Source organism: Streptosporangium sp. NPDC050855, from assembly GCF_044456585.1.
Classification (GTDB): Bacteria; Actinomycetota; Actinomycetes; order Streptosporangiales; family Streptosporangiaceae; genus Streptosporangium; species Streptosporangium longisporum.
The window spans coordinates 1-112,005 of sequence record NZ_JBITFY010000022.1; the positions used below are offsets into that span (position 1 = coordinate 1).

The 112,005-nt window shown below is 73.7% G+C and carries 100 protein-coding genes, 1 pseudogene and 2 riboswitches (1 of these 103 only partly in view); of the genes and pseudogenes, 42 read left to right on the forward strand and 59 right to left on the reverse strand.

The genetic code is table 11. From position 1 onward, the window contains the following. Positions 1 to 107: 107 nt before the first annotated feature. Positions 108 to 1,481, reverse strand: coding sequence for an ABC transporter substrate-binding protein (locus tag ACIBCT_RS33320; RefSeq protein WP_399195478.1), 1,374 nt, complete (start codon positions 1,479 to 1,481; stop codon positions 108 to 110). Between the two features lie 366 nt (positions 1,482 to 1,847). Then, a complete protein-coding gene (locus ACIBCT_RS33325) occupies positions 1,848 to 2,858 on the reverse strand; it encodes a LacI family DNA-binding transcriptional regulator (RefSeq protein WP_399195481.1) in 1,011 nt (336 codons plus the stop codon). 230 nt (positions 2,859 to 3,088) lie between these two features. On the opposite strand from ACIBCT_RS33325, the gene ACIBCT_RS33330 reads away from it, so the two are divergent. The 4 genes from ACIBCT_RS33330 (at position 3,089) to ACIBCT_RS33345 (ending at position 7,082) form a co-directional block, all read left to right on the forward strand. Continuing rightward, complete coding sequence (locus tag ACIBCT_RS33330) at positions 3,089 to 3,535, forward strand: hypothetical protein (RefSeq protein WP_399195483.1); 447 nt, start codon at positions 3,089 to 3,091, stop codon at positions 3,533 to 3,535. Continuing rightward, on the forward strand, positions 3,532 to 5,079 hold the full coding sequence (locus ACIBCT_RS33335; RefSeq protein WP_399195485.1) for a multicopper oxidase family protein: 1,548 nt from the start codon (positions 3,532 to 3,534) through the stop codon (positions 5,077 to 5,079). Before ACIBCT_RS33330 ends, ACIBCT_RS33335 begins: the two co-directional genes overlap by 4 nt. A 79-nt stretch (positions 5,080 to 5,158) precedes the next feature. Next, complete coding sequence (locus ACIBCT_RS33340; protein ID WP_399195487.1) at positions 5,159 to 6,562, forward strand: FAD-dependent oxidoreductase; 1,404 nt, start codon at positions 5,159 to 5,161, stop codon at positions 6,560 to 6,562. 286 nt (positions 6,563 to 6,848) lie between these two features. Further along, positions 6,849 to 7,082 (forward strand): Fe-S cluster assembly protein HesB, encoded by a 234-nt coding sequence (locus ACIBCT_RS33345; RefSeq protein WP_399195489.1) that lies wholly within the window; start codon positions 6,849 to 6,851, stop codon positions 7,080 to 7,082. Positions 7,083 to 7,336: 254 nt separating this feature from the next. Here ACIBCT_RS33345 and ACIBCT_RS33350 read toward each other — a convergent pair whose 3' ends face one another. The 4 genes from ACIBCT_RS33350 to ACIBCT_RS33365 all read right to left on the reverse strand — a co-directional run bounded on the left by ACIBCT_RS33350 (position 7,337) and on the right by ACIBCT_RS33365 (position 12,533). Beyond that, complete coding sequence (locus ACIBCT_RS33350) at positions 7,337 to 7,810, reverse strand: hemerythrin domain-containing protein (protein ID WP_344907467.1); 474 nt, start codon at positions 7,808 to 7,810, stop codon at positions 7,337 to 7,339. A gap of 29 nt (positions 7,811 to 7,839) precedes the next feature. Beyond that, complete coding sequence (locus ACIBCT_RS33355) at positions 7,840 to 9,021, reverse strand: zinc-dependent alcohol dehydrogenase (RefSeq protein WP_399195491.1); 1,182 nt, start codon at positions 9,019 to 9,021, stop codon at positions 7,840 to 7,842. 128 nt (positions 9,022 to 9,149) lie between these two features. After that, positions 9,150 to 10,097, reverse strand: coding sequence for a TIGR03557 family F420-dependent LLM class oxidoreductase (locus ACIBCT_RS33360; protein ID WP_399195494.1), 948 nt, complete (start codon positions 10,095 to 10,097; stop codon positions 9,150 to 9,152). Between the two features lie 120 nt (positions 10,098 to 10,217). Continuing rightward, positions 10,218 to 12,533 (reverse strand): phosphoketolase, encoded by a 2,316-nt coding sequence (locus ACIBCT_RS33365; protein ID WP_399195497.1) that lies wholly within the window; start codon positions 12,531 to 12,533, stop codon positions 10,218 to 10,220. Between the two features lie 289 nt (positions 12,534 to 12,822). On the opposite strand from ACIBCT_RS33365, the gene ACIBCT_RS33370 reads away from it, so the two are divergent. The 4 genes from ACIBCT_RS33370 to ACIBCT_RS33385 all read left to right on the forward strand — a co-directional run bounded on the left by ACIBCT_RS33370 (position 12,823) and on the right by ACIBCT_RS33385 (position 17,157). Continuing rightward, the gene (locus tag ACIBCT_RS33370; RefSeq protein ID WP_399195499.1) at positions 12,823 to 13,683 is read left to right on the forward strand and encodes a fumarylacetoacetate hydrolase family protein; all 861 of its coding nucleotides are present in this window, start codon (positions 12,823 to 12,825) and stop codon (positions 13,681 to 13,683) included. A gap of 213 nt (positions 13,684 to 13,896) precedes the next feature. Next, the gene (locus ACIBCT_RS33375; protein WP_399195501.1) at positions 13,897 to 15,009 is read left to right on the forward strand and encodes a DUF3500 domain-containing protein; all 1,113 of its coding nucleotides are present in this window, start codon (positions 13,897 to 13,899) and stop codon (positions 15,007 to 15,009) included. Next, entirely contained in the window at positions 15,006 to 16,214 is a 1,209-nt protein-coding gene (locus ACIBCT_RS33380) for an FAD-dependent monooxygenase (protein WP_399195503.1), read from the forward strand. The genes ACIBCT_RS33375 and ACIBCT_RS33380 overlap by 4 nt, the downstream gene beginning before the upstream one ends. A 103-nt stretch (positions 16,215 to 16,317) precedes the next feature. Continuing rightward, on the forward strand, positions 16,318 to 17,157 hold the full coding sequence (locus ACIBCT_RS33385) for a pentapeptide repeat-containing protein (protein WP_399195506.1): 840 nt from the start codon (positions 16,318 to 16,320) through the stop codon (positions 17,155 to 17,157). Positions 17,158 to 17,301: 144 nt separating this feature from the next. On the opposite strand, the gene ACIBCT_RS33390 is transcribed toward ACIBCT_RS33385, so the two are convergent. Together ACIBCT_RS33390 and ACIBCT_RS33395 are read right to left on the reverse strand one after the other, a co-directional pair. After that, positions 17,302 to 17,637, reverse strand: coding sequence for a metalloregulator ArsR/SmtB family transcription factor (locus tag ACIBCT_RS33390; protein ID WP_344907491.1), 336 nt, complete (start codon positions 17,635 to 17,637; stop codon positions 17,302 to 17,304). Position 17,638: 1 nt separating this feature from the next. After that, the gene (locus ACIBCT_RS33395) at positions 17,639 to 17,833 is read right to left on the reverse strand and encodes a hypothetical protein (protein ID WP_399195508.1); all 195 of its coding nucleotides are present in this window, start codon (positions 17,831 to 17,833) and stop codon (positions 17,639 to 17,641) included. A gap of 291 nt (positions 17,834 to 18,124) precedes the next feature. On the opposite strand from ACIBCT_RS33395, the pseudogene ACIBCT_RS33400 reads away from it, so the two are divergent. Then, a pseudogene (locus tag ACIBCT_RS33400) lies at positions 18,125 to 18,277 on the forward strand (DUF3073 domain-containing protein); the annotation flags it as partial. Positions 18,278 to 18,422: 145 nt separating this feature from the next. On the opposite strand, the gene ACIBCT_RS33405 reads toward ACIBCT_RS33400, so the two are convergent. From ACIBCT_RS33405 to ACIBCT_RS33415, 3 genes are all read right to left on the reverse strand, one after another. Continuing rightward, the gene (locus ACIBCT_RS33405; protein WP_399195510.1) at positions 18,423 to 18,785 is read right to left on the reverse strand and encodes a fluoride efflux transporter FluC; all 363 of its coding nucleotides are present in this window, start codon (positions 18,783 to 18,785) and stop codon (positions 18,423 to 18,425) included. Further along, positions 18,782 to 19,384 (reverse strand): fluoride efflux transporter FluC, encoded by a 603-nt coding sequence (locus tag ACIBCT_RS33410; protein WP_399195512.1) that lies wholly within the window; start codon positions 19,382 to 19,384, stop codon positions 18,782 to 18,784. The genes ACIBCT_RS33405 and ACIBCT_RS33410 overlap by 4 nt, the downstream gene beginning before the upstream one ends. 623 nt (positions 19,385 to 20,007) lie before the next feature. Next, positions 20,008 to 20,457: a hypothetical protein gene (locus ACIBCT_RS33415; protein ID WP_399195514.1), complete on the reverse strand. Its 450-nt coding sequence runs from the start codon at positions 20,455 to 20,457 to the stop codon at positions 20,008 to 20,010. Between the two features lie 315 nt (positions 20,458 to 20,772). Between ACIBCT_RS33415 and ACIBCT_RS33420 the strand changes: the two genes are divergently transcribed. Both ACIBCT_RS33420 and ACIBCT_RS33425 read left to right on the forward strand, forming a co-directional pair. Continuing rightward, positions 20,773 to 21,945 carry a CHAP domain-containing protein gene (locus ACIBCT_RS33420; RefSeq protein WP_399195516.1) on the forward strand — a complete coding sequence of 391 codons (1,173 nt, stop codon included), beginning with the start codon at positions 20,773 to 20,775 and terminating at the stop codon, positions 21,943 to 21,945. A gap of 93 nt (positions 21,946 to 22,038) precedes the next feature. Next, on the forward strand, positions 22,039 to 22,980 hold the full coding sequence (locus tag ACIBCT_RS33425) for a siderophore-interacting protein (RefSeq protein WP_399195518.1): 942 nt from the start codon (positions 22,039 to 22,041) through the stop codon (positions 22,978 to 22,980). A 51-nt stretch (positions 22,981 to 23,031) separates the two neighbouring features. On the opposite strand, the gene cobN is transcribed toward ACIBCT_RS33425, so the two are convergent. Next, positions 23,032 to 26,736, reverse strand: coding sequence for a cobaltochelatase subunit CobN (gene cobN, locus ACIBCT_RS33430; protein WP_399195520.1), 3,705 nt, complete (start codon positions 26,734 to 26,736; stop codon positions 23,032 to 23,034). A 110-nt stretch (positions 26,737 to 26,846) separates the two neighbouring features. After that, positions 26,847 to 26,971: riboswitch (cobalamin riboswitch) on the reverse strand. Between the two features lie 72 nt (positions 26,972 to 27,043). Here cobN and cobG point away from each other — a divergent pair. From cobG to ACIBCT_RS33445, 3 genes are read left to right on the forward strand one after another with little or no spacing between them, the layout of a single operon-like run. Continuing rightward, positions 27,044 to 28,390, forward strand: a complete 1,347-nt coding sequence (gene cobG / locus ACIBCT_RS33435) for a precorrin-3B synthase (RefSeq protein ID WP_399195522.1) — start codon at positions 27,044 to 27,046, stop codon at positions 28,388 to 28,390. Beyond that, a complete protein-coding gene (locus tag ACIBCT_RS33440; RefSeq protein ID WP_399195524.1) occupies positions 28,387 to 29,013 on the forward strand; it encodes a precorrin-8X methylmutase in 627 nt (208 codons plus the stop codon). Before cobG ends, ACIBCT_RS33440 begins: the two co-directional genes overlap by 4 nt. Next, positions 29,010 to 30,620: a precorrin-2 C(20)-methyltransferase gene (locus ACIBCT_RS33445; protein WP_399195527.1), complete on the forward strand. Its 1,611-nt coding sequence runs from the start codon at positions 29,010 to 29,012 to the stop codon at positions 30,618 to 30,620. Before ACIBCT_RS33440 ends, ACIBCT_RS33445 begins: the two co-directional genes overlap by 4 nt. Here ACIBCT_RS33445 and ACIBCT_RS33450 read toward each other — a convergent pair. Continuing rightward, on the reverse strand, positions 30,608 to 31,375 hold the full coding sequence (locus tag ACIBCT_RS33450; protein WP_399195529.1) for a cobalt-precorrin-6A reductase: 768 nt from the start codon (positions 31,373 to 31,375) through the stop codon (positions 30,608 to 30,610). The two genes, ACIBCT_RS33445 and ACIBCT_RS33450, sit on opposite strands and share 13 nt — an antisense overlap. A gap of 41 nt (positions 31,376 to 31,416) precedes the next feature. On the opposite strand from ACIBCT_RS33450, the gene ACIBCT_RS33455 reads away from it, so the two are divergent. After that, the gene (locus ACIBCT_RS33455; protein WP_399195531.1) at positions 31,417 to 32,490 is read left to right on the forward strand and encodes a cobalt-precorrin-5B (C(1))-methyltransferase; all 1,074 of its coding nucleotides are present in this window, start codon (positions 31,417 to 31,419) and stop codon (positions 32,488 to 32,490) included. 90 nt (positions 32,491 to 32,580) lie between these two features. Here ACIBCT_RS33455 and cobM read toward each other — a convergent pair whose 3' ends face one another. The 4 genes from cobM to ACIBCT_RS33475 form a co-directional block, all read right to left on the reverse strand. Next, the gene (cobM, locus tag ACIBCT_RS33460; protein WP_399195533.1) at positions 32,581 to 33,324 is read right to left on the reverse strand and encodes a precorrin-4 C(11)-methyltransferase; all 744 of its coding nucleotides are present in this window, start codon (positions 33,322 to 33,324) and stop codon (positions 32,581 to 32,583) included. Then, positions 33,321 to 34,625 (reverse strand): precorrin-6y C5,15-methyltransferase (decarboxylating) subunit CbiE, encoded by a 1,305-nt coding sequence (gene cbiE, locus ACIBCT_RS33465; RefSeq protein WP_399195535.1) that lies wholly within the window; start codon positions 34,623 to 34,625, stop codon positions 33,321 to 33,323. The genes cobM and cbiE overlap by 4 nt, the downstream gene beginning before the upstream one ends. Continuing rightward, positions 34,618 to 35,007 (reverse strand): pyridoxamine 5'-phosphate oxidase family protein, encoded by a 390-nt coding sequence (locus tag ACIBCT_RS33470; RefSeq protein WP_399195537.1) that lies wholly within the window; start codon positions 35,005 to 35,007, stop codon positions 34,618 to 34,620. The genes cbiE and ACIBCT_RS33470 overlap by 8 nt, the downstream gene beginning before the upstream one ends. A gap of 189 nt (positions 35,008 to 35,196) precedes the next feature. Then, on the reverse strand, positions 35,197 to 36,345 hold the full coding sequence (locus ACIBCT_RS33475; protein ID WP_399195539.1) for a serine hydrolase domain-containing protein: 1,149 nt from the start codon (positions 36,343 to 36,345) through the stop codon (positions 35,197 to 35,199). Between the two features lie 116 nt (positions 36,346 to 36,461). On the opposite strand from ACIBCT_RS33475, the gene ACIBCT_RS33480 reads away from it, so the two are divergent. The 4 genes from ACIBCT_RS33480 (at position 36,462) to ACIBCT_RS33495 (ending at position 39,550) form a co-directional block, all read left to right on the forward strand. Further along, entirely contained in the window at positions 36,462 to 37,082 is a 621-nt protein-coding gene (locus ACIBCT_RS33480; RefSeq protein WP_399195541.1) for a TetR/AcrR family transcriptional regulator, read from the forward strand. After that, entirely contained in the window at positions 37,079 to 37,552 is a 474-nt protein-coding gene (locus ACIBCT_RS33485) for a low molecular weight protein-tyrosine-phosphatase (protein ID WP_399195543.1), read from the forward strand. The genes ACIBCT_RS33480 and ACIBCT_RS33485 overlap by 4 nt, the downstream gene beginning before the upstream one ends. A gap of 130 nt (positions 37,553 to 37,682) precedes the next feature. Further along, the gene (locus ACIBCT_RS33490) at positions 37,683 to 38,858 is read left to right on the forward strand and encodes a sensor histidine kinase (RefSeq protein WP_399195545.1); all 1,176 of its coding nucleotides are present in this window, start codon (positions 37,683 to 37,685) and stop codon (positions 38,856 to 38,858) included. Then, positions 38,855 to 39,550 (forward strand): response regulator, encoded by a 696-nt coding sequence (locus ACIBCT_RS33495; RefSeq protein ID WP_399195547.1) that lies wholly within the window; start codon positions 38,855 to 38,857, stop codon positions 39,548 to 39,550. Before ACIBCT_RS33490 ends, ACIBCT_RS33495 begins: the two co-directional genes overlap by 4 nt. A 295-nt stretch (positions 39,551 to 39,845) precedes the next feature. Here ACIBCT_RS33495 and ACIBCT_RS33500 read toward each other — a convergent pair whose 3' ends face one another. From ACIBCT_RS33500 to ACIBCT_RS33510, 3 genes are all read right to left on the reverse strand, one after another. Beyond that, the gene (locus tag ACIBCT_RS33500; protein WP_399195549.1) at positions 39,846 to 41,402 is read right to left on the reverse strand and encodes an SDR family oxidoreductase; all 1,557 of its coding nucleotides are present in this window, start codon (positions 41,400 to 41,402) and stop codon (positions 39,846 to 39,848) included. A 115-nt stretch (positions 41,403 to 41,517) separates the two neighbouring features. Next, on the reverse strand, positions 41,518 to 42,435 hold the full coding sequence (locus tag ACIBCT_RS33505) for a helix-turn-helix domain-containing protein (protein ID WP_399195551.1): 918 nt from the start codon (positions 42,433 to 42,435) through the stop codon (positions 41,518 to 41,520). Between the two features lie 127 nt (positions 42,436 to 42,562). Next, entirely contained in the window at positions 42,563 to 42,799 is a 237-nt protein-coding gene (locus tag ACIBCT_RS33510) for a DUF397 domain-containing protein (protein WP_399195553.1), read from the reverse strand. 226 nt (positions 42,800 to 43,025) lie between these two features. Here ACIBCT_RS33510 and ACIBCT_RS33515 point away from each other — a divergent pair, with 226 nt between their 5' ends. From ACIBCT_RS33515 to ACIBCT_RS33525, 3 genes are all read left to right on the forward strand, one after another. Continuing rightward, positions 43,026 to 43,529 (forward strand): ATP-binding protein, encoded by a 504-nt coding sequence (locus tag ACIBCT_RS33515; RefSeq protein ID WP_399195555.1) that lies wholly within the window; start codon positions 43,026 to 43,028, stop codon positions 43,527 to 43,529. 160 nt (positions 43,530 to 43,689) lie between these two features. Next, a complete protein-coding gene (locus ACIBCT_RS33520; protein WP_399195557.1) occupies positions 43,690 to 44,508 on the forward strand; it encodes an SAM-dependent methyltransferase in 819 nt (272 codons plus the stop codon). Positions 44,509 to 44,610: 102 nt separating this feature from the next. Next, positions 44,611 to 45,432, forward strand: coding sequence for an SAM-dependent methyltransferase (locus tag ACIBCT_RS33525; protein ID WP_399195559.1), 822 nt, complete (start codon positions 44,611 to 44,613; stop codon positions 45,430 to 45,432). A gap of 109 nt (positions 45,433 to 45,541) precedes the next feature. Here ACIBCT_RS33525 and ACIBCT_RS33530 read toward each other — a convergent pair whose 3' ends face one another. Both ACIBCT_RS33530 and ACIBCT_RS33535 read right to left on the reverse strand, forming a co-directional pair. After that, positions 45,542 to 47,182, reverse strand: coding sequence for a RecQ family ATP-dependent DNA helicase (locus tag ACIBCT_RS33530; protein ID WP_399195561.1), 1,641 nt, complete (start codon positions 47,180 to 47,182; stop codon positions 45,542 to 45,544). Positions 47,183 to 47,491: 309 nt separating this feature from the next. Further along, on the reverse strand, positions 47,492 to 48,172 hold the full coding sequence (locus ACIBCT_RS33535; protein WP_399195563.1) for a fasciclin domain-containing protein: 681 nt from the start codon (positions 48,170 to 48,172) through the stop codon (positions 47,492 to 47,494). 207 nt (positions 48,173 to 48,379) lie between these two features. Between ACIBCT_RS33535 and ACIBCT_RS33540 the strand changes: the two genes are divergently transcribed. Continuing rightward, positions 48,380 to 48,841, forward strand: coding sequence for a PPOX class F420-dependent oxidoreductase (locus ACIBCT_RS33540; RefSeq protein ID WP_399195565.1), 462 nt, complete (start codon positions 48,380 to 48,382; stop codon positions 48,839 to 48,841). A 54-nt stretch (positions 48,842 to 48,895) separates the two neighbouring features. On the opposite strand, the gene ACIBCT_RS33545 is transcribed toward ACIBCT_RS33540, so the two are convergent. Both ACIBCT_RS33545 and ACIBCT_RS33550 read right to left on the reverse strand, forming a co-directional pair. Further along, positions 48,896 to 50,119, reverse strand: a complete 1,224-nt coding sequence (locus tag ACIBCT_RS33545) for an NAD(P)/FAD-dependent oxidoreductase (protein WP_399195567.1) — start codon at positions 50,117 to 50,119, stop codon at positions 48,896 to 48,898. A 123-nt stretch (positions 50,120 to 50,242) separates the two neighbouring features. After that, the gene (locus tag ACIBCT_RS33550) at positions 50,243 to 50,878 is read right to left on the reverse strand and encodes a hypothetical protein (RefSeq protein WP_399195569.1); all 636 of its coding nucleotides are present in this window, start codon (positions 50,876 to 50,878) and stop codon (positions 50,243 to 50,245) included. Between the two features lie 17 nt (positions 50,879 to 50,895). Here ACIBCT_RS33550 and ACIBCT_RS33555 point away from each other — a divergent pair, with 17 nt between their 5' ends. Next, the gene (locus tag ACIBCT_RS33555; protein ID WP_399195571.1) at positions 50,896 to 51,222 is read left to right on the forward strand and encodes a hypothetical protein; all 327 of its coding nucleotides are present in this window, start codon (positions 50,896 to 50,898) and stop codon (positions 51,220 to 51,222) included. Here the strand turns inward: ACIBCT_RS33555 and ACIBCT_RS33560 are convergent. The 5 genes from ACIBCT_RS33560 to ACIBCT_RS33580 form a co-directional block, all read right to left on the reverse strand. Further along, entirely contained in the window at positions 51,134 to 51,967 is an 834-nt protein-coding gene (locus tag ACIBCT_RS33560; protein WP_399195573.1) for a VC0807 family protein, read from the reverse strand. The genes ACIBCT_RS33555 and ACIBCT_RS33560 overlap by 89 nt on opposite strands. Then, positions 51,964 to 52,575 (reverse strand): TetR/AcrR family transcriptional regulator, encoded by a 612-nt coding sequence (locus ACIBCT_RS33565; protein ID WP_399195575.1) that lies wholly within the window; start codon positions 52,573 to 52,575, stop codon positions 51,964 to 51,966. Before ACIBCT_RS33565 ends, ACIBCT_RS33560 begins: the two co-directional genes overlap by 4 nt. A 102-nt stretch (positions 52,576 to 52,677) precedes the next feature. Continuing rightward, the gene (locus tag ACIBCT_RS33570; protein WP_399195577.1) at positions 52,678 to 53,781 is read right to left on the reverse strand and encodes a Gfo/Idh/MocA family protein; all 1,104 of its coding nucleotides are present in this window, start codon (positions 53,779 to 53,781) and stop codon (positions 52,678 to 52,680) included. Beyond that, a complete protein-coding gene (locus ACIBCT_RS33575) occupies positions 53,778 to 54,527 on the reverse strand; it encodes a sugar phosphate isomerase/epimerase family protein (protein ID WP_399195579.1) in 750 nt (249 codons plus the stop codon). Before ACIBCT_RS33575 ends, ACIBCT_RS33570 begins: the two co-directional genes overlap by 4 nt. A gap of 88 nt (positions 54,528 to 54,615) precedes the next feature. Continuing rightward, positions 54,616 to 55,590: an ROK family protein gene (locus ACIBCT_RS33580; protein WP_399195581.1), complete on the reverse strand. Its 975-nt coding sequence runs from the start codon at positions 55,588 to 55,590 to the stop codon at positions 54,616 to 54,618. 324 nt (positions 55,591 to 55,914) lie between these two features. Between ACIBCT_RS33580 and pgm the strand changes: the two genes are divergently transcribed. Further along, positions 55,915 to 57,552: a phosphoglucomutase (alpha-D-glucose-1,6-bisphosphate-dependent) gene (pgm, locus tag ACIBCT_RS33585; RefSeq protein ID WP_399195583.1), complete on the forward strand. Its 1,638-nt coding sequence runs from the start codon at positions 55,915 to 55,917 to the stop codon at positions 57,550 to 57,552. A 40-nt stretch (positions 57,553 to 57,592) separates the two neighbouring features. Here pgm and ACIBCT_RS33590 read toward each other — a convergent pair whose 3' ends face one another. The 3 genes from ACIBCT_RS33590 to ACIBCT_RS33600 form a co-directional block, all read right to left on the reverse strand. Then, entirely contained in the window at positions 57,593 to 58,474 is an 882-nt protein-coding gene (locus ACIBCT_RS33590; RefSeq protein ID WP_399195585.1) for a diacylglycerol/lipid kinase family protein, read from the reverse strand. Positions 58,475 to 58,485: 11 nt separating this feature from the next. Continuing rightward, positions 58,486 to 59,052, reverse strand: coding sequence for a hypothetical protein (locus ACIBCT_RS33595; RefSeq protein ID WP_399195587.1), 567 nt, complete (start codon positions 59,050 to 59,052; stop codon positions 58,486 to 58,488). A gap of 159 nt (positions 59,053 to 59,211) precedes the next feature. Beyond that, complete coding sequence (locus ACIBCT_RS33600) at positions 59,212 to 59,805, reverse strand: NADPH-dependent FMN reductase (RefSeq protein WP_399195589.1); 594 nt, start codon at positions 59,803 to 59,805, stop codon at positions 59,212 to 59,214. Positions 59,806 to 60,302: 497 nt separating this feature from the next. On the opposite strand from ACIBCT_RS33600, the gene ACIBCT_RS33605 reads away from it, so the two are divergent. The 4 genes from ACIBCT_RS33605 to metH all read left to right on the forward strand — a co-directional run bounded on the left by ACIBCT_RS33605 (position 60,303) and on the right by metH (position 68,317). Beyond that, positions 60,303 to 61,361, forward strand: a complete 1,059-nt coding sequence (locus tag ACIBCT_RS33605) for a LacI family DNA-binding transcriptional regulator (protein ID WP_399195591.1) — start codon at positions 60,303 to 60,305, stop codon at positions 61,359 to 61,361. A gap of 278 nt (positions 61,362 to 61,639) precedes the next feature. Beyond that, positions 61,640 to 63,451, forward strand: a complete 1,812-nt coding sequence (locus tag ACIBCT_RS33610; RefSeq protein WP_399195593.1) for a glycoside hydrolase family 3 protein — start codon at positions 61,640 to 61,642, stop codon at positions 63,449 to 63,451. A gap of 26 nt (positions 63,452 to 63,477) precedes the next feature. After that, a complete protein-coding gene (locus tag ACIBCT_RS33615) occupies positions 63,478 to 64,377 on the forward strand; it encodes a MurR/RpiR family transcriptional regulator (protein WP_399195595.1) in 900 nt (299 codons plus the stop codon). Between the two features lie 153 nt (positions 64,378 to 64,530). Then, a riboswitch (S-adenosyl-L-homocysteine riboswitch) is annotated at positions 64,531 to 64,606 on the forward strand. Positions 64,607 to 64,621: 15 nt separating this feature from the next. After that, on the forward strand, positions 64,622 to 68,317 hold the full coding sequence (gene metH, locus ACIBCT_RS33620; protein WP_399195597.1) for a methionine synthase: 3,696 nt from the start codon (positions 64,622 to 64,624) through the stop codon (positions 68,315 to 68,317). 48 nt (positions 68,318 to 68,365) lie between these two features. Here metH and murQ read toward each other — a convergent pair whose 3' ends face one another. From murQ to ACIBCT_RS33655, 7 genes are all read right to left on the reverse strand, one after another. Beyond that, a complete protein-coding gene (gene murQ / locus ACIBCT_RS33625) occupies positions 68,366 to 69,286 on the reverse strand; it encodes an N-acetylmuramic acid 6-phosphate etherase (RefSeq protein WP_399195599.1) in 921 nt (306 codons plus the stop codon). A 212-nt stretch (positions 69,287 to 69,498) separates the two neighbouring features. Beyond that, positions 69,499 to 70,647, reverse strand: a complete 1,149-nt coding sequence (locus ACIBCT_RS33630; RefSeq protein WP_399195601.1) for a GNAT family N-acetyltransferase — start codon at positions 70,645 to 70,647, stop codon at positions 69,499 to 69,501. Next, a complete protein-coding gene (locus ACIBCT_RS33635; protein ID WP_399195603.1) occupies positions 70,644 to 71,654 on the reverse strand; it encodes an ABC transporter ATP-binding protein in 1,011 nt (336 codons plus the stop codon). Before ACIBCT_RS33635 ends, ACIBCT_RS33630 begins: the two co-directional genes overlap by 4 nt. After that, positions 71,651 to 73,048, reverse strand: a complete 1,398-nt coding sequence (locus ACIBCT_RS33640; protein ID WP_399195605.1) for an ABC transporter ATP-binding protein — start codon at positions 73,046 to 73,048, stop codon at positions 71,651 to 71,653. The genes ACIBCT_RS33635 and ACIBCT_RS33640 overlap by 4 nt, the downstream gene beginning before the upstream one ends. Positions 73,049 to 73,050: 2 nt before the next feature. After that, the gene (locus tag ACIBCT_RS33645; protein WP_399195607.1) at positions 73,051 to 74,010 is read right to left on the reverse strand and encodes an ABC transporter permease; all 960 of its coding nucleotides are present in this window, start codon (positions 74,008 to 74,010) and stop codon (positions 73,051 to 73,053) included. Further along, positions 74,007 to 75,014 carry an ABC transporter permease gene (locus ACIBCT_RS33650; protein WP_399195609.1) on the reverse strand — a complete coding sequence of 336 codons (1,008 nt, stop codon included), beginning with the start codon at positions 75,012 to 75,014 and terminating at the stop codon, positions 74,007 to 74,009. The genes ACIBCT_RS33645 and ACIBCT_RS33650 overlap by 4 nt, the downstream gene beginning before the upstream one ends. Before the next feature lie 6 nt (positions 75,015 to 75,020). Then, entirely contained in the window at positions 75,021 to 76,901 is a 1,881-nt protein-coding gene (locus ACIBCT_RS33655; protein ID WP_399195611.1) for an ABC transporter substrate-binding protein, read from the reverse strand. A 468-nt stretch (positions 76,902 to 77,369) separates the two neighbouring features. Between ACIBCT_RS33655 and ACIBCT_RS33660 the strand changes: the two genes are divergently transcribed. The 3 genes from ACIBCT_RS33660 to menC are packed head-to-tail and all read left to right on the forward strand — an operon-like array spanning position 77,370 to position 80,568. Next, positions 77,370 to 78,521: a M20/M25/M40 family metallo-hydrolase gene (locus ACIBCT_RS33660; protein WP_399195613.1), complete on the forward strand. Its 1,152-nt coding sequence runs from the start codon at positions 77,370 to 77,372 to the stop codon at positions 78,519 to 78,521. Next, entirely contained in the window at positions 78,518 to 79,471 is a 954-nt protein-coding gene (locus ACIBCT_RS33665; RefSeq protein WP_399195615.1) for a GNAT family N-acetyltransferase, read from the forward strand. Before ACIBCT_RS33660 ends, ACIBCT_RS33665 begins: the two co-directional genes overlap by 4 nt. Then, positions 79,468 to 80,568 carry an o-succinylbenzoate synthase gene (menC, locus tag ACIBCT_RS33670; RefSeq protein WP_399195617.1) on the forward strand — a complete coding sequence of 367 codons (1,101 nt, stop codon included), beginning with the start codon at positions 79,468 to 79,470 and terminating at the stop codon, positions 80,566 to 80,568. The genes ACIBCT_RS33665 and menC overlap by 4 nt, the downstream gene beginning before the upstream one ends. A gap of 40 nt (positions 80,569 to 80,608) precedes the next feature. On the opposite strand, the gene ACIBCT_RS33675 is transcribed toward menC, so the two are convergent. Continuing rightward, the gene (locus ACIBCT_RS33675; RefSeq protein WP_399195619.1) at positions 80,609 to 81,934 is read right to left on the reverse strand and encodes a serine hydrolase domain-containing protein; all 1,326 of its coding nucleotides are present in this window, start codon (positions 81,932 to 81,934) and stop codon (positions 80,609 to 80,611) included. Between the two features lie 354 nt (positions 81,935 to 82,288). Between ACIBCT_RS33675 and ACIBCT_RS33680 the strand changes: the two genes are divergently transcribed. Beyond that, complete coding sequence (locus ACIBCT_RS33680) at positions 82,289 to 83,386, forward strand: cellulose binding domain-containing protein (RefSeq protein ID WP_399195621.1); 1,098 nt, start codon at positions 82,289 to 82,291, stop codon at positions 83,384 to 83,386. 121 nt (positions 83,387 to 83,507) lie between these two features. Here ACIBCT_RS33680 and ACIBCT_RS33685 read toward each other — a convergent pair whose 3' ends face one another. Further along, positions 83,508 to 84,059 (reverse strand): bacterioferritin, encoded by a 552-nt coding sequence (locus ACIBCT_RS33685; protein ID WP_399195623.1) that lies wholly within the window; start codon positions 84,057 to 84,059, stop codon positions 83,508 to 83,510. Positions 84,060 to 84,161: 102 nt separating this feature from the next. Between ACIBCT_RS33685 and ACIBCT_RS33690 the strand changes: the two genes are divergently transcribed. From ACIBCT_RS33690 to ACIBCT_RS33700, 3 genes are all read left to right on the forward strand, one after another. Next, positions 84,162 to 85,262 carry a YihY/virulence factor BrkB family protein gene (locus ACIBCT_RS33690; RefSeq protein WP_399195625.1) on the forward strand — a complete coding sequence of 367 codons (1,101 nt, stop codon included), beginning with the start codon at positions 84,162 to 84,164 and terminating at the stop codon, positions 85,260 to 85,262. A 169-nt stretch (positions 85,263 to 85,431) separates the two neighbouring features. Further along, on the forward strand, positions 85,432 to 86,181 hold the full coding sequence (locus ACIBCT_RS33695) for a DUF4097 family beta strand repeat-containing protein (protein ID WP_399195627.1): 750 nt from the start codon (positions 85,432 to 85,434) through the stop codon (positions 86,179 to 86,181). A 253-nt stretch (positions 86,182 to 86,434) separates the two neighbouring features. Then, the gene (locus tag ACIBCT_RS33700) at positions 86,435 to 87,457 is read left to right on the forward strand and encodes a LacI family DNA-binding transcriptional regulator (protein WP_399195629.1); all 1,023 of its coding nucleotides are present in this window, start codon (positions 86,435 to 86,437) and stop codon (positions 87,455 to 87,457) included. A 36-nt stretch (positions 87,458 to 87,493) separates the two neighbouring features. Here ACIBCT_RS33700 and ACIBCT_RS33705 read toward each other — a convergent pair whose 3' ends face one another. After that, positions 87,494 to 88,906, reverse strand: coding sequence for a DHA2 family efflux MFS transporter permease subunit (locus tag ACIBCT_RS33705; protein ID WP_399195631.1), 1,413 nt, complete (start codon positions 88,904 to 88,906; stop codon positions 87,494 to 87,496). Between the two features lie 216 nt (positions 88,907 to 89,122). Then, on the reverse strand, positions 89,123 to 90,193 hold the full coding sequence (locus ACIBCT_RS33710) for a sigma-70 family RNA polymerase sigma factor (RefSeq protein ID WP_399195633.1): 1,071 nt from the start codon (positions 90,191 to 90,193) through the stop codon (positions 89,123 to 89,125). Positions 90,194 to 90,493: 300 nt separating this feature from the next. Between ACIBCT_RS33710 and ACIBCT_RS33715 the strand changes: the two genes are divergently transcribed. After that, entirely contained in the window at positions 90,494 to 91,135 is a 642-nt protein-coding gene (locus tag ACIBCT_RS33715; protein ID WP_399195635.1) for a class I SAM-dependent methyltransferase, read from the forward strand. Between the two features lie 360 nt (positions 91,136 to 91,495). Continuing rightward, entirely contained in the window at positions 91,496 to 92,314 is an 819-nt protein-coding gene (locus ACIBCT_RS33720) for a neutral zinc metallopeptidase (RefSeq protein ID WP_399195637.1), read from the forward strand. A gap of 106 nt (positions 92,315 to 92,420) precedes the next feature. On the opposite strand, the gene ACIBCT_RS33725 is transcribed toward ACIBCT_RS33720, so the two are convergent. From ACIBCT_RS33725 to ACIBCT_RS33770, 10 genes are all read right to left on the reverse strand, one after another. Further along, a complete protein-coding gene (locus ACIBCT_RS33725; protein ID WP_399195639.1) occupies positions 92,421 to 93,386 on the reverse strand; it encodes a tetratricopeptide repeat protein in 966 nt (321 codons plus the stop codon). A gap of 140 nt (positions 93,387 to 93,526) precedes the next feature. Next, complete coding sequence (locus ACIBCT_RS33730) at positions 93,527 to 94,957, reverse strand: hypothetical protein (protein ID WP_399195641.1); 1,431 nt, start codon at positions 94,955 to 94,957, stop codon at positions 93,527 to 93,529. 143 nt (positions 94,958 to 95,100) lie between these two features. Then, positions 95,101 to 95,238, reverse strand: coding sequence for a hypothetical protein (locus ACIBCT_RS33735; RefSeq protein ID WP_399195643.1), 138 nt, complete (start codon positions 95,236 to 95,238; stop codon positions 95,101 to 95,103). 275 nt (positions 95,239 to 95,513) lie between these two features. Continuing rightward, on the reverse strand, positions 95,514 to 98,270 hold the full coding sequence (locus ACIBCT_RS33740) for an AAA family ATPase (protein WP_399195644.1): 2,757 nt from the start codon (positions 98,268 to 98,270) through the stop codon (positions 95,514 to 95,516). A gap of 91 nt (positions 98,271 to 98,361) precedes the next feature. Next, positions 98,362 to 98,988, reverse strand: a complete 627-nt coding sequence (locus ACIBCT_RS33745; RefSeq protein WP_399195646.1) for a hypothetical protein — start codon at positions 98,986 to 98,988, stop codon at positions 98,362 to 98,364. Further along, entirely contained in the window at positions 98,954 to 99,463 is a 510-nt protein-coding gene (locus tag ACIBCT_RS33750) for an AMP-binding protein (protein ID WP_399195648.1), read from the reverse strand. The genes ACIBCT_RS33745 and ACIBCT_RS33750 overlap by 35 nt, the downstream gene beginning before the upstream one ends. Further along, positions 99,432 to 99,674: a hypothetical protein gene (locus tag ACIBCT_RS33755; protein ID WP_399195650.1), complete on the reverse strand. Its 243-nt coding sequence runs from the start codon at positions 99,672 to 99,674 to the stop codon at positions 99,432 to 99,434. The genes ACIBCT_RS33750 and ACIBCT_RS33755 overlap by 32 nt, the downstream gene beginning before the upstream one ends. Then, positions 99,671 to 100,360, reverse strand: a complete 690-nt coding sequence (locus tag ACIBCT_RS33760; protein ID WP_399195652.1) for a TetR/AcrR family transcriptional regulator — start codon at positions 100,358 to 100,360, stop codon at positions 99,671 to 99,673. The genes ACIBCT_RS33755 and ACIBCT_RS33760 overlap by 4 nt, the downstream gene beginning before the upstream one ends. 27 nt (positions 100,361 to 100,387) lie before the next feature. After that, positions 100,388 to 100,594 (reverse strand): ferredoxin, encoded by a 207-nt coding sequence (locus ACIBCT_RS33765; RefSeq protein WP_399195654.1) that lies wholly within the window; start codon positions 100,592 to 100,594, stop codon positions 100,388 to 100,390. Between the two features lie 16 nt (positions 100,595 to 100,610). Then, entirely contained in the window at positions 100,611 to 101,807 is a 1,197-nt protein-coding gene (locus ACIBCT_RS33770) for a cytochrome P450 (RefSeq protein ID WP_399195656.1), read from the reverse strand. Between the two features lie 461 nt (positions 101,808 to 102,268). Between ACIBCT_RS33770 and ACIBCT_RS33775 the strand changes: the two genes are divergently transcribed. Then, a complete protein-coding gene (locus tag ACIBCT_RS33775) occupies positions 102,269 to 103,579 on the forward strand; it encodes a right-handed parallel beta-helix repeat-containing protein (protein WP_399195658.1) in 1,311 nt (436 codons plus the stop codon). A 65-nt stretch (positions 103,580 to 103,644) separates the two neighbouring features. On the opposite strand, the gene ACIBCT_RS33780 is transcribed toward ACIBCT_RS33775, so the two are convergent. From ACIBCT_RS33780 to ACIBCT_RS33790, 3 genes are all read right to left on the reverse strand, one after another. Next, a complete protein-coding gene (locus ACIBCT_RS33780; RefSeq protein ID WP_399195660.1) occupies positions 103,645 to 104,952 on the reverse strand; it encodes a pyridoxal phosphate-dependent aminotransferase in 1,308 nt (435 codons plus the stop codon). A gap of 184 nt (positions 104,953 to 105,136) precedes the next feature. Further along, on the reverse strand, positions 105,137 to 106,204 hold the full coding sequence (locus ACIBCT_RS33785) for a calcium:proton antiporter (RefSeq protein ID WP_399195662.1): 1,068 nt from the start codon (positions 106,202 to 106,204) through the stop codon (positions 105,137 to 105,139). Positions 106,205 to 106,434: 230 nt separating this feature from the next. After that, positions 106,435 to 106,632, reverse strand: coding sequence for a hypothetical protein (locus ACIBCT_RS33790; RefSeq protein WP_399195664.1), 198 nt, complete (start codon positions 106,630 to 106,632; stop codon positions 106,435 to 106,437). A 326-nt stretch (positions 106,633 to 106,958) separates the two neighbouring features. On the opposite strand from ACIBCT_RS33790, the gene ACIBCT_RS33795 reads away from it, so the two are divergent. Then, the gene (locus ACIBCT_RS33795; RefSeq protein WP_399195666.1) at positions 106,959 to 107,675 is read left to right on the forward strand and encodes an MOSC domain-containing protein; all 717 of its coding nucleotides are present in this window, start codon (positions 106,959 to 106,961) and stop codon (positions 107,673 to 107,675) included. A gap of 139 nt (positions 107,676 to 107,814) precedes the next feature. On the opposite strand, the gene ACIBCT_RS33800 is transcribed toward ACIBCT_RS33795, so the two are convergent. The 3 genes from ACIBCT_RS33800 to ACIBCT_RS33810 all read right to left on the reverse strand — a co-directional run bounded on the left by ACIBCT_RS33800 (position 107,815) and on the right by ACIBCT_RS33810 (position 110,515). Then, positions 107,815 to 108,636 (reverse strand): phosphoenolpyruvate hydrolase family protein, encoded by an 822-nt coding sequence (locus ACIBCT_RS33800; protein ID WP_399195668.1) that lies wholly within the window; start codon positions 108,634 to 108,636, stop codon positions 107,815 to 107,817. Further along, a complete protein-coding gene (locus ACIBCT_RS33805; RefSeq protein WP_399195670.1) occupies positions 108,633 to 109,856 on the reverse strand; it encodes a Tm-1-like ATP-binding domain-containing protein in 1,224 nt (407 codons plus the stop codon). Before ACIBCT_RS33805 ends, ACIBCT_RS33800 begins: the two co-directional genes overlap by 4 nt. A 299-nt stretch (positions 109,857 to 110,155) precedes the next feature. Then, positions 110,156 to 110,515 carry a PRC-barrel domain containing protein gene (locus ACIBCT_RS33810; RefSeq protein ID WP_399195672.1) on the reverse strand — a complete coding sequence of 120 codons (360 nt, stop codon included), beginning with the start codon at positions 110,513 to 110,515 and terminating at the stop codon, positions 110,156 to 110,158. Between the two features lie 195 nt (positions 110,516 to 110,710). Between ACIBCT_RS33810 and ACIBCT_RS33815 the strand changes: the two genes are divergently transcribed. Then, positions 110,711 to 111,304: a VOC family protein gene (locus tag ACIBCT_RS33815; RefSeq protein WP_399195673.1), complete on the forward strand. Its 594-nt coding sequence runs from the start codon at positions 110,711 to 110,713 to the stop codon at positions 111,302 to 111,304. A 128-nt stretch (positions 111,305 to 111,432) separates the two neighbouring features. Then, on the forward strand, positions 111,433 to 112,005 hold the 5' portion of the coding sequence (locus ACIBCT_RS33820) for a TetR/AcrR family transcriptional regulator (protein WP_344907743.1). The gene runs 60 nt beyond the window's last position; the window shows 573 of its 633 coding nt (coding positions 1-573); the start codon lies at positions 111,433 to 111,435; its stop codon lies off the right edge, out of view.

Consider the following 112,005-nt stretch of genomic DNA (forward strand, 5'->3'; position numbering starts at 1 on the left):
TGCCCGGCCGGCTGTGTGTGGTGTGGGTTGACGCGCGCCCCCCCCCGCCGGGGCCGGGGGGGGGGGGGGCCCCCCCCCCCCCCCCCCCCCCCCCGGGTCTCAGAGGGTCAGCTCGACTTCGCCAGGACCTTGTTGGCCTTGGCCTCGGCGTCGGCCAGCAGCTTGTCGATGTCGGCGTCCTGCCGGGTCAGCACCGCCGACATGGGCACGTCGAGGATCGCGTACAGCTCCTGGGACTTGGGCGGCTCCAGCTTGTTCTGGATGGCGCCCGATCCCTCCACGAAGGGGGTGAAGTTCTCCACCGGGACGGTGGCGTTGGCCTTGCGCAGCTCGACGATCTCCTTGCCGGGCGCACTGTCGCCGTACAGGTCGGGGATCGGCAGGCCGACCGGGCGGCCCTGCTTCTTGCTGCGGGCGTAGTTGAACTGGCCCTGGCCGGGGGTCAGCTCGTGGAAGTCCAGCCACAGCATGGCGGCCTTGATCTTCTCGGGCGTGGCCTTGGGGTTGATCATGTAGCCGTCGCCGCCGTTGAGGGAGGCCTTGGCCTCGGGCATCGAGGTGACGCCGTAGTCCTCGAACTTGCCCTTGAAGTCGTTGTTGACGGCCTGGACGACGTCGGGGGCGCCGATCATCATGCCGAGCTTGCCACCGCCCATCATCCGCATCAGGTCCTCCCACTGCAGGAGCTGCTTGGTGCCCATGCTGTTGTCGGTCCAGCGCATGGTCTTGAGGTTCTCCAGGACGGCCTTGCCCTCGGGGCTGTTGAAGGCCGCCGTCTTGCCGTCGGGGCCGACCATCTCGCCGCCGCGCGCGTACAGGGAGGCGGCGAAGTGCCAGCCGCCGGTGTTGCCGGCGCTGTACTCACCGAAGCCGACGTAGCCGGGGCCGAGCGCGGCGATCTTCTTGGCCGCGGCCTGCACCTCGGCCCAGGTCTTCGGCGGCGCGGCCGGGTCCAGGCCCGCCTGGGTGAACAGCTTGCGGTTGTAGACCAGGCCCATGGAGTAGTTGTTGCGGGGAAGGCCGTAGAGCTTGTCGCCCTCCTTGAAGATGCTCATGACGTCGGGCCGCAGGTCGTTCAGCCGCTTGACGGTGCCGACGTAGGGGGTGATGTCGGCCGCCTGGCCCGCCGCGATGATCTTCTTGACGTCGGTGTAGTAGACGTAGAAGACGTCCTCCATCGTGCCGCCGGCCAGCTTCGCCTGGAAGGTGTCGGGGTTGATGCAGGGGAAGGCGTCCTTGCTGTCGATCGTGATGTGCGGGTGCATCTTCTTGAACGCCGCGACGTCCTCGTCCCAGGCGGTGCGCTCCAGCGGGTTGCTCTTGGGCGGCTGGCAGCCCACGGAGATCGTGACCGGAGCGTCGGCCCCGGCGGCGCCCGGCGTGGTGTTCGCGGCCTTGGATCCGCTGTCGTCGTCGCCGCACCCGGCGGCGGTGAGCGCGAGGGCCGCGGCGAGCAGCATCGCGAGCTTGGGGGATTTCATCCGGGGGCACTCCTTGGCGGGTCGGTTGCGAGAAACATATAGATGCGTGCAGGAAGTAGCAAGAGCCCGTCAATCTAGATGCAAAAAAGTGACAGTGATCGCTCATCCATGGCCTCGTAACGTGATCGCCGTTCGTGCGCACCCGCACCGAGCTGCGGTGACGACGGGATGACACGCGGCGGAGTCGCCCGCTTGCGGATCGATGCCGTACGACGTCAGGAATCTGACGGAATTTTCACGCCGGTTTCAGCGGCACGCCCGCCGGTGCCCGTCGGTGCCCGTCGGTGCCCGTCGGTGGCAGTCGGTGGCAGTCGGTGGCAGTCGGTGCCCATCGGCGTCCGTCAGGAGAACGACCGCCGGCACCCGTCAGGAGGACGGCGGGGGCGCGGTGGAGGCGCGGACCACCAGCTCGGGGTCGAAGAGCAGCTCGCCCCCGGGCCTGGCGGCGGCGTCGATCTGCGCCACCAGCAGCTCCACCGCGGCCCGGCCCATGGCCTCGATCGGCTGGCGCACCGTGGTCAGCGGCGGGTCGGTCCGGTTCATCAGGGAGGAGTCGTCGTAACCGATCACCGAGACGTCCTGCGGCACCCGCAGGCCCTCGCGCCGGACCGCGCGCACCGCGCCCAGCGCCAGCAGGTCGCTGCCGCAGACCAGCGCGGTGACGCCGGCCCCGACCAGCCGGGCGGCGGCGGCCTGGCCGCCCTCCATCGAGAACACCGCATGCTCGACCAGGCGCTCGCCGCCCACCAGGCCGCGCTCGCGCGCATAGGCGGCGAAGGTGTCCAGCTTGCGGCGCGAGGGCAGGTGGTCGGCGGGCCCCAGGATCATCCCGATCCGCCGGTGGCCCAAAGCGTGCAGGTGCCCGGCCGCCAGCCGGGCTGCGGCGACGTCGTCGCAGGAGACCCTGGAGAACCCCAGGTGGCCGACGGCCGCGTTCACCAGCACGGCCGGCAGGCGCCGCTCCCGGATGCGCTCGTAGTGCTCGTGACCGGCGTCGGCGTCGGCGTAGGCGCCGCCCGCGAACAGCACGCCCGAGACGTGCTGGGCCAGCATCGCGTCGACGCGGCCGGCCTCCCGCGAGCCCCCCGGGGTGCGCGTGCACAGCACCGAGGTGAACCCCTGCTGCGCCAGCGCCCCACCGGCCACCTCGGCGAACGCCGGGAAGACCGGGTTGCGCAGGTCGGGGAAGACCAGGCCGACCAGGCGGGCCCGGTCGCGCCGCAGCCGGGTCGGGCGCTCGTACCCCAGCGCGTCCAGCGCGTCGAGCACGGCCCGCCTGGTGGCCTCCGAGACGCCGGGCCTGCCGTTGAGCACCCGGCTCACCGTCGCCTCGCTCGTCCCGACCCTTCGGGCCACCTCGGCAAGCCTTCGCGTCATGCCCGCAAGCATACGGTCGAAGTAGCAAAATTTTTACATACTTTTTGCGAGCTAATTTCATCGCGTGTTCGACATGGCCGCCACCTGCCGTGTACTCCCCCGGTCGTAGCGGCGTCCGCCCGCCGTACTCCTCCTACACCGGGCGACGTAGGGCCGATGACCTTCCCCGGGGTGACGACGGCGCCGTCGCGACCGGGAAGCCTGGGCGGCGTGATCCAACGGAGGTTCCCATGATTTCCCCGGCCCCCCTGACCGGCCCGCCCTCGGTGACCGGCCCGGCTCCCCCGGCCGCCCCGGCCCGCCTGCCCGCCCGCACCCTGTGGGCCCTGCGCGTCACCGCCACCGCGCACCTGCTCACCGTGCTCGGCCAGGCGGTCATCGGCGGGCTGTTCGTCACCGGCGAGGTGGACCTGCTGACCCAGCACAACGTGAACGCCACCGCCGGCACCGTGCTGGCAGGCCTGCAGTTCATCGCCGCGATCGTCCTGTGGCGGCCCGGCCGGGGACCGGCGTGGCCGCTGTGGGTGAGCGCGGCCCAGGTGGCGCTGATGAACGGCCAGATCCTGCTGGGCATGGAGAGGGCGGTCGCCCTGCACATCCCGCTCGCGATGGTGATCTTCGGCGTGGCCGTGTGGATGACCGCCTGGACCTGGCGCGTGGGACGGGAGCGGGCATGATCTCCAGAAGACGCTTCCTGGGCGGGCTCGGCGCCACCGGCCTGCTCGCCACCGGATGCGGCGCCGTGTCGGCCGAGACCTCGGGGCAGACGCTGACCAGCGCGCTGCCCCTGCCCCGGCCGTTCACCGTCCCGCTGCCGATCCCCGCGCAGGCACGCCCGGTGCGGCCGGGACACTACGAGGTCGTCCAGCGCCCGGCGCGGATGGAGATCGTCCCCGGCACCTCGACCGAGGTGTGGGGGTTCGACGGCACGTTCCCCGGGCCGACCTTCCGGCTCAGGCGCGCGGACCCGGTCACGGTCCGGGTCCGCAACCGGCTGCCCGTGCCGACCTCCACCCACCTGCACGGCGGGGTCACCCCGCCCGGCTCCGACGGCTACCCCACCGACCTGGTGGTGGGCGAGGGGCACGCCTTCCGCCCGCCGGCCGGCGGGCACGCCCGCCACGGCACGGCGGTCGAGGCGTCCGGCTGGACCCTGCACCAGGGGTTCCGGGACTACGCCTACCCGCTGGACCAGCCGGCCGCCACGCTCTGGTACCACGACCACCGGATGGACTTCACCGCGCCGCAGGTCTGGCGGGGCCTGGCCGGGTTCGCGATCGTCGAGGACGACGAGGAGGACGCCCTGCCGCTGCCCGGGGGCGAGCGGGACGTGCCGCTGATGATCTGCGACCGGGCCTTCGACGAGGACGGCTCCTTCCGCTACCCGTCCAAGGACCCCGGCCTGCTGGGGAGCCCCGGGGTCGAGGACGCCTACATGGAGGGCGTCGAGGGCGACGTGATCCTGGTCAACGGGGCCCCCTGGCCGGTGCTGGAGGTCTCGGCCACCCGCTACCGGCTGCGGCTGCTCAACGCCTCCAACGCCCGCCGCTACCGGCTGCGGCTGACGCCCGGCGGCCGGTTCACCCAGATCGGCAGCGACGCCGGCCTGCTGGCCGCGCCCGTGACGCACGAGGCGATCACGATCGCCCCGGGCGAGCGCTTCGACGTGGTGGTGGACTTCTCCGCCCACCCCGTCGGCACCGACGTGACGATGGTCAACACGCTCGGCTCCGGCCGCACCCGCGACGTGATGCGCTTCCGCGTGGCGCGCCGGGCCCGCGAGGACGCCGCGGTGCCCGCCCGGCTCGCCGTGTCCGCACCGGCCGGACCGGCCCTTCGCCCCGCGTCCGCGACCACGCGGCGCTTCGACTTCCGGCGGACCGGGCAGGGGGCGGGGGCCGCCTGGACGATCAACGGGGTGCCGTTCCGCCCCGGCAGGCCGCTGGCCCGCCCCCGCCTCGGCAGCACCGAGGTCTGGCGCCTGACCAGCGACTTCCACCATCCGGTGCACGTCCACCTGGCCCACTTCCAGGTGCTCTCGCGCAACGGCCGCGCCCCGGCGGCGACCGACGGCGGCTGGAAGGACACCGTCGACGTCCGGCCGTACGAGACGGTGGACGTGCTGGTGCGCTTCGCGGGGTTCCGCGGGCGCTACATGATGCACTGCCACAACCTCGAGCACGAGGACATGGCGATGATGGCCGACTTCGAGGTGGTCTAGGGGCGGTACGGGGAGTCGTTCGAACACCTCCGGACGGGGAAGCCGTACCATCGGCGGTCTGCGGCGGAGGCGGGGGACGATGACGGAACGACTGGTGGTGATCGGCGGCGACGCCGCGGGGATGAGCGCGGCCTCCCAGGCCCGCAGGAGGCGAGGGCCGGACGACCTGCGGATCGTCGCCTTCGAGAAGGGCGCGCACGCCTCCTACTCGGCCTGCGGGATCCCCTACCTGGTGGGCGGCGAGGTGGCCGATCCCGAGGAGCTGGTCAGCCGCCGCCCGGAGGTGTTCCGCGACGAGTTCGACATCGACCTGCGGCTGCACAGCGAGGTCGTCGAGATCGACCTGGACCGGCGCGCCGTGGCCGTCCGCGACACCGACGGCGGCGGCGGGGCCGGGGGCGGGGGCGGGGGTGCTCCCCGGTGGGAGCCGTTCGACCGGCTCGTGGTGGCCACCGGCGCCGTCCCGAACCGCCCGGACGTGCCCGGCGTCGAGGCGGAGGGCGTGTACGGCGTGCAGACCCTGGACGACGGCACCGCACTGCTGGACGCCGTGGCCGAGAAGCCGGAGCGGGCGGTCGTGGTCGGCGGCGGCTACATCGGCCTGGAGATGGCCGAGGCCCTGGTCCGGCGCGGCATCCGGGTCTCGCTCGTGGACCTGGCCGAGCAGCCCATGAGCACCCTGGACGCGGACATGGGCGCCCTGGTCGCCGACGCGCTGCGCGACCTGGGCGTGGAGCTGCACCTGGGCGAGCGCCTTGAGGGCTTCGAGGTGTCCGGCGGCCGGGTCGGCGCGGTCCGCACCGAGAACCGGGCCCTGCCCGCGGACCTGGTGGTCCTCGGTCTCGGCACCCGGCCGAACAGCGCGCTGGCCGAGGCCGCGGGCATCCCGGTGGGCGAGACCTCGGGCATCAGGACCGACCGCAGGATGCGGACGGCGGCCGAGGGCGTCTGGGCCGCCGGTGACTGCGTGGAGACCTTCCACCTGGTCTCCCGGCGGCCGGTCGCGATCGCGCTCGGCACCCACGCCAACAAGCAGGGCCGCGTGGCGGGCATCAACATCGGCGGCGGGTACGCCGCCTTCCCCGGCGTCGTCGGCACCGCGATCTCCAAGGTCTGCGAGTACGAGGTGGCGCGCACCGGCCTGTCGACCGCCGAGGCGCTCAGGGCAGGGTTCGAGCCGGTCGGCGTGGTCGTGGAGTCGACCACGCGGGCCGGCTACTACCCCGGCGCCCTGCCGATGAAGACCAAGATGATCGCCGACCGGGCCACGGGCCGTCTGCTGGGCGCGCAGATCGTCGGGCGGGAGGGGGCGGCCAAGCGCATCGACACCCTGGCGATCGCCGTCTGGCACGAGATGACGGTGGAGGAGATGACCGGGCTCGACCTGTCGTACGCTCCCCCGTTCTCGCCCGTCTGGGACCCGGTGCTGATCACCGCGCGCAAGACCGCCCAGCGCCTGGAGGAGCTGCGCGGGCGGGACTGACCCGGGGGCGGACCTGCGGGACCGGGATCGCCGCCGTGCTCGTGATCCGGCAGCGGGCGCGGCGATCGTCCATGACCTCTCCCCGCCCGTTCTCCCGCGTTCCGCCGGGCCCGCGGGCGCGGCGTTCCAGGACGAGGGTATGGACGTGATCCACCGCGGTCGGGCGGGGGACGGTTGGGGCCGGTGAGAGCGGGCAAGGGCCGAGAAAGCGCAAACCAGACAAGGGGGAACAATGCTCACATTGACGGATACGGCAGCTCAGGTAATCCGGGGCATCAGCGCGCAGGTGTCGGACGCTCCCGAGACCGGTATGCGCATCTCGTCCGAGAGCGACGGTACCGGCTCGCTCGTGCTCTCGATCGCCGAACACCCCGAGTCGGCCGACCGGGTGGTGGAGTCGGGCGGGGCACGGATCTTCCTCGACCCGCAGGTCGTGGACATGCTGGACGACAAGTCCCTGGACGCCGACGTCGACGAGGGGGGCGGCGTGGAGTTCCTGGTCACCGACCGGCCCGGGTGACCGGCCGGTCCGGGCCGACGACCGATCCGGAGCACCGGCCCGGAGCACCGGACTGAGTGACCGCCCTGCCCGGACGACCGGCCGGACGCGGACGGTCCGGAACGTCGGCGGGCCCCGGCCCCCACGTGGGGGCCGGGGCCCGTCCGTCCGCGGCCCGAGCCTTCGCGGGCCCGCCCGGCTCACCCGCCGTCCGGACCGTGCGGGCCGTGCTGGCCACCCGGCCGCGCCGGGACCGCAGGGTCCGGACGGAGGCGTTACGCCTTCGCGCTGCTCAGCGCGAGCGGGTCACGCGGCGCGTCGGCCTTGGCCTTGGCCATCTGCTCGCCCAGCTCCTGGAGCCTCTTGCGTCCCATGGCCTCACGCACCTGCGGGAACCACTCCTCTTCCTCCTCCTCGACGTGGTGACGGACGTTCTCCATCAGCACGCTGACCTTGGCGTCGAAGCGCTCGTCCTTGGGGTCGAGGCGGGTCAGCTCCGAGAGCATCCAGACCACCACGTGGTGCTCCTCCACGCTCTCCAGGATGTGGTCGGAGGTGTCCGGGGCGCCCTCGCGCGCGGCCGGGTAGAAGATCTGCTCCTCGATGTAGGCGTGCGTGGTGAGCTCCTCGACGATCTTCGCGACGATCTCCTGCTTCGTCTTGTACGCCTGCTCGCCCGCCTTCTCGAACTCCTTGAACAGCTTCTCCACCGTCTTGTGGTCGTCCTTCAGCAGCACGATCGCGTCCATTGCCGTCCTCTCGTCGTCTGTTGCGTGGGTCAGGGGTTGAGCAGGACCTTGACGGCCCCGTCCCGTTTCTTCTGGAAGATCTCGTAACCGTGCGGGGCCTGGTCCAGCGGAAGGCGGTGGGTGGCCAGGTCCATGACACCGAGCGGGTCGGCGTCGTCGGTCACCAGCGGCATCAGGTCGTCGATCCAGCGCTTGACGTGGGCCTGGCCCATCCGGATCGTGATGCCCTTGTCGAACATCCTCAGCATCGGCATCGGGTCGGCCATGCCGCCGTAGACGCCGCTGATCGAGACCGTGCCGCCCCGGCGTACCGTGTCGATCGCCTGGTTGAGCGCGGCGAGCCGGTCGACGCCCGCGCTGGTCATCAGCGGGGCGGCCAGCGCGTCCGGCAGCAGGCCGGTGACGGCGTGGGCGAACTTGGCCACCGGGGAGCCGTGCGCCTCCATGCCGACCGCGTCGATCACCGAGTCGGTGCCCCGCCCGCCGGTCATGTCCCTGACCGCCTGGGGGATCCCGCCGGTCACCGCGGCGTCGAGGACCTCGATCCCGTGCCTGCGGGCCATGGCCAGCCGCTCCTGGACGCCGTCGACGCCGATGACCCGGTAGCCGAGGTGCTTGGCGATGCGGCAGCACATCTGCCCGATCGGCCCGAGGCCGAAGACCGTGACGCTCCCGCCCTCGGGCACGTCGGCGTAGGCCACCGCCTGCCAGGAGGTGGGGAGCACGTCGGACAGGTAGACGAACCGCTCGTCCGGCGGCCCCTCGGGGACCTTGATCGGGCCGAACTGCGCCTGCGGGACGCGCAGGTACTCGGCCTGCCCGCCCGGCACCTCGCCGTACAACCTGGTGTAGCCGAACAGGGCCGCGCCCATGCCCTGGTCGCGGACCTGGGTGGTCTCGCACTGGGCGTACAGCTGCATGCCGCACATGTGGCAGTGGCCGCAGGAGATGTTGAACGGGATGACGACCCGGTCCCCCGGCACGAGGCCGGTGACGTCCGGGCCGACCTCCTGCACCACGCCCATGGCCTCGTGGCCCAGGATGTCGCCCTCCCCCAGGAACGGCCCCAGCACCTCGTACAGGTGCAGGTCCGAACCGCAGATCGCGGTGGTGGTGACCTTGATGATCGCGTCGTTCGGTTCCTTGATCACTGGATCGGGGACCTCGTCGACGCGCACGTCGCGCTTGCCGTGCCAGGTGAGGGCCTTCATCGCGTACCTCCGTGTGGAGTTCCGGGGCGTACGGCCCCGGAGAGGTGTCCGGGTGTTCCTCCTGTTCGACCTGCCGCGGGGCGCGGCGGGGGGCGGGCCCGCCCGGCGGGACCGGGCGGGCCTGTCGGTCAGCGGAGCCGGGGCAGGACCTTCTCGGCGTAGAAGTCGAAGAAGGCGTCCTGGTCCTGGCCGATCTGGCTGATGTAGACCTCGTCGAATCCGGCGTCCACGTACTCCTGGATCGCCTTGATGTGGACCTCGGGGTCGGGACCGCAGGGCGAGCCGACCTCGTCCTCGCTCACCATCTCGGCGAGCTCCTCGAAGTGGCGGGGCAGCGGCAGGAGCTGCGACGCCTCGCCCTGGATGCCCTGGGTCGGCCACAGCCTGTGCACGGTCTTGCGGGCCTCGGCCTCGTCGGGGCCGTAGCAGACCTTCGTGCCGGCCTGCGAGGGCTTGCCCGCGCCGCCGGCCTTGTGGAACTTGTCCACCAGCTCGGCGCTGGGGGAGGTGCAGATGAAGCCGTCGGCGATCTTCCCGGCCAGCGTCACCGCCTTCTCCCCGAACGCGGACATGTACACCGGCGGCGGCTCGTCGGGCAGGGTGTACAGCCGCGCGGTGTCGACCCGGTAGTGGGTGCCCCGGTGGGTGACCAGGCGGCCGCTCCACAGGTCCCGCATGAGCTCGACGGCCTCCTCGAGCATCTCCAGCCGCTCCGCGGCCGGGGGCCAGCGCGAGTCGAGGATGTGCTCGTTGAGCGCCTCACCGGTACCCACCCCCAGCGTGAACCGCCCGCCGGTCAGCGCCGCGGTGGTCGCGGCGGCGTGGGCGATGATCGCCGGGTGGGTGCGGACCAGCGGGCAGGTGACGGCCGTGGTGATCGGCAGCGAGGTCGCCTGGGCCACCGCGCCGATCACCGTCCAGACGAAGGGGCTCTGCCCCTGCACGTCCAGCCAGGGATGGAAGTGGTCGGAGATCCACAGTCCCTCGAAACCCGCCCGCTCGGCGAGCTTGGCCTGCCGTACGAGCTCGGCCGGGCCGTGCTCTTCACTCGACAGAAAATATCCGAATTTCGTCATGTTCGTCCTAACTCCATCCCCTGAGCTGCGGCAACGACCTCCTACCCCGTGCGCGGAGGTCAAACGACCCCTTCGCGGCCCGGCCGGGCGGCGGCGCGGCCGGGGTCGGTACGGCCGGGATCAGTACGGCCAGGTCCAGTCGCGGATCTCTGCGGGGTCCTCGCCGAACGCGCGGGTGTGCGCGCGGGCCGCGAGCCGGGAGTCGACCATGTGCTGGCGCAGGTACGCCGCCCGCTCGGCCAGGCCGGGCACCCGGTCGATGACGTCGATCACCAGGTGGAAGCGGTCGATGTCGTTGAGCATGGCCATGTCGAACGGCGTGGTGGTGGTGCCCTCCTCCTTGTAGCCGCGCACGTGGATGTTGGCGTGCCCGGTACGGCGGTAGGTCAGGCGGTGGATCAGCCAGGGGTAGCCGTGGAAGTTGAAGATGACCGGCTTGTCGGGGGTGAACAGCGTGTCGAACTCGGCGTCGGACATGCCGTGCGGGTGTTCGCCGGGCGGCTGCAGCCGCATCAGGTCCACCACGTTGACCACCCGGACCTTCAGCTCGGGCAGGTGCTCGCGCAGCAGCGCGGCCGCGGCCAGCGTCTCCAGGGTGGGCACGTCGCCCGCGCAGGCCATGACCACGTCGGGTTCGGTGCCGGCGTCGTTGCCCGCCCACGGGACGATGCCCAGGCCGCGGGTGCAGTGCGCGATCGCCTCGTCCATGGTGAACAGGTCCAGGATCGGCTGCTTGCCCGCCACGACCACGTTGACGTAGTCGCGCGAGCGAAGGCAGTGATCGGCCGTCGACAGCAGCGTGTTGGCGTCCGGCGGCAGGTAGACGCGCACCACCTCGGCCTTCTTGTTCATCACCACGTCCAGGAAACCGGGGTCCTGGTGGGAGAAGCCGTTGTGGTCCTGGCGCCAGACGTGGGAGGACAGCAGGTAGTTCAGGGACGCCACCGGACGCCGCCAGGGGATCTTGCGGGAGGACTCCAGCCACTTGGCGTGCTGGTTGAACATGGCGTCGATGATGTGGATGAACGCCTCGTAGCAGTTGAACAGGCCGTGGCGGCCGGTCAGCAGGTAGCCCTCCAGCCAGCCCTGGCACAGGTGCTCGCTCAGCACCTCCATCACGCGCCCGCCCGCGCCCAGATGGTCGTCGCCGTCCAGGAGCTCGGCGTTCCAGGCGCGGTCGGTGGCCTCGAACACCGCCGACAGCCGGTTGGAGGCGGTCTCGTCGGGGCCCATCAGGCGGAAGGTCTCGGGGTTGGCGGCGATGACGTCGCGCAGGAACGCGCCCAGCACCCGGGTCGGCTCGCTGGAGTGCGCGGCCGGGGACTTGGTCTCGACCGCGTAGGCGCGGAAGTCGGGCAGCACCAGCGGCCGCAGCAGCTCCCCGCCGTTGGCGTGCGGGCTGGCGCTCATCCGCCGCGTCCCCGCCGGCACCGTCGCCAGCACCTCGGCCACCGGGCGGCCTTCGCCGTCGAAGAGTTCCTCGGGGCGGTAGGAGCGCATCCACTCCTCCAGCATCGCCAGGTGCTCGGGGTTGTCGCGCATCCCGGCCAGCGGCACCTGGTGCGAGCGCCAGGTGCCCTCCACCCGCACCCCGTCCACCTCCTTGGGGCCGGTCCACCCCTTGGGGGTACGCAGCACGATCATCGGCAGCCGGTCGGCGCGCCCGGCCCGGTAGTCGGCGATCTGCTCGAAGACGGTGTCCAGGGTGCGGGCCATCAGCGGGTGCATGACCTGCGGGTCGTCGCCGGAGACGATGTGCGGACGGTAGCCGTAGCCCTCCATGAGCTTGACCAGCTCGTCCTCGGGGATACGGGCCAGCACCGTCGGGTTGGCGATCTTGTAGCCGTTCAGGTGCAGGATCGGCAGCACCACCCCGTCCCTGGTCGGATCGAGGAACTTGTTGGAATGCCAGCTCGCCGCCAGCGGACCGGTCTCGGCCTCACCGTCGCCGATGACGCACGCCACCACCAGGCCGGGGTTGTCGAACGCCGCCCCGTAGGCGTGCGCCAGCGCGTACCCCAGCTCGCCGCCCTCGTGGATCGAACCGGGCGTCTCCGGCGCCACATGGCTGGGGATGCCGCCGGGGAAGGAGAACTGCCGGAACAGCCGCCGCATCCCCTCGGCGTCGCGGGAGATCGCCGGGTAGCGCTCGGTGTAGGAGCCCTCCAGCCAGGCGTGCGCCACCGCCGCCGGACCACCGTGCCCCGGACCCGCGATGTAGATCATGTCCTGGTCGCGTTCGGCGATGATCCGGTTCAGGTGCGCGAAACAGAAGTTCAGCCCCGGCGTCGTCCCCCAGTGCCCCAGCAGGCGCGGCTTGATGTGCTCGGGCCTGAGCGGCTCGGCCGGCAACGGGTTGTCCAGCAGATAGATCTGTCCCACGGACAGGTAATTGGCCGCCCGCCAGTACGCATCGATCCTTTGAAGTTCATCCATACCCCGACAGTTCCTCCCCTGAGGCGTTCGAACCGGAACCCGGCGTAAAACCCCGGGGAACTCGGCGGGCACGGGACCCTCCGGGCGTGCCGGGGCCGTGCCGGGCGGTCGTGACCCCCGGCTCCCGCTCCCGGGACGCCGCCTCGTCCGGATCACCGGTCAGGATCACCCCCCTACCGTTATGGAGGGCGATATAGGAAGATCTCCGGATGATCCGGCGAATGATCTGATGACGCCGTGATGATTCGAGGCGCGGTGGGCCCCATCGCGGGAACGTCGGGAGTGAGCGATGAGGTTCGTCGGGTTCCGGGACGGCCGCCGGGTCCGGGTCGGGGTGCTGACCGGCGGTGACCGGGTGGCACCGCTGGCCGAGGTGGGCGAGTTCTACGAGGACCTGCCCGGCTGGAGCGCACGGGCGCGCGAGCTCGCCGACAGTGCCGCCGGTGTAGGCGGTGTCGCCGGTGAGCTCGCGCTGGGCGAGCTGGAGGCGGCCCCGGCCGTGCCGGACGCGGCGCGGGTGGTGTGCGTCGGGCTGAACTACCGGGCGCACGCCGCCGAGGGCGGGTTCCCGATCCCGGAGACCCCTGCGATCTTCGGCCGCTGGACGGCGTCGCTCGCGGTGGACGGGACACCGGTGCCGGTGCCACCGGACGAGGCCGGCCTGGACTGGGAGGTCGAGCTGGCCGCGGTGGTCGGGACGAGCCTGCGGTGCGCGGACGAGGAGACCGCGCTCGCGGGGGTGTTCGGCTACGCCACCTTCAACGACCTGAGCGCCCGGCGGGCGCAGCGGCTGACCGCCCAGTGGACGCTCGGCAAGAACTCCGACCACAGCGGGCCCATCGGGCCGATCGTGACCGCCGACGAGGTGGGCGACCCCGCGGACGGGCTGCGCCTGGTCACCCGGGTCAACGGCGAGGTGGTCCAGGACGGCGACACCAAGGACATGATCTTCTCGGTGGGGCGGGTGCTGGCGCACCTGAGCCGGACCATGACGCTGCGTCCCGGGGACGTGGTGGCGACCGGCACCCCCGCCGGGGTGGGTCACGCCAGGACCCCGGTGTGGTTCCTGCGGCCCGGTGACGTGGTCGAGGTGGAGATCGACCGGCTGGGCGCGGTGCGCAACCCGATCGTGGCCTGGCCGGAGGACTGAACGATGCCGCAGGCGGATCACGCGCATTCCTCCTCGCCGGGTCCGGGTCCGGAGCCGGGTCCGGGGTCGGTCACGGGTCCGGGACCGGAATCGGGTCCGGGACCGGAATCAGGTCGGGGACCGGGCCTGCCGGGGCACGGGTCCGGAAAGGCCGGCCGTCCGGGCGTCCACCACCACGACCGGGGCCACGACCGTGACCGCGACCAGGGCCGGGTGCCGCGTTCCGGGCTGGAGGAGCGGCCCGGCGACTTCAACGTCACGCTGATCACCTTCGCGGCGATGGCCCTGTTCGACGCCCTGGACGGCGAGCAGCGCGCCCGGGTGCTGCTGCCCTTCACCGACGCCGACCGGTCGAACTGGAACTTCCTGCCCGCCTCGGGGCGTGCCGGGCTGCCGCTGCGGGACCTGACCTTCGACCAGGGCATCCTGGCGCACCGCCTGATCGCCCAGTGCTGCTCGGAACGGGCGTACGCGCAGGTGGTGCAGGTGATCTCGCTGGAGCACGTGCTGCGCGAGCTGAACCTGGAGCGGTTCGGGCACGTGGCCAGGGAGTTCCGCAACCCGGGCATGTACTTCCTGACCTTCTTCGGCCAGCCCAATCCCGACTCGGTGTGGGGGTGGCGCCTGGTCGGCCACCACCTGTCGGTGAACTTCACCGTCGTCAACCAGGACCACCTGTCGGTCACCCCGTTCCTGCTGGGCTCCGAACCGGCGCGCTTCGGCCCGTACCGGGTGCTGGGCGAGGAGGAGGACCTGGGGTTCGCGCTGCTGCGCTCGCTGGACGACGCGCGGCGGGCGAAGGCGATCATCCATCCGGTGCCGCCGGCGGACTTCGTCACCCGTACGGTGCCGCGGATCGGCGAGGTGGAGCTGCCCGACCTGCACGGGGTCGGGCGCAGGGACGCGATGATCACCGAGGCCGACCGGCAGGCCCTGCGTTACATCAGGTCCCACCCGCGCGGGGTCGGTGCCGCCGAGCTGACCTCACCGCAGCGGCGCGCCCTGGACGAGCTGCTGGAGTGCTACCTGCAGCGGGCCAGGCCCGGCCAGGTCGCCGCCGAGATGGACCGGATACGCGCCGCGGGCGACGACGGGCTGCACTTCGCCTGGGCCGGCGCCGACGACCACGGCCTCGGGCACTACTACCGGATCCAGGGCCCGGTCACGCTGATCGAGTTCGACAACACCGAGGACGAGGCCAACCACGCCCACAGCGTGTGGCGCGACCCCACGGGCGACTTCGGCGAGGACCTCCTGATGAGGCACCTCGTGGAGGAGCACCGCGGCGCGGCGCGGACGCCCTTCGAGGAAGGAACCCCCGAGTGAGGATCGCCATCGTCGGCGGAGGTCTGGGCGGGCTGACCACCGCGCTGCTGCTGAGGCAGGCCGGTGTCGAGGCCGTCGTGTACGAGCAGGCCGCCGAGCTGCGCGAGGTCGGGGCCGGGATCGTGGTGGGCCCCAACATGGCCCGGCCGCTGGTGCGGGCCGGGCTCGGCGAGCGGCTGGCCTCCTTCGCCGTCGCGCTGGAGACCGCCTGGGAGTTCCGGCGCTGGCAGGACGGCCGGGTGCTGTCCTCCCAGCGGATGGGCGAGGAGTGCCGCCGGCTGTACGGCACCGACTGCTACGTCGCGCACCGGGCCGACCTGCTGGACATGCTGCGGGACGCGCTGCCGGACGAGACGGTCAGGACCGACCGGCGCCTGACCGGGCTGCGGCAGGACGGCGACGGGGTCGAGCTGGTCCTGACCGACTCCGGCGGGCGGAGCACGACGGTGACCGCGGACGCGGTGATCGGCGCGGACGGCATCCACTCGGCCGTACGGCAGGCGGTCGTCCAGGAGGAGCCGCCGCGCTTCTCCGGCCTGTGCGCCTACCGCTGCCTGGTCGACGCCCGCCGGGCGCCGGAGCTGGCGCTGCGGCGGGTGCAGACGCTCTGGCTGGGTCCGGGCCGTCACTTCGTGCACTATCCCATCCGGGACAGGGAGCTGATCAACATCGTCGCGATCGTCCCGGCCGGCGAGTGGCGCGTCGAGTCGTGGACGGCCGACGGCCGGTTGGAGGACCTGGCCGCCGAGTTCGAGACGTGGGACCCGCGCCTGGGAGGGCTGATCGCCGCGGCCACCGAGACCAAGCGCTGGGCCCTGTACGACCGCGGCCCCCTGGAACGCTGGACGTCCGGGCGGGTGGCCCTGCTCGGCGACGCCGCCCACTCGATGCTGCCCTTCTTCGGCCAGGGGGCCGCCCAGGCGGTCGAGGACGCGGTGGTCCTGGCCGGGTGCCTGCGCGAGGCCACGGCCGGGACCGTGGCCGGGGCACTGGCCCGCTACGAGGAGATCCGCAGGCCCCGGGCCTCGCAGGTGCAGCTGATGAGCCGCGGGCGCGAGGTGCAGAACCACCTGCCCGACGGGCCCGCCCAGGTGGAGCGCGACGCCGCGCTGGCCGCGGGCGACCCGCTGCGGCAGAGCGCCTGGCTCTACGGCCACGACGCCGAGGCCGCCCTGACCGGCCGGGCGGTGCCGGAGCGGAGATAGGCTGCCGGGGTGGAGGCGTCGTTCACGCCCGTCCCGCGGTGAACGGCACGCCCGGCCCGCAGGATCCGATCCGCACACTCGCTCAGCAGGGGGATGTCGCACGTTGTCCGAGGAACGTGAGCACGCGGGCCCCGTCCCGGTGAGGGAGCGCCAGGACCTGCGGGCCGACTGCGCCGACTGCTTCGGCCTGTGCTGCGTGGTGCCGGCCTTCGCGGCCTCGGCGGACTTCGCCATCGACAAGGGGGCCGGGCACGCCTGCCCCAACCTGGGGCAGGACTTCCGCTGCGGCATCCACACGCGCCTGCGGGAGAGCGGCTTCCGGGGCTGCACGGTCTACGACTGCTTCGGCGCGGGGCAGAAGGTCTCGCAGGTCACCTTCGGCGGGCGGGACTGGCGCCGGGCTCCGGGCACCGCGAAGCGGATGTTCGAGGTGTTCCCGATCATGCGGGACCTGCACGAGCTGCTGTGGTACCTGACCGAGGCGCTGGCCCTGCCTGCGGCCCGCTCGCTCCGCGACGAGCTCGGCGCCGCGCTGGAGGAGACCGAGCGGCTCACCCGGGACGAGCCCGAGGCCCTCGCCGCGCTGGACGTGGAGGCGCACCGGCGGAAGGTCAACGCCCTGCTGCTGCGCGCGAGCGAGCTCGCGCGGGCCGGGGCCGGCCGGCGCAGGAAGGACCACCGCGGCGCCGTCCTCATCGGGGCCAGGCTCAAGGGCGCCGACCTGCGGGGGGCCAGCCTGCGGGGCGCCCAGCTCATCGGCGCCGACCTGCGGGGAGCGGACCTGAGGGGGGCCGACCTCATCGGGGCCGACCTGCGGGGCGCCGACCTGCGGGGCGCCGATCTCACCGGGACGATCTTCCTGATCCAGTCCCAGCTGGACGCGGCCAAGGGCGACGCCTCGACCGGGCTCCCGGCCTCGCTCGTCCATCCGGCGCACTGGTGATCCGCCGGTCCCCTGTGTTCCGCCGCTGTGTTCCGCCGCGTTCCACGGACCCGTGTTCCGGTGACGTACCGGCGCCGTGTTCCGGTGACGTGCCGTCGGCGCCTGCTCCGGTGAGGTACCGGTGGTGCCGCGGGACGCGTGAGGCTAGCCGCGCGCCTCGGCGCGCAGTTCGGCGAGCAGCTCTCCCTGCCCGGCCAGCAGCTCGGTCAGGATCGACCGCGCCGCGAACATCAGGTCGGCCACGTCCGGGGTGGACAGGGCGTACACGACGGTGGCGCCCTCCCGGGTGGCGGTCACGATCCCCGCGCGGCGGAGCACCGCCAGCTGCTGGGAGAGGTTGGAGGCCTCGACGCCGATGGCGCTCAGCAGGTCCCGCACCGGCAGGGGGCCGTCCTGCAGCAGCTCCAGCACCCGCACCCGTACGGGATGACCGAGGGTGCGGAAGAGCTCGGCCTTGGCCTGGTGCAGCGGCACCGGCATGTCACACCGCTCCGCCGCCGGGCCCGCCGCCCGCGTGGCGGACGTCGACGCCGTGCCGCTCGGCGATGCGCAGCAGGTTCTCCAGCCGCCCGGACAGCACCTCGATCGAGTGATCGTCGAAGGCCTGGCGCATGAGCTCCAGCTCGCCGTCGACATCGGCGATGCGCGCTCGTAGCTCGGCCTCGAACTCGCTCATGCCCCACCCCCCTGGTCGGACCGCCCCGTACTGACCGGTTTACCGATACACCGGTCCTCATCATGTGTCAAATTGCTTAATTCTTCAAATCATAATGACGTTGGCTATGATGGCGACGGCCGTTTTCCAACAGGACCCGCGACCGATTTGATCCCGACCGATGACGGATCAGCCGGGAAGCGGGATACTTGGTGCGGCTACCGCGGGCTGACCTGCGGCGTCAGAGCACGCCAGCCGGCGATGCGACAGTGACGAGAGGCCGAGCACGGCCTGCGCGAGGGAGTACAGCCAATGGGACGGGGCCGAGCCAAGGCGAAGCAGACGAAGGTTGCTCGCGAGCTGAAGTACAGCAGCCACGACATGGATCTTGACCGGTTGCGCAAGGAGCTGGGCGCCGGTGACGATCCCGCGCCGGAGAGCGAGGCCGACGACATCGGCGAGCCCACCGGCAGGTAGTGCGCGGCCCCCGGCACGGCCGAGGGTCCGCACCACCGGTCACGGGTTCGCGGCACCGGCCGGTCACCGTGCCCCGACCGGCCCTCGCGGCCCGGACCCTCGTCAGGAGGGGACGTCCCTCCGCGGAGGGGCGTCAGGAGGCCAGTGCCAGGGCGGCCAGCATGCCGCACCAGGCCGCCCCCAGCCCGGTGGCGATGCTCCCGGCGACGTTGAGGAGCGCCGTCAGACGGGCACCGGACCCGGCCAGGCGCACCGTCTCGTAGCCGAAGGTGGAGTAGGTGGTCAGCACTCCGCAGAACCCGGTCCCGGCCAGGGCCGTCGTCGCGTCCCCGGCCGGAAGCGCGATCAGGAACCCCAGCAGCGCCGACCCGGACACGTTGACGGCGAAGGTCCCCCACGGGAACCTCGCGCCGTACCTGGCCTGGAGCGCCCGGTCGACGAGATAGCGCAGCGGGGCGCCCAGGGCGGCGCCCAGCGCGACCAGCAGCACGCTCACCGCTCGCCCGCCGCGCCGTCATCGCCGCCGCCGTCACCGTCGTTGTCGCCGTCGCTTTCGCCGGAACCGGGACCGGGACCGGGACCGGCGCGGAGGATGAGACGGCCCAGCGCGATGCCGGTCCAGGTCGCCGCGAGCGCCGCCGTCACCGTGCCGAACAGGTACCCGAGCGCGACCTGCGGGGCGCCCGCGGCCACCAGCCGCCCGATGTCGATCACGTAGGCGGAGAAGGTGGTGAAGCCGCCCAGCACCCCCACCCCCAGGAACGGGCGGAGAAGCGGGTGGACGCCCCGCGCCTCGGTGACGAACACCATCAGCAGGCCGATGAGCAGGCACCCGGACACGTTGATCGCGAACGTCGCCCAGGGAAAACCGTCCGGCGGGTGCGGGAAGGCGAGGACGAGCCCGTGACGGGCCAGCGCACCGGCCGCCCCACCGGCCGCGATCACCCCCAGCGTCGCCCAGGGGATCCGGCCCGGCCCGGCACCCTGGCCGGGAGCGGCGGGATCGACGTCACGGCCGGTGGACACGGCCGGACCGGAGGCGGGGACGGCCGGACCGGAGGTTCCGGTGGGGTGACGGGCGGGCGGCTCGGACATGCTCTCCCCCTCCCGTACCGCCCCCTGCCGACGTGGCAGGGGACACCCGGCGGGCCGGCTCGTTCACGATCATCGGTGGAGGGTCCACGGACCGGCGGACCTCGCCCGGCGAGGGCGGTCCCCAGCATATCGACCGGCCGGCGGGGAACACCGTGCCCGTCCCCTCGCGTCCTTCGGTGTCCGCGCCGCCGCCCCGGCCGCGTGTGACACGGCGGCGGGTTCCGCGCAACATCGTGCAACATCGTTGAAGGCGCCGCGGGCGGCTGTCTACCGTCACGACTAGCGCGCTCGGCCGGACGGCGGAACCGCGCCCCCAGTGCACGACGGAGAGCTCTGGCGGGTCCCACATCGTCTCACGGTGACCGGCTCCCCCCTTCCCGCCGGCCACCGGGACCCGCCGGTCCATGCGCCGTGGCCCCGGGACGAATGGCCGGTCCCGCGCGAGGCAGGGTCGTCTCGCCCGGACGGAAGGTCTCCCTGGGTCACGGCCACCATCCCGGCCCTCGCGCCCTTCGGACTTCCGCGTCCGGCGGCTCCCGGACGGGAATCGCCGGGTCGTCGGGGGTCGGCGGGGGCCGGCGGGTCTCTTGGACGGCCGCGGGGCGCGGTGATCCCCGGGAGGGCTACCTGGCCCTGGGGCGGTTGCCCCACCTGGGCTTGCGGAACAGGTCGCGCCGCTCCAGCAGGTAGACGAGCCTGGCGGCGGCGGTCCTGACGGCCTCCTCGTGCCGGTGCCGCTTCTGCGGGACCGTGGCGCTCCAGCGTTCGAGCAGCAGGGCGATCTCCTCGGCGAGCTCGCCGATCACCCGGTAGCGGGTGCTGAAGGCGTAGAGGTCGCCGTGCACCTCCTCCACCAGGTCCTCCTCGACCCGGTGGGCGAGCGGCCTGACCCTTCTGAGGATCCCGGCCTCCATCGCCGGGGTGACCGGTGCCCTGCGGGCGTCGCCCTCCGGAACCATGATCAGGGCACGTACCCGTGCCACGGCCAGGGCGCGCTCGGCCTGCGGGGTCGAGGGATGCTCGGCAAGATCCAGCAGACGGCGCAGGGTCTCCTGCGTCTTGTCGTCGAACATGGAATCCCGTTCCGCCTTCGCGTCCGCGTCCAGCCGGGCCGGGAGGGGCCACGGCACCGGCACCCGCGCACACCGCGCACGTGCCGTCACATGGTATTCGACCACCGGGACGTGGCAGGTCCGGCCCAAGATGGTAAAGGGTGAGGAGCCACGTTTCACCTGTTTCTTCGGATCCGGTATCCGACGGCCGTCCAGCCCGGTTTTTTACGCCAATAGCCTCACTTGGTCTTTTTTCTCCGAATAAAGTCCGTCTTTGTCGGACGGCGCCCCTCCTTCGCGGCAGGGCGGAGGAGATGGACGGGGTGGCTCACGGCCATGGATCCGATCGGTGACGATCTGCTCAGGACCATCAAGACCGAGATCGGGTACCGGGAGGGACCCGGCCGGCAGAGCAAGTTCGGCGAGTGGTACTCGGTCAACGTGGTCAAGGACCCGCAGTACAGGACGGCCCCCTGGTGCGGGATGTTCATCGCCTGGGCCGCGGAGAAGGCGGGCGTGCAGCAGTACGTCGGGCAGTTCGCCTGGACCCCCTCGCACGGGCGCTGGTTCGAGACGAACGGCGCCTGGTCGCGTACGCCCGAGCCGGGGGCGCTGGTCTTCTTCGACTGGTCGGGCGGCAAGGACATCGGGGGGATCGACCACGTCGGCGTGGTGGAGCGGGTCGAGGGTGGAACGATCCACACGATCGAGGGCAACGTCGACCGGGTCTGGCTCAAGCGCAAGAAGCGCGACCAGGACAAGGTCGTCGGTTACGGCCTGCCGCGTAAGGTCAAGGAGCACCTGGCCGGTGCCGTGCCCGGCGACGACGGCGCTCCCGGGCAGGTCGCGGATCGCATCGAGGTCCGCCCGCAGCTCGTCCGGGAGGCGGTCGTCCTGACCGAGGTGCCCGGGGCCTCCCCCGTCCCGGTGGAGACGGCCGTGATCGCCGGGCTGCTGACCCTCGTCCTGGGCATGACGTTCGTGCTGTCCAGGCGGCGTCCGCGGGTCTCGGCGGGACGGCACCGCAGGAGGGACGGGCGGCGGAGGGCCGCGGACGCGCCGATCGAGGCGACGGGCCCGCACGAGCGGACCCCGGCCCGCGGGACCGGCTCGCACGAAAGGACCTCTGCCGGCGGGACCGGGTCGCGCGAGCGGGCGTCCCTGGCGCGACGGACGCCGTCCCCGGACCGGTCCGGGGGGCCGGCCGTGCCGGCGCACCTGTACGAGGCGGTCCGGGTGACCAGGCCCGGCTGGGCCCACGACCCGTACCGGCCCGGGACCCCCGTCGCGGCACGCAGACCGGCACTGGAACCGGCGCGCAGACCGGCATCGGAGCCGGCGCAGGAATCGGCGCAGGAATCGGCACCGGAGCCGGCGCAGGAATCGGCGCGGAGGCCGATGCCCGCGCCGGTACCGGCGCCCGCGGGGACGGTGACGGCCCCGCTCGCGGAGGATCCGCGCGAGGTGGAGCGTGCCCGGACGGCACCGGTGGCGCGGCGCGCGGCGTGACAATCGCGACATTCAAGACAGCCGAGAAGTTGATAATTAAGGTTAGGCAAAGCTAAGTTGCTGGGGACGACATCCCTCGGCGAAGGCGGCACGATGACAGCGGGCAGCGAGCAGACCCTTGAGCGCGCGGCGGAGGTCCCGGCCTACCGCTGCCACGATGTGAGGGTCGTGCGCGTCGCGCGGCTCAGCCCGAGCTTCCTGCGGATCACCTTCGGCGGCGAGGACCTCGCGGGCTTCGCCGACCACGGCTTCGACCAGCGGATCAAGGTGATCCTCCCGCTGCCGGACGGCGGGATCACCCCCCTGGGCGACGACGCCGACTGGTACCGCCGCTGGAGGGCGCTGCCCGACGAGCTGCGCAACCCGATCCGCACCTACACCGCGCGCGCGGTACGGCCGCACCTGCGGGAGCTGGACGTCGACTTCGTCCTGCACGGCGAGAGCGGCCCGGCCTCGCGCTGGGCGACCCGTGCCGCGCCCGGCGACCGGGTCCTGGTGGTCGGCCCCAACGCCGCCCACCCCGGCCCCACCGGTGGCCAGGAGTGGGCGCAGCCGGCCGGTGCCACGCACCTGCTGCTGGCCGGGGACGAGACGGCCGTGCCCGCCATCACCTCGATCGTCGAGTCGCTCTCCGGCGCGGTACCGGCCACGGCGCTGCTCGAGGTCCCCGAGGCCGCCGACGAGCTCCCGCTCGACCTCCCGCCGGGCGTGCGGGTCGTCTGGCTGCCGCGCGAGGGGGCCCGCCACGGCGACCTGCTCGTCCCCGCCGTCCACGAGGTCCTGCGGACGCTCGTCCCGCCGGCCGCCGCGCCGGCCGGGCCCGCCACCGGCGGCCTGGAGGACGTCGACGTGGACGCGGAGATCCTCTGGGAGGTGCCGGAGTCCTCGCCGGGTGAGGGCCTGTACGCCTGGCTGGCCGGTGAGGCCGCGGTGGTCAAGCTGCTGCGCCGGCACCTGGTCCAGGAGGTCGGGATCGACCGCTCCTCGGTGGCGTTCATGGGCTACTGGCGGCTGGGCCGCTCCGAGAACAACTGACCGGTCCGTCACCGCCGGGCCGCTCCACGGGAACGACCCGGCGGGACCGGATCAGGCGCCGTCCTCCAGGTCCCCCTCGGACTTGAGGTAGACCTCCTGCAGGTCGCGCAGGACGTCCGGGTCGGGGTGTTCCCACATGCCCCGGTTCGCGGCCTCCAGCAGCCGCTCGGCGATCCCGTGCAGCGCCCAGGGGTTGGACCGGGCCATGAACTCCTGGTTCTCCGGGTCCAGCACGTAGGTGGCGGCCAGCTTGTCGTACATCCAGTCGGCGACGACGCCGGTGGTGGCGTCGTAGCCGAACAGGTAGTCGACGGTCGCGGCCAGCTCGAAGGCGCCCTTGTACCCGTGCCTGCGCATGGCGGCCAGCCAGCGCGGGTTGACCACCCTGGCGCGGAAGATCCTGGAGGTCTCCTCCGACAGGGTGCGGGTGCGGACGGCCTCGGGCCTGGTGCTGTCGCCGATGTAGGCGGCCGGGGCCTTGCCGGTGAGCGCCCGGACCGTGGCGATCATGCCGCCGTGGTACTGGAAGTAGTCGTCGGAGTCGGCGATGTCGTGCTCGCGGGTGTCGACGTTCTTGGCCGCCACCGCGATCCTGCGGTAGGCGGTCTCCATGTCCTGCCTGGCCGGCACCCCGTCCACGTCCCGGCCGTAGGCGAAGCCGCCCCAGACCGCGTACACCTCGGCGAGGTCGGCGTCGTCGCGCCAGTTGCGGCTGTCGATCAGCGGCAGCAGACCGGCCCCGTAGGCGCCGGGACGCGAGCCGAAGATGCGCATGGTGGCCCTGCGCTCGTCGCCGTGCACGGCGTGGTCGGCGAGCACGTGCGCGCGCACGTAGTTGAGCTCCTCGGGCTCCTCCAGTCCGGCCGCCAGCCGCACCGCGTCGTCCAGCATGGCCACCACGTGCGGGAAGGCGTCGCGGAAGAACCCGCTGATCCTGACCGTGACGTCCACCCGGGGCCGGCCCAGCTCGACGGCCGGGATCGGCTCCAGGCCGGTGACGCGGCGCGAGGCCTCGTCCCAGACCGGCCGCACGCCCAGCAGCGCCAGCACCTCGGCCACGTCGTCCCCGGCGGTGCGCATGGCGCTGGTGCCCCAGACCGACAGCCCCACCGAGCGCGGCCAGTCGCCGGTGTCGGCGCGGTAGCGCTCCAGCAGGGAGTCGGCCATCGCCTGCCCGGTCTCCCAGGCCAGCCTGCTCGGCACGGCCTTGGGGTCGACCGAGTAGAAGTTGCGGCCGGTGGGCAGCACGTTGATCAGCCCGCGCAGCGGTGACCCGCTCGGCCCGGCGGGGACGTAGCCGCCGTCGAGGGCGTGCAGGATCGCGTCGATCTCGTCGGTGGTACGCGCCAGCCTCGGCACGACCTCCAGCGCGGCGAACCGCAGGATCTCCTCCACCGTCCGTGGGTCGGCGGCGCGGGCGCCGTCCGTCCCGGAGACACCGGCCGCACCCGCCGTACCGTCCGCGCCGGTGGGACCGGCAGGGCCGGGGAGGCCGGCGGGGCCGGGAAGGTCCGTCGCCGGGCGCAGGACCGCGGCGGTCACCTCGGCGGCGGCGGACACCTCCCAGCCGCGTTCCTCCATGCCCTCGACCAGGGCGCGGGCCAGGGTCTCGGCCTCGTCGACGCCGATCCGCGCCGCGCTGCCGTCCTCGGCCAGGCCGAGGGCCTCGCGCAGGCCGACGAGCGCCTGGCCGCCGGCCCACATCTGCCGGGCGCGCAGCATGGCCAGCACCAGGTCCACGCGCGCCGCGCCCTCGGGGGCGGCGCCCAGCACGTGCAGGCCGTCGCGGATCTGGACGTCCTTGACCTCGCACAGCCAGCCGTCGATGTGCAGCAGGAAGTCGTCGAACTCGGCATCGTGCGGCCGGTCGGCGACGCCGAGGTCGTGGTCCAGCCGGGCGGCCTGGATCAGCGTCCAGATCTGGGCGCGGATCGCGGGCAGCTTGGCCGGGTCCATCGCCGCGATGGAGGCGTGCTCGTCGAGGAGCTGCTCCAGCCGGGCCATGTCGCCGTAGCTGTCGGCGCGGGCCATCGGCGGCACCAGGTGGTCGACCAGGGTGGCGTGCGCGCGCCGCTTGGCCTGGGTGCCCTCGCCGGGGTCGTTGACCAGGAACGGGTAGACGAGCGGCAGGTCGCCGAGCGCGGCGTCCGGCCCGCAGGAGGCCGACAGGCCCGCGGACTTGCCGGGCAGCCACTCCAGGTTGCCGTGCTTGCCCACGTGGACCACGGCGTGGGCGCCGAAGCCGTCGGCCAGCCAGCGGTAGGCGGCCAGGTAGTGGTGGCTGGGCGGCAGATCGGGGTCGTGGTAGATGGCGATGGGGTTCTCCCCGAAGCCGCGCGGCGGCTGCACCATCACCACCACGTTGCCGGCGCGCAGCGCGGCCAGCACGATCTCGCCCTCCGGGTCGGCCGACCTGTCCACGAACAGCTCCCCGGGGGGCGGTCCCCAGTGCCGCTCCATCCCCTCCCGCAGGTCCGCGGGCAGCGTGGCGTACCACTCGGCGTAGCGGGTCGCCGCGATGCGCACCGGGTTGCCGGCGAGCTGTTCCTCGGTGAGCCAGTCCCGGTCCTGACCGCCCGCGGCGATCAGCGCGTGGATGAGCGCGTCACCGTCCTGCTCGGTCACCCCGGGCAGCTCGCCCTCGGCGCCGATGTCGTAGCCGCGCTCGCGCATCACCGCCAGCAGGCGCACCAGGCTGGCGGGGGTGTCCAGGCCGACGGCGTTGCCGATGCGGGCGTGCTTGGTGGGGTAGGCCGACAGCATCAGCACCAGCCGTCGCTCGGCGGGCGGCACGTGCCGCAGCGCGGCGTGGCGCACCGCGATGCCCGCCACCCGCGAGGCGCGTTCGGGGTCGGCCACGTAGACGGTCAGCCCGTCCTCGTCGATCTCCTTGAAGGAGAACGGCACCGTGATGATGCGCCCGTCGAACTCGGGGATGGCGACCTGGGTGGCGGCGTCCAGCGGGGACAGGCCGTCGTCGTTCTCCTCCCAGGAGGCGCGGCTGCTCGTCAGGCACAGGCCCTGCAGGATCGGCACGTCCAGCTCGGCCAGCGCGCCAACGTCCCACGCCTCGTCGTCCCCGCCGGCCGACGCGGTCGCCGGGCGGGTGCCGCCCGCGGCCAGGACCGTCACCACCAGGGCGTCCACCGTGCGCAGCGCCTCCAGCAGGCCCGGCTCGGCCGTGCGCAGGGACGCGCAGTACAGCGGCAGCGCCCGCCCTCCGGCGTCCTCGATCGCCGAGCAGAGCGCCTCGACGAAGGCGGTGTTGCCGGCCACGTGGTGGGCGCGGTAGTACAGCACGCCGACGACCGGCCCGTCCTGGTCGCGCGCCTCGCGCTCCAGCGTCCCCCAGGTCGGGGTGGGGGCGGGCGCGGCGAACCCGTGCCCGGTGAGCAGCAGCGTGTCGGACAGGAAGCGGTACAGCTCGGTCAGGTTGGCCGGGCCGCCGTGCGCGAGGTAGGCGTGCGTCTCGGCGCACACCCCTCCGGGCACGGTGGACAGTTCCATCAGCTCGGCGTCCGGGGCCTGCTCGCCGCCGAGCACGACGACGGGACGGGGACCGGCGAGCAGGGCGTCCAGCCCCTCCTCCCAGGCGCGGCGCCCGCCGAGCAGCCGTACCACGACCACCTCGGCGCCCTCCAGCAGCGGTGGCAGGTCGGCGACGCCCAGGCGGGCGGGGTTTCCCAGGCGGTAGTCGGCGCCGCTCGCGCGGGCGCTCAGCAGGTCGGTGTCGGAGGTCGAGAGCAGCAGGATCACGCGCCACACTCCATCGGCGGGGTCGCACTGCGGTGGGGGAACGGCGAAAAGCGCACGGAGCATCCTCCCTCGGGGTCCTCGCCCCGGGTCGTCGTCGGCCGCGACGGCTGGAGTCTCCTGGCTCCCGGATCGGTGCTCGCCCCGGCCTTCCCGCCCGTCGCCGGGCAGTGGCCCGGTTGAGGTTCGCTCCCCGGTCACAGTGGCGGGACCGCGCCGGAATCACACCGGCTTCCTCCCAACGCCATCGCCACCGATGACACTACGGCAGTCCGGCTCCCCGCAAGAAACTGGCACTAGCATCCCGTGAGTGGACATTGCCGACTTTCATGGACGATCACGGCCTGACGCATGTCCCGGAGCGCTTCAGGTCCACGCCGCCGCCGACGGCGGCCTGGCCCGCGTCCGCGTGCCCGGGGGCCGGCTCACCCCCGCCCGGCTGCGCGAACTCGCCACGGCGGCGCGCCTTCACGGTGACGGCGCCGTCGAGCTCACCTCCCGGGCCAACGTGCAGGTACGCGGTCTCGCCCACGACGACGACCCCACCGCCCCGGACGACGGGTTCGCCGCGCGGATGGCGCGGGCGGGACTGCTGCCCTCGGCCACCCACGAGCGGGTCCGCAACATCCTCGCCTCCCCGCTGACCGGCCTGGACGGTCCCGGCGGCGGGGTCGCCGACGTCACCCCGCTGATCGGCGAGCTGGACCGGCGACTGTGCGCCCGGCCCGCGCTGGCCGCCCTGCCCGGCCGGTTCATGTTCGCCCTCGACGACGGGCGCGGCGACGTGGCCGGGCTCGGCGCCGACGCGGCGGTCCTGGCCGTCGGGCCGGACCGGTTCGCGCTGCTCCTCGCCGGGACCGACACCGGCCTGCGCGTCGGGACGGACCAGGCCGTGACCGCCCTGCTCGCCGCCGCCGAGGCGTTCCTCGACGAGCTGGCCGCCCTGGACGTCACCGCCTGGCGGATCTCCGAGCTCCCCGACGGGCCCGCCCTGGTCACCGCCCGCGTATCGGCCGCCCTCCCCGCGGACCCCACCGCGGATCGCACCGTCCAGGCGCCCCCCTCCGAGCCGGTACGGCCGCGGCCCGTGGCGCTCGGGCCGGTGGGGCTCATCGGCACCGCCGCACCCCCCGGCACCGCCCGGAGCGGCCCCGCGCGGGTCGCGCTCGGGGTGGCGGTTCCCCTGGGACGGCTGACCTCCGCCCAGGCCGAGGTGCTGGCCGACGTCGCCTCCGGCGGGGAGATCCGCCTGACCCCCTGGAGAGGCGCGGTCCTGCCCGGCCTGACCCGAGCCGAGGCCGCGGACGCGGCCGGCCGGCTGCGGGCCGCCGGCCTGGTCGTCGACCCCGGCTCGCCGTGGATCGGCGTCACGGCCTGCGCCGGACGTCCCGGCTGCGCCAAGTCCCTGGCCGACGTGCGGGCCGACGCGACCGCCGTCGTCGCCCTGGCCCCGCCCGCCCGGGACGCGTCCCGCACCGATACGCTCCCGGTGCACTGGGCGGGGTGCGCCAGACGCTGCGGCCGCCCGAAGGGGCGGGTCGCCGACGTGGTCGCCACCGGCCACGGCTACCGCCTGGAGCTGGACGGCACCGGCCTGACCTGCTCGGGCATCGAGGAGACCGCGGCCGCGGTGACGGCCGCCAGAGGGGAACTGTGATCGACTACGTCCGCGACGGCGCGGAGATCTACCGCCGCTCCTTCGCCACCATCCGCGCCGAGGCCGACCTGGACGCGCTGCCCGCGGACGTCGCCCGGGTGGCGGTCCGCATGATCCACGCCTGCGGGATGGTCGACCTGGTGGACGACCTGCGCTGGTCGGCCGGGGTGGTGTCGTCGGCCCGCGAGGCGCTCCGCGCGGGCGCGCCGGTGCTCTGCGACGCCATGATGGTCGCCTCCGGGGTGACCCGGCGCCGCCTGCCCGCCGGCAACGAGGTGATCTGCACGCTCGGCGACCCCCGGGTGCCGGAGCTCGCCGCGGAGCTGGGCACCACCCGCAGCGCCGCCGCCCTGGAGCTCTGGCGCGACCGGCTCCAGGGCTCCGTGGTCGCGATCGGCAACGCGCCCACCGCGCTGTTCCGGCTGCTGGAGATGGTCGAGCAGGGTGCCGGGCGCCCGGCCGCCGTCCTCGGCGTCCCGGTCGGCTTCATCGGCGCCGCCGAGTCCAAGCAGGCCCTCGCCGAGCATCCGGCGAACCTGGAGTACCTCGTCGTGAGCGGACGCCGGGGTGGAAGCGCGATGACCGCCGCCGCGGTCAACGCGATCGCGAGCGAGGAAGAGTGAGCGACGACGTGACCGTACGCGCGACCGGACGGCTGTGGGGAGTGGGACTGGGGCCGGGCGACCCCGAGCTGGTGACCGTCAAGGCCGCCCGCCTGATCGGTGAGGCGGACGTGATCGCCTTCCACAGCGCCCGCCACGGCCGGAGCATCGCCCGTTCGGTGGCCGCCCCCTACCTGCGCGAGGGCCGGATCGAGGAACCCCTCATCTACCCGCTCACCACCGAGACCACCGACCATCCGGGCGGCTACCAGGGGGCGATCGACGACTTCTACGCCGACTGCGCCGAGCGCCTCGCGGCCCACCTGGACGCCGGTCGCGACGTGGTGGTGCTGTGCGAGGGCGACCCGCTCTTCTACGGCTCGTACATGCACATGCACAAGCGCCTGTCGCACCGCTACACCACCGAGGTCGTGCCGGGCGTGACCTCGGTGAGCGGTGCCTCGGCCGTGCTGGGGCGCCCGCTGGTCGAGCGCGACGAGGTGCTGACCGTGCTGCCCGGGACGCTCCCGGCCGAGGTGCTCGCCGAGCGTCTCGCGGCCACCGACTCGGCCGCGGTGCTGAAGCTCGGCCGTACCTTCACCAAGGTCCGCGACGCCCTCGCCGAGGCGGGGCGCCTGGACGAGGCGTGGTACGTCGAGCGCGCCACCACCGGGCAGCAGCGCATCGCCCCGCTGGCCGAGGTCGACCCGGACGGCGTCCCGTACTTCTCGCTGGCGCTGATCCCCAGCCCGGTCAACGCGGCCCCTCCCGTTCCCGTCCCCTCCCCCGGGGCCGTCACCGCGTCCCCGATCCCGTCCCCGTCCCTGTCCGCGGACGCGGTGCCGGTCTCGGACGCGGTGCCGGTGTCGGGCGTGGGCCGGGCGCGCGGCGAGGTGGTGGTGGTCGGGCTCGGCCCGGCCGGACGGCCCTGGCTGACCCCCGAGGCGCAGGAGGCACTGGCCGCCGTCGACGAACTCGTCGGGTACGGCCCCTACCTCGACCGCGTCCCGCCCAACCCGCGCCAGCGCCGCCACCCCACCGACAACCGGGTGGAGGCCGAGCGGGCCGCGCACGCGCTGGAGCTGGCCGCGGCCGGGTCCCGGGTGGCGGTGGTCTCCTCGGGCGATCCCGGGGTCTTCGCGATGGCCAGCGCGGTGCTGGAGGTGGCGTGCGAGCCGAGGTTCACCGGCGTGCCGGTCCGGGTGCTGCCCGGCCTGACCGCGGCGCACGCGGTGGCCAGCAGGGCCGGGGCTCCCCTGGGCCACGACTACTGCGTGCTGTCGCTGTCGGACCTGCTCAAGCCGTGGGAGGTGGTCGCCGGGCGGATCAGCGCCGCCGCGCGGGCCGACCTCGTCCTGGCGATCTACAATCCGGCCTCCCGGAGCCGCACCTGGCAGGTGGCCGCGGCCCGCGACCTGCTGCTGGAGCACCGCGCGCCGCACACGCCCGTGGTCATCGGCCGTGACGTCGGCGGCGCCGCCGAGAGCGTGACCGTCACCACCCTCGGCGACCTGGACCCGGACGCGGTCGACATGCGCTGCCTCCTGCTGGTGGGCTCCTCCACCACCCGGGTCACCGAACGGGACGGCGGCCGGGTGGTCTTCACCCCCCGGCGCTACCCGGCATGATCTCTCCCGCCGGGAACGGCCGCGCCCTCCAGCCAGGCGAGCGCGGCCGGCACGTCCCCCACCGCGGGCACCCCGGTGGGCGCGGGCGGGCGGTCCACGACCACGACCGGCAGGCCGAGCTCGCGGGCGGCCCTCAGCTTCGCCGTGGTCATCTCACCGCCGCTGTCCTTGGTCACCAGCACCTCTGTCCGGTGGGTGCGCATCAGGGCCGTCTCCCCCTCCACGGTGAACGGCCCCCGGCTGAGCAGCACCTCCGTGCGGCGCGGCATCGGCGGCTCGGGCGGGTCCACCGACCGGGCCAGGAACCAGTGGTCGTCGAGGCCGGCGAAGACCGGCAGGCTCCTGCGGCCGGTCGTCAGGAAGACCCGCTTCCCCAGCGAGGGCAGCAGCGCGGCGGCGGCCTCCAGCGACGGCACCCGGCGCCAGTCGTCACCGGGCCCGGCCTGCCAGCCCGGCCGGCGCAGGATCAGCAGTGGCAGGCCGGTCCGGGCCGTCGCCTCGACCGCCGAGGCGGTCATCCGGGCCGCGAACGGGTGCGTGGCGTCCACCACCGTGCCGATCCCCCGCTCCACCAGCCAGGTCGCGAGCCCGCCGGGGCCGCCGAAGCCGCCCTCGTGCACCTCGCCCACCGGCAGCCGCGGATCGCGCACCCGGCCCGCCAGCGACGACACCACGTGCGTGCCGTCGCGCCCGGCCAGCGCGGCGGCCAGCCTCCTGGCCTCGTCCGTGCCGCCCAGGATCAGGATGTTCGCCACCCCGCCACCTCTTTCCGCCCGTACCGTCGGATGCTTGGGTCATGAGCACTTCCCTGCGGCACGGCTGGACCACCGGTGCCTGCGCGACCGCGGCCACCGCGGCCGCGTACACCGCCCTGCTGACCGGCGAGTTCCCCGACCCGGTGCGGATCACCCTGCCCGGTGGGCGGCACCCGTCCTTCGCCCTGGCCACCGAGGGGCTCACCGGCGCCGCCGCGACGGCCGCGGTGGTCAAGGACGCCGGTGACGATCCCGACGTGACGCACGGCGCGCTGATCTCCTCGACCGTACGGCACGGAGCCCCCGGCACCGGGGTGGTCTTCGGCGCGGGCCCGGGGGTCGGCACCGTCACCAAGCCCGGCCTGCCGCTGCCGGTGGGCGAGCCCGCGATCAACCCCGTCCCCCGCGCGATGATGCGCGAGCACGTGGCCGAGGTCGCGGCCCGGCACGGCGGGAGCGGCGACGTGTTCGTGGAGATCGCCGTGGAGGGCGGCGAGGAGCTGGCGAAGAGGACCTGGAACCCGCGCCTGGGCATCCTGGGCGGCCTGTCGATCCTCGGCACGACCGGGATCGTGGTGCCCTACTCGTGCTCGGCCTGGATCGACAGCATCCGCCGCGGCATCGACGTGGCCAGGGCCGCGGGCCGTACCCACGTCGCCGGTTGCACCGGCAGCACCTCCGAGAGGGTCGCGGCCGAGCTGTACGGGCTTCCCGAGGACGCGCTGCTGGACATGGGCGACTTCGCCGGGGCGGTGCTGAAGTACCTGCGCCGGCACCCCGTTCCCCGGCTGACCATCGCCGGGGGCGTCGGCAAGCTCTCCAAGCTCGCCGACGGTCACCTCGACCTTCACTCCGGGCGCTCCCAGGTCGATCCCGCGATGCTGGCCGGGCTGGTGCGCTCCGCGGGCGGGGACGAGGACCTGGCCGGTCGCGTCCTGGAGGCCAACACGGCGCTGCACGCGCTGCACCTGTGCCAGGACGCGGGCCTGCCGCTGGGCGACCTGGTCGCCGAGGGCGCCCGCCGTACCGCCGCGGGCGTGCTGCGCGAGGCGCCGGTGGCCGTGGACGTGGTGGTCATCGACCGCGCCGGCACCGTCGTCGGCCGCGCCGGCTGAACCCGCCCGCCCTCCGGCCCGCGTCCGCGTGGCCATGGTCCGTCCGATCTCGTCCGGTACGGCCCGCGCGGCCGGACGGCCCGGAACGGGTCAGTCACGGCGGCGCGCGGCCGAGTACAGGTGGCTGTCGGGGAACTCCGAGGCGGTCAGCACCCGGCCCACCACGATCACCGCCGTCCGCAGGATCCCGGCCCGGCGGACCTGCTCGGCGATGTCGTCCAGGGTCCCGCGCAGGATCACCTCGTCGTCGCGGCTGGCCCTGGCCACCACCGCCACCGGGCAGTCGGCGCCGTAGTTGGGCACGAGCTCGGCCGCCACCTCCTCGATCCGCTGCACCGCGAGGTGCAGCACCATCGTGGCCCGGCTCCGGCCCAGCGTGCCGAGATCCTCCCCCTCGGGCATCGGGGTGGCCCGCACCGACGTGCGGGTCAGCACGATCGTCTGCCCCACCCCGGGCACGGTGAGCTCGCGCCGCAGCGACGCCGCGGCCGCGGCGAACGCGGGAACCCCGGGCACCACCTCGTACGGCACCCCCTCGGCGTCCAGCCGCCGCATCTGCTCGGCCATCGCGCTGAACACCGACGGGTCGCCGGAGTGCAGCCGGGCCACGTCGTGCCCGGCCCGGTGCGCGGCGACCATCTCCGCGACGATCTCCCCCAGCGCCATCCTCGCCGTGTCGACCAGCCGCGCGCCCGGCGGGCAGGACTCCAGCAGCTCCCGGGGGACCAGCGACCCGGCGTACAGGCAGACCGGCGCGGCCTCGATGGCCCGCTGTCCCCGTACGGTGACCAGGTCCGCGGCACCGGGCCCGGCACCGATGAAACGCACCGTCATCGCTCTTCCCCACTCCGCGAGCACGTCCAGATCGTGACCGGCATCATCGGCCGCCAGCCGGTGAACCCCCCCACCGGGGCGGCCCTGCTGACCGCCAGCCGCACCAGCTCCCCTCCCAGCTCGCCGTGCCGGGAGGCCAGCACGGCCTCCGACTCGACGGTCACCGCGTTGGCCACCAGCCTTCCCCCCGGCCGCAGCGCCTCCCAGCACGCCTCCACCACTCCCGGCAGGGTCACCCCGCCGCCGATGAAGACGGCGTCGGGCCGCTGCAGGCCGGCCAGCGCCGCGGGGGCGGCGCCGGTCACCACCTCCAGGCCGGGAACGCCCAGCGCCGCGGCGTTGCGGGCGATCGCCGCCGCACGGTCGGGGCGGGACTCCACCGCGACGGCGCGGTTGTCGGGGTGCGCGCGCATCCACTCCACGCCGATGCTGCCCGCACCCGCGCCGACGTCCCAGAGCAGCTCACCGGGGACCGGTGCCAGCCGGGAGAGGGTGACCGCGCGCACCTCCCGCTTGGTGAGCTGGCCGTCGTGCTCGAACGCCTCGTCCGGCAGGCCCGGCAACCTCGGCAGCGCCACCGTCCCGGTGCCGGCCCGGCACTCCACGGCCACCACGTTGAGGTCGTGGGCCGCCGGCAGGGACCATCCGGCGGCCGTGCCGGTGACCATCCGCTCCTCGGCGGCGCCGAGCCGCTCCAGGACCGTCACCGAGCTGGCCCCGTACCCGCGGGCGACGAGCAGGGCGGCGACCGTGGCCGGGGTGCGCCCGTCGGCGCCGAGGACCAGGACGCGCCGGCCGTCGTGGACGGCGGGGTGCAGCACCTCGGCCGGGCGCGCCACCAGGCTGACCACCTCGACCCGGTCGAGCGCCCAGCCCAGCCGGGCACAGGCCAGCGAGGCCGACGACGGGTGCGGCAGCACCCGGACCCGGCCGGTGCCGAGCAGCCGTACCAGGGTCGTGCCGATCCCGTGGAACATGGGGTCGCCGCTGGCCAGCACGCAGATCCTGCGGTCCCGATGGGAGGCGATCAGGCCGGGCAGCGCCGGAAGCAGCGGCGAGGGCCACGTCACCCGCTCGGCACCGGATTCGGGAACGAGCGCGAGCTGCCGCGCGCCGCCCATCAGCACCTCTGCGGCGTGCAGCTCCCGGCGCGCCGCCTCCGGCAGGCCGGCCCATCCGTCCGCCCCGATCCCGACCACGGTCACCGGGCCGGCCGCGGGACCGGTCACGGGGTCGGTCGTGTGGCCGGTCGTGTGGCCGTTCGTGTGGCCGGTCGCAGGATCGGCCACCGGGTCAGACATTGCCCCGCACCCGGGTGAGGTGGATCTCCACCACCACGCGGGCGGGGTTCTCCCTCGGCACCTGGTAACGCTCGGCATAGCGACGCTCGGCGTCCGCGACCGACTCCGGGTCGGTACGGATCACAGCCCGTCCCTCCAGCGTCGACCAGCGCCGCCCGTCCACCTGGCAGACCGCGACGGCCGCGCCCTCCTCACCCGCCGCCAGCACGTGCCGGACCTTGTGCGACCCGCCCGACGTGATCACCCTGGCGATCCCGGAGTCGGCGTCCAGCGTCACCCCCACCGGGACGACGTGCGGCGTGCCGTCGGCGCGCACGGTGCTCAGCGTGCACAGGTGACGCTCCCGCCAGAAGGCGCGGAGCTCCTCTCCGAGATCCTTCAACGCCCCGCCCCTCCCGACGCCGTTCCATCGGGCGACATGCTAGCCCTGCCCCCGCGGCCCCCGTGGACCGCACCGGCCGACGCGCGGTTCACCGGCCCGTCGGGGACTCCCCTGGCACCGGCGGACCGGCGTTCCGGCCGGTGCGCGGCTCACGGGCACTCCCGTGACGCCACTGGACCGGCCCATGGTTCACCGCGCCGCCAGGCACTCCCGCAGCGCCGCGACGAGCCGTGCGGCCCGGCCGTCGCCGTGGCCGATCATCCGGTTGGCGACATAGCCGAAGCCGACGCCGTACTCGTCGTCGCCGAAGGCGAACTGGCCGCCCGCGCCGTCGTTGCCGAAGCTGCGACGGCCGAGCATCGGCCGGAACCCGGGCGCGTCGAGCAGGAATCCCGATCCCCACCGGGCGCCCAGGTCCGGGAATCCCGACCACGACGTCCCGGCCGACAGCTCCCGTACGGCGTCGGTGACGGTGTCCGGGGTGAGGAGCCGCTCCGCTCCGCCGACCCCGGTCGCGGCCGCGGCGTACAGCGCGGCCAGGCCGCCCGCCGAGGAGACCGCACCGGCCCCGGGGAACTCCGCGCCGAGCATCGCGGGGTCGTTCCAGCCGTGCGGCTCGTCCAGGCCCGGGAAGACGAGTGCCCCGTTCATCGTCACCGTGCGCATGATCAGCGTCTCCGGGCCGGGCATGGCGGGGCGCCCTTCGGCCTCGACGAGCCGGGCCAGGCTTCCGGCCTCGTCCCGCGGCAGGCCGATCCAGGTTCTCAGGCCCAGCTCGTCACCGACGGCCTCGCGGAAGTACGCGCCCGGGGTGAGGCCGGTGATCCGCCGGATCACCTCGCCCAGGAGGAAGCCGAAGACGTGCCCGTGGTACTCGTGGGCGCCTCCCGGCTCCCACAGCGGCTCCTGCTCCTCGATCGCACGGATCACCGGTGTCCACCCGACGATCTCCTCGAAGCTCAGCGCGCGGTCCAGGACGGGGAGCCCGGCGCGGTGCCCGAGCACCATGCGCGAGGTGATCGCCTCCTTGCCGCCCCGCGCGAACTCCGGCCAGTACCGGCTCACCGGGGCGTCCAGGTCGAGCAGTCCCCGCTGGGCGAGGAGGTGCACGCAGACGGCGACGACGCCCTTGGCGCAGGAGAAGACCGGGACGACCGTGTCCCGCTCCCACGGCCGGCCGTCGCGCTCGTCGGCGACGCCGCCCCACAGGTCGACGGCCTTGCGCCCGCCGACGAACACGGTGACGGCCGCGCCCAGCTCGCCGCGGTCGTCGAAGTTCCGGCGGAACGCGTCCGCGACGGCCCCGAACCGTTCGTCGGCTCCCCCGTCGTGCTCCATGGTGTTGCCCCCTTCCCGGCATCACGCGCTCCCCGCGCGCCGACGACGCGGAACGCTACATCCCCTAGAGCCATTAAGTAAATACCTTGGATATCTAGGAAATGTTAGGGTGACGCATGGCACGTGCGGGACTGACGGCGGAGCGGGTGACGCGGGGGGCCGCCGACCTGGCGGACGCCGTCGGGTTCGAGAACATCACCGTGTCCGCGCTGGCGCGGAGTTTCGGGGTCAAGGACGCGAGCCTGTACTCGCACGTCCGCAACCTCCAGGACCTGCGGGAACGCGTCGCCCTGCTGGCCGCGGGCGAACTCGCCGACCGCATCGCCGCGGCGGTCGCGGGCCGCTCGGGGAAGGAGGCCATGGTCGCGTTCGCCGACGCGTACCGGGAGTACGCGCTGGCCCACCCCGGCCGGTACGCGGCGACCCAGGTCCGGCTGGACCCCGCCGTCCTCGCCGGATCCCCCGCCCACGCCCGCAACGTCGAGCTCACGTACGCGATGCTGCGCGCGTACCGGCTGGTCGAACCGGACCTGACCGACGCGGGACGCCTGCTGCGCAGCACCTTCCACGGATACGTCACCCTGGAGGCCAACGGCGGGTTCGGCCACTCCCGCGAGGTGCGGGCCTCCTGGGAACGGGGTCTGGACGCCCTGCACCTGCTGCTGGAGAACTGGCCCGCGGACCCGTCCGGCCGGCAGGCGGGAGCATCCCCGCCAGGCGGCATCCTTGAGGCATGAGTCATCACATATGCCTGGTGTGCCTGGGGAACATCTGCCGCTCCCCCATGGCCGAGATCGTGCTGAGGAAGGCCCTGGCCGACCACGGGCTGGGGGATCTCGTCACGGTCGACAGCGCGGGCACCGGCGACTGGCACAGCGGCGGCCCGATGGACGCGCGGGCGGCCGCCATGCTCGCCGACCACGGCTACGACGGCTCGCAGCACCGCGCCCGGCAGTTCCTGCCCGACTGGTGGGAGCGGATCGACCTGGTGCTGGCCATGGACGCCCGCAACCTGAGCACGCTGCGCCGCCTCGCCCCGGCGGGCGCGGACGTGCGCCTGTTCCGCTCCTTCGACCCCGCGGCCCCGCCGGACGCCGAGGTGCCCGACCCGTACGACGGCGAGCGCGAGGACTTCGCCGAGGTGCTGCGGATGGTCCAGGCCGCCTCCACCGGCCTGGCCGACCACCTGGCCCGTACCCTCGGGTGACTCCTGCTCCTTCGTGATCATATGAACCCGGGCACCCGCCTTTACAAAGTAAGTCGAGTGGGGGTCGGCCCGGAGGATGACGTCCCGCGGGTGGAGGTGGGAACGCGAGCCCGGAGGATACGGTTCCACCGTGGACCTCACCGTGGGCGACTCGCTCTTCCTGCGCCGCTGGAGCCGGAAGCGGCTCGTCCGCCTCGACGCCCTCGCCGCCGCCGGGTACGCGGCCGTCCTGCTGCTGATCAACGGCGGGCCCCCGGACCCGTCCGTGCCCGCGTGGGTCTGGGTCCCGGCGCTGGCGGCGTTCACGCTGCCGCTGGCGGTGCGGAGGCTGTGGCCGCTCACCGTCTTCTGCGTCGTCCTCACGGCCTCCCTGACCTGCGTCGTCCTCGACCTGACGCACGACGGCTTCGTGGCGGCGGCCTTCGCGGCCTACATCGTGGCGCTCACCCGGCCGCGGCTCCGCCGGGACCCCACCCTCGCGATCGGCGCCTGCGGCGCGGTGGCCGTCCTGCTGCTCTCGGCGGTGGGCACCCCCGGCCCGTCCCCGGCGGCACGTCTGCCCGGCCTGCTGCTGGGAGGGGTGGTGCTCCTGGGCGGCGCCTGGATCGCCGGCCGCGCCGTGCGCGAGCGGCGTGCCCACGCGGCGCGATCGGCCGAGCAGCTGGCCGGCCGGGCGGTCGCCGAGGAGCGGCTCAGGATCGCCCGCGAGCTGCACGACGTGGTGGCGCACAGCATGAGCCTGATCGCCGTCAAGGCGGGCATCGCCAACCACGTCGCCGCGGCCCGCCCGGAGGAGGCCGCGGACGCGCTGCGCGTCATCGAGACCACCAGCCGGAGCGCGCTGACCGAGATGCGCCGCCTGCTGGGCGTGCTCCGCCCCGACCTCGACGCCGCACCCGACCTTCTCCCCTCCCCCGGCCTGGCGGATCTGACCGCCCTGGCCGGCCGCGCTGAGACGGCCGGGGTCCGGGTGGAGCTGGACGTGCGGGCCCGCGGGCTGCCCGAGGGGGTGGAGCTGTCGGTCTACCGGATCGTCCAGGAGGCGCTGACCAACGTCGTCCGGCACGCCGCCCCCGCCCGGTGCCGGGTCTCGGTCACGACGTCGCGCGGCGAGGCCGGGGACGAGGTCGCGATCGAGGTCGTCGACGACGGCCCGGGCGGGCCGGTGCCGCCCGCCGGGCCCGGGCACGGGCTGATCGGGATGCGCGAGCGGGTGGCCGTGTACGGCGGGAGCTTCACCGCCGGGCGCCGCCCGAGGGGCGGCTTCGGCGTCCTCGCCCGCATACCGTACGGGGAGGCGCCGTGATCCGGGTGCTCGTCGCCGACGACCAGGCGCTGGTCCGCGGCAGCTTCCGGCTGCTGGTGGACACCGCGCCCGACCTGGTGGCGGTGGGCGAGGCCGGGACGGGGGCCGAGGCGGTGGAGCTGGCCCGCACCGAGTCGCCGGACGTGGTGCTGATGGACGTGCGGATGCCGGAGATGGACGGCATCGAGGCGACCCGGCGCATCTGCGGCCCGGCGGGCGTGCCCGGGGCGCACGTGCTGATGCTGACCACGTTCGACCTGGACGAGTACGTCTACGCGGCGCTGCGGGCCGGGGCCGGCGGTTTCCTGCTCAAGGACACCCCGCCGGCCGACCTGCTCGCCGCGATCCGGGTGATCGCCTCCGGTGAGGCCCTGCTCGCCCCCACGGTGACGCGCCGGCTCATCGCCGAGTTCTGCCGGCGCCCGGAACCCGCGCGGCCCGCCGCGCACGGGCTGGACGGGATCACCGGCCGGGAGCGCGACGTGCTGGAGCTGATCGCGCGGGGGCTGTCCAACACCGAGATCGCCGACCACCTGACCCTGAGCCTGGCGACCGTGAAGACGCACGTGGGCCGCCTGCTCGGCAAGCTCGCCGCGCGCGACCGGGCCCAGCTCGTCATCGTCGCCTACGAGACGGGCCTGGTCACGGCGGCCCGGCCGCCCCGCCGAGGACCGCCCGCGCCGTCGCCGTGACGGCGACGGGATCGCCACGACGGCGACGGCGACGGCCTTGTGCGCCGGGCGGGCCGGGCGCATCGGACGGGCGGGGCTCCGGGGGTGCCGGCAGCCGTTCGGCCTGGTGGACGACGTCCTCCAGGTAACGGCGCGTCGCGGCGGGGTCCCGCGACGAGGCGGGGGCGATGAGCATGCGGTACATCGCCGCGCCCACGACCATGTCGATCACCGTGTCGACCGGCCACGGTCGGCGGAGCAGTGGCCCGGCGGAGCATCGGCTCGGCGGCCGGGCGTCACGTCCGCGGTCGCGGGTTCATCTCCCGGGCGCCGTGTCCGCGGTCGTGCCCGCCGGCCGGCCGGTTCCGGCCGCATCGCCCGAGGGTCCGGCGCCGGTGGTCCGGGGCGGGCGGGGGGAGACCGGGCCGTGCTCGGCGGCGGCGGCCACGTTGCGCAGCATCCGGCCGAAGATCAGGGTGTGGAAGGGCGAGACCGACCACCAGTACAGGTGCCCGGACAGGCCGCGGGGATGGAAGACGGCCCGCTGGCCGTAGACGGTCGCTCCCTCGTGCTCGAGCACCCGCAGCTCCAGCCAGGCCAGGCCGGGCAGCCGCATCTCCGCGCGCAGCCGCAGCAGGCGGCCCGGCCGGACCTCCTCGACCCGCCAGAAGTCGACCGAGTCGCCCACCCGCAGGCGCCGGGGGTCGCGGCGTCCCCTGCGCAGCCCCACCCCGCCGACCGCGCGGTCCATGAGGCCGCGCAGGTGCCAGGCGATGGGCAGGGAGTACCAGCCGGCCTCGCCTCCGATCGCCTCGACGACCTCCCAGAGCTGCTGCGGGGAGGCGTTGACCCGGCGGGCGCGCGCGTCCAGGTAGAGGCTGCCGCCCGCCCAGCCGGGGTCGGTGGGCAGCGGGTCGCTGGGCGCGCCCGGGGTGGAGGCCGAGGACCAGCGGGTGGCCACCTCGGCCTCCTTGATCTTCTTCAGGGCCAGCTCGACCGCGCGCCTCAGCCCGATCAGGCCCTCGGGCGGGTCGGGGACGTACCGGGCGACGTCGTGCTCGCCGCAGACCGCCTCGTTGCGCAGCGACTCCACCAGCGGGCGGGCGAGCCCGGCCGGGACCGGGGTGACCAGCCCCACCCAGTGGCTGGACAGGCCCGGGCTGAGCAGCGGGACCGGGATGATCAGACGGCGGGTCAGCCCGGCGACGTCGGCGTAGACGCGCATCATGTCGGCGTAGGTCAGCACGTCCGGGCCGCCGATGTCGAAGGAGCGGTTCACCTCCCCGGGCACGCTCGCCCAGGCCACCAGGTAGCGCAGCACGTCGCGGATGGCGATGGGCTGGGTCCTGGTGGAGACCCAGCGCGGCGTGGTCATCACCGGCAGCCGCTCGGTGAGGTAGCGCAGCATCTCGAACGAGGCGGACCCGGAACCGATGATCATCGCCGCCCGCAGCACCACCGCGGGCACCGCGCCGTCCAGGAAGATCTGCCCCACCTCGGTACGGGAGCTCATGTGCGGCGAGAGCTTCCCGTCGGGCGCCAGGCCGCCGAGGTAGACGACGCGGCGGATCCCGGCCCGCTCGCACGCGGCGGCGAAGGTGGTGGCCGCCTCGCGGTCGGCCGCGGCGAAGTCCCTGCCGCCGCCCATGGTGTGGATCAGGTAGTAGGCCACGTCGACGCCGTCGAGGGCCCTGTCCACCTGCGCGGCGTCGGTCGCGTCGGCCTCGGCGACCTCGACCCGGGAGGCCCACGGCTGGTCGCGTACGCGGCCGGACGAGCGCACCATGCAGCGGACCTCATGACCCGCGTCCAGCAGTTCGGGGACCAGCCGCCCCCCGATGTACCCGGCCGCGCCGGTCACGAGACATCTCATTCATTCATCTTCGTACGGCTCCCCCGGCCGGTTGCGGCCGGACTCGCCGGGAGCCTTCGCGATCACCCGGTACACCGGGGGCACCGCGCCCGTCAGGGCCGGTGAGGGGGCGTCCTCACAGGGAGCGCCGGTAGTCCTCGCGGATGCCCAGCAGGATCTCCCGGGTGCGCGTGACCGGCTCGGCCTCGATGCACAGCCGCTCCATGACCTCCAGGTAGCGGTCGACGTCGTCGCGCTTCTCCAGGTAGACGGCGCTGGTGAGCTGCTCCATGTAGACCACGTCGGGCAGGTCGGGCTGGGAGAACCGCAGGATGCTGAAGGGCCCGCCCGCCGCGGCGTGGCCGCCGACGCTGAAGGGCACGACCTGGACGGTCACGTTGGGCAGCTCGATCGCCCGCAGGATGTGGTCGATCTGCTCGCACATCGCCTCGGCCCCGCCGAGCGGGCGGCGCAGCACGGCCTCGTCCAGCACGGCCCACAGGTGGGGCGGGTCTGGGCGGCGCAGGAGCCGCTGGCGCGCCAGGCGCAGCCGTACCCGCCGGTCGACCTCGGCCGGGGAGGCGGAGGAGAAGCCGAGCTGGACGACGGCCCGCGCGTACCCCTCGCTCTGCAGCAGGCCCGGCACGAACTGGACCTCGTAGTTCCGGATGCCGGTGGCCGCCTCCTCCAGGCCCACGTACGTCTCGAACCAGGCGGGCAGCACGTCACCGTAGTTGTGCCACCAGCCGGCGAGGTTGGCCTTCTCCACCAGGGAGAGCAGCGGCTCGCGCTCGGCCTCGTCGGTCACCCCGTACAGGGTGAGCAGGTCGGCCACGTCCCTGAGCCGGAAGCCGACCCTGCCGAGCTCCATGCGGCTGACCTTCGAGTGCGAGGCGCGGATGGTGTACCCGGCGTCCTCCAGCGTGATGCCGCGCTGTTCCCGCAGGCGGCGCAGCTGCGCGCCCAGAACGATCCGCAGCACGGTGGAGCTGTCCCTCGGCGCGGTCATCGGGCGGGGCCCGGCCGGCCTGCCGGCGGCGTGAGGTGTGGTCATCTGCAGTCCTTCGGGCGCGGATACGAACCGTCGCCCTTCGTTCACGGCGATCGCGATCCTTCACGGTACTCCGCGGGTGACGCACAGACCATAGATGAGTTCATTCTTCAACCATGTCGCCCGCCGGTCAGGCGATCAGGTCGTCGAACTCCCCGCCCTTCACCGCGCGGACGAAGGCGTCCGTCTCGCGGCGGCTGTAGACGAGCGCCGGCCCCTCGGGGTCGCGGGAGTTGCGCATCGCGACCCTGCCGTCGGGAAGCTCCGCGAGTTCCACGCAGTTGCCGCTCGGGTTGCTGAAGTGGCTCTTGCGCCATACGACGCCGTCCATCTGGGCGGCCGACATGCCGTTGTACGGCTGGTTCATCCTCGCCTCTCACCGATCAGGGAGGGTCATAACATGATGAGCATAGGGCTTTTGTGCAGATGCACGTGCATCTGTACTTGCCTATGCACATAACGGCGTGCAAGATGGCTAAAGGATCTCTCGCCCCCGATCACCCACCTCCCCAAGGTCTCCGATGACTGGTTACCGAAGACACGAAGCCACACCCGTCCGATCCCGGATCGGAGGGTGGGAACGGTGGTTGTCGATGCTCGATCACGTGCTCCCCCCGGGCGGCCTGCCCTTCTGGTCCGACGGTGAGGGCCGCGCCGGCCAGATGCAGATGGCCGTGCGCAGCCTGCGCCACGACCCGCGCGCGGCGCGGACCGCCCGCGAGTTCGCCGTCCGCTCCCTGCGCGCCTGGGAGCTGGAGCCACTGATCGACGACACCGGTGTCGTGGTCTCCGAGCTGGTGACCAACGCGCTGCGCCACGGTACGCGGGGGGTCCTGCACGCCCTCCCCCTCCCCGAGGTCAAGGTCATCCTCTGCCACACCGAGCACGCGATGCTCTGCGCGGTCACCGACCCCAGCGACCAGGGCCCGCGCCTGCGCGAACCCGACTACGAGGCCGAGTGCGGCCGGGGGCTCCAGTTGATCGACGGTGTCAGCCAGACCTGGGGATGGGCTCCGCTGGAGGACCGCGGCAAGGCGGTGTGGGCGGCCTTCGCGCTGCCCCCGGGGAACGGGCGGCACCGGGAGTCCTGCCACTGACCGTGCCCGGCGGGTACGCCGCCGGTGACGGGCGGGCGACCCGGTGACGAGAGATATGACATTTCACGGTACAGATGGAGGAAGACCGACAGAAAAGAGGTCACGCTGCGGGTGAAAGGCCGATAATGTCCGCTGCAGGCCGTATCGCTGGACGGAGGACATGATGGCGTCGCCACAGCCCGAACGCCTCAGGTTCGATCCCGCGACCCCGAACACGAGCCGGATGGCCGACTACTACCTGGGCGGCAAGGACAACTTCGCCGCCGACCGCGAGGTCGCGCAGATCGCGCTGTCGCTGGCCCCCGAGCTCCCCGCCATGGCGAGGGAGGGCCGCGCGTTCCTCGGCCGCGTCGTACGGTTCCTCGCCGGGGCCGGCATCCGCCAGTTCGTCGACATCGGCTGCGGCCTGCCGATGCCGGGCGGCACGCACCAGGTCCTGCGCGACCTCGTGCCCGACGCGCGGGTCGTCTACGTCGACAACGACCCGATGGTGGTCGTGCACACCCAGGCCGTGCTGAAGGAGGGCGACGCGGCCACGGTCGTCGAGGCGGACCTGCGCGACCCCGAAGGGCTGCTGGCGCATCCCGGCCTCACCGGCACGATCGACCTGGACAGGCCCGTGGCCTTCCTGCTGCTGTCGGTGCTGAGCCACCTCCCGGACGACCTCGAGGCCGCCCAGGTGGTGGCCGCCCTGCAGAAGGCCATGACGCCCGGCAGCCATCTGGCCGTCTCGCACGCGGTCTCGGACCTGCGCCCGGAGACGACGGCCAGGCTGGCCGCCCTCTACCAGGAGCGCGGGTCGATCACCGGCCCGTACCGGGCCAACCTGCGCACCAGGGCGGAGGTGGAGTGCTTCTTCGACGGGCTGCGGCTCGTCGAGCCGGGCCTGGTCTACATCCCCGAGTGGCGGCCGGACCGGGCCGCGCTCCACTCGACGGAGTCCATCTGGACGGTCGGCGGGGTCGGTGTCAAGGAGTAGTCCGCGCCGCGTGCGGGCAGGGGACGGGTCCCGGCACGGGGCTTGACAGCTCTTCACCGGTCGTGCGGTTCTTTAGTGTCACAGGTAACGGAGGGACGACGTATGAGCGACGCGGTTCGGCGGCCGGGGCCCGCCGCCCTGAACACCAGCGCGCCCAACGCCGCCCGGATGGCCGACTACTTCCTCGGCGGCAAGGACAACTTCGCCGCCGACCGCGAGGCGGCCGAGCGGGTGCTCGCCGTCGCACCGGAGATCAGGACCATGGCCCAGGAGTCGCACGCCTTCCTGGGCCGGGTGGTGCGCTACCTCGTCGGGCAGGACATGAGGCAGTTCGTCGTCCTCGGGTCGGGGCTGCCCACCCGCAGGAACGTCCACCAGGTGGCCCAGGAGATCGCGCCGGAGACCCGGGTGGCCTACGTCGCCACCGACCCGGTCGTGCTCTCCCACGCCCGCGCCATGCTCGCCACCGACGCGCGCACCACCGTCGTCGAGGGCGACGTGCTGCACCCCCGGGAGCTGCTCACCGACCCCGGGCTGCGGAGCCTGATCGATCTGGAGGAGCCGGTGGCCGTCCTGATCCTGTCGGCCCTGCAGTTCATCCCCGACGAGGACGACCCCCACAAGAACGTGGCCGTCCTGCGCGAGGCCGTGCCGGTCGGCAGCCACTTCGCCATCGGCCACGTCGTCTTCGACACGCGCCCGGAGGCGGCCGGCCCGCTGGTCGACATCTACCGGCAGGTCCTCGGCCGCCACGAGGACGCCTCGCGCACCAGCGACCAGGTCCTGCGTTTCTTCGACGGGCTGGAGCTCGTCGAGCCGGGCCTGGTCTACATCCGTCACTGGCGCCCCGACAACCCGCTCACCACGCAGGGCCGCGACAGGACCTGGTCGATGGGCGGGATCGGCCGCAAGACCGAGGGCTGACACTCCGCGGCCGGGGCGGAACCGGACCGGCCGGGGACGCACGGAGCGGGACCGCGGACGGACGAGGCCGGGGCGCGTGGAGCGGGACCGGCGGGCGAGGCCGGGCCGGTCACCCGGCGACGAGCAGGTCCTCGCGCTCGACGGCCTCCAGCGAGAGCGTCTTGTAGCCGACCTCGTCGAACAGCACGGTGATCCGGTCGCTCTCCCTGCTCATCACCATTCCCGCACCCCAGGCGCTGTGCCGCACCCGGGCGTGCATCGCGAACGGCCCCTCGGCCTCGGCCTCGGTCTCCTCGGGAAGGCCCGCCCGGCAGGTGTCGCAGGCGTCACAGGTACGGTCGCGCGGCTCGCCGAAGTACTCCAGCAGGAACCGGCGCCGGCAGCCGGTCGTCTCGGCGTACCCGCGCATCATGTCGATCCGCGAGTCGTCGATGCGGCGGCGGGTCTCGTCCAGCTCGACGGCGCGGGCGGTGGCCGCCTCGGGCTCGGGCGCGCCGGGCAGCCGGCGCAGGTCGCCCTTGCGGGTGACCTGGACGCTGCCCGCCCGTTCCAGCAGGTTGACCGCTCGGGTCAGCCGGGTGGCGCCGATGTCGAGCACGCTCCGCAGCTCATCGGTGGGCACGGTGCCGCCGTGCTCGCTCACCAGCGTGGCGATCCGCAGCAGCAGCTCCTCGTCGGCGCGTCCCCCGGCGAAGAACCTGCGCAGCCCGAGGTCCTCCGGGCGGTAGAACAGCACCGCGGCGGCCGGTTCCCCGTCCCGTCCGGCGCGGCCGATCTCCTGGTAGTAGGAGTCCGGCGACTCCGGCGGGGAGGCGTGCAGCACGAACCGCACGTCCGGCTTGTCGATGCCCATGCCGAACGCCGACGTGGCCACGACCACGTCCAGCTCGTCGTCGCGGAACATCTCGTGGATCCGGTGGCGCTCGGCCGCCTTCATGCCCGCGTGGTACGGCTCGGCCCTGCGCCCGGCCTCGCGCAGCGCGGCGGCGTACTCCTCGGCGGCCTTGCGGGTGGCCACGTAGACGAGACCGAGGCCCTCGCGGGAGGCGGCGTCCTCCACCAGCGCCCTGCGCAGGTCCTCCTGGGTGATGAAGCGCCGCACCTCCAGGTCGATGTTGGGACGGTCGAAGCCCCGCACGATCTGGCGGACGTTCCTCAGGCCGAGCGCGGCGACGATCTCCTCGCGCACCGAGGGGGTGGCCGTGGCGGTCAGCGCCACCACCGGGGGGTGGCCGAGCCGCTCGATGACCTGTCCCAGCCGCAGGTAGTCGGGCCGGAAGTCGTGACCCCACGCCGACACGCAGTGCGCCTCGTCGATGGCGATCAGCGAGGGACGCGCGGCGCGCAGCCGGTCGACCGTCTCGGGCTTGGCGAGCTGCTCGGGCGAGAGGAAGACGAACTCGGTGGTCCCGGCGCGTACCTCCTCCAGCGAGGCGTCCGCCCCGGACTGGGCGGAGTTGACCGCGACCGCTCCCCCGGCGTCGGTCTCGGCCAGCCCGGCGACCTGGTCGCGCTGCAGGGCGATCAGCGGTGACACGACCACGGTCGGGCCGTCGAGCAGCAGCGCGGGCACCTGGTAGACGGCCGACTTGCCGCTGCCGGTGGGCATGACGACGAGGGCGTCACCGCCGTCGAGCAGGTGACGCATGGCGTCGAGCTGGCCGGGACGCAGTTCCTTCCAGCCGAAGACCTTGCGGGCAACCGTCCGCAGCCGCCGCGCCCGCGGCCCGAACCTGTCCTTGATGCTCATGCCTCCGCCTTCCGTGTCCCGCCCCAGTTACCCCATGATCGGCGCGATAGTCCCCGCCCGCCGGAGCGTGGGCCGGGGTCGCGGGCATGAGCTGGGCGGGAACGGCGGCATCGGGGTGCGGGACGGGTGGGACGGAGGGAGCGGAGGGGGCGGGCGGGATCGGGAACGGCCGGGGAGGGCGGCGGACATGGGTGAGGGGCGCCTCCCGTGGGCACCCCTCCGTCGGATCGCGGGCCCGGCCGGTCGGATCGGGATCCGGCCGGCGTCGCGGCCCGGCCGGTCAGGCCGCGGCCGCCTCGGACGTCGTGGTCACTTGGGCATGAGCACCGTGTCCACCAGGTAGACGACGGCGTTGGAGGTCTGGACGTTGCCACAGACGATCTTGGCGTCGTTGACCGTGTACTCCTGACCGGATCCCTGGACGGCGAGCGTGCCGCCCTGCATGGTGGTCAGCTCGCCGTCGGCGAGGTCCTGCTGGGTCTTCTTCCCTTCGACGACGTGGTAGGTCAGGAGCTTGGTGAGCTGCTCCTTGTCGGCCAGGACCTTGTCGAGCGTGTCCTTCGGAATCTTGTCGAACGCGTCGTTGGTGGGCGCGAAGACCGTGATGTCCTTGGCGGAGTTGAGCGTCTCGGTCAGGCCGGCCTGCTCGATCGCCTGCGAGAGCGTGGACAGTTCGGGGTTGGACGCGGCCGCGGTGGCGACCGGCTGGGTGGCCATCTCGGCCGGGCTGCCCGGCCCGCTGGTGGGCAGGGACGCGCAGGCGGGGCCGAACGGTTCGCCCGCTGCGCCCGCCGACGGCGAGGCGCCGTCCGTGGGCATGACGGAATCCGTGGGCGAGGGGCTCTCCATCGGCGGGGAGGTCATGTCCGTGGGAACCGGCGTCGGCGAGAGCGTGCGGGCGAAGGCGCCGGTCCCGGCCTCGGCGGCGACAGGGGCGGCGGTCAGCGCGAGCACGGTCAGGGCCGATGCCAGAAGAGACTTCTGCTTCACGGTTATCTCCTTGTTCGGGCGGATGAGCCATCCGGACCCGGAGGGGTCCCGAACCACTCATGTGCTGTATTGGAGATCAATTCCCTGAAATTTGATGACAAATGCCCCATTAGAACACTCTTGACCACATATCTCCCAAGAAAGATAGCTATTTTCCATTCGTCGGGGCGTGAATACGGGTTCGTCCCACCCACGTACAGTGGGAACATGAGCCCCAGGATCGCCACGAACGACGTCGTCTCCCGTGACCGCCTGCTGGAGTTCCTCCGCGACCGCCACCGCGCGCTGGTCATCACGTCACGGCGCGACGGCAGGCCGCAGGCGTCCCCGGTGACCTGCGGTCTCGACGCCGAGGGCCGCGTCGTGGTGTCCACCTACCCTGAGCGCGCCAAGGTCCTGAACGTGCGCCGCGACCCCCGGGTGAGCGTCGTGGTCCTGTCGGACGACTTCGACGGCCCGTGGGTGCAGGTGGACGGCACGGCCGAGATCCTCGACCTGCCCGAGGCGCTCGAACCGCTGGTCGAGTACTACCGGTCGATCTCCGGCGAGCACCCCGACTGGGCGGAGTACCGCGAGGCCATGACCCGGCAGGGCAAGTCGCTGCTGCGCGTCACCCCGGAGCGCTGGGGCCCGATCGCCACCGGCGGTTTCCCCGCCCGCCTGGCCTGAGCCCCGCGCTCACCACCGCACCGCGCTCACCACCGCGCGCTCACCACCGCGCGCTCACCACTGCTCGGCCAGTACGGCGTCCGCAGCCCTTCGCCCGGAGACCAGGGCGCCCTGCTGCGAGCCGGTGTCGCGGTGGTCACCGCACACGTAGCGGCCCGGCCCGAGGCGGACCGGGTGGCGCATCGAGAACGGCGGCGTCATCGCGGGCAGCGCCCCCTCGACGGCGTACGTCGCCAGGTGCTCCCAGCCCGAGGCGTCGGCGTCGTAGATCTGCGACAGCCGCTCCCGCACCCGGGGCTCGTCGGCGTCGGAGAGCATCCCCAGCACCGACGTGGAGATCAGCGCGCGGCCCGGCGGGGCGTACGCGGGCGCGGTGTTGCTGATGACCAGGGTGTCGGTGATCTCCCCCTGCACGTCCACGAACTGGGTGGCGTCGTCCGTGGGCGGGCGGGAGGCGGCGTGGTAGAAGGTCGTCACCGAGCGCATCCGCGGGATCTCCAGCCCCGGGCAGAGCGCGGCGGCCATGGCGGGGTCGGTCGCCACCACCACGGCGCGGGCCGGGATCGTGCCGCCCCCGGCCGTCTCCACCCCCTCCTCGGTCACCGCGATGACCGGGGTCTCCAGGGTGACCGCCTCGTCGGGAAGGCGGGAGGCGAGCTGGCGGGTGATCTCGCCCATGCCGAGCGCGGGCACCGCGATCGTGCCGCGCGCGAAGGAGCGCCAGATCAGGTGGAAGAAGCGGCTGGAGGTCTCCAGCTCCCGCTCCAGCACCACGCCCGCGAGGAAGGGACGGAGCAGCTTCTCCACCATCTTGGGCGAGACGCCCCAGTGCTTCAGTTCCTCCAGCGTGGTGCGCTCGCGCCCGGCGCGCAGCCTGCTCGGCGGCATCACGATGTCGCGGGTGGTCAGCGCGGCCAGGACGGCCTTGTCCACCGGGGTGCCCACGTCGGCCAGCACCCCGCTGAACGCCTGGCTCGGGTGGCGCCAGGGCAGCATGAGCCGCTCCCGCCGTCCCCTGTCGAAGGAGATCACCCCCGACGGGATCGCGCGCAGGTCCAGGGCGCCGAGGTCGAGGACCCGGGCGGCCTCGGGGTAGGCGGTGTTGAACACCTGGAAGCCGCGGTCCAGCCGGAAGCCGTCCACGACGTCGGTGCGCACCCGGCCGCCCACCTCGGCCGCCGCGTCCACGACGCGCACGTTCACCCCGGCCGCGCGCAGCCGCAGGGCGCACGCGAGACCGGCCAGGCCCGCGCCGACGACGATCACCGTGTCCGGCATGACAATCCCCCTGAGTCCGCGACCTCACGGCTCCGGCGGATCCGGGAACCGTCGCCTGTGTCTTCGGACGGCGGGCGCCCGAGGTTGCGCCCGCCGCCCGTTCTTCACAGGCTTCCCGGGGCCCTACCCCAGCTTCACGGTGATCTCTCCCCCGAGCCGGAACCCGCCGGTCAGCTCCAGGTCGTCACCGCTCCAGAACCGGCCCGGGTCGTACCAGTTCGGGCGACGCCCGCCGGGCAGCAGGCCCATCGCCTCGTAGGTGACCGCGACGACCTCGGCGCAGTACGCGCTCTCCAGGGCGCTGTCCTGCGCGGCCCGCCGGAAGAGCGTGGGCACCCGCCCCTTCAGCCAGCGACCGGCGAGCCTGCTGGTGGACGGGAAGGGGGTGCCGTCCAGGCGCGCGACGGTGCGCAGGACGGCGTCCTCCATCTCCCGGGGAGGCTCCGGTGACAGCTGCCGCAGCCAGCCGCGCTGGCCGTAGCGGGTGGCCCAGACCGTGACGGCGTCGCGCAGGTCGTGCAGCTGGACGCCGCGCTGGTGGGTCCCCGACCACAGGTCGGGCAGCGACCGCCCCAGCTCGGCGTGCCACATCAGCGGGGGCATGTCGTCGATGACGACCGACATGCCGACGTGGTTCACCGGGCTGTTGGTCACGGTCTGGATGGCGCGATCGGGCACCGTTCGGCCGCGGAACAGCCACACGTCGCCGGTGCGGGTCAGGTTGACGGCCTCATCGAGGCTGATGCTCTTGCCGGACATTCCGATAGCGTAGGCACATGCGATGGTGGAAGGTACTGGGTCTGGCCGGTGTCGCGGGGGTCGCGGCCACGGGCGCGGTGATCGCGCGGGCGGAGCGCCGCCGCCAGGCCTACACGCCCGACGAGATCCGCACCCGCCTGCGCGCCCGGCTGGAGGAGCCGCCCGAGGACGACCTCAAGCCCGCCGACGCCCCCGCCGGCCTGTCCGCCGGCGCCTTCTCCGACATGCCCGCGGCCCCGGGCGACCGCCGGTCGCTCAGCGGACGTCTGCGGGATCGCGCGGACCAGCTGCGGTCCCGACTGCGCCCCCGGCTGCGTTCCCTGCTGCGGCGGGAGGGCGGGTGACCGGTCCCTGCGCGCTGCCCGCGGGCTCGTGCGGGACGTCCCCGGGCCCGCGGCGGGGCCCGGGTCCGGGCGGGCCCTCCCCGGTCTCCCCCGCGTCGTCCCGCAACGGGCGGTAGAGCGCGGAGCGGGGGTCGTGAAGCCCGGCGTACGCCTGGTGAACGTTCATGATCACCAGCATCAGGACCGAGAAGATCGCGTACTGCGCGCCGCCCAGCCCGACGGCCAGGTCGATCGGGAGGGTCAGGGCGACCACCGCCCGGACGGCCGCGTCGGCCAGCGCCCCGATCCCCCAGACGGCCGTGGAGACCCGCCATATACGCCGGAAACGCGGCGAGGTCTCCCACAGTTCGTCCCAGGACGCGCGCCTGTCGCCGGTCCGCCCCTCCAGCAGCGGCCGGGAGAACCGCAGGGCCAGCGGGCTCGGCCCCCGCGCGGTGGCCAGGAACCAGCCACCGGCCACGACCATCAGCAGGGCGCCCTTGAGGAGCAGCAACCTCGGGTCGTTCCCGAGGAACGACAACGCCGCGCTCAGCAGCATGAGGCCCGTCATGAAAAGCCCCAGGGAGTCCAGGCGGCGCTCCCTGACGAGGGTGACCACCATCCCGGTCCCGGGCACGAGGGAGCTGACGACCAGGGAGGCGACGTAGCCGACGCCCGCAGCGCGCAGGACGTAGTAGAGCCCGACGGGCAGCACGAAGTCCACCAGCATCAGCACGGCCGCGGTGCGGCGGCGGCTCGCGCTCACGCCCCGCTCCGGGTGGCCAGGTCGAAGATGGTCACCAGCTCGGCGGCGTAGCGGGCGGTGTCGACGTCCGCGCCGCTCTCCAGCAGGAAGGGCAGCCCGTCCACGGACCGCTGGATGCTCATCGCCATCACCCTGGGCTCGAAGTCGCGGAACTCGCCCTCCCGCTGCCCCCAGCGCAGGATCTCCTCGATCTGGGACAGGACGCCCAGGTCGGTGGCGGCGTCGTAGGACCCCTCGCCGTTCTCGGGGCGGTGGTTGACGAAGATCTCGTACAGCGCCCTCATCCGGGCGCGGTGGGTCGCGATGAACTCGACGGTCCCGGTGATGTAGGCCCTGATCGTCCCGGCGGCCGTCGTCTCCGCCCGGAGCCGCGCGGACATGAAGTCCCCCATCTCGCCGTGGACCTGGGCGACGATCCGGGCGATCAGCTCGTCCTTGCCGCGGAAGTGGTACGAGATCAGGCGGGTGCTGCTGAGCCCGGCCCGCTCGGCGATGCGGGCGAAGGACGCGTGCCCGTAGCCCAGCTCGGCGATGGTCTCGACGGCCGCCTCCACGATCTGCGCGCGCCGTGCGACGGCCGCGGGGCCCGGAGATCTCGTTACTTGCATGAGTAAAAAGTAACTCAAGTGAGTAACGACCGCAACGGCACGCGGCACGGGCCGGGCCCCCGTCCCGCGGATCGGCGAGGCCCGGCTCCCGTGTGCCCGGGGTCAGCCGAACCGGATCGTGGCCGGGTCCCACCCCCGCGGCAGCGGTTCCGGCACCGGGCAGCCGCTGCCGACCTCCACGAACTCGGCCCGTTCCGCGGACTCGGCGATGGCGATCATCGTGTCCAGGACGTGCAGGCCCAGCTCGCCGGTGGCGCGGTGCGGCCGTTTCCGGCGGACGGCCTCGGCCATGTCGAGCACGCCGAGACCGCGACCGGCCTCGGTGCCCTCGGTGGGCACCGGCGTCCAGTCGTCGTCGCCCGCCCGGCGCAGCCGGACCTCACCGCCGAAGGTGTTGGGGTCCGGCACCCGCATGGTGGCCTCGGTCCCGGTGATCTCGATGAACCCGGTCCGGTGGAGCGGCGAGTCGAAGGTGAACACCATCGTGGCGGCCTGCCCTCCGGCGAACTCCACGAGCGTGGTCACATGGGTCGGGACCTCGACGGGGAACCGCGTCCCGGCCCTGGGGCCCGAGCCGACGACCCTCTCGTCCCTGGCCCTGCGGCCGACGGCGGCCACCCTGCGCGCCGGGCCGAACAGGGTCGTCAGCGCGGTCAGGTAGTAGGGGCCCATGTCGAACAGCGGCCCGGCCCCCGGCTGGAACAGGAACTCCGGGCTGGGGTGCCACGACTCGGGTCCCGGCCCCTGGAACAGGGTCAGCGCGCTGAGCGGCCTGCCGATGCCGCCCTCGGCGACGACGCGGGCGGCGGTCTGCAGCCCGGCGCCCAGGAAGGTGTCGGGCGCGCTGCCCAGCAGCACCCCGGCCGACGCCGCGGCCTCGACCAGCACCGCGCCGGACTCCCGGTCCGTGGTGAACGGCTTCTCGTTGTAGACGTGGCGCCCGACCCGGACCGCGGCCAGCGCCACCCGCGCGTGCGCGGACGGGATCGTGAGGTTGACGACCAGCTCCACGTCGGGGTGGGAGATCACCTCCGACGAGGTGGCGGCCACCGGCACACCGTACCGCGCGGCGACCTCGCGGGCGCGCTCCAGGTCGAGGTCGGCGCAGGCCACCACCCGCACGCCCGGGAAGGAGACGAGGTTGGACAGGTACTGGTGGCTGATGGTGCCGCAGCCGACGACCGCCACTCCGAGGGGTCCGGTCACCGGCTCACCCGTCCGCTCGCGACCAGGTCGGTCAGGTAGGCGTGGCTGTCGGCCAGCGCCCGCAGCATGTCACCGGCGCAGTGGTCGAGCTCCACGATCCGCACCGCGTCCGGCGCGGCCTTCAGCGCCTCGACGACGGGCACCCGGCCCGCCCCGACCGCCGTCATCGGCCCCTCCCGCGTGGCGGGGCCGTCCTTGACGTGCAGGTGGCTCACCCGGGCGCCCAGCCGGGTCAGCAGCTCCGCCGGGTCGACCCCGCCGGTCGCCGCCCAGTAGAGGTCGACCTCCAGCAGCACCGAGGGGTCCAGCAGGTCGGCCAGCACCTCCAGGGCGGGGCGGCCGTCCACCCGCTGCTCCAGCTCCCACCAGTGGTTGTGGTAGCCGAGGCGCAGGCCGTGGTCGGCGGCCTCGCGGGCCGCCTCGCCGATGCGCGCGGCAGCCAGCTCCACCCCCTCCCGGTCGGCGAACCACTCGCCGGGCGCCGCGGGCACGATGACGGTGTCCGCGCCGACGGTGACCGCCGCGGCCAGCGCCGCCGCGCGCCCCTCGTCGAGCAGCGGGGCGTGCACGCTGCACACGGTGAGCCCGGCCTCGGCGAGCTCGTCCCGCAGCCCCTCGGGGTCGAGGTGGGCGTCGTAGGGCTCGACCGCGCCGTACCCCATCTCTGCGATCGCGCGCAGCACGGCGGGGCGGCCGGTGGCCGCCTCCTCCCGTACGGAGTAGAGCTGGACGGCGAGTGGGCTCATGGGCACGGTCCCTTCGGCGTTCTGGGTGCTGGATCCGACCTGCGTCGGTGGTCTTCTCCTTCGGAGACGTCCGGCCCGCCCGCGGGGTTCACCGCCCCGGAGGCGTCCGATCCGCGGGCGGGGTCCTCGTCCCGGCGGGCAGGACCAGGGCCGCGGCCCCGTACAGCCCGGCGTCGCGTCCCAGCGAGGTGCCGGCGACGGTCATGCGGCGCAGGAAGCCGAGGCCCGCCTGCTTGGCGACCGCCTGGCGCAGCGGGGCGAGCAGGGTCTCGCCGGCCCCGGACACGCCGCCGCCGATGACGACGTCGTCGATGTCGAAGAGCGCGCCGGTGGTGAGGATGCCGACGGCCAGCGCGTCGGCGGCCCGCTGGAAGGCCGTCCGCGCGACCGGGACGCCGCGCTCGGCGTCCCGTGCGAGCGCCCGCGCGTCCGGGGCGGGCCCGGCCGGGCTCCAGCCGCTCGCCAGGGCCCAGCGGACCATGCCGGGACCGCTGGCGACCACCTCCAGGCAGCCGAACGCGCCGCACGGGCACGGCTCGCCGTCGCGGTCCACGCAGATGTGCCCGATGTGCCCGGCGTTCCCGGTCGGTCCCAGGTACGGCACGCCGTCGAGGACGAGCCCTCCCCCCACGCCGGTGGAGACCACGATGCCCAGCAGGGCCCGGGAGCGCGAGCCGTGCCCGCCCCGCCACCACTCCCCCAGCGCCATGCACTGCCCGTCCCCGGCCAGCGCCACGGGGACGCCGGGAAGGAGCGCGCTCACCGCCTCGACCAGCGGGAACCCCCGCCAGGACGGGATGTTGACCGGGCTCACCGTGCCCGCGACGGCGTCGAGGGGTCCCGCGGAACCGATCCCCACCCCGATCAGGTCCGCGGCGGGACCGGCAGGTCCGTCGGGGTCGGCGGGGTCCCGCACGCCCGCCACCTCGCGGACCAGCGCGGCCAGGGTCGCCGAGGGGTCGGGGCCGACCGGCGTCTCCAGCCTGCGCGTCATGGTCCCGTCCGGCCCGACCAGCGCCGCGGCGAACTTGGTGCCCCCGATGTCGATCGCGAGGGCGGTCATCCCCGGCCCCCCGGGACGCTCGGCACGGTGGCGGGACGGGCGGCCGGGGCCGGCGCGCGACTGGGCAAGGGAATCCTCCGGCTGCCGAGGGTCGTGAGACGTTCTCCTACCCGACGAGCGGGCAAACAGGCTGACGGTACGACGGCGATGACAACGTTGTCAACGACGTGCCGGAGGGACGGCGGGTTCGCGGGGACGGCGGGGACACCCGCCGGAAGGAGGGCAGCGAAATCGCAGGAATTCAGAGGAACGCTGTGGGTTGCCGAGACCTGTCCGGATTCAACGTGGATACGGTTAGCCCAGGAGCGATGTGAGGAGATTGCGATGACGCACGAACGCGCGGGGCGGCCCGCCGAACCGTCCGACCTGGTCGACGTTGCCCGCCTGGTGACCTCCTACTACTCCCTGCACCCGGACCCGGGCGAGGTCGGCCAGCGGGTCGCCTTCGGGACGTCGGGGCACCGGGGCTCCGCGCTGAACGTGGCGTTCAACGAGGACCACATCCTCGCGACCAGCCAGGCCATCGTGGAGTACCGGGCGGCGCAGGGCGTCGACGGCCCGCTGTTCCTGGGCGCCGACAGCCACGCGCTCTCGGAACCGGCCCGGGTGTCGGCGCTGGAGGTCTTCGCCGCCAACGGCGTGACGGTCATGATCGACGACCGGGACGGCTACACCCCGACCCCGGCGGTCTCGCACGCGATCCTGGCGTACAACCGCGACCGGACGACCGGGCGGGCCGACGGGGTGGTGGTGACGCCGTCGCACAACCCGCCGGGTGACGGCGGCTTCAAGTACAACCCGCCGCACGGCGGCCCGGCCGACACCGACGCCACCTCCTGGATCCAGGACCGGGCCAACGCGCTGATCGCCGGCGGCCTGAAGGAGGTGCGGCGGATCCCCTACGCAAGGGCACTGGCCGCCGACACCACCGATCGCTACGACTTCCTCGGCCGCTACGTCGACGACCTGCCCTCGGTGGTCGACCTGGACGCCGTCCGCGAGGCGGGGGTGCGCATCGGCGCCGACCCGCTGGGCGGGGCGAGCGTCGCCTACTGGGGCGAGATCGCCGAGCGGCACCGGCTGGACCTGACGGTGATCAACCCGCTGACCGACCCGACGTGGCGGTTCATGACCCTCGACTGGGACGGCAGGATCCGGATGGACTGCTCGTCGCCGTACGCGATGGCGTCGCTGATCTCCAACCGGGACGCCTTCGCCGTCTCCACGGGCAACGACGCCGACGCCGACCGGCACGGCATCGTCACCCCCGACGGCGGGCTGATGAACCCCAACCACTATCTCGCCGTGGCCATCTCCTACCTGTACTCCCACCGGCCCGGCTGGCCCGCGGACGCCGGGGTCGGCAAGACGCTGGTCAGCAGCGGCATGATCGACCGGGTGGCCGCCGACCTGGGCCGCCGGCTGATGGAGGTGCCGGTCGGGTTCAAGTGGTTCGTACCGGGGCTGCTGGACGGCTCGCTCGGCTTCGGCGGCGAGGAGAGCGCGGGGGCGTCGTTCCTGCGGCGGGACGGCTCGGTGTGGACCACCGACAAGGACGGCCTGATCCTGGCGCTGCTCGCCGCGGAGATCATCGGCACCACCGGCCGCTCGCCGAGCGAGCACTACGGCGACCTGACGGCCAGGTTCGGCGACCCGGCCTACGCCCGCGTCGACGCTCCCGCCACCCGGGAGGAGAAGGCGGTGCTCGCGAAGCTCTCGGCCGAGCAGGTCACCGCGGACACCCTCGCAGGGGAGCCGATCACGCAGGTGCTCACCTCCGCCCCCGGCAACGGGGCCGCGCTGGGCGGGCTCAAGGTCTCCACCGGGAGCGCCTGGTTCGCGGCCCGCCCCTCCGGCACCGAGGACGTGTACAAGATCTACGCGGAGTCCTTCAAGGGGCCCGAGCACCTGGCCCGCGTGCAGCAGGAGGCCCGCGACCTGGTCTCGGCCTCGCTGGGCTGACCTCGGAGGCGCCCGGGCCGGTCACCGGCCCGGGCGGCCCTCAGTCTCGGGCGAACATGCGCCAGGCCTCGGGCACGACCGTCCAGCGGCGCCGGCCGACGTGGCCGGTCAGCTCGCCGTCGGCGTTCACCGGGACGGGCTCGCCCTCCACGGTCACCTCCCTGCCGCGCACGGTCACCACGTCGCGCAGCGTGGGATGGGTGCCGCGGCGCAGGTGGAGGGCGTAGACGAGCCTGCTCAGCGGGCCGGTCGCCAGCGAGACGACGACGTCGGCCATGCCGTCGTCCGGCCTGGCCCGCGGGGCCAGCGGGGTGCCGCCGCCGATGGTGATGCCGTTGCCGAGGCCGACCATGAGCACCTTGCGCCCGCCGTCCAGGCGCCTGCCGTCCACGGTGACGCGCAGCCTCCAGCCGGGGCTGCGCACGCCGGCCAGCAGCGCGCCCACCGAGTACGCGATCCGCCCGAGCACCGGCTTGAGCGGTGTGGCCTGCTCCGACGCCTCGGCGCCGATGCCGAGGTGGACCACGTTGACCACGACCCCGCCCTCGTCGTCCACCATCAGGTCGAGCGGGCGGGGCCGTCCGGCGAGCACGATGCGGGCGGCCTCCGAGGGGTCGAGCGGGATCTTCGTGCCGCGGGCGAAGTCGTTGCCGGTGCCCAGCGGGACGAGGCCCACGGTACGGCCGCCCAGCTCGCCCCTGCGGTGCAGGGTGGCGACCACCACGTGCAGCGTGCCGTCGCCGCCCAGGACGACCACGTCCCTGCCGGGCCAGGCGTCGAGCATCTCGTCCAGGTCCTTCTGTCCGGCGGGCGCCTCGACCACGTCGGCGCCGCCGTCGCGGAGCGTCCGCAGGGCCGCGTTCCTGGCGTCGTCGCCGGCGCTCCCCGCGTGCTCGTTGTAGATCGCCAGCAACTCTGCCATGTCACTCCTCGTCACTCCTCCGCGTGATCGTCGCTACGGTCCTGCCCACGCGGGCCCCGATCACGCCGGTTCCGTTCCAGCCGCCACCGGCGCAGGGCCACCCAGGCGCCGCACGTGACGCCGATCAGCACGGCGATGGCGTGGACGACGCCGACACTCGTGTCGGAGGTGTAGCCGTTCCCCGCGACGAGGATCGCCATGAGCAGCGCGGCCAGCAGTGCCGCGCCCACGCCGCCCACGAGGCCGAGCCATCCGGCCCTCAGCGCGAGCGACAGGGCGCTCAGCGAGCGGGGCGCCGGTGTCAGGACGCCCATCAGGCGGCCCACCACCACCTCGGGGTCGTCGTCGACCGTACCGGCGACGAGCTGCACGGTCGTCCCGCCCCGTTCCGGCTCGCTCAGGCAGATCCAGCGCCGGCCGTCCAGGAAGACGGTGGCGCCTCCCATCCCCGGGACGGTCAGCCAGATGAACGGGCTGCCCTCGGGGAACGCCCTGACACCGTGCCTGGCCATCGGCGCGTGCAGGTCGATCGCCGCGCCCAGGGCCCGCAGCGCCATCTCCTGGCCGGATATCCCCATGGCCGCCTCCCCTCCCTCGTCCACTTCGTAACGTGTGACGCGACGGTTGCCGGGGGGAGGGCCTGCCCGTCGCGGGGCCCGGCCGGAAGGTTCACCGGCCGGGCGACGGCCCGTGGGGGGCCGGGACCCGCGGGTCCCGGCGGACGGCGGGGGCGGGTCTCACCCGGGGGATCCGCTGAGGGAGGGGCGGCTCGCGGACCGGGCCCGCGAGCAGACCTCGTCGAGCATCCGGCGGAGCCGCTCGCGGTGGTCGCGGTCGGTGAGCCTGCCCTCGGCGTCGAACGGCTCGGGCGGCGGGCCCGACGGTGAGATCAGCAGCTCCGCGCCGTACACCACGGCTCCCGCCGCGCCCAGGGCGCGTCCGAGCTGGATCTGCGTCCACATCGCCTCGTGCGTGCGCGGGCAGGCGGTCACCACGCCCACGGGCTTGCCCACCAGCACCGCTCCGCCGCGCGCGGACGCCACCCAGTCCAGGGTGTGCCCGAGCTGGGCCGGGAGGGTGCTGTGCGCCGGGGCGGCGATCAGCACACCGTCCGCGGCGGAGAGACGGTGCCACAGGTCGCTCACCGGCCGTGGAAGCTCGCCGTCCTCGAAGGGAGGAACCTGCTCCAGGCCGGACCAGATCTCGAAGTCAACCGTCGCGGGCAGCTCCCTGGCCGCCGCCTCCAGAAGCCTCCACACGTAGGCCCCCGGCAGGAGGCTTCCCGCGATCCCGACGATCCTCATCACCAGGCCCCATCTCTGTCGCGTCATCGCGACGTCATGAGCGAGGAAGATCCGACTCCGACCGAGCGGCCGCGCGCCCGCGGCCATCCGGTCCGGACCCCCTCCGAACTCTTCGAAAACCGCTGCACACCGCCACCGTGCCGTGATGGCGCGGGTCCGTCCGGGCCGCCCTGGAGATCGCGGCCACCGGAGCCCTCGGGACGGCGACCGCACCCTCCCGGGACGGTGCCGCGGGAGCGGTGCCGGCGAACCTCACACTCCATCACATCCGAGCCCTGCCCCCGGTTGGCGGGGACGAACATGATCGGACACATCCTTCGCGAAAAATATGGTCATCGCTCCGCCAAGGACGGCGTGCCCGCTCGGTGTCAGGGCCGCGCCCGCGCTAGGGAACCGGGCCGCGCTCCACGGGCCGGTCTCCGGTACGGACTCCCGGCCCCCGTCGGCCACGGAGATCACCACCGGATCCTGGATCTTCGTGAAGCCCGAGGGAGAGCGCTCTCCAAGCGTGCTATAAAGCTCTCATGAGCAGCGAAGATCCCCAGCCGGCCCCGGCGTCGCCCACCCTGGAGGACGTGGCCCGGGTGGCGGGGGTCTCCCGCGCGACCGTCTCGCGCGTGATCAACGGGATCCGCAACGTCGACCCGGAGATCCAGGAGAAGGTGCGCCAGGCCGTCGCCACCACCGGGTACGTTCCCAACAGGGCGGCCCGCTCGCTCGTCACCCGCAGGACCGGCTCGATCGCCCTGGTGGTCTCCGGGGCGGGCGGCGAGGGCGGGGCGGAGGACCCCTTCCCCAGCCGGGTCTTCGGTGACCCGTTCTTCGGCCGGGTGGCGAGCGGCGTGCTCGGCTTCCTGCGGCCGAGGGGCATGCACCCGGTCCTGATGCTCGCCGAGACCGCCGAGGCCCGCGAGCAGGTGATCTCCTACCTGCGGCAGGGCAACGCCGACGGCGCGCTCCTGGTCTCCACCCACCCCGCCGACCCGATGCCGAAGCTGCTCGTCGACGCGGGGACGCCCGCGGTGCTGTTCGCCAGGCCGTCCAGGCCGACCCCGATCAGCTACGTCGACCTCGCGCACCGGACGGGCGGGGTGCTGGCCGCCGACCACCTCGTCTCCCTGGGCCGCCGCCGCGTCGCGACGATCACCGGCCCCCTCGCGCTGCCCGCGGGCCAGGACCGGATGGCCGGTTTCCAGGAGGCGATGGCCAGGCACGGCCATCCCTACGTCCCCGTGGTGGAGGGCAACTTCACCCACGACAGCGGGGAGGCGTCGATGCAGCGGCTGCTGGCCGAGCACCCGGACGTCGACGGGGTGTTCGTCGCCAACGACCTGATGGCGCAGGGCGCCCTGGTGGCCCTGCGCGAGGGGGGACGCCGGATCCCCGAGGACGTGGCCGTGATCGGTTTCGACGACAGCAGCGTCGCCCTCGCCTGCCGCCCCCAGCTGACCACGGTCCGCCAGCCGATGGAGGACATGGCCGCGGAGATGGCGCGCCTGCTCCTCGCCCACATCGAGGAACCCGACCGGCGCGCGACCTCGGTCATCTTCGAACCCACCCTGGTGGTACGCCAGTCCGCCTGACGGGAACCGCTCCCGGCTTCCCCGCTTCCCCGCTCCCGATGGCGCTTCCCGCGCGCCCGGCGGCCCGGGACCGCCGGCACGACGCCCGGGACCGGTCATGGGCCGTACGCCGTCCACGAGTCGTGCCGTTCACCGGCCACGGGGCACCACCGGCCGCGGCTCGCGGCTCGCGACGGCAAAGAGGACAGAAAGCTACTAGACCGACATTTGGCGTGAAGGAAAATACCATTGACGGGTGGTGGTCCTGAGGCGCGTCACGCGACGGAGAGGGGGACCGGATGTCCCACCACAGCTCCGGCCTGGCGCGATCGGCCATGACCGTCCTGCAGCCCGGCTTCGCGGGCACCGAGCCTCCCACCTGGCTGCGCCGCGCTCTCGCCGACGAGGGCCTCGGCGGCACCGTGCTGTTCGCGCGCAACCTGCCCGACCCCGCCCGGACGGCCGGCCTGGTCGCCCGGCTGCGTGCGGAGAACCCCGCCGTGGTGATCGCGGTGGACGAGGAGGGCGGGGCGGTCACCCGCCTGCAGGCCACGACCGGGAGCTCCTGGCCAGGCAACCGGGCTCTGGGCGTGGGGGACGACGTCGAGCTGACCCGGCTGGTCGCCCGGGAGATAGGACACCTCCTTCGTACGGCCGGGATCACCCTGGACTACGCCCCGGTGGCGGACGTGGACGCGGGCCCGCACAACCCGGTGATCGGGGTACGTTCCTTCGGTTCCGATCCCGGTCTCGTCTCCCGGCACACCGCGGCCTGGGTCTGCGGGCTCCAGGAGACCGGGGTCGCCGCCTGCGCCAAGCACTTCCCGGGCCACGGCGGCACCGTCACCGACTCCCACCGGGCCCTGCCCACCGTGCACGCCTCCCTGCGGCTCCTCGCCGAGCGCGACCTGCCGCCCTTCCGCGCCGCGGTGTCCGCCGGGGTACGGGCGATCATGTGCGGGCACCTGCTGGTGCCGGCGCTCGACCCGGATCGTCCCGCGACGTCGAGCCGGCGGATCATGAGCGAATTGCTCCGCGAGGAGCTGGGCTTCGACGGCATGATCGTCACCGACGCCATCGAGATGCGCGCCGTCGCGGCCCGCCATTCCCCGGGTGAGATCGCGGTCCGTGCCCTGGTGGCCGGCGCGGACGCGATCTGCGCCGGTGTCTCCTCACCGGACGGCCGGAGCGTGTACGCGCTGCGCGACGCGATCGTGGACGCCGTACGGGAGGGAAGGCTGCCCGAGGAACGGCTGGCCGAGGCGGCCGCGCGGGTGCTCGCCCTGTCCGCCTGGCACGCCCGGAACGGCGGGAACGGCGGGAACGGCGATGACGCCGCCGCGCGGGCCGGGGCGGGAGGGGAAGGGCGCGCGGGGGCCGGTACCGGGTGGGGTGCGGGAGGCGTCGAAAGTGAGGAACTCGGGCTGAGGACGGCCCGCGCGGCCCTGCGCGTGATCGTCAGGGACGCCTCGTCGGGACCGCTCGGACAAGAGCCGTCCGGGCAGGGGGCGTCCGGCTCGCGCCTCTCCGGGCCGGTGCCGGAAGCGGCGACCGGGGCAGAGGTGCGACCGGGGCGGGGACCGATGCTGTCCGCTCCCCCGCTGGTCGTCGCCATCGCCCTGCGCGGTGATCGGACGGCCGCCCCGGCCCCGGTGGACCCGGCGGAGCGAGCAGGAGCGGACCCGGCGGAGCAAGCGGGACCGGAGGATCCGGCGGAGGGAGCAGGACCGGAGGATCGGGCCGGACACGCCGGCCCCGCCGAACCCCTCGCCGAACCGGCCGCGCCCACCGAGGCGATCAGCCTCACCGCGATCGCCGACGCCCTCGCGGAGGTGCTGCCCGGGACCGTGGGGCACACGGTCACCGCGCGGGCACCACGGCTGCCCGGCCTCGGCGGCCCGGAGCGTCCCCTCGTGCTGGTGGTGCACGACGTCCGGCTGCACCCCTGGGCCGGGGAGCTGCTGGCGCGGGCCCTGGCGCTCCGTCCCGATGCCGTGGTGGTCGAGACGGGACTCCCCGGGGAGCCCGCCGGAGCGGTGTACGTGACCACGAACGGCTTCTCGCGTGCCTCGGCCCGCGTCCTCGCCCGCCGGTTGACCGGTGGCGAATAGGCTGGCCCCGACGCGAAAGGTGTTCCATGAACGTCCCCGACGAGTCCGCGCCGGCGAACCCGGTGGCAACGGTGAGGGCCGTCCTGCCCTCGCTGACCCCGGCCGCCCAGGCCATCGCCCGCCTCATCCTCGACGATCCCGGCATGGTGGCGCGGAGCACCATCACCGAGTTCAGCGCGGCCTCGGGGACCAGCGAGGCCACGATCGTGCGCACCGCCAGGGCCCTGGGGTTCGCCGGGTACTCCCAGCTGCGCTTCGCGCTGGCCGCCGCGGTGGCCAGGCACGAGCCCGAGCGGCTGATCCCCGGCGACCTCGGCCCCGACGACCCGCTGACCGACGTGATCGCGAAGGTGGCCAGGGCCGAGTCGCAGGCGCTGGCCGACACCGCGGCGCAGCTCGATCCGATCCGGCTGGGCGCGGTGGTGGGGGCCGTGGCCGGGGCGCGCAGGGTCGACGTCTACGGGGTCGGCGCGTCCGGGCTGGTCGCGGCCGACATGGCGCAGAAGCTGATGCGGATCGGCCTGTCCGCCCATGCCTTCGCCGACGCGCACCTGGCGCTGACCAGCGCGGCGCTGGCGCGCCCGGAGGACGTCGCGGTGGCGATGAGCTGCACCGGGGAGACCCCCGACGTGCTGGCGCCCGTGCGCGTCGCGCGCAAGGCGGGCGCGACGACGGTGGCGATCACGAACAACCCGCGCTCGACGTTGGCCGAGCTGGCCGACCACGTCCTGGTCTCGGCGGGCCGGGAGACGGCCTTCCGCCCGGGGGCGCTGGCCAGCAGGATCAGCCAGCTCCTGATCGTCGACTGCATCTTCGTCGGCATCGCCCAGCGGACGTTCGAGACCTCGGACGCGGCGTTGCGGGCCACCCGGGAGGCCATCGAGGGCTTCAGGGCCGACCCACGCCGCAGGAGCAGGCCGTCCTGAGGCCCCCGCCCTTCCCGGGAGGGACCGAAAACAACCATGGAAGCGTCCGGGATCCCCGGAAAGGGCGGCCGAGCCGGAGTTCCCGGGAGAATAGGGCAGGCCGGAAGAACCGATTTCTGGCGCCGCCATGGGCTTTTGGGTACCCTCGATGACGAAGTCGAGAGGCGCTGCAACGGGTCCATGACCCGCCACGCTCGACCTCCATGTTCACCAAGGGCGCCTCCCGATAATGGGAGGTGGTCCAATGAACGATTCTTCGAACCATGGTGCCGGGCAGGTCCTCACCGAGGGTGGTCACACCGGTGCCGCGACGGCCTCCGAGCGCGTACGGGCCCTGCGGGAGCTGCTGGACAGTCGGATCGCGGTGCTCGACGGGGCCTGGGGCACGATGCTGCAGGGCGCCTCGCTCACCCCGGCCGACTACCGCGGCGACCGCTTCCTCGATCATCCGCGTGACGTGACCGGCGACCCGGACCTGCTGAACCTGACGCGTCCCGACGTCATCCTCGACATCCACCGCCAGTACCTCGCGGCGGGCGCGGACATCACCACCACGAACACCTTCACCGCGACCTCCATCGGCCAGGCCGACTACGGGCTGGAGTCGCTGGTCCACGAGATGAACCTGCGCGCCGCCCAGCTCGCGCGCCAGGCCGCGGACGAGGCGGGCGGGCGCTTCGTGGCCGGTTCGATCGGCCCGCTGAACGTCACGCTCTCGCTCTCCCCCCGCGTCGAGGACCCGGCCTACCGGGCGGTCTCGTTCGACGAGGTCCGCGCCGCCTACGCCGAGCAGATCCGGGCGCTGGACGAGGGCGGGGTCGACCTGCTGCTGATCGAGACGATCTTCGACACGCTCAACGCCAAGGCCGCGGTCGCCGCCGCCCGCGAGGTCGCCCCGCACCTGCCGCTGTGGATCTCGGTGACGATCGTCGACCTGAGCGGGCGCACGCTGTCCGGGCAGACCGTCGAGGCGTTCTGGAGCGCGATCAGGCACGCCGACCCGCTGGTGGTCGGGGTGAACTGCTCGCTGGGCGCGGAGCAGATGCGCCCGCACGTCGCCGAGCTGGCGCGCTTCGCCGACACCTACACGGCCAGCCACCCCAACGCGGGCCTGCCCAACGCGTTCGGCGGGTACGACGAGAAGCCGGAGGAGACCGCGGCGCTGCTGGGCGAGTTCGCCACCTCGGGGATGGTCAACATCGTCGGCGGGTGCTGCGGCACCTCCCCCGCCCACATCGCGAAGATCGCCGCCGCGGTGTCCGGCCTGCCGCCCCGGCGGATCGCGCAGCCGCCGGTCCGTACCCGCTTCAGCGGCCTGGAGCCCTTCGAGATCGGCCCGGACACCGGGTTCGTCATGATCGGGGAGCGCACCAACGTCACCGGATCGGCGCGTTTCCGCCGCCTGATCGAGGGGGGCGACCACCAGGGCGCCGTCGACGTCGCGCTGGAGCAGGTACGCGGCGGGGCCAACCTGCTCGACGTCAACATGGACGCCGACCTGCTCGACAGCGTGCAGGCGATGACGACCTTCCTGAACCTGATCGCGACCGAGCCGGAGGTCGCCCGCATCCCCGTCATGATCGACAGCTCGCGGTGGAGCGTGCTGGAGGCCGGGCTCAAGTGCGTGCAGGGCAAGGGCGTCGTCAACTCGATCAGCCTCAAGGAGGGCGAGGGCCCGTTCCTGGAGCAGGCGCGGATCATCCGGGACTACGGCGCCGGCGTGGTCGTCATGGCCTTCGACGAGGAGGGCCAGGCCGACACCGTCGAGCGCAAGGTCTCGATCTGCGCCCGCGCCTACGACCTGCTGACGCAGAAGGTCGGGTTCCCGGCCGAGGACATCGTGTTCGACCCCAACGTGCTCGCGGTCGCCACCGGCATCAGCGAGCACAACGGGTACGCCAAGGCGTTCATCGAGGCGCTGCCGCTGATCAAGGAGCGCTGCCCGGGGGCGCGGACCAGCGGCGGCATCTCCAACCTGTCGTTCTCCTTCCGCGGCAACGACGTCGTGCGCGAGGCCATGCACTCGGCGTTCCTCTTCCACGCCGTGCGGGCCGGCCTCGACATGGGCATCGTCAACGCCGGGCAGCTCACGGTCTACCAGGACATCCCCGCGGACCTGCTGGAGCTCGTCGAGGACGTGATCTTCGACCGGCGTGAGGACGCCACCGACCGGCTCGTCTCCTTCGCCGAGACGGTGAGCGGCTCGGCCACGCGCCGGGTCGTGGACCTGGCCTGGCGGGACGCGCCGGTGGAGGAGCGCCTGTCGTACGCGCTCGTGCACGGCATCGTCGACTTCATCGAGGCCGACACCGAGGAGGCCCGCCAGAGCAGGGGACGTCCCCTGGAGGTGATCGAGGGCCCGCTGATGGACGGCATGAAGATCGTGGGCGACCTGTTCGGGGCGGGGAAGATGTTCCTGCCGCAGGTGGTCAAGAGCGCGCGGGTGATGAAGCGCTCGGTCGCCTACCTGGAGCCGTACATGGAGGCGGAGAAGGAGCTGGCGCGGCAGGAGGGGCGTGCCGAGACCGAGCGCGGCCAGGGCAAGGTGGTGCTCGCGACCGTCAAGGGCGACGTGCACGACATCGGCAAGAACATCGTGGGCGTCGTGCTGGGCTGCAACAACTACGAGGTCATCGACCTGGGGGTGATGGTCCCGGCCTCGGTCATCCTGGACACCGCGATCGCCGAGGGCGCCGACGTCGTCGGGCTCTCCGGGCTGATCACCCCGTCGCTGGACGAGATGGTCACCGTCGCCGCGGAGATGCAGCGCCGCGGGCTGAAGCTGCCGCTGCTGGTCGGCGGCGCCACGACCTCGCGCCAGCACACCGCGGTCCGCATCGCCCCCGCCTACGACAACACCACGGTGCACGTGCTCGACGCCTCCCGCGTCGTCGGCGTGGTCTCCGACCTGCTGGACGGCGACCGGGCCCAGGAGCTGGACGTGAGCAACCGCGCCGACCAGGAGCGCCTGCGCGACCAGTACGCCAGCAAGCAGCGCACCGCCCTGCTGACCGTCGAGCAGGCCCGCGCGAACCGCGAGCGGGTCCCGTTCGACGAGCTGCCGGTCCCCGACTTCACGGGCGTGCGCGTCGTGGAGCCGGACCTGAACGACCTCCGCGCGATGATCGACTGGCAGTTCCTCTTCCTGGCCTGGGAGCTGAAGGGCAAGTACCCGGCGATCCTGGACCAGCCGGTGGCGCGCGAGCTCTTCGACGACGCCAACACCATGCTCGACCAGATCATCGCCGAGGGGAGCTTCCAGGCCCGGGGCGCGTACGGGTACTGGTCCGCCCGTTCCGAGGGCGACGACATCGTGATCGACGACCCGGCGGCGGGGCCGGGCGGCCTGCGGCTGCCGATGCTGCGCCAGCAGACGGTCAAGCCCGAGGGCCGGCCCAACCGGTCCCTGGCCGACTACGTGGCCCCGGCCGGGGACCACCTGGGCGGGTTCGCCGTGGCCGTGCACGGCGCCGAGGAGCTCGCGGCCGTCCACGAGGCCCGGCAGGACGACTACCGGGCGATCATGGTGAAGGCCCTGGCCGACCGGCTGGCCGAGGCGTTCGCCGAGTACATCCACCTCGAGGCGCGGCGGGCCTGGTACGAGCCGGACGCCGATCCCAGGATCGAGGACCTGCACGCCGAGCGGTTCCGCGGCATCCGTCCCGCGCTCGGCTACCCGGCGAGCCCGGACCACAGCCAGAAGCAGGACCTGTTCGACCTGCTGGAGGCCGAGAAGCTCGGCATGGGGCTGACCGAGTCGTTCGCGATGACCCCGGCGGCCAGCGTCAGCGGACTGCTGTTCGCCCACCCGGCGTCGCGGTACTTCACCGTGGGGCGCATCGGCAGGGACCAGGTGGAGGACTACGCGCGGCGGCGGAACATGAAGCTCTCCGAGATCGAGCGCTGGCTGCGTCCCAACCTCGCCTACGAGCCCGAGTAGTCCGGGCACGGACGCCCCGGGAGCGCACACCCGGGGCGTTCCCCGACGTCAGCCGCCGTCGCGGCCGGCCGCCTCCATGGCCGCCTCCAGCCGGTCTCCGTGCCGTTCCAGCAGCAGCCGGGCCCCGGCCGCGTCGAGGCCGTGCTCGATCATGAGCACCGCGGCCTTCACGTGCCACCCGGCGGACTCCAGGGTGGCACGGGCCACCGCCGAGGCCGCGCCGGTGAGGTCGCCGACCATCCGGGCGGCCCGGTCGGCCAGCTTGGAGTTCATCGCGGACACCTCGATCATGGTGTTGCCGTGGGTCCTGCCGAGCCGGACCATCGTGATCGTCGAGATCATGTTGAGGACCAGTTTCTGCGCGGTCCCGGCCTTGAGCCTGGTGGAGCCGGTCACCACCTCGGGGCCGACGATCACCTCGATGGGGTGCAGCGCGGCCGCCGACAGCGGGGTGCCGGGGTTGCAGGAGATCGCGGCGGTCAGGGCGCCGCGCCGGCTCGCCTCGGCGAGCGCGCCGAGCACGAAGGGTGCCCGCCCGCTCGCGGAGACGCCCACCACGGTGTCGAGCGCGCCCACCCCCCGCTCCGCCAGGGCGGCGGCGCCCGCGGCGTGGTCGTCCTCGGCCCCCTCGACCGAGCGGGTCAGCGCCGGCGGGCCGCCCGCGATGACGCCCTGGACGAGTTCGGGGTCGGTGCCGAAGGTGGGCGGGCACTCGGAGGCGTCCAGCACGGCCAGCCGTCCCGACGTGCCCGCGCCCACGTAGAACAGGCGGCCTCCCGAGCGCATCCGGTCCACGATCGCGTCGATCGCGGCCGAGATGGCCGGGACCGCCTCGCCCACCGCGGCGGGCACGGCGGCGTCCGCGGCGTTCATCAGCCGGGCCACCTGCTCGGTCGGGAGCCGGTCGATGTCGCCGTAGCGGGGGTCGCTCCGCTCGGTCGGCAGCGCCGACAGGACGTCCTCGGACATCCGAGGAACGCCGGGCGCCTGAGGGACGCCCGTCGCCGGCGGTGACCCGGGATCCGGGAGACCCGGGGACACCGGGGACACCGGGGACACCGACGAGGCCGACGAGGCCGACGTGGTCGGGGAAAGGGCCGATGGATCAGTCATGACATCCCATGTCGCTGGTTCTCCTGTCCCGCCACGCTCGGGCAGGCGGTCGTCCTTCGCCGGGCGCGTCACGGCCGTCTCCCCCGTCGCAGTCCCGTCCGCGGGTCCGTCGCCCGCGGGTCCCTCCCCGGGTCCGTCGTCGGGTCAGTCGGGTCAGTCGGGTCAGTCGGGTCAGTCGGGTCAGTCCGCGGGCCCTTCCCCGGGTCCGTCCCGGCGGCCGTGCCCTCCGGGGTCAGGTCCCGGCGGTAGAGCCAGAAGACCCGTTCGGCGTACGCGCCGAACGCGCGGGCGTAGAAACCGAGCGGTCCGGCCCAGCCGATCTGGGCGCTCGCCAGGCCGGCCGCGCGCTGCTCGGCCAGGCAGCGGCGCGCGAGCACCCGGCCCACGCCCAGGCCGCGCGCGGCCGGCGCGGTGCCCATCGGGCCGAACCAGGCGGGCCGCGTCCCCCAGGCGGCGAAGCCGAGGATCTCCCCGTCCCTGGCGGCGTAGTGGCAGCCGGTGGCCCGCTCGGCCTCCCAGGCCCAGCCGTCGTGCCACTGCTCGGCGACGAAGGCGCGGACGGCGGCGCGGTCACCCGGGGCCGCGGCGTGCACGGTGATCCCCTGATCCGCCAGCGCCGCGAGGTCGGCCTCGGCGGACGGACCGGCGGACGGGTCGTCGGTGAGGTCGGCGGTCATGTTCCAGGCGACGTGGTAGCGCCGGTAGCCCAGGCTCTCGGCCAGGCAGGCGGCCGGGGTGTAGCGCACGTCGACACCGGGCCAGGCGTAGCAGGGCGGGTTCCCGGCCAGCCGGATCTCGGCGGCCCCCCGGTCGCGCAGCCAGTCCTCGGCCGCGACGAGCAGCGCCCGGCCGAGACCCGCGCCCTGGGCGGCGGGGCGCACGGCCAGCAGGTCGACGTGCCCGACGCGCGGGTCGCGCCCGGACAGGGAGGCGAACACCGCCCCGTCGAGGTCGCGCGTCACCAGCGCCGTCCAGCGCCGGTCCGCGGGCGGCTCGGCGAGCCGGGCGACCAGGTCCGCCGCCTCGGCGACGTCGTGGACGAGCGCGTCCCGGGCGATCCCGGCGAGGGCCGCCGTGTCGGCCGCACCGGCCGCGCCGCCCATGACGGCCTCGCGGACGGCGGTCGCCGCACCGGCGCCTCGCGCACCGGAGGCGTCCCCGGACGGCGTCCGCCCGCCGGGAGGGCGCGCCCGCGGAGCGTTGCCCGCCGGGGTCACGACCGGCCCGCAGGGACGGCGACGACGTCGCGGGCGGCGGGATGGAAGCAGGCGTGCTCCTGGGGCGTACCCCCGTCGTGGCCCAGTACCGGGCGTTCCGACTCGCAGCGCCCGGTGCGGAACGGGCAGCGTCCGGCGAACAGGCATCCGGCGTCGGTGCGGCTCTCGTCGTGCGGCCCGGTCGGCGTCACCGCCTCCTCGCCGGGCCGCTCCAGGCCGTGCAGCACCGGGATGGCCGACAGCAGCGACTGGGTGTACGGGTGCACCGGGCCGGAGATGATCGTCTCGACGTGGCCGCGCTCGACGACCTCTCCCCGGTAGATGACGTACAGCTCGCCGTCGTCGCCGATGTAGCGGGCGGTGGCCACGTCGTGGGTGATGAAGAGCACGCTCACCCCCAGGCGCTCGCGCAGGTCCTTCAGCAGGGCCAGGATGCCCAGCCGCAGCGACACGTCGATCATGGAGACGGCCTCGTCGGCGACGAGCATCTCGGGGTCGACGGTGAGGGCGCGGGCGATGACCACCCGCTGGCGCATGCCCCCGGAGAGCTGGTGGGGGTAGCGGGACAGCACGTAGCCGGGGTCGAGCCCGACCAGCTCCAGCAGTTCCCGGGCGCGCCCGTCCGCCCACGCCCGCGACCGGCCGGTCTGCCCGGCCCGCAGCGAGAGCGGCGCGTCCAGCGTCTGGTGCACCGTCCGGGTCGGGTTGAGCGCGGAGTAGGGGTCCTGGTGGATGAGCTGGATGCGGCGGAAGTACGGCTGCCGCTGCCTGGGGCGCAGCGACGACATGGGGGTGCCGTCGATGGTGATCTCGCCGGAGTCGTGGGTCTCCAGCCCGGCGATGATCCGCCCGAGCGTCGTCTTGCCGCAGCCCGACTCGCCGATGAAGGAGGCCGCCCCGCCCTTGGGGATGGCGAAGTCGACGCCGCGCAGCGCCGGGACCTCCCGCCCGGCGAGCATGCTCCCCCGCTGCCTGAAGGTCTTGGTGACGCCCTGTCCGGTGATCACGCCTTCTCCTCCCCGTTCCCGTACGCCCCGCCGTTCCGTCCGGCTCCCGCCGGGACCGCGGCGCGCCCGTAGCCCATGGAACTCGCAGGGCCCGCGGAGCCCGTGTCGTCGGTCACGTCGGTCACGTCGGTCACGTCGGTCACGTCGAGCACTGCGCTGCGGCACCCGCTCCCCTCCGCGGCCCGCGCGGCGCTCCGGCCATCGGTCACACCGGTGCCCGCTCCCGAGCCCGCGTCCGTCCCCTTCGCAGAGCCGTTCACAACACCGTTCACAGAGCCGTTCACAGAGCCGTTCACCGGGCGCCCCGTTCCCGCGTCCGCCCTCGCGTCCGTCTCGGCGTCGCGGGCGGCGACCGCGTGGCAGGCCACGACCGACGCGCCGCGGGTGACCGCGGGCGGCTCCTCGGTCTCGCAGACGTCCATGCGCCACTCGCACCGTTCCCTGAAGACGCATCCCGTCGCCGGGACGGTGCCGAGCGTCGGTGGCCGGCCGGGCAGCGCCCTGGCCTCGCCGATGTCGCCGACCAGGCGCGGGATGGCCCGGATCAGGCCCTGGGTGTAGGGGTGGCGGGGGGCGCCGAGCACCTCGGCGGTCGGCCCCTGCTCCACCACCCGGCCGCCGTACATGACGGCCAGCCGGTCGGCGACCTCGGCGACCACGCCGAGGTCGTGGGTGATGACGAGCGTGGTCAGGCCGCGCTCCTCGTGGACCTCCCGGATGATCCGCAGGATCGTGGCCTGGGTGATCATGTCGAGGGCGGTCGTGGGCTCGTCCAGCACGACGAGGTGGGCGTTGAGGACCAGCGCGAGCATGATGCCGACCCGCTGGCGCATCCCGCCCGACAGCTCGTGCTGGTGGGAGTCGAGCACGCGCGCGCCGTCCATGCCCATCCGGCCGAGCAGGTCCCTGGCGTCCGCGACGAGCGCGCGCAGGTCCTCGATCCCGTGCGAACGGCCCAGGTCGAGAAGCTGCTTGCCGACGGTCTTGAGAGGGTTGAGGGAGTTCTGGGCGGCCTGGAAGACGTACCCGATGTGCCGGCCCCTGGCACTGCGCAGCGCGTCGCCCCGCAGCGCGGTGACGTCGCCGAGCCCGTCGATCTCCACGCCGCCCGAGCTGATCCTGCCGGGCGGCTGGACCGCGTTGAGCAGCGAGAGCGCCAGCGTCGACTTGCCCGACCCCGACTCGCCGACCACCCCGGTGATCGTGCCGGGGAGAAGCTCCAGGTCGACCCCGCGGACCGCGGGGAGCTCGCCCGCGCCCGTGCGGTAGACGACGGACAGGCCCCCGACGCGCACCCCGGGAGGCCCGTCCCGGCCCGCGTCCACGCCGGTCGCGCCGGGGGACGGCCGCCCGCCCGGTGTCACGGGCACCTTCTTCTGCGTACGTGCGAACATCGTCACTCCTCCCGCAGGCGGGGGTTGAAGATCTCGTCCATGGCGTCGACGACGAGGACGATGCCCAGGGTGAGCAGCAGGATCGCCAGCAGCGGCGCCAGCATGTACGGCAGCGCGGCGGTCGTCGTCAGCGCGCCGCCGCCGAACACGGCGAGGTTGAGCATGACGCCCCAGTTGTTGGCGTCGAACGGCAGGACGCCCAGGAAGAACAGGCCCACCTGCGCGTAGACCGCGCCGGTCACCGCGATGAGCATGTTCATCGCGATGAACGGGGCCATGCTGGGCAGCAGTTCCCTGCCGATGATGTGCCGGGTGGACAGCCCGAGCCCGCGGGCCGCCTCGATGAAGCCGCGCTCGCGCAGCGAGAGGGTCTGCGCCCGTACGGCGCGCGCCACCCCGCCCCAGCCGAGGAGTCCCAGCACCAGGCCCATCTGGAGCGGGCCGGTGAACTTCCACACGGTCGAGAGCACCAGCAGCAGCGGCAGCGCGGGGATGGTCAGCTTCATGTCGGTGATGCGCATCAGCACGCTGTCCCAGCGTCCCCGCCTGAACCCGGCGAACAGCCCGACCGAGGTGCCCACCGCGACCGTGATGACCGCGGTGACCAGGGCGGTCAGCAGGACGTACCGGGCCCCGGTGACCACCAGCGCGAGCACGTCGGTGCCCTCGAAGTCGGTGCCGAACGGGTGCGCCCAGCTCGGCGCCGCGTAGAGGGCGTCGTCGTCGCGCGGCAGCCGCGCGGGGTACAGCAGCGGCCCGAAGATCCCCATGAACGCGAACACGGCCAGGATGGCCACGCCCACGATGCGGCTGGGCTTGCGCCGCAGGACCCGCAGGACGCCGCGCCGGAAGTTGCGCCGCTGCGTGGCGCGGGCGCCTGGGGTGCCGGTGCCCGGCACCTCGGCGGTGCCCGGCGCCTCGGGCGTGCCGGACGCCCCGGGGATCACGGTCGGTGCGGTCATGAGGCCCCCTGTCCCGAGCGGACGCGCGGGTCGATCGCGGTGTAGAGCATGTCCGCCACGATGTTGGCGATGACGATCGCCACCGTGATCAGCAGGAAGGCCCCGCCCATCAGCGCGTAGTCGCGGTCGGTGACGCTGTTGAGCAGCAGCAGGCCCAGCCCCGGATACGTGAAGATCCGTTCGATGAAGATGGCGCCGCCGAAGAGCAGGCCCAACGAGAGCGCCAGGATGGTGAAGAGCGGCAGGATGGCGTTGCGCGCCACGTAGCGGAAGATGACGCCGCGCCGCATGCCGCGCAGCTCGGCGGCGAGGATGAAGTCGTCGCCCAGCACGGTGACCACGCTCGACTTCATCGCCAGGATCCAGCCGCCGTACCCGGCCAGCGCGTACGTCAGCACCGGCAGCGTGGCGTACTGGATCAGCGAGCCGACGTAGGCGGCGTTGAGCCCGGGCTCCAGCATGACGTCGGCCGTCCCGCTCGCGGGGAAGATCGGCAGCAGGGTGGTGAAGGCCGCGCTGAGCAGCAGCGCCAGGACGTACTGCGGCAGGCCGTGCAGGAGCGAGCCGGTGACGGCCAGCGCGTCGCCCAGCCTGCTGGAGCGCTTGATCGCCGCGTACACGCCCAGGATGATCCCGACCGTGAAGCTGAGCAGCGTGCCGACGAGCACCGGCAGGATCGTCCAGGCTGCGGCCGAGGCGAGCAGGGTGGTGACCTCGGCGCCGGGGACGCTCAGCGACCGTCCGAGGTCGAGGTGGAGCAGTCCCCTGACGTAGTCGGTGTACTGCTCCCACATCGTGCCCCGGGGCATGAAGCCGTACATCGCCGCGGTGGCGCGCTCGGCCTGCTCGGGCGACATGCCCTGCTCGACGAGCTTTTCGTAGCGGGCCCGCATGGGGTCGCCGGGGATGCTCCTGATGATCACGAAGCTGATCGTGGCGACCACCAGGATCATGGCGAACCCGCGGGCGAGGTGGCCCGCGAGGCGGCGTGCGATGACCGTCATGTGCGGCTACTTCCTCTTGATCATGCCGAGTTGGAGCCAGACCCCCGAGGTGAGGCGCAGCGCGTCGCTCTCGTCGCCGGGGAAGCCGCCGAACCGCGTGGTGTTGACCACCTGCGTGTTGACGTAGTCCCACAGCTGGATCACCGGCAGGTCCTGGTTGGCGGCCCTGGCCAGGATCGAGACGATCCTGCGCTGCTCGGCCTCGGGCGCGGAGTTCAGCCTGACGGCCAGCGCGCCGGGGTCGATCCTGCCCTCGCCCGCGACCTCGACGGTCTCGGCGCCGCCCATCCAGTTGCCCTCGGTGCCCGCGGGGACGTGGCGGAGCCTGCCGCCGAAGAGCTTCCAGCCGTTCTGGGCGCCGTACAGGCGCTGGAAGATGTTGTACGGCGCGGGGCCGAGCGCCACCAGCCAGAAGCCCACGTCGTACTTGCCGGCCGCCATCTCCTCCAGGTAGAGGGGGTAGTCGGCGGTGGTGACGACCTCGGCGTCGATGCCGGCGTCGTTGAGCTGGCTGGTGACGGCCTTGGCCCCGGCCAGCCAGTCGGAGAAGGACGCGGGCACGTTGATGGTCATCTTCCACGGGGAGCCGTCCGGCAGCGTCCACCTGCCCTCGGTCTTGCGCATGCCCGCGGCCCGCAGCTCGGCCTCGGCCCTGGCCGGGTCGTGCCGGTAGGGCTCCAGGGCGCCCACGCCGCCACCGCCGACCCCGCCGACCCCGCCGACCCCGTCGCCACCGTCGCCGCCGTCGCCCAGCCAGGCCTGCGCGGCCCGCTGGTGCAGGCCGGAGGTGGTGACCGAGGCGGTGCCGCCCTCGGGGGAGGCGACCTTGGTGACCTGGGCGCGGTCGATCAGGTGGGCCAGCGCGCGGCGGACGTGCACGTTGTCGTAGGGCTTCCTGGACTGGTTGAACGCCAGCGCCTCGCTGACCGGCGAGTATCCCCTGACCACGACGTTGCCGGGCGTGCGGGCGATCCTGCGCATCACCCCGGCCGGGACGGCGGTGAAGGGCGCGTGGTCCAGCCTGCCCGCGACGAGGTAGTTCCAGACCTGCTCGTTGCCGGTGTAGTTGAGGATGCGCACCTGGTCGGCGGCCACGGCGGCGGCGTTGTGGAAGTACGGGTTCTTGACCAGCAGGGCCTCGCCCGGGTTGACGCGCTTGAGGACGAACGGCCCGGCCGAGACGTCCCTGGGCGGGGCGAAGGTGATGACCTTCTCGGCGAGGGCGGTGATCCCGGCCCGCGCCGCCCCGGCCCCGGGGGCGTCGCTCTGGGCGACCTTGAGCCGCTGCCAGAAGTCGGCGGGCAGCACGGAGGACCAGACGTGCTTCGGGACGATGACGGTCTCCATCACGCTGCGGACGAACGTGGCGCTCGGGTTCGCGGCCGCCTGGGTGATCTTGATCGTCCGCTCGTCCAGGATCGTGATGTCGGAGGCGGTGCCGGCCGCGGAGGGGTCGAGGGCGTAGGCGGTGCCGCCCTGGGTGTAGGCCACCCCGATGGAGAACCTCACGTCCTCGGCGGTGATCGGCCTGCCGTCGGACCAGCGGCCGTCCGGCTGGAGGTGCAACGTGATCGAGGACTGGTCAGGGGCGATCTGCCAGCTCCGCGCGACCCCCGGGTAGAACAGGTTCGGATCGGTCAGGTGGTTCTTGGTCCACCCGAGCCACTCGGCGTTGTACCCGCGGAACGCGTTGCCCTTGGGGTTGTACGGGTTGATCGGCGCGTTCGCGTCGATGCCCGGCTTGAGCGCGTCGATCGTGGTGAAGACCGCACCGGCGGGGTTTCCGGCGCCCCCGGCGGCTCCCGGGGCGTCCCCGGCACCGCCGCCGCACGCGGCGGTGACGGCGGCGAGGCACAGGGAGGCCGCGGCCGCTGCTGTTCGCTTCATGAACCGCTCCGTGGGGTCTTCGTCGAGGTCAGAGGCATGGCGAGGGGGGTGGGGGTGTTGTCTCGGACCCTACGTTCGACCGGGCGGCTTCGTCAATTATCTCCACTCTGACGACAAAGCTTGTAACTTTCCTTCATAATCGCCCGGCGGCGCCCGGCGTCCCCGCGGCCCCGGCGGGCACGGGGCTGCGGGCGGATCGCTCGACCCGGGACCGGCCTCCGGCGGCCTCCGTCCCGGCACCCCGCCGGCCTGCGGGCAGCGCGCCGCCCGGACGGGCGCCGGGGCCCCGCCCGCCCCGCAGGGGATTCGACGGGGTACGCAGCCCCGGCCTGTCGTACGGTCGTGGGGAGCGCCGAACCGGAGGACTGGCACGTGTCCGTTGAGCCCCGCCCGCACCATTCCCGCCGCCCCGCCCCGTCGGACCCGCCGATCCCACCGGACCTACCGGACCTACCGGACCCGGACGGCATGCTGGAGGACCTGCGGGAGCTCGTCCTGTGCGAGTCCTTCTCCGCCGACCACGGGGCGGTGGCCGCCAGTGCCGGGGTCGTCGCCGGGCAGGGACACGGCCGCCTCGGCGCGCGGCCCGAGACGATCGTGATCGACGGGGTCACCCACCTGCGGTGGACGTTCGGCACGCCCAGGGTGCTGCTGCTGGGCCACCACGACACGGTCTGGCCGGTCGGCACCCTGCGGACCCACCCCTGGTCGGTCACCGGCGGGATCGCCCGGGGGCCGGGTGTGTTCGACATGAAGGCCGGGCTGGTCCAGATGTTCCACGCGCTGGCCTCGCTGCCGTCCCTGGAGGGGGTGTGCGTGCTGGTGACCGGGGACGAGGAGGTCGGGTCGCCGTCCTCGCGCGCGCTGGTCGAGGAGTCGGCGCGCGCCTGCGCGGCCACGTTCGTGCTGGAGGGCAGCGCCGACGGCGGCGCGCTCAAGATCGCGCGTAAGGGCACGTCGATGTACGAGGTCGTGGTGCACGGCCGGGGCGCGCACGCCGGGCTCGATCCGGAGAAGGGCGCGAACGCGGGCGTCGAGCTCGCCCACCAGATCCTCGCCGTCGCCGGGATCGCCGGCCGGGTGAACGGCGCCTCGCCGGGGACGGCGGACGGCCCGGAGCCCGGCAGGACGACCGGCCCGGAGCCGGGGACGGCGGGCGGCCTGGGACCGGTGACCGTGACGCCCACCCTGCTGTCGGGCGGGACCACGACCAACACCGTGCCCGCGCTGGCCCGGTTCGCGGTGGACGCCCGCGTGCCGACCCTGGACGCGCAGCGACGGGTGGACGAGCTGATGAGGGCGCTCCGCCCGCACGTCCCCGGCACCCGGCTGGAGGTCCTGGGAGGTCCGAACCGTCCCCCGATGGAGCACGCCTCCTCGGCCGGGTTGTTCGACCTCGCCCGGCGGATCGCCGCCGGGGCCGGGCTCGCCCCGCTCTCCGGTACCGGCGTGGGCGGGGCCTCCGACGGCAACTTCACCGCCGGGGCGGGGTGCCCCACCCTCGACGGGCTGGGCGCGGTCGGCGGCGGCGCCCACGCCGACGACGAGCACGTGATCGTGGCCGAGATGCCCGTACGGGCGAGGCTGCTGGCCGGGCTGGTCGGGGCGGTGCTCCGGTGAACGCCACCCCCGCCACCCCCGTCACCTCCGGCACTTCCGACATCTCCGGCGGCACGGGCTCCCCCGGCCTTCCCACCCTCTCCGGCGGCACGGGCTCCTCCGGTTCTCCCGCCCCCTCCGGCGGCCCCGGTGGCCTGACGCTGCGTGAGCTCCACTCGATCGAGGAGTTCGAGGACGCCTTCGGGCTGTTCGACGCCATCTGGCGTCCCGACCCCGGCGCCGCGCCCGTCAGCGTGGAGATGATGCGGGCACTGTCGCACGCGGGCAACTACGTGGCCGGTGCCTATCTGGACGGCCGGCTGGCCGGCGCGTCGGTCGGCTTCCTCGCCGCCCCGGCCGGGCAGGTGCTGCACTCCCACGTCACCGGCGCCACGACCGGGCGCGGGATCGGCCTGGCCCTCAAGCTGCACCAGCGCGCCTGGGCGCTGGAGCGCGGCCTGGACCGGATCACCTGGACCTACGACCCGCTGGTGCGCCGCAACGCCCACTTCAACCTGGTCAAGCTCGGCGCCCTGCCCGAGGAGTACCTGCCGTCCTTCTACGGCGTCATGGAGGACGCGATCAACGCCGGGGACGAGTCCGACCGGGTGCTCGCGGTCTGGCGGCTGACCGAGCCGCACGTCCTGGCCGCCGCCGGTGGACGGCCGCACCTGCCGCGGGTCCCGGCGGACGCGGTGGTCGGGCTGGGCGAGCGGGACGGCCACCCGGTCGCGGGCCGGACCGACGCCGCGACGGTGCTGGTCACGGTGCCCGGGGACGTGGAGGCGCTGCGCCGCGGCGACCCCGGCGCCGCCGCGTCCTGGCGCCGCGCCGTGCGCGACGTGCTCGGCGGCCTGCTGGCCGAGGGCGCCCGGGTGACCGGCTTCCATGACAGGTCCTGCTACGTCCTATCGTGTCGCCCGGACGGCGACGGCACCGAAGGGAGACGCGGCGCGGGCCGCAGACCATGAGAATCACCGGAATCGAGCTCAGGCGGGTCGCGATGCCGCTGGTCGCGCCGTTCCGCACCTCGTTCGGCACCGAGACCGAACGCGACGTGCTGCTGCTGCGGGTCGTCACGCCGGAGGCCGAGGGCTGGGGCGAGTGCGTGGCCATGTCCGATCCGCTCTACTCCCCCGAGTACGTCGACGCCGCCGCCGACGTGCTGCGCCGCTTCCTCGTCCCGGCGCTGCCCGCCCGGGTCGACGCCCAGGGCGTGGGCCGCGCGCTGGAGCCCTTCAAGGGACACCGGATGGCCAAGGCCGCCCTGGAGAGCGCCGTGCTCGACGCCGAGCTGCGCGCCGCGGGCCGGTCCATGGCCTCCTTCCTGGGCGCCACCGCCGACCGGGTCCCGGCCGGGGTCTCGGTCGGCATCATGGACTCGATCCCCGAGCTCCTGGACACCGTCGCCGGTTACCTCGACGAGGGCTACCTGCGGATCAAGCTCAAGATCCAGCCCGGCTGGGACGTGGCCCCGGTCCGTGCCGTGCGCGAGCGCTTCGGCGGCGACGTGCCGCTGCAGGTGGACGCCAACGCCGCCTACACCCTCGGCGACGCCGCGCACCTGGCCCGGCTGGACGAGTTCGGCCTGCTGCTCATCGAGCAGCCCCTGGCCCACGACGACATCGTCCAGCACGCGCGGCTGGCCCGGAAGATCACCACCGCGATCTGCCTGGACGAGTCCATCGAGTCGGCCGCGCACGCCGCCGCCGCGATCTCCCTGGACGCCTGTTCGGTGGTCAACGTCAAACCGGGCCGGGTCGGCGGCTACCTGGAGGCCCGGCGCATCCACGACCTGTGCCGGGCCCACGGGATCGCCGTCTGGTGCGGCGGCATGCTGGAGACCGGCATCGGCCGGGCCGCCAACGTGGCCCTGGCGGCGCTGCCCGGCTTCACGCTGCCCGGCGACACCTCGGCCTCGCGCCGCTACTTCACCACCGACCTCACCGAGCCGTTCGAGCTGCGCGAGGGCCACCTGGACGTGCCCACCGGTCCCGGCATCGGTGTCGAGCCGATCCCCGCCGTCCTCGACCGGGTCACCGTCTCCACCGAGTGGATCACCCTCTGAGGTCCGCCCGGGTGAGACCGGCCGGGTTCAGGCCGGCGGCTCAGGCGACCCTGGGCGTGGCGCGTACGCCCATGTGCATGTAGGGGGTGCCGTCGGCGAGCTCGTAGAAGACGACCGACTGCCACTGGGGGTCGCCCTCGGGGCGGCCGACGAAGGTGGTGCCGTCCACCGGGATCAGGTCGAGCTCCATGGGCGGGCGCAGCCCGGCGAGGCCCCCGGTGACCTCCCCGCGCAGGAGGAGCCCGCCGTCGCGGGCCGTCAGCGTCATCCGCATGCCCGTCCGTTCGTAGACGCCGGCGTGGCGCTCCACGTCGGCCGCGAACGGCTCGGCGGGCGGTCCCGGCGCGGGCGGCACCGTCAGGCCGAGCAGCTCGCCGAAGAGCTCGGCGGCCACGGCCTGCCGGAAGGCGGCGGAGTGACCGCCGTTGGCCAGCACGCACGCCACGGTCTCCTCCTCGGGGACCGTCCAGAGCATGGCGCCCTGGCCGATGGTGTTGCCGCCGTGGGACAGGACCCGCCGGCCCTGCCACTCGTCCAGCACCCAGCCGAGCCCCCACTGCCGGCCCAGCGTGTACGGGTTGGGGATGTCCACCTGCGGTTCCCACATGGCCCGGGGGTCGGCGAGCAGGCCGGTGCCCAGGTGGGCGCGGGCGAAGGCGACGACGTCGGCGGGACGCGCGCAGATCAGGCCGGCCGGGCCGCAGGAGCGCATCAGTCCCCAGGCCGGGGCGGGCGCGCCGTCCAGGTGGCCCATGGCGGCGCGGAAGCGCAGCACGTCCTCGGGCAGGGTCCAGGTGTGGGTCAGGCCGAGCGGTTCGATGATCTGCTCGCGCAGCGCGGTGTCCCACACCGTGCCGGTGAGGCGCTCGACGACGCGGCCGGCGATGACGAAGCCGGAGTTGCAGTAGGACTGGGTGACGCCCACCGGGTGGTTCTGCGCCAGGCCCGCGCAGGCCGCCACGTACCTCTCGACGCAGTCGTCGCCGCGGCCGGTGTCGAGGAACAGGTCCCCGTCGATGCCGGAGGTGTGCGAGAGCAGGTGCCTGATCGTGACCGTCGCGGTCGCCTCCGGGTCGGCGACCCGGAACTCCGGCAGGACCCGGGAGACGGGCGTGTCCAGGGTCAGCTCACCGCGTTCGACGAGGAGCATGATCTGGGTGGTGGTCCACACCTTGGTGATGGAGCCGATCTGGAAGAGCGAGTCGGTGGTCGCCTCCACTCCGGTGGCCACGTTGAGCACGCCCGCGGCGAACTCGTGGACCTCCCCCTCGTGCAGGAAGGCCAGGCTCGCGCCGGGGACCTCGTACTCGGCGATCAGCTCGCCGAGCCGGGCGTGCCATCGGGCGGGGTTCACCGTCTCTGCCATGGGGAGGGTCCTCGTCGGTTCCGGGAGCGGGCCGTCCTGCGGGCTCCCGGTGGCGGCGGGCGCCCCGGGTTCCTGGACGTCGGGTCGTGACGAGAACCTACCCCGCCGACCGGCCGGGAGGATCGATCGCTCCCGTCGCGGACCGGCCGCGGGGAGGGGGGGCACCGGCCGGGGGACGACGACGGCGACGCCGGCCCGGAGAGGGGGACGCGGGACGAGCGGGGGCGCCGGTCGTTGAAAGTTACACCTCCGGCGGTGATCGCGCCGCAGGTCGGCCCGGTCCCCGGGGCGGCCTGCTTCCCGTCCCCGCCGAGGCCACCTAGCATCGGCCCTCCATCGAGGCGGGAGCGGGAGATGCGAAGGACGACACGCGGGGGGAACGCGATTCTGGCGGTCATCACGGCCGTGACGACCGCGGTGGCGGCGCTGGGGTTCGTGCTGGCGAGCACCGCCGGGCCCGCGGGCGCGGCGACCGTCAGGATCATGGCGCTCGGGGACTCCATCACCGGTTCACCGGGCTGCTGGCGGGCCACGCTCTGGAACCGGCTGGTGAACGCTGGGCACACCGGCCTGGACTTCGTCGGCACGCTGCCGTCGCAGGGCTGCGGCGTCGCCCACGACGGGGAGAACGAGGGTCACGGCGGGGCGCTGGTCACCAACGTGGCCGACCAGAACCAGCTTCCCGGCTGGCTCTCGGCGACCCGTCCCGACATCGTGCTGATGCACTTCGGCACCAACGACGTCTGGAGCAACCGCCCGACCGCCACGATCCTGGCCGCCTACGGCAAGCTGGTGGACCAGATGCGGGCCCAGAACCCCGGCATGAAGGTGCTGGTCGCCCAGATCATCCCGATGAACCCGAGCACGTGCGGCGAGTGCGCGCAGCGGGTCACCGCGCTCAACGCCGCGATCCCCGGCTGGGCCGCGTCCAAGAGCACCGCCGCCTCCCCCGTGGTGGTGGTCGACCAGTGGACGGGCTTCAGCACCGCGTCCGACACCTACGACGGGGTGCACCCCAACGCCTCCGGTGACCAGAAGATGGCCGACCGGTGGTTCCCCGCCCTGACGGCGCTGCTCGGTCCCGCCCCCACCGTCACCCCGACCCCGACCCCGAGCCCGACCGCCACGCCCACCGTCACGCCGACGCCGACACCCCGCGCGTGCTCGGCCGTGTACCGGACCATCGGGCAGTGGTCGGGCGGCTTCCAGGGTGAGGTGACCGTCAGCAACACCGGCCCGGTGCCCATCACCGGCTGGACGGCGAGCTGGGCCTTCCCCGACCGGCAGATCAGCCAGGCGTGGAACGCCACGGTGACCCGGTCCGGGACCGACGTCTCGGCGCGGAACGTCGCCTGGAACGGTTCCCTGGCCCCGGGCGCCACCGCGACCTTCGGTTTCATCGCCTCGGGGACGGGCGCGCCGGTGTCCCAGGTGTCCTGCACGGCCGGCTGATCGATCCGGCCACCGTCTCCGGCCACCGTCTCCGGTCACCGTGCGGTCACCGTGCGGCCGGGTCCCGCGACGCCACCGATCCAGCGGCGGCGTCGCGATCCCGGCCTGCGGGACCGCGACCTCAGCCCTCGGAGGACAGCGCGCCGGGAAGGCGCTCCAGCAGGCTCTTCAGGTCGTCGGCGTGCTCCTCCTCCTGCGCCAGCAGGTCCTCGAAGACGCGCCGGGTGGTCACGTCGTCGTTGCCGAGCCAGTTGACGATCTCGGTGTAGGAGGCGATCGCGATCCGCTCGGCGATCAGGTCCTCCTTGACCATCTCGATCAGGTCGAGGCTGTCGTCGTACTGGGCGTGCGAGCGGGCGGTCAGCGTGTCGGGGTTGAAGTCGGGCTCCCCGCCGAGCTGGACGATGCGCTGGGCCAGCCGGTCGGCGTGCTCCTGCTCCTCGGCCGCGTGCTCCAGGAACTCGGCCGCCACCAGCCCGGCGTGCAGGCCCGAGGCGGTGTAGTAGTGCCGCTTGTAGCGCAGGACGCAGACCAGCTCGGTCGCCAGCGCCTCGTTGCACACCTGGATGACCCGGGGCAGGTCCGCGCCGTAGGCGGACGTGATAGGACCCTTGTCGATCTCCTGGCGCGCACGCGCCCGGATCTCCTTGATATCTGTGAGGAATTCAGCCATGGGTCTGCCTTACCCAGATACGGGCTTTTATCAAGTGTTCTTGGCCACATCAAGAGGCGGATCCGTTCGTGGCATCACTTTTCGGGTAACGAGCCGTTCGAGATGGGAACAGCGACGAAGGTCCCGCAGACGCGGACCATGAACGGCGAGGAACTCTCCGCCGACCACGCCCTGACCGCCCTGCGCATGTACGGACGCTGGCACCTGGTCCGCGACTCCTTCGCCCGGTTCAGGTACGGCGAGGGCCTGACCAACTCCAGGGCTCTCGCCTTCCAGATCTGCCTGTCGATCATCCCCGGCGCCATCGCGATGGTCGGGCTGAGCTCGGTGATCAACCAGGAGGAGCTGGGCAAGGTGCTCGAGCTGGTCCTGAGCAGGATCGCCCCGGGCGCGGGGGTGGAGGCCGTCCAGGACGTGCTCTCCGACAGCCACCGGCAGGCGGGCCGCACCGGGGGCGCCCTGGCGCTCTGGTTCGGGCTCGTCACCGCCCTGGTCTCGCTGACCAGCGCCATGGCCCAGGTGGAGCGGGGGGCGAACCGCATCTACGGCGTCGAGCGGGACCGCCCGTTCCTGCGCAAGTACGCCAGGGCCCTGCTGATGGCGCTGACCGCGGGCGCCTTCATGACCGTCGGCTTCGTGGTGATGGTCGGCGGCGGCGCCATCAGCAGGGCGCTGGCGCAGGTCTACGACTGGGGCGACGGGACCATCGACGCGTTCAACCTGGTGCGCTGGCCGCTGGGTTTCCTGCTCGCGCTGATGTCCAGCTCGGTGCTGTTCCGGGCCGCGCCGCGCCGCAGGCAGCCGGGCCACACCTGGCTCGCGTTCGGCGCCCTGGTCTCGCTCGTGCTGTGGACGGTCTTCACCCTGCTGCTGGCCCTCTACACCGAGAGCAGCGGCACCTTCGGCGCCACCTACGGCCCGCTCACCGCCGTGATGGCGCTGCTGCTGTGGTCGTTCCTCAGCTCGATGGCCCTGTTCCTCGGGCTGGCGTTCGCGGCACAGCTCGAGGCCGTCCGCGCCGGGCTGTCCGCGCCCGTCGAGCCCGATCCCGGCCCGACCGCCGAGGAGGAGAGGGAGCCCCTGGTCGGCGCGGCGGGCGCGGCCGTCGCCGATGTCACCAGGACGCTCGTGACGTCGCTGCGCGGGCTCCGGCCCGGCCCGTCCGGACGCCGGTCGGGCCCCGGCGACGGACCGGCCACCTGACGGGCCGTGCAGGAGGCCGTGCGACCGCCTCGGTGAGGACCCGCTCCTGGCGCCTTCGGCGGGAGCGGTCGGGGAGTCGGCCGAACGGCCGAGGCGTGGGGCCCGATCCGCGCGAAGGTCGGCCGAACGGCGGATACGTGCCCCCGGCCCGCCCGGCGATCATCGGTCCATGACGCGTAGAACCCCTTTCCTCCTGGCCGCCGGCCTGCTCGCCGTGACGACCACCGGCTGCGCCGTGAAAGCCTCCTCGAACGCCCGCGACGAGGACCGGCTCTTCCCCTACTCCGCTTCCACCCTGGTCATCGAGGCCAGGGGGACGCGCGTCCGCCTGGAACCCGGCACCGCGGGGACGGTCCGGGTGAGGCGGACGTTGAAGGGCACCCCCGCCGAGGAGGGGAACGCCTCCTGGTCGTTGGAGGGCGGCAGGCTCAAGGTGGGCGTCACCTGTTCCGGCATCGTGCTCGACAACTGCGAGTCCCGGCACACGGTGATGATCCCGCCGGGCGTGGCGGTCGAGGTCGACAGCGACCAGAACGTCAGCGCGGTCCGGCTCGCCCAGTCCCTGAAGGTCAGGGCCGGCGACGGCGACGTGCACACCCGCGCGATCTCCGGCCCGCTGGACGTGGTCACGACCAGCGGGAAGGTCGACCTGGAGGCGATCCGGTCGCCGAAGGTCACCGCGCGTTCCTCCGACGGGAAGCTCAACCTGGGCTTCGACACGCCCCCCACCGAGGTCGAGGCGGTCTCCGGCAGCGGGACCGTGACCATCGTGCTGCCGAAGACCGCCGACGCCTACCGCGTGCGGGTCTCCAGCCGGAACGGGCAGGCGACGACGCGGGTCCCGGAGAGCCGGGACGCGAAGCGGTCCCTCGTCGCCCGCTCCGACGACGGGAACGTCCGCGTCCGTCACGCCACCTGACGGCGTACCGGGCCCGGCGCCCGGGGTCGAGCTCAAAGGTGCGCACGCGAATCGGGCGCGGGACCGGCCAGGTCGAGGAGGGCCCGGACGGCGGGCCCGTCGGCCGGTGAACGTTTCTGCCGATGACGAAAAATTTTCCGTACGGTGGTCGAGACAGTGTCCCGGGGGTGATCGCGGAAGGCGTTCTCCGTTCGGGACGGACGCCTTCCGGCGCTGAACGACACTCCGAAAGATTTCGGATATGCTGCCGGACATGGCAGGGAAGCCCCGTGTGACGATAGCGCGCATCGCCGAGGAGGCCGGCGTGTCCGCGCCGACCGTCTCCAAGGTGATCAACGGCAGGCCCGAGGTCGCGCCGGAGACGCGCAGGCGGGTCGAGCGGCTCCTGCACGAACACGGCTACATCCGGCGGACGGGCGGCGCCGACGGGCCGGTCGGCCTGATCGATCTGATCTTCGCCGAGCTGGAGAGCCCCTGGGCGATGGAGCTCATCCGCGGGGCCGAGAGCGCGGCGGCCGAGGCCGAGGCCAGCATCGTCATCTCCGTCCTGCACACCCACGCCGGTCCGGGCCGCGACTGGCTCGACCGGCTGGCCGCCCGCCGCACCGACGGCGTGATCATCGTCGGCTCCCGCCTCTCGGCGCAGCAGTACGGCCAGCTCAACGCCCGTTCCATCCCCTTCGTGGTCGTCGACCCCGAGGGGGAGCCCGCCGCCGGCGTGGCGTCGGTGGGCGCGACCAACTGGCACGGCGGCCTGAACGCCACCCGGCACCTCCTGGAGCTGGGCCACCGGCGGATCGGCATGATCGGCGGCCCGCCCGACGTGCTGTGCAGCCGGGCCCGCATCGACGGCTACCGGGCCGCGCTGGAGACCGCGGGCGTGCAGGTGGACCCGGCGCTGATCCTGCACGGTGACTTCCTCGTCGGTTCCGGCCACGACCACGGCCACGCCCTGCTGTCGCTGTCCGACCGGCCCACCGCCATCTTCGCCGGGAGCGACCTGCAGGCGTTCGGGGTGTTCGAGGCGGCCAGGCAGCGCGGGCTGCGCGTCCCCGACGACCTGAGCGTCGTCGGGTTCGACGACCTGCCGCTGTCCCGGTCGGCCTGGCCTCCGCTGACCACGGTGCGCCAGCCCCTGGAGGAGATGGCCTCCCTCGCCACCCGCATGGCCCTGAGCATCTCCCGCGGCGAGACCCCCGAGCCCCGCCGCGTGGAGCTCTCCACCGACCTCGTCATCCGCGAGAGCTCCGCCGCCCCGGCGCACCCGACCGGCTGACCGGCGCGGGCCGTCCCCGGTGTCCCGTCCGAGGTCTCATCCGGCCTGGGGGACGCCGCTCTCCTCGCGTGCCGGTGCGGCCGGGACGGCCGCTCGCCTCCCCGGCATGCCGAGGGCGATGAGCATGCCGGCGAACGCGTACGCGGCGACCGTGATCATCGCCGCGGTGAAGCCCGCGCTGAACTCCCCGGCCGACCCGTACCCCCCGGTGCCCGCGAAGACCGCGACCGTGACCGCGACGCCGAACACCCCGCCCAGGATCCGCAGCATCATGAACGCGCCGGACGCCTGGCCGATCTCCCGGGGGCTCACCGCCCCGACCACCGCCTTCTGCGCCGCGGGCATGGCCATGGTCAGCCCGGCCCCGCCGATGACCAGCGCGGGCAGCAGTTCGAGATAGCCGGTGTCGGTGTCGGCGACCAGGGCGATCCAGCCCATGCCGACGGTCTGCAGCAGCAGCCCGCCGACCACGAGGTTCCGCTCGCCCACCCTGTCGGTCAGCCTGCCGGCGATCGGCGCGCACACCATCAGCGTCGCGGTCCACGGCATCAGCCGCAGACCCGCGCCGAGCGGCCCCTCCCCCAGGACGGTCTGGAAGTACTGCGCGAGGAAGAACAGCGTGCCGTACAGCGAGGCGAACACGAGGAAGTTCGCCGGGTTGGCCGTGGCGAACGCCCTGGCCCGGAAGAAGCGCATCGGCAGCATCGGCGCCTTCGCGCGCCGCTCCCAGAGCACGAAGGCGATCACCAGCGCGACCCCGAGCACCAGCGCGCCCACCACCTCCGCGCTCCCCCAGCCCGCCGCGTTCCCGCGGACCAGGCCCCAGACGACGCCGAACGCGCCCAGGGTCACCAGCACGACCCCCGGCAGGTCGAAGCGGACGTTCGGGCCGGTGCTCTCGTCGACGCGCCGCAGCACGAGCGCGATCGCGACCACCCCGACCGGCAGGTTCAGCCAGAAGATCCACTGCCAGGCCAGCCCTTCGGCGATGAGGCCGCCGATGAACGGGCCGCCGAACGTGGCCAGGCCGGTGAGGCCCAGGTACAGCCCCATGGCCCTGCCCCGCCGTTCCGGCGGGAAGATCGCGCCGATCAGGGTGAGCGACAGCGGCAGCACCGTCGCCGCACCGGCCCCCTGCAGCGTCCGGGCCGCGATCAGGGTGCCGATGTCCGGGGAGAGCGCGCAGGCCACCGACGCGACGGTGAACACCGCCAGCCCGGTGACGAACGTGCGGCGGCGGCCGAACCGGTCGCCCAGCGCCGATCCGGTCAGCAGCAGCACCGCGAACGTCAGGTTGTACGCGTTGACCGTCCACTCCAGCGACTCGATCGACGCCGCCAGGTCCTTGCGGATCGTGCTCAGCGCCGTCGTCACGACCAGGCTGTCCAGCGCCATCATGAACGACGCCAGCGACGCGAGCCCCAGCACCCACGCCTGCTTGGAGGTCATCCGTCCCCCGCCTGTACCCACGGTCTCTCCCCCTGCTCGAATGTCTTGAATGTCGTTAATGCCATGAATGTCGCGGGTCGTAGGTGGACGCCCGGGCGGACGACGCCCGCCGGAGTCCCCGCGGCCCCGCCCGCCCCGGGCGCGGCTCCCCGCCCGCGCCGCTCCCCGGGCGCGCCGCCGGCGCCCGCGCCGGATCCCCGTCCCGTACGCGGCCGGTCAGTCGCGCAGCGACCGGGGGAGCCCGAACGCCGCCAGGAGCGAGTTGTCCAGGAACCGCGTCAGCGCGGCGATCCGGTCACCGGCGAGGGTCAGGACGAACACCCCGTGCGCGTGCAGGATCGGCGTCCCGGGGTCGCGCCGGTAGCAGCCGAACGCCGGTTGCCCGTTCGCCCGCGTCGGGATCATCACGTGCCGGCGACCGGCGCGCAGCGCGATCGTGGCCAGGAAGTTCCCGATCGCGTCCGGGCCCCGGTACTCCAGCGGCAGCGGAGGCATGCTCAGCGACGCGTCGTCGGTCAGCATGGCCACGATCGCGCCGACGTCCCCGGCCTCGAACGCGCGGCTGAAATCGTTCGTGATCCGGCGCTCCAGCGGCGAGTGCGGCAGCGGAGCGCTCTCCCGGCCGGGGCCGGGCAGTTCGTGCGCCAGCGCGCTCCGTGCCCGTCTGAGCGCGCTGGTCACCGCGTTCTCGGTGGTGTCGAGCATGCCCGCCACCTCGCCGGCCCGGAACTCCAGGACGTCGCGGAGCACCAGCACGGCACGCTGCCTGGGCGGCAGCTGCTGCAGCGCCGCCAGGAACGCCAGGGAGATCGACTCCCTGACCTCGTACCGCGCCTCCGGTCCGGGCGTGCGGTCGGCGATCTCGTCGAGCAGCACGTCCGGGTACGGCTCCAGCCAGCTCGGTTCCTCCCGGCGGTGCGACGGCTCGGGCAACGGGATCCCGGGCTGGTGGGCCGCGTACTCGTGCGGGCGGCGGGCACCGGCCCGCAGCAGGTTGAGACAGCGGTTGGTGGCGATCCGGTAGAGCCACGTCCGTACCGACGCGCGTTCCTCGTAGCCGCCGATGCCGCGCCATGCCGCCAGCAGCGTCTCCTGCAGCAGGTCCTCGGCGTCCTGCACCGAGCCGAGGATGCGGTAGCAGTGCACCTGGAGCTCACGCCGGTAGGGCTCGACGAGATCGCGGAACGCCTCACCGTCCCCTCCGCGCGCCAGCGCCAGCAGCTCGTCGGCCGGGCGCCGGGCATGGGCCGGGGAGTCGGTCCCCCCGGCCGGCGGGATCCCTCGCATGGTGGCTCCTTCTCTCCTGTGGTCCCTCTCATATGGTCGGACACCGCCGGAGACCGAAACTGGTCGGTCCGCCCGAATTTCTCCGTTTTCCCTGCTGGGCGCCACCGGGGCCCGGGTCCGGGTCTAGGGCTCGGTGCTCGGGCTCGGGCTCGGGCTCGGGCTCGAGTGCGGGTCTAGGGCTCGGTGCCCGGGTCCGGTGGGTGCCGGTGAGGTGCCGGAACGGCCCCGTGAGACCCGAGGGAGGCGTGGGGCCGGGCGGCGTGCCGCCCACACCCGCCCGGGGAGGGTTAGGGTGGCCCGGTGTCAGACACCTCGCCGCGCGACGCGCGGCTGCGCCGGTACTGGGACCGGCAGGCCGGCTCCTACGACCGGCGGATGGCGCTCGCCGAACGCCGCTTCTTCGCCGACACCCGCCCCTGGCTGTGCGGTCAGGCCACCGGCGAGACGCTGGAGGTGGCCGTCGGCACCGGCCTGAACCTCGCCCACTACCCCGGCGACGTGCGGCTCACCGGCGTGGAGTGGAGCGTCCCGATGCTGGCGGTGGCCAGGCGCCGCGCCGGCGACCTCGGCCGGGAGGCCGACCTGCGGCACGGTGACGCGCGGGCGCTGCCCTTCGGCGACGAAAGCTTCGACACGGTCGTGTGCACGTTCGCGCTGTGCGGCATTCCCGACGAGCGGGTGGCGCTCGCCGAGATGGCGCGGGTCCTGCGGCCGGGCGGGACGCTGCTCCTGGCCGATCATGTGGCGTCGTCGTCCTGGCCGGTCCGGGTGCTGCAGGGCCTGCTGGACGCGGTCAGCGTGCCGACGGCCGGGGAGCACTACCGCCGGCGGCCGATACTCGAGGTGCGCGCGATGGGATTCACCGTCGAGCGCCACGAGCGCTTCAAGGCCGGCGTCATCGAACGGTTCGCGGCCCGGAGACCCGGCCCTTCCGGCCGCTGACCGTGAGCGGCCGGGCCGCGCAGGATCAAGTGGCCGGACCGCACCGGATCGAGCGGCCGGGCGCGCCGGATCCCCTTCCATGACACCGGCGTCCCCGATGCCGGATCAGCGGGCGCCGGGCCGTGCGGCACGGCCGCCGTACCGGCTCGGAAAGACCGGTCCCGGTGATTCTCCGGCGCGTTTACGCCATTGAGCCGGCGATTACCACTGTCGCGCAGTGCACTTTTTCGTGCGCATTACTTTGTCATACGATGCCCCTGCCGTTGAGGCTCCGCACCGACGAGGCACCGCGCGTCATCCCGACGGCCGCCGGTGACAGGGGAGGCCATGGTCGCGTCACGACGGGGAATCGCTCGTCTCATGTGCGTCGCGTTGGTGGTGAGCCTGCTGGTGGCCGTCCCGGCCGAGGTCACCGCGGCCGAAGGGAGCGAAAAAGCCCCCGCGTCCGTTTCCGCCGCGACACGTCTCGACGACATGTACGAGGACATCGGCAGCGCCCGATACGTCATCGACCGTTTCTGGGAAACGCACTGGTCGGAATTCTTCCCCGGCCGTTATTCCTCCCCGCGCGTTCTCGGCACCTACGACGGGGCCCGCGGGAACGGCGCCTACGGGGACGGTGCCTATGGGGACGAAGGCTACGGGGACGAGGGCTACGAGGAGGGGTACGGGGACGGGGGGTACGGCGAGGGCTATGACGGCATGTACGGCGACGGGGTCCACGGCGGTGGCGGCTACGACACCGGGCGGGGCCGCACGCCGACGTGCCACGGATACCCGCTCCCCGACGACAACGCCCTGTACTGCTGGCCGCCCTACGACTTCGTGGCGTGGGACGTGGACCTCATGAGCATGGGATACCGGCAGGGGGACGCCTGGATCTACCTGATCGTCGCGCACGAGTGGAGCCACGCCGTCCAGGCCCGCATCCCGCAGCGGCTGGTGTCCCGGCAGATCGAGCTGCAGGCCGACTGCCTCGCCGGCGCGACGCTGTGGGGGGCCGGTGAGGACGGCACGCTCCACTTCGAGGAGGGGGACACCCGGGAGATCGCCGCCGCCCTGCGGCAGCACGCCGACGACACCCCCTGGACGGACGTGAACGACCACGGCACCGCCGCGCAGCGCCTGAGCGCCTTCAACCGGGGCGCGCTCCAGGGAGTCGGGGGCTGCCTCACCTGACGGATCCTCCCGGGCGCCCGTCACGGACGGCTTCCGGCTCCTGGCACCGCCCTCTCACCGTCACCGGTGCGGGGCTCCACGGTGAGGCCCGGGACGGGGCTCCGCCTCAGACGCGGCTTCCTCCCGGGTGTTCCGGCAGGGTGGCCGGCCGCTCCGCCCGTTCGACGTCCCCCGCGCTCAGGCAGGCCGTCCTGGCGATCTCCAGTGCCTCCACGGCCTCGACGAGGCGTCCGGTCTCCACGAGGAGGTCCGCCCACTCCCTGGCCACGGCGGCCAGATGGTCGTGGTCCGCGGGCCGGGCCCCGGGGGACCCGGCCAGCCGCCCGCGGATGGTCACCGCCTCGGCGTAGGCGTCGACGGCCTCCTCGCGGCGTCCCAGCGCGGCCAGCCGGCAGCCGAGGACGTGCAGCGCGGTGGCGAGGGTCGCCGAGCAGGCCGAGGGGTCCTCCTCGGCGAGCCGTCTGCGGATCGAGACGGCGCGGGCGCTGTGGGTCACGGCCTCCTCCAGCCGCTCCAGGGACGCGGTCCGCTGCGCCAGGGTGTGCAGCGCCATGGCAAGCTCGGGCTCGTACGCCGGGTCGCGCGCGGCGAGTTCCCGGTAGAGGTCCACCGCCTCGCGGGCGGCGTCCAGGGCCGGTTCGGGCATGCCGATCCGGCTCAGGTCGCAGGCCAGGGCGTTCAGCGAGCCCGCGAGGTGCGGAAGGTGCTCGTCGGGACGCGTCACCGCCAGCTCGCGCCGAAGGGCCACGGCCTCGCGTCCCGCGTCGACCGCTTCGTGCCTGCGGCCCAGGCGGACGTAGCGCGCCGCCACGTTCGCCAGGCACAGGGCGAGGTCGGGCAGGTACGCCTCACGGTCGTCGTGGGTGAGCCGCCGGGCGATCCGCACGGCCTCCTCGCTCGCGGTGAGCGCCCCCCAGTGGCGTTCGGCGGCGCCGAGCAGGTCGGACCTGCCGAGCGCCAGGGCGAGACGGCGTTCCCGGTCGGCTCGCCGGCCCGCGTCGTCCGGCATCGCCTCGGAGCCGGTGTCACCCGGATGCTCCGGTCCCCAGACCGGAAAGGAGTCGTGTTCCATCGGGTCCGTCCCTCTTCCTCTCACCCCACCGAACTCACCCCACCGAACTCACCGCACCGGTCCGGCGCACCGGCTCACCGCACCGGCTCACCGCACCGGCTCACCGCACCGGCTCACCGCACCGGCTCGGCGCTCCGGACTCAGCGGCCCACCTCACCGAGCCGGACGGAGCTGCGCACCGGGATCCACCGCGCCTCGGCGGCCCGCCTCCTGCCGGGACGTTCCCCGAGCAGAGCGCTCCTGCCGTCGGGGACCGTCTCGGCGGACCGCCGGTCGTCGGGCAGCACCTGCCAGACGGGGTCGCGCCGGATCAGCGGCCCGTCCCGGTCGGACCCGCCCTCGGACGACGGCGTCCAGAGCGTGCGGACACCGTGGTCGTTGACGAACCGCAGGTGGGTACCGCACCCGGGACAGCGGACGCCCGCCGGGCCGAGCTCCTCGCGCCGGACGGTGAAGTGGCCGTAGTGGTCCACCCCGCTCCCCCAGCCCAGGTCCATGTGCCGTCCCCAGTCCACCGTGGCCGCGTTCCCGCCGGTGGGGGCGCAGACCGGGCAGGGCACCCGCAGCTCGTCCCAGAACCCCGGGCCGTCCAGTTCCGGATCGTGGTGCCCGAGATGCTTGACCGTCCCGGTGACGATCCCGCCCGGCTCCTGGGGAAGACGCCGGACCCGTGGCACAGTGGTGATCGGGTCGGAGTTGTTGATGAGCCGGGCGAAGCGGTCGGCGTGGGCGTCGCTCAGGCGGGGGACGCCCAGCACGGAGCGGGCGGTCAGGTGCTCGAACCGCCGGATGGCGCCCGAGGGGCGGGCCACGTGCGCCGAGGTGATCATGGGGGGTGTGGAGCCGCGGGGCAGCAGCCAGAGCGTGGCGAGCAGCTCGCTCACCGGCCAGAAGGACGAGAAGTGGTCCGGCCCGGGAAGGACGATGACCCGGCCGGTTCCGATGATCTCGTACATCAGCCGTGCCACGCCCTCCCACATCTGCTGCCGGGTGACCACCTCGCCGGGGTAGGAGTACTCGCGGGGCGGCACCGTCCGTACGGTGACCGAGTGGGCCCGTTCGAACCCGGCCCGCCACTCCTCCGCCTCCCGCCGCATCGCGGGGTGGAAGCTGAGGAAGTAGTCCGCAGGGTGGTCGAACATCCAGTAGTGCCCCGGGGACCGGGAGGGGCCCGGGGCGGGCGGCGAGGGGACGCCCAGCACGCGGCGCAGCCGCCGCTCCAGCCACTCCGCCAGCTCCGCGTTCTCCATGGTCTCCCCGTGGACCGGGGCGTGACCGGCGCGGGTCAGCACGTTGCGGGGCAGCGGGGTACGGCTCAGCACGATGCTGCCGGGGTCGAGCTTGGCGCGCATGTCGAAGGCGGCGTAGACGTCCTCGGGGCCCTCCACCGAGCAGTCCCACACCACGAACGCCGAGGCTCGCCGGGCCGCGAGGACGGCGGCCGTGCCGGCGCCCGGGAGCGCGGCCAGCAGGCGGATCCCCAGACGCGCGCAGATCGGCCGTACCCAGGTGTCCAGCAGGTCGTGGCCGCCGTCGGTCGGCGGTACGAAGATCGTCAGGGTGGCGTTCATCGGGCCGCCCTCCCGGGGTGGGACGTGGTGCCCATCGGGTGCTCTCCCCCTCGTCGTGGCGCTCCGTGAACGGCGTTCTCCGTCACCGGCGTGCGCGGCCGGGCCGTGCGCCGGGACGGCGCGGATCCGGTCGCGGTCCGCGCTCACCCGTCCAGGTGGTTCTCCAGGAGGGTGACCAGCTCGATGACACCGTGGAAGGGCAGGGGCCGTTCCGCCTCGTCCTCCACCGTCCCGGCGAGGTGACCGCCCGCGGTCCTGTGGACGTCTATGGTCAACCGCATTCCGGCCTCCTGTCGGGGCGTCCGTCTCCCTGCGCTCTGGCAGGCGCCCACGGTAGTGGCCCCCGATCCCGGACGCGTCCGGGGAACACCCCTACGGATCACCGCGGGTACCTCGACGCCATCCGTGCGCCATCCGTGCGCCCTCCGCGCGCGCCCCGCGGACCGCCCACGGACCGATCGTGGACCGCCCGTGGACCGATCGTGCATCGCTCGTGCGCGACCCGCGCAGAGCCCGTCCGCCGTCCGTCCGCCGCCCGTCCGCCGCCCCGGCCGGTTCAGTCACCGGGCTCCGACAGCACGGCGCGCAGTTCGATCCGGTTGGTGACGTTCAGCTTGGCGTAGATGCGGTTGAGCTGGGTCTCCACGGTGCTGATGGCCACCGAGCGCCGCTCCGCGATCCGGCGGGTGGTCAGGCCCTCGCAGACCATCGCCACGACCTCGCGCTCGGCTCCGGTGAGGGTGCCGAAGGCGGCGTTGGGACCGTCCACCGAGAGCCTGAGCTCCCCGGCCGTGGCCAGCGCGAGAGCGGCGTAGGCGGCGGCACCGGTGCGGTTGAAGGCGACCAGCGCCCGTCGCAGCAGCCGTTCCGCCTCGGCGTGCCGGCCGCGGGCGTGCAGGGAGCGCGTGGCCACCAGGTCGATCCTGCCCGCCTCGATCGGCAGCCCCACCTGCCGGGCCAGGTCGCGGGCCTCCTCGCAGTCGCCGGTGGCGCGCGCGTGGTCGCCGCGGGCGGCGGCGATCTGGGCCCGCACCCTGGCGATGGTCATCAGCGCGGAACGGCGCCCGCTCGGCGCGGCCCGGTCGGCGAAGGCGGCCAGCGACTCCTCGGCCTCGTCGGGCCTGCCGAGCCGGGAGAGCGCGTCGGCGCCCACCGGCCCGAACAGGTGGGTGCCGGGCTCCAGCGAGTCGTAGTGCGCCTCGATGGTCGAGGCCGCCTCCAGCAGCCGCCGGGCGTCGTCCCGGGCCTGGGCGATCGCGGCCCGCGCGCCGGCCGCGTAGACGATGCTCACCCTGCTGTCCACGACCGGCGCCCACTCGGCGGCCTGCCGGGCGTGCTCGCGCGCGGGCTCCCACTCGCCCCGGGCCGCGCGGGGGTAGCAGGCCAGCGCGTGCAGCAGGGCGTAGTCCCAGACCCGCTCGTTCTCCTCGGCGTCGCCGACGGCGAGCCGGGTGAAGCGGACGGCGTCGTCCAGCCTGCCGCGCCGGTACTCGGCCTCGCCGAGGAAGCCGAGGGCCTGGCCGACCCGCAGCGCCTCGCCCCGGGTGGCGCGGGCGACGCCCTCCCGCAGGTCGGCGCAGGCGCCCTCCAGGTCGTCGGTCCACAGCCGGATCATCCCGCGGGCCACCAGGCCGTCCAGTCCCGCCGCCGAACCGGGCAGGTCGGCGTCGGCCAGCGAGGCGAGGGCCTCCTCGGCGCGCCCGGCCAGCGCCCAGCCCAGCGACCGGGCGAACCAGGCGAACGCCCCCACCCAGGGCTCGCGGCTGCCGGCCGCGACGGCCGCGGTGCCGTACTCGACCATCTCCGGGTACGAGATCTCGACGACGCCGATGATCGCGAGCTGGGCCGCGATGCGCGCCCGCAGGTCGGCCGGGGCGTGCGGGCTCTCCGCCCCGCTCCCGGCCGCCTCCAGCGCCCGGGCGAACAGCCGCCTGGCCTCGGCGACGCGGCCCGCGATCAGGGCCTGGTAGCCGGCGACGTAGTCGCGCCAGGGACCCGGCGGCGCGGCGAGGATCTCGCTCTCGTAGCGGCGGGCGACGGTGGCGTCCCCGGAGACCAGGAGCGTCTCGGCGGCCGTCAGCAGGCGCGCCAGCCGGTCCGGGCCCGGCGGGGTGAGCTCGGCGGCGTGCCGGGCGTAGACCGCCGCCAGGGGGAGCCTGCCCCGGGACAGGTGGGACCGGGCCTCGCGCTCGGCCAGCGCGGCGAGCTCGCCGTCCGTGCCGCCGCCGGACGCGGCGATCCCGTGCCAGAGGGCGCCGGGGCCGCCGAGCCGGGCGGCGTCACGGTGCAGGGCGCGGCGCCGCTCGACACCGGAGTCGTAGTAGATGCGGTCCCAGACGAGCAGGGTGGTGAACGCGAACTCCTGCCCGGCCGTACCGGGGATCTCCTTGATCAGCCCCGCGTCCACGGCCTCGGCGACGGGCGCGGTGACGTCGGCGACACCGGAGAGCGCGCGCAGGTCGGCCAGGCCGAACCGGCGGCCGAGCACCGCCGCCGCGCCGACGACCTCGCGGGTACGGCGGCCGCACGAGGCCAGCCGCGACACGACCGCCTGGGTCATGCCGCGGGGGGCGGGCAGCGGGCCGTTGCCGAAGTTGATCGAGTGCATCTCCACCTGGTCCAGCAGCAGGACCGCGTGCAGGACGTTGCCGTCGGTGTGCTCGTGCAGCCTCCTGGCGCCGGAGGGGGTGAGGCCGTCGTGACCGGTCGCGACGGCGAGTCTCACCAGGTCGTCGGGGCCGAGCCCGTCGACCTGGATCAGGCGTCCCTGCGCCGAGTCGAACAGGCGCGCCCAGCCCTCGTGCAGCTCCAGGCGGGGCGTGCCCGGATCGGCTCCCTCGGGGTGGGCGGCGGCCTGGTGGACGACCAGGAGCAGGACCTGGGCGGTGCGCAGGCGCCTGGCCGCCAGGCGGAGCGCGGTCATCGACTGCCGGTCGCCGCAGTGCGCGTCGTCGACGACCACGATCAGCTCTCCCGCCGCGGCCAGCTCGGCCGCGAGGGCCTGGCCGACGAAGGCCGCCTCGCCCTGGCCCGCCAGCGTCCGGGCCAGCACCGGCGTCGGCAGCTGCTCGGCGATCTGGTTCAGCACCCCCCAGGGATGGGCGGACGCCTCCTCGTCGCCGAAGGCACGCACGACCGGCACGCCGGGGACGGTGTGCAGGAAACGCTCGACCAGCTCGGTCTTGCCGATTCCCGGCACGCCGCGGACGCCCACGATCCGCGTGTCACGACGCCTCGCCGCCTGCCACGCCTCCCCGAGGAACTCCAGCTCCCGTTTCCTGCCGACGAACAGCGGAGAGGTTCTGCCGTGCAACGCAGCACTCCCTTTTCATGTTTCGCGTGTTCCTGACGGTGATTATGGGTCAGGGGTGAACGCGACCGCACCTGTTCACCGCGAAGACCTCTCACGAAAAGGGGCCGGGGAAAACGCACGTCTTCCGCGGGCGGGCGATGTCCCGGACCGGTTTTTCCGGATCCGCTTTTCCGTGCCGGCGTTTCCTCGCCACCGTTCCCGGGCCGATGTCACCGGGCGGGAGGACCGGACCGGAAAAGGACCGCCCGGCGCCCGGAGTAAACGTCCGCACATACGGCCGACCGTAAATCGGCCTTTCCCGCATCGGTTCCCGGCGGACACGAGAAAGGCACGGTCCATTCTCATGTCCGTCACGCGGCACGACCACCGCGCACACCCGCTCCCCCATCACCTCGTCCGGGTAGCCGACGACCGCCACGTCCCGGACGGCGGGATGGGTGGCGATCAGGCCCTCCAGCTCCGCCGGGGAGATGTTCACACCGCCCCTGACGATCAGGTCCCCGGTCCGGCCGGCGTAGCGCAGGAACTCCCCGTGCTCCCCGGCGATCTCGAAGACGTCACCGGTCCTGAGGTAGCCGTGCTCGTCGAAGGGGTCGGGCATCCGGTCGCCGTCCAGGTAGCCGGGGAAGACCGTCGGTCCCTTGATCCGCGGTTCCCCCGGGCGGCCGGGCTCGGTGATCTCCTCACCGGTGCCGCGGTCGACCAGCCGTACCGACACCTGCCGGGAGGTCCGGGAGCTCCAGGTACGGCCCGGCGCGCCGTACCGGGGGAAGTCTGGCCCGCTGCTCGGGGTCGGGTACGTCGTCCGGGGCGCTGAGCAGCGCGATGCCCTCGTTGGAGCCGAAGAAGTTGACGATCCCGATTCCGTGGTCGTCCTGCCAGCCCCTGACCATGGCGGGAGACAGCGGCGCCGAGCCGGACCCGACGAGCCGCAGCGAGGACAGGTCGGCCGCGGCGAGCAGCTCGGCGTCGTGCAGGAGCAGGGTCAGCAGGGCGGGCGGGGCGAGGGTGTAGGTGACGCGCTCCCCGGCGATCTGCCGCAGGAACGTCGCCAGGTCGAAGGGGTGGTGCTGGATCAGGAGGCCGCCGGTGCGCAGCCAGGGCAGGAACATGCCGCCGATCCCGGCCATGTTGACCATGGGAAAGGGGTCGAGCAGCACGTCACCCGCGACCAGGCCGTGCCGCAGCAGCACGGCCGCCAGCCGCGTGACCTCCTCGTCGAGCTCGTGCCAGGTCAGGCGGCGCGGCGTCCATCAGGTCCTGCTTGTCGGGCGGGTCCACCACGGCGAGGCGGCCGGGCGTGGCGGCCACGCGGGCGGTGAAGATCCCGTCCATGGTCTCGTCCGTCCACCAGCCCCTGGCCCGGTACTGCGCGACCCTGCGGGGCGGGTGCAGCCCGGTCACCGCGGGTCCGCCCCGGGCCGGCGGCGCGGAGCCGGGGCGGACGGCGACCGCGCGGGCGCCGGGGCCGAGGGCGGGGCGTGGGGCGGGGCGTGCGATGGGGCGTGGGCTGGGGCCGGGGGCAGCGGTGCCGGGGCCGGTCGCAGCCCGTCGACGAGCAGCGCGAGGTAGCGCCTGGGACCGGCGCCCTCCGGGTCGCCGGGATGCGCGGTGGCCAGCGCCATAACGACGACGGCGGCCAGGTCCCGCCCCTGGAGCTCCGGCCGCACGAGACCGGCGGCGGCGGCGCGGCGCAGCAGCCGGTCCATCGAGCGGACGTAACGGTGCACGCTCTCGACGTCGACCGCGTCCGTCTCGCGGGCGAGCGCGAGGATCACCCGCCGTCCGGCGAGCACCCCGACGGTGGCCTCCAGGGAGCCGACGAGGTCGCGCCACGGGTCGCCGGTCTCCACCGCGACGGCCGGTTCGATCTCGGTGGTGAGCAGGTGCGCGAAGACGGCGCGCACCAGCTGGTCGCGGGAGCGGAAACGCCGGTAGACCGTGGCGACGCCGACACCGGCGCGCCGGGCGACCTCCTCCAGCGTCACCTCCGGCCCCGCCTCCTCGAAGGCGTGCCCGGCCGCGACGACGATCCGCTCGTGGTTACGCGCGGCGTCGGAGCGCAGGCCCCGCCCTCGCGTCGCCGTCATTCGCCCACGTTAACAGCCGTGTCCGGCTCACTGCCCGGCCTCCTGGCGTGGCGGCCGGATCGCCCCCGAGGGGCAGAGCGTGACGGCCCGCCGCACGGCGGTCTCGTCCCCGGGAGCGATCTCCTCGGTCAGGACGACGACGATGCCGTCGTCGTCCTGGTCGAAGACCGCGGGCGCGGTCAGCACGCACATCCCGGCCCCGATGCAGATGTCCCGCTCGACGTCGGCCCTCATCGCGATCCCTCCCGCCTCACCAGGTGACCGGGAGCTCGCGCAGCCCGTACACGACGTGGAAGGCCTTGAACTCGATCTCCTCGTACGGCACGGCGAGCGCGAGGCCGGGGAAGCGGCGCAGCAGTGCGGGGAAGGCGATCCGCATCTCCATCCGGGCCAGCGGCGCCCCGAGGCAGTGGTGCACGCCGTGCCCGAACGCGAGGTGGCCGGGGGCTCCCCGGGTGACGTCGAGCCGTTCGGGGTCGTCGACGAAGTCCGGGTCACGGTTGGCGGCCGGGAGGGCCAGGATCAGCTGCGAGCCCTCGGGGACGGTCTGCCCGGCGATCTCCACCTCGGTCGTGGTGGTGCGCGGCACGCCGGAGTGCACGATGGACAGCCACCGCAGCAGCTCCTCCACCGCGGGTTCGACCTGCTCGGGGTCGTCGCGGACCAGGGCGAGCTGGTCGGGGTGGCGCAGCAGGGCCAGGGTGCCGAGGCCGAGCATGTTCGAGGTCGTCTCGTGCCCGGCGAGCAGCAGCAGCGAGGAGACGCCCGCCAGCTCGGCGTCGGTCAGGTCGTCGCCGTGCTCGCGCACCAGCATGCCCAGCATGTCCTCGCCCGGCTCCACCCGGGCCCGCGCGACCAGGTGGCCCATGTACTCGCGGTTCTCCAGCTGCGCGGCCGTCCGCTGTTCGAGGGGCAGCGACACGTCGAGCAGCCGGCCGGTGCGCCGCTGGAACGCCTCGCGGTCGGAGTACGGGACGCCCAGCAGCTCGCAGATCACCAGCGAGGGGACCGGAAGCGCGAAGAGCGAGACCAGGTCGGCGGGCTTCCCGGCCCGTTCGAGGTCGTCGAGGGCCGCGTCGACGATCTCGACGATGCGCGGCTCCAGCCTGCGCATCCGGCGCACGGTGAACTCGGGCGTGAGCATCCGGCGCAGCCGGGTGTGCTCGGGCGGGTCGTAGGCGAGCAGCTGCCCGGCCTGGAGCCGGGCGAGCTCCTCCTTGCTCAGGGCGTCGGGCCGCAGCACGGGCTGCGAGCCGGCGTTGCTGAACCGGGTCGCGTCCGAGAGCACCTCGCGGACGTCCTCGTACCGGCTCACCAGGTAGGCCGGTGTGCCGAAGATCGTCATGATGCGGGTGACGCCCTCGCCCTCCCGGACCCGGGCGAGCTCCTCGACCGGATCGAACCGCTCCCGCCGCATGTGCAGGGGCATCACCGGTGTCTCGGTCATCGCGCGGTCCTCCGTCGTGCCGGATCGGTTGGACGTCTTCGACGCTACCACCGAAACGAAAGCCGGCTATCACTTCCAAGAAGGATCTACCCGGCGATCGGGACGTACGGCCCACCCGGGTGTCACGGGGACGGCGTCGGCGCATGAAATTTTCAGGATCCCGGAATCGGGCGGTGCGGACATCCGGCCAGTTCGGGCCGGATGATCCGCCCCAGGATGACAAAAACGATTCAATCCCGTCAAGGAGACGCGTTGACGGACCGTTCCGGCGCTGTGAGACTCCTCGCCACACCGGCAGGCGCGTGACGCCGGTCCCCCGCCGCCCGCTCGCGACCGGGCCGGCGGGCGGAGCGCGACGGAGCGTTCCGGAGCGTCCCGGAGCACGGCGGGGCGCGGCGCGACCGTCCCGTCGCACTCCGGGGCGCGGCACGCGGCTGTCCCCCCCTGTGAAGGAGCCGAACATGAACAAGGACGGCAACGACGGCAGAGCACCGGCCCGCCACCGGCGATCCGGCCCGATCGCGGCGGCCCTCACCGGCATGGTCCTGGTGGCGACGGCGCTGACCGCCCCCGCCCCCGCCATGGCGGGCACGGCCGGGACCACCGCCCCGGCGCACGCGGCGGGCACGACCCGTACGACGGCCACGGCCGGCGGCGGCACGGGCACGGCGGGCACTGCGGGCACGGCGAGCAGGGCGAGCAGGGCGAGCAGGGCCCGGATGGCCTGCGGCGACGGCTCGTACAACGCCGAGGCCGTGCTGAGCGGCAGCACCTGGACCGCGCGCAACGGCTCCCGGACCGTCTACACCGGCACCAGCATGCTCTCGGCCATGCAGGCGGCCGTGGGCAGCCTGACCTCGGGCCGGACCTCCAAGCAGCGGGTCGTGGTGCGGGGCTCGGGTTCGATGAGCGCCGGGTCCCGGCTCTCGCTGCCGAGCTACACCGTGCTGGACGTCTGCGGCACGGTGAACGTGACCGGCTCCGGCAGCGGCGACCAGGCCGTGGTGTACGCGCGCGGCGTGCGGGACGTCGAGGTGCAGAACCTCAGGATCACCGGCGCCCCGCTGTACGGGATCTTCGTCAGGAACGGCACGAACATCACGCTCGGGCAGATCGACATCCGGGTCTCACGCGGCCTCGGCATCCGCGTCGACAACCACGGCGACCGCAGCGTCCGGACCCGGAACGTGCGGATCGACAACGTGTACGTCTCCGGGACGAGCGCGCACGGCGTGGAGACCTACGGCCTGGACGGCCTGACCGTCGGCACGGTGACGGCCCGCAACACCGGCGAGTCCGGGCTGCTGCTGAACGACACGATCAACGCCACGGTCGGCCTGGTCGACGCCCAGGGCGCCGGGACCGGCACCGGCTACGCGGCGTTCCGGATGGCGAACCGCAACGGCCGGATCGGCGGCTCGTACCCGACGAACGTCCGGGTCGGCCAGGTGGTCGCGCGCGGTGGCGGGCGCGGGATCTTCTGCGTCTCCGAGAGCGGCGGCGCGGTCATCGACCGGGTGGACATCGCCCAGACCGGGAGCAACTCCATCCTGGTCGAGAACTGCTACAACGTCACCATCGCGCAGAGCGGCGGGAGCGTGACCGGCCCCGGTGACATCCGGCTCGCCTCCCGGACCGAGTTCCCGGTGAACGCGAACGTCACGATCCAGAACCTGCGGGTGACCGACTCGGCGATCATCGAGAACCCGTGCGGCAGCGGCACCGTGGTGCGGAACAACACCATGGTCAACAGCAGGCTCAGCGTCTGCTGACCTGCTGACGGCGCCGCACGACCGCGGTCGCCTCCCGGTCCCCCCGCGGGAGGCGGCCGCCCCGGTCACGGAGAGGGCGGCAGGCCACCCGAGAGCATGTCGAAGCGGCGGTCTCCCTCGTACAGCGGTACCGGCGCGACCGTCGCCATCGGGTCGTACTGCGAGACCTGCCCGTTTCCGGGCAGGGGGTCGTACAGCGGCGTCGGGATCGGCTGCGGCGGGGGCGGCAGGGGTACGGGGACCGGTGTCCTGTCCCCGCTCTCGTAGAGCACCGCGTACAACCCGCTGACCAGGCGCCGCACCTCCCCCTCCGGCCGGACCGCCAGGCGCACGAACTGGCCGGTCATGCCGAGCTTGTTGCCGCACTCGCGGACGAACAGGCCGTGCTCGTCGAGCAGCCGGTCGCGCAGGGTGACGCCGTCCCTGCCCATGGGGAGCCGTACCAGCAGGAAGTTGCCCTGGGAGGGGAAGACCGTCAGGCCCGGGACCCGGGTCAGCTGGTAGTGCATCGACTCGCGGTCCAGGGCGAGCAGCCGCAGGCTCTCCAGGTACTCGGGCAGGTACCGGCGGGTCATGAAGACCACGGTCTCGGCGAAGGAGTTCAGGTTCCACGTCGGCAGCGCCCCGCGCACCCGGGCGGCCAGCGCGGGATTGGCCACCATGTACCCGAAGCGGACGCCGTGCAGCCCGAAGTTCTTGCCCAGGCTCTTCAGCACGACCACGTTCGGCCGGATCGCGGCCTCGCCCGCGACGCTCGCGTACGGCTCGGCGTCGACGAAGTCGATGAACGACTCGTCCACCACGACCAGGTCCAGGTCGACGAGCCGGTCCAGCAGGGCGATGACCTCGTGGCGGCGCAGGTAGCCGCCGTCGGGGTTGTTGGGGTTGCAGACGACCGCCACCCGCGAGCCGCGCTGCCGGACGAAGTTGACGAAGGCGTTCACGTCCAGCGCGAAGCCCTGGCTCTCCTGCAGCGGGTACATGTCCACCCGTTTTCCCGTCTCCAGCGGCTGGTCGGTCCAGCGGCCGAAGGTGGGGATGGGGATCGCCAGGCTCTCCCTGACCAGCAGGTGGTCGATCCAGGTGATCAGCTCCGTCGACCCGTTGCCCATGACGACGGTCTGCGGGTTCAGTCCCAGCACCCCGCAGAGCTCGGCCGTGATCGTGTCGGCGTCGCTGGGGCGGAACCTCAGGAGCGCGGCGAGGTCGCGCTCCAGGATGCCGAAGACCTCGGGGGGCGGGAAGTACGGGTTGCCCGGGACGCAGAAGTCGACCAGGTCGGCGCTCCGCTCCGGCACGGCCCGCATCAGCGAGAGGACCGACGGGCTGTGCGCGGCGGCGTGCATCCGGCCGCGGTCGATGGAACCGGCCAACGGGGTCTCCTTCGTGACGGGCGTTCGCGTCTGTGACACCCCCAGCTACGCGCCCCGCACCCGGCCGGTTCAGCCCGGTCCTCCGCCGGCCCCGCGTGCCCCTCCACGCCCCCGGACGGCCGCCGTACCCGGCCGACACCGCTCGCGCCGGCCGATCCGGTGGCGACGCCCGGGGCCGCGTCCCTCAGGGGTGGGCGGCGAGCAGGAGGAACGCGCCGAGCAGGATGAGGTGGACGAGTCCCTGCAGGCGGGTGGCGCGGCCCGGGACGACGGTCAGCGTGGCGACGACGACGGTGATCGCGAGCAGGACGATCTGGTTCGCGCCGAGGCCGAGGACCAGGGGGCCGGGGAGCCAGATCGTCGCGATGGCGATCGCGGGGATGGTCAGGCCGATGCTGGCCATGGCCGAGCCCAGCGCGAGGTTGAGACTGACCTGGACACGGTTGCGGCGGGCGGCGTTGGCCGCGGCGAGGGTCTCGGGGAGCAGGACGAGCAGGGCGATGACCACGCCGACGAACGAGTGCGGCAGGCCCAGGGAGGCGACGGTCTCCTCGATGGCCGGGGACAGCACCTTGGCCAGGCCGACGACCGCGACCAGGGCGACGAGCAGCAGTACCAGGCTGGTGACGGCGGCGCGGGTGGTGGGCGGGTCGGCGTGGTCGTCCTCGTCGGCGTCGTTGATCACCTTGCCCTCGCTGGTGACGGGCAGGAAGAAGTCGCGGTGGCGGACGGTCTGGGTGCTGACGAACGCGGCGTAGAGGGCGACGGACGCCACGGCGGCGAAGACCAGCTGCGTCGGGGAGAACTCCGGCCCGGAGCGGGCGGTGGTGAAGGTCGGCAGCACGAGGCAGACGACCGCGAGGGTCGCGACGGTGGCCAGGGCGGCTCCGGTTCCCTCGGCGTTGAACACCGCGAGGCGGTAGCGGACGGCGCCGATCAACAGCGACAGCCCGAGGATCCCGTTGCAGGTGATCATCAAGGCGGCGAAGACGGTGTCGCGGGCCAGTGACGCGGTGCCCGGCCCCCCGGAGATCACGAGGGTCACGATCAGGCCGACCTCGATGACGGTGACGGCGACGGCCAGCAGCAGCGACCCGAGGGGCTCGCCGACACGGTGGGCGACGACCTCCGCGTGGTGCACGGCGGACAGCACCGCGGCGCCCAGCACCACGGCGATGACCACCAGCAGCGGTGCGGGCAGGTCCCGGCCCCAGGAGGCGGCCAGCACGACGATGGCGAGCGGTGGCGCCACGAACCGCCAGTCGGTGACCGTCCGGCGAGGCCGCTCGGGTGCGGCCGGCGCACCGGCCGCCCCGGGAGGAGCGCCCGCGACTCCGGAAGAGGCACCGCCCGCTCCGGCAGAGGCACCCGCGACCTCGGAAGAGGCACCGGCCGCTCCGGCAGGAGTGCCGGCCGCTTCGGGAGGGCCGGGACGCTGGGAGGGGCCGGGACGCTGGGAGGGGCCGGGACGCTCGGACGCGTTCATGCCGGCCTTCCGGTGACGGCGCGGCCGAGGCGGCCGTGCGCCGTGAGACGGTGCGCAGCCGACACGCTCTTCCCGCCCGCGTCGCGGGACCGCCGGGCCGGTACGGCCCGGTCGGCGCCGACCCGGATCGGTGCGCCGATCCGATGGCCGGTGTCTCGTTCCATGGCCGGCACCTGCGCATATCCAACGATCATCCATCGACAGTACCGAACCGGTTTCCGACGCCGGCACCCGGCGCGGGTCGTCGACGCGGTGTTCCGGCCACCCGGCCGTCGCCGATCATCCATCGGTCGCCGGACGCCCGCCGGCACCGGGAAGGCCTCCTCCCCGCCGGCGCCGTGGCGCGTACCCGGCGGGCCCGGGCATCGGCGTCCCCGACCCGGAGATCACCGTCCCCCGCGCCGGTCCCCGGACGGCCCCGCGTCCGGTGCCCGCCGATCCGGACGACCGGAGGGTGATCGTAGACTTCGGCGCGGGTCGCGTGAAGCCGGCCGCAGGACGGCTCGTCGAAGGGACGGACATGGGCGGGGTGTTCGGCACGATCGAGCGGATCTGGCGGTATCCCATCAAGTCGACCGGCGGCGAACTTCTGGACGAGGTCGCCGTCGATGCCCGGGGCCTCGCCGGCGACAGGCTCTACGCGGTGCGGGACGCCGAGGGGAAGTTCGGCTCGGGCAAGAACACGCGCCGGTTCCGGCGCATGCCGGGGTTGTTGCACCTGCGCTCCCGATACCCCGGGAAATCGGTCACGGAGCCGCCCGAGCTGCTGGACCCGGACGGCGTGCCGGTACCGGACCCCACCGCCTACGTGCGGCGATACCTGGGCCGGAACGACGTCGAAGTGGCCCGCGAGGGCACGATCTCGCACTTCGATCAGCTCCCGCTCAGTGTCCTGACGACCGCCACCCTCGACTGGGTACGCGCGGCCGTTCCCGGCGTGCCCGTGGACGAGCGCCGGTTCCGGCCGAACCTGCTGGTGCGGACGCCGCCGGGCACGCCCGCGTTCGTGGAGGACGAGTGGTTCGGCGGCACCGCCCGTATCGGCGGCGCCCTGCGGCTACGGTTCGAGCGCTCCAGCGAGCGGTGCGTGATGACCAACGAGGCCCAGCAGGACCTGCCGCACTCCCCGCTGGTCCTCCGGGCCGTCGCACAGGCGCACGACATGCGCCTGGACGCGCTGGCCACCGTCGTGCACCCCGGGCGTGTACGGGTCGGGGACACCGTCGAACCGGTCTGATCCGCCCTCCGCGACCGGCCACGGCCCGGCCCGCCCGGACGGGGCGGACGAGGGCCACCACGCGGGCCCTCGTCCGCACGCAGCCGTCCGGTGAGTCGGCGACCTCGGCCCGTCCGAGGGTCCGACGTCCGTACGGGCATCAGACGGTGATCTCCTTGAAGGCGCGCACCTGCTCGGTGATGGCGCGCTCGGTCGGCAGGCGCTCGACCGACGACGCGCCGAAGAAGCCCACCACGCCCTCGGTACGGGCCAGCACGTGGCTCGCGTCCTGCGGTTCGGCGATCGGCCCGCCGTGGCAGAGCACCAGCACGTCGGGGCGTACGGCCACCGCGGCGTCGCGCATCGCCTGGACCCGCTCGACGGCCTCGTCCAGGGTCAGGGCGGTGCCCGCGCCGATGCTGCCCTTGGTGGTCAGCCCGACGTGCGGGACGAGGACGTCGGCGCCCGCCTCGGTCATGGCCCGCGCCTGGTCGGGGTCGAAGACGTAGGGGGCGGTGACCAGGTCGCGCTCGCGCGCCAGCCGGACCATCTCGACCTCCAGGTCGTAGCCCATCCCGGTCTCCTCCAGGTTCTGCCGGAAGACCCCGTCGTACAGGCCGACGGTCGGGAAGTTCTGCACCCCGGCGAAGCCCATGGCCGCGAGCTGGTCCAGGAACCTGGGCATCAGCCGGAACGGGTCGGTCCCGCACACCCCCGCCAGCACCGGGGTGTCCGTGACGACCGGGAGCACCTCGGCCGCCATCTCGACGACGATCTGGTTGGCGTCGCCGTACGGCAGCAGCCCGGCCAGCGAACCCCGGCCCGCCATCCGGTAGCGGCCCGAGTTGTAGATGATGATCAGATCGACGCCGCCGGCCTCGGCGCACTTGGCCGACAGCCCGGTGCCGGCACCGGCGCCGATGACGGGCCTGCCCTCGGCGACGGTACGGCGCAGCCGGGCGAGAACGTCCTCGCGCCTCATCCGGCTCCTCCCGCCCGGCTGATCATCCCGTGCAGCCGGTCGGCCATGGCCCGGCCGAAGGCCGGATCGTTGACGTGCAGGTCCAGGTCCTCGACCGCGACGGCCGACCCCCGCACCCCCTCGGCCATGGCCTCGAAGCACGCCTGGTCGGCCTTGGGGTCGTGGAAGGGCAGGCCCGGCGCGTCGAGGGCGGAGACGCCGCCGCGCGGGACGAACAGCGCGGCCGGTCCGGTGGCCGCGCGGAGCTTCCCCGCGACCCTGCGGCCGAGCTCGGCCATCTCCTCGGCCGTGGTGCGCATCAGCGTCACGGTCGGGTTGTGCACGTAGAACAGCCGGTCGGCGAAGCGTTCGGGAACCGTCTCCAGGGGGCCGAAGTTGACCATGTCCAGCGCGCCGGGGGCGACCACCTGCGGCAGGCCGCGCTCACCGGCGGCGGTCAGCCGGTCGGGCCCGGCCGTCAGCACGCCGCCGACCAGGTCGTCGGCGAGCTCGGTGGTGGTGAGGTCGAGCACGCCCGCGATCAGGCCGCTGCCGGCCAGCGTCTCCAGGGCCTGCCCGCCGGAGCCGGTGGCGTGGAAGACCAGCACCTCGTAGCCGAGCTCGTCCAGCCGCTCCCTGGCCGCGTCGACCGCGGGCGTGGTCACGCCGAACATGGAGGCCGCCACCAGCGGGCGGTCACCCTCGACGACGGGGGCGGGCACGCTCGCCATCCCGGCGATCGCCGCCGCGGCGTTGCCGAGGATGCGCGCGGAGACCCGGTTGATCCCCGCCACGTCGACCACGCTGTACATGATCGTGACGTCCTTGGCCCCCACGTACGGGGAGACGTCGCCGGAGGCCATGGTCGAGACGATGAGCTTGGGCAGCCCGATCGGCAGGTCCCTGACGGCGCGCGCCGCGATCGAGGACCCCCCGCTCCCGCCCACGGCGAGCACGCCGTCGAGGCGTCCCTGCGCGTACAGCTCCGCCAGGACGGCCGCGGCGCCCTCCCCCATCGTCGTGACGGCCGCGCCGCGGTCGGCGGCCGCGCGCAGCGCGGCCAGGTCGGCCCCGGCCGCTAGCGCCACCCTGTCGTTGGTGACGTCGGCGGGCAGCCGGGCCTCCCCCACCCCCGCGTCGATCAGGACGACCTCGCAGCCCAGGCCGCGCAGTCGGTCGTGGAGCCAGGCGTACTCCGGCCCCTTCGTGTCGAACGTTCCCACCAGGCCTATCGTCGGCATCTGCGCCACACCTCTCCGCTCGGGACCCCTCACCACCGCGCCGGCGCCGTCGGCCGCCCTCGGGGACCCGGCGAGCCGGGCCCGCCGGGCGGCCACGTCGACGATCCCGGCCGGTGAGAGGCCCGCATCGAACCCTGTCTTCACATGCCCCGTGAGCTGCGGATCGCACCCTCCGGCACCGGCCGGTACGGCCACCGGGACGGATCACCCCCGGACACGGGGCCGGGTCCGGGGGCGGGTGCGGTCGGCGGGCGGACGCCCTCCGGATCCGGCCGGAACCGGTCGGCGGCCGGCTCCGGTCACCGCGAGGTGGAGAACCTGCCGTAGTAGCCGCCCAGCTCCTGGCGGTAGACGGCCTGCCGGTAGGTCGCGGCGTCGTACTCGGGCGCGTCCTGGATCTCCTGCCGGGTGCGGTCGACGTGGACCTTGCGCTCGTCACGGTCGATCCGGGTCACCGTGCTGGCCGGCAGCACGACCTTCCTGCCGGAGAGCCAGGAGCCGACGTCGGCGACGACGTAGCTGTCGTCGGTCACGTTGCTCTCCTCCTCGACCAGGCCGACCTTGCCGTCGACGGCCTCCACGTCGAAACCGATGACGCTCAGTGTCTCGTCGGGACCGTACACACCCTCGCGGTAGTTCCACAGTCCTTCGATCGTCATGCGGTGGCTCTCCTCATCGGCCGGGCGTCAGGGATCTTCCGCCTACCCGCGGTGGCGCGGGTAAACGGCCGTTTTCCTGGGACGGCGGACGTCCTCGCCCGGCGGCTGCGCGGACGCGACAGGCCGCCGCGAATGCTACTAGAATGCGATTCTAGGATTGGCCGGCCTCCCGGCCCCCGACCGCGAGGAGCCCACGTGCACGTCTCACCGGAATCCCCGGACCTCCCGGGCTCCCCGGGCTCTCCGGCCTCCCCGGGCTCCCCGGGCTCCCCGGGCTCCCCGCAGGTCCCGGCGCTCCGGGGACTCGGCGCGGTCTTCGACCACACCGCCGTCGCGGCACCGCGGGTCAGGGATCTGCTGCCGATCTACCTGGACCTGCTCGGCGGGACGTTCCTCGGCGGCGGCGACCACCCCGGCGGGTACCGGGTGATGCAGCTCACCTACCCGGGCGGCGGCAAGATCGAGCTGATGGAACCGCTGGCGGGCTCCCCCTTCTTCGACAGCTTCTTCGAGCTCACCCGGGGGCGGGGCGGCGTCCACCACCTCAACTTCCACGTGCCCGACCTCGACCTGGCCGTCTCCCGGCTCACCGGCCGCGGGTACCGGCTGCACGGCCTGAACACGGGCGACCCGAGGTGGCGCGAGGTGTTCCTGCACCCCAAGGAGGCCCACGGCGTGCTGATCCAGCTCGCCCAGCGCGGGCCGCGCGACGACGAGCCCGCCCCCCTCCTGGAGGACGTGCTCGCCGGGCGCGGACGCGGCGGGAACGGGATCCCCAGCCCGGCCTGACCGCGGGACCGGGACACGACCGACCGAACCCACCGCCGAACCCACCGCCGAACCCGCAGCCGGGCACCGGTGCGACCGACGGCCTTTCCGTCCCGGACGGACGGCGCACGACAGAGCGAGAGGGACACATGACGCGCAAGCCCGGAGCCTGGGAGTGGAGCCGTACCGCGCAGACCCGGACGAGCATGCTGGAGGCGGCCCGGCAGGTCTTCACCGAGCACGGTTTCGCCGACGCCGGGGTCGCCGACGTCGTCGAACGGGCCGGGCTGAGCGTGGGCAGCCTCTACCACCACTTCGGCGGCAAGACCGAGCTGTTCCTCGCGCTGTGGGAGAGGCACCAGGCCGAGCACGAGGAGAACGCCGCCTCCGCGGTGTCACAGGCGCGCCGCTCGGGTGTCCGCGACCCGCTGGAGTTGTTCGTCGCCGGGGCGCGGGCCTTCCTGGAGGGCTCCTGGGAACGGCGCGACCTGGCCCGGCTGTTCATGGACGGGGACGGCCCGCCCGGGTTCGAGCTGCTGCGCCGCACCCGCGGCCGCGAGTGGGTACGGCAGAACGCCGTCCTGCTCGGCGCGGGCAGCACCCCGCTGGACCGGCTCACCGTGGCGGTCCTGACGTCGGTCATCGGCGAGGCCGGTCGCGAGGTGGCCACCTGCGACTCCGCGGAGGAGGCCGGGCGGATCACCGAGGCGGCGATCGAGCTG

Bases quoted from the DNA above. Each gene is read 5' to 3' on its own strand.
- menC (WP_399195617.1), top strand. From the start codon at position 79,468: ATGAGAATCACCGGAATCGAGCTCAGGCGGGTCGCGATGCCGCTGGTC.
- ACIBCT_RS33710 (WP_399195633.1), bottom strand. From the start codon at position 90,193: ATGCGAGGGATCCCGCCGGCCGGGGGGACCGACTCCCCGGCCCATGCC.
- ACIBCT_RS33325 (WP_399195481.1), bottom strand. From the start codon at position 2,858: ATGACGCGAAGGCTTGCCGAGGTGGCCCGAAGGGTCGGGACGAGCGAG.
- ACIBCT_RS33425 (WP_399195518.1), top strand. From the start codon at position 22,039: ATGACAGCGGGCAGCGAGCAGACCCTTGAGCGCGCGGCGGAGGTCCCG.
- ACIBCT_RS33355 (WP_399195491.1), bottom strand. From the start codon at position 9,021: ATGAAGGCCCTCACCTGGCACGGCAAGCGCGACGTGCGCGTCGACGAG.
- ACIBCT_RS33335 (WP_399195485.1), top strand. From the start codon at position 3,532: ATGATCTCCAGAAGACGCTTCCTGGGCGGGCTCGGCGCCACCGGCCTG.
- ACIBCT_RS33545 (WP_399195567.1), bottom strand. From the start codon at position 50,119: ATGCCGGACACGGTGATCGTCGTCGGCGCGGGCCTGGCCGGTCTCGCG.
- ACIBCT_RS33590 (WP_399195585.1), bottom strand. From the start codon at position 58,474: ATGGCAGAGTTGCTGGCGATCTACAACGAGCACGCGGGGAGCGCCGGC.
- ACIBCT_RS33420 (WP_399195516.1), top strand. From the start codon at position 20,773: ATGGATCCGATCGGTGACGATCTGCTCAGGACCATCAAGACCGAGATC.
- ACIBCT_RS33480 (WP_399195541.1), top strand. From the start codon at position 36,462: ATGGCACGTGCGGGACTGACGGCGGAGCGGGTGACGCGGGGGGCCGCC.
- ACIBCT_RS33530 (WP_399195561.1), bottom strand. From the start codon at position 47,182: ATGAGCATCAAGGACAGGTTCGGGCCGCGGGCGCGGCGGCTGCGGACG.
- ACIBCT_RS33810 (WP_399195672.1), bottom strand. From the start codon at position 110,515: ATGACGATCGAAGGACTGTGGAACTACCGCGAGGGTGTGTACGGTCCC.
- ACIBCT_RS33795 (WP_399195666.1), top strand. From the start codon at position 106,959: ATGGGCGGGGTGTTCGGCACGATCGAGCGGATCTGGCGGTATCCCATC.
- ACIBCT_RS33340 (WP_399195487.1), top strand. From the start codon at position 5,159: ATGACGGAACGACTGGTGGTGATCGGCGGCGACGCCGCGGGGATGAGC.
- ACIBCT_RS33395 (WP_399195508.1), bottom strand. From the start codon at position 17,833: ATGAGCGAGTTCGAGGCCGAGCTACGAGCGCGCATCGCCGATGTCGAC.
- ACIBCT_RS33660 (WP_399195613.1), top strand. From the start codon at position 77,370: ATGCTGGAGGACCTGCGGGAGCTCGTCCTGTGCGAGTCCTTCTCCGCC.
- ACIBCT_RS33655 (WP_399195611.1), bottom strand. From the start codon at position 76,901: ATGAAGCGAACAGCAGCGGCCGCGGCCTCCCTGTGCCTCGCCGCCGTC.
- ACIBCT_RS33610 (WP_399195593.1), top strand. From the start codon at position 61,640: ATGTCCCACCACAGCTCCGGCCTGGCGCGATCGGCCATGACCGTCCTG.
- ACIBCT_RS33725 (WP_399195639.1), bottom strand. From the start codon at position 93,386: ATGGAACACGACTCCTTTCCGGTCTGGGGACCGGAGCATCCGGGTGAC.
- ACIBCT_RS33525 (WP_399195559.1), top strand. From the start codon at position 44,611: ATGAGCGACGCGGTTCGGCGGCCGGGGCCCGCCGCCCTGAACACCAGC.
- ACIBCT_RS33770 (WP_399195656.1), bottom strand. From the start codon at position 101,807: ATGACCGAGACACCGGTGATGCCCCTGCACATGCGGCGGGAGCGGTTC.
- ACIBCT_RS33515 (WP_399195555.1), top strand. From the start codon at position 43,026: ATGCTCGATCACGTGCTCCCCCCGGGCGGCCTGCCCTTCTGGTCCGAC.
- ACIBCT_RS33415 (WP_399195514.1), bottom strand. From the start codon at position 20,457: ATGTTCGACGACAAGACGCAGGAGACCCTGCGCCGTCTGCTGGATCTT.
- ACIBCT_RS33485 (WP_399195543.1), top strand. From the start codon at position 37,079: ATGAGTCATCACATATGCCTGGTGTGCCTGGGGAACATCTGCCGCTCC.
- ACIBCT_RS33350 (WP_344907467.1), bottom strand. From the start codon at position 7,810: ATGGACGCGATCGTGCTGCTGAAGGACGACCACAAGACGGTGGAGAAG.
- ACIBCT_RS33365 (WP_399195497.1), bottom strand. From the start codon at position 12,533: ATGGATGAACTTCAAAGGATCGATGCGTACTGGCGGGCGGCCAATTAC.
- ACIBCT_RS33510 (WP_399195553.1), bottom strand. From the start codon at position 42,799: ATGAACCAGCCGTACAACGGCATGTCGGCCGCCCAGATGGACGGCGTC.
- ACIBCT_RS33650 (WP_399195609.1), bottom strand. From the start codon at position 75,014: ATGACGGTCATCGCACGCCGCCTCGCGGGCCACCTCGCCCGCGGGTTC.
- ACIBCT_RS33575 (WP_399195579.1), bottom strand. From the start codon at position 54,527: ATGAGCCCACTCGCCGTCCAGCTCTACTCCGTACGGGAGGAGGCGGCC.
- ACIBCT_RS33520 (WP_399195557.1), top strand. From the start codon at position 43,690: ATGATGGCGTCGCCACAGCCCGAACGCCTCAGGTTCGATCCCGCGACC.
- ACIBCT_RS33695 (WP_399195627.1), top strand. From the start codon at position 85,432: ATGACGCGTAGAACCCCTTTCCTCCTGGCCGCCGGCCTGCTCGCCGTG.
- ACIBCT_RS33555 (WP_399195571.1), top strand. From the start codon at position 50,896: ATGCGATGGTGGAAGGTACTGGGTCTGGCCGGTGTCGCGGGGGTCGCG.
- ACIBCT_RS33800 (WP_399195668.1), bottom strand. From the start codon at position 108,636: ATGAGGCGCGAGGACGTTCTCGCCCGGCTGCGCCGTACCGTCGCCGAG.
- ACIBCT_RS33765 (WP_399195654.1), bottom strand. From the start codon at position 100,594: ATGAGGGCCGACGTCGAGCGGGACATCTGCATCGGGGCCGGGATGTGC.
- ACIBCT_RS33455 (WP_399195531.1), top strand. From the start codon at position 31,417: ATGAGCACTTCCCTGCGGCACGGCTGGACCACCGGTGCCTGCGCGACC.
- ACIBCT_RS33735 (WP_399195643.1), bottom strand. From the start codon at position 95,238: ATGCGGTTGACCATAGACGTCCACAGGACCGCGGGCGGTCACCTCGCC.
- ACIBCT_RS33640 (WP_399195605.1), bottom strand. From the start codon at position 73,048: ATGTTCGCACGTACGCAGAAGAAGGTGCCCGTGACACCGGGCGGGCGG.
- ACIBCT_RS33680 (WP_399195621.1), top strand. From the start codon at position 82,289: ATGCGAAGGACGACACGCGGGGGGAACGCGATTCTGGCGGTCATCACG.
- ACIBCT_RS33505 (WP_399195551.1), bottom strand. From the start codon at position 42,435: ATGACCACACCTCACGCCGCCGGCAGGCCGGCCGGGCCCCGCCCGATG.
- cbiE (WP_399195535.1), bottom strand. From the start codon at position 34,625: ATGTCTGACCCGGTGGCCGATCCTGCGACCGGCCACACGAACGGCCAC.
- ACIBCT_RS33500 (WP_399195549.1), bottom strand. From the start codon at position 41,402: ATGAGATGTCTCGTGACCGGCGCGGCCGGGTACATCGGGGGGCGGCTG.
- metH (WP_399195597.1), top strand. From the start codon at position 64,622: ATGAACGATTCTTCGAACCATGGTGCCGGGCAGGTCCTCACCGAGGGT.
- ACIBCT_RS33690 (WP_399195625.1), top strand. From the start codon at position 84,162: ATGGGAACAGCGACGAAGGTCCCGCAGACGCGGACCATGAACGGCGAG.
- ACIBCT_RS33720 (WP_399195637.1), top strand. From the start codon at position 91,496: ATGTGCGTCGCGTTGGTGGTGAGCCTGCTGGTGGCCGTCCCGGCCGAG.
- ACIBCT_RS33790 (WP_399195664.1), bottom strand. From the start codon at position 106,632: ATGATCGTTGGATATGCGCAGGTGCCGGCCATGGAACGAGACACCGGC.
- ACIBCT_RS33760 (WP_399195652.1), bottom strand. From the start codon at position 100,360: ATGACGGCGACGCGAGGGCGGGGCCTGCGCTCCGACGCCGCGCGTAAC.
- ACIBCT_RS33595 (WP_399195587.1), bottom strand. From the start codon at position 59,052: ATGGGGATATCCGGCCAGGAGATGGCGCTGCGGGCCCTGGGCGCGGCG.
- ACIBCT_RS33370 (WP_399195499.1), top strand. From the start codon at position 12,823: ATGAGGTTCGTCGGGTTCCGGGACGGCCGCCGGGTCCGGGTCGGGGTG.
- ACIBCT_RS33675 (WP_399195619.1), bottom strand. From the start codon at position 81,934: ATGGCAGAGACGGTGAACCCCGCCCGATGGCACGCCCGGCTCGGCGAG.
- ACIBCT_RS33775 (WP_399195658.1), top strand. From the start codon at position 102,269: ATGAACAAGGACGGCAACGACGGCAGAGCACCGGCCCGCCACCGGCGA.
- ACIBCT_RS33615 (WP_399195595.1), top strand. From the start codon at position 63,478: ATGAACGTCCCCGACGAGTCCGCGCCGGCGAACCCGGTGGCAACGGTG.
- ACIBCT_RS33645 (WP_399195607.1), bottom strand. From the start codon at position 74,010: ATGACCGCACCGACCGTGATCCCCGGGGCGTCCGGCACGCCCGAGGCG.
- pgm (WP_399195583.1), top strand. From the start codon at position 55,915: ATGACGCACGAACGCGCGGGGCGGCCCGCCGAACCGTCCGACCTGGTC.
- ACIBCT_RS33700 (WP_399195629.1), top strand. From the start codon at position 86,435: ATGGCAGGGAAGCCCCGTGTGACGATAGCGCGCATCGCCGAGGAGGCC.
- ACIBCT_RS33390 (WP_344907491.1), bottom strand. From the start codon at position 17,637: ATGCCGGTGCCGCTGCACCAGGCCAAGGCCGAGCTCTTCCGCACCCTC.
- ACIBCT_RS33550 (WP_399195569.1), bottom strand. From the start codon at position 50,878: ATGTCCGGCAAGAGCATCAGCCTCGATGAGGCCGTCAACCTGACCCGC.
- ACIBCT_RS33475 (WP_399195539.1), bottom strand. From the start codon at position 36,345: ATGGAGCACGACGGGGGAGCCGACGAACGGTTCGGGGCCGTCGCGGAC.
- ACIBCT_RS33410 (WP_399195512.1), bottom strand. From the start codon at position 19,384: ATGTCCGAGCCGCCCGCCCGTCACCCCACCGGAACCTCCGGTCCGGCC.
- ACIBCT_RS33330 (WP_399195483.1), top strand. From the start codon at position 3,089: ATGATTTCCCCGGCCCCCCTGACCGGCCCGCCCTCGGTGACCGGCCCG.
- ACIBCT_RS33730 (WP_399195641.1), bottom strand. From the start codon at position 94,957: ATGAACGCCACCCTGACGATCTTCGTACCGCCGACCGACGGCGGCCAC.
- ACIBCT_RS33320 (WP_399195478.1), bottom strand. From the start codon at position 1,481: ATGAAATCCCCCAAGCTCGCGATGCTGCTCGCCGCGGCCCTCGCGCTC.
- cobM (WP_399195533.1), bottom strand. From the start codon at position 33,324: ATGACGGTGCGTTTCATCGGTGCCGGGCCCGGTGCCGCGGACCTGGTC.
- ACIBCT_RS33600 (WP_399195589.1), bottom strand. From the start codon at position 59,805: ATGACGCGACAGAGATGGGGCCTGGTGATGAGGATCGTCGGGATCGCG.
- ACIBCT_RS33360 (WP_399195494.1), bottom strand. From the start codon at position 10,097: ATGACGAAATTCGGATATTTTCTGTCGAGTGAAGAGCACGGCCCGGCC.
- ACIBCT_RS33580 (WP_399195581.1), bottom strand. From the start codon at position 55,590: ATGACCGCCCTCGCGATCGACATCGGGGGCACCAAGTTCGCCGCGGCG.
- ACIBCT_RS33705 (WP_399195631.1), bottom strand. From the start codon at position 88,906: ATGACCTCCAAGCAGGCGTGGGTGCTGGGGCTCGCGTCGCTGGCGTCG.
- ACIBCT_RS33565 (WP_399195575.1), bottom strand. From the start codon at position 52,575: ATGCAAGTAACGAGATCTCCGGGCCCCGCGGCCGTCGCACGGCGCGCG.
- ACIBCT_RS33685 (WP_399195623.1), bottom strand. From the start codon at position 84,059: ATGGCTGAATTCCTCACAGATATCAAGGAGATCCGGGCGCGTGCGCGC.
- ACIBCT_RS33540 (WP_399195565.1), top strand. From the start codon at position 48,380: ATGAGCCCCAGGATCGCCACGAACGACGTCGTCTCCCGTGACCGCCTG.
- murQ (WP_399195599.1), bottom strand. From the start codon at position 69,286: ATGTCCGAGGACGTCCTGTCGGCGCTGCCGACCGAGCGGAGCGACCCC.
- ACIBCT_RS33605 (WP_399195591.1), top strand. From the start codon at position 60,303: ATGAGCAGCGAAGATCCCCAGCCGGCCCCGGCGTCGCCCACCCTGGAG.
- ACIBCT_RS33805 (WP_399195670.1), bottom strand. From the start codon at position 109,856: ATGCCGACGATAGGCCTGGTGGGAACGTTCGACACGAAGGGGCCGGAG.